General features: G+C 40.7%; 97 protein-coding genes, 2 pseudogenes and 1 riboswitch (2 of these 100 cut by a window edge). Of the genes and pseudogenes, 63 read left to right on the top strand and 36 right to left on the bottom strand.

The features are described 5' to 3' along the window. Positions 1–1,016, top strand: the 3' portion of a protein-coding gene (locus tag ACED29_RS02840) for a succinylglutamate desuccinylase/aspartoacylase family protein (RefSeq protein ID WP_371696986.1). Its footprint begins 103 nt before the window's first position; the window shows 1,016 of its 1,119 coding nt (coding positions 104–1,119); its start codon lies beyond the left edge, outside the window; the stop codon is at positions 1,014–1,016. Positions 1,017–1,112: 96 nt separating this feature from the next. On the opposite strand, the pseudogene ACED29_RS02845 reads toward ACED29_RS02840, so the two are convergent. From ACED29_RS02845 to ACED29_RS02890, 10 genes and pseudogenes are all read right to left on the bottom strand, one after another. Beyond that, positions 1,113–2,239: pseudogene (locus ACED29_RS02845) on the bottom strand (site-2 protease family protein). Positions 2,240–2,438: 199 nt separating this feature from the next. After that, complete coding sequence (locus tag ACED29_RS02850) at positions 2,439–2,813, bottom strand: DUF4144 domain-containing protein (RefSeq protein WP_371696987.1); 375 nt, start codon at positions 2,811–2,813, stop codon at positions 2,439–2,441. Between the two features lie 38 nt (positions 2,814–2,851). Beyond that, positions 2,852–4,519, bottom strand: a complete 1,668-nt coding sequence (locus tag ACED29_RS02855) for a DUF342 domain-containing protein (protein WP_182723388.1) — start codon at positions 4,517–4,519, stop codon at positions 2,852–2,854. Between the two features lie 194 nt (positions 4,520–4,713). Then, on the bottom strand, positions 4,714–5,751 hold the full coding sequence (locus ACED29_RS02860; protein ID WP_371696988.1) for a methyltransferase: 1,038 nt from the start codon (positions 5,749–5,751) through the stop codon (positions 4,714–4,716). Positions 5,752–5,869: 118 nt separating this feature from the next. Further along, complete coding sequence (locus ACED29_RS02865; RefSeq protein ID WP_371696989.1) at positions 5,870–7,222, bottom strand: alkaline phosphatase; 1,353 nt, start codon at positions 7,220–7,222, stop codon at positions 5,870–5,872. 8 nt (positions 7,223–7,230) lie between these two features. Next, complete coding sequence (gene gshB / locus ACED29_RS02870; RefSeq protein ID WP_124017316.1) at positions 7,231–8,184, bottom strand: glutathione synthase; 954 nt, start codon at positions 8,182–8,184, stop codon at positions 7,231–7,233. 39 nt (positions 8,185–8,223) lie between these two features. Further along, positions 8,224–8,964 (bottom strand): 16S rRNA (uracil(1498)-N(3))-methyltransferase, encoded by a 741-nt coding sequence (gene rsmE / locus ACED29_RS02875; RefSeq protein WP_182723391.1) that lies wholly within the window; start codon positions 8,962–8,964, stop codon positions 8,224–8,226. 48 nt (positions 8,965–9,012) lie between these two features. Continuing rightward, on the bottom strand, positions 9,013–9,777 hold the full coding sequence (locus ACED29_RS02880; RefSeq protein ID WP_371697036.1) for an endonuclease: 765 nt from the start codon (positions 9,775–9,777) through the stop codon (positions 9,013–9,015). Between the two features lie 74 nt (positions 9,778–9,851). Further along, the gene (locus ACED29_RS02885) at positions 9,852–10,460 is read right to left on the bottom strand and encodes a SprT family zinc-dependent metalloprotease (RefSeq protein WP_371696990.1); all 609 of its coding nucleotides are present in this window, start codon (positions 10,458–10,460) and stop codon (positions 9,852–9,854) included. Positions 10,461–10,542: 82 nt separating this feature from the next. Next, positions 10,543–11,727, bottom strand: coding sequence for a hypothetical protein (locus tag ACED29_RS02890; RefSeq protein ID WP_371696991.1), 1,185 nt, complete (start codon positions 11,725–11,727; stop codon positions 10,543–10,545). Between the two features lie 590 nt (positions 11,728–12,317). Here ACED29_RS02890 and ACED29_RS02895 point away from each other — a divergent pair. The 6 genes from ACED29_RS02895 to ACED29_RS02920 all read left to right on the top strand — a co-directional run bounded on the left by ACED29_RS02895 (position 12,318) and on the right by ACED29_RS02920 (position 18,499). Continuing rightward, the gene (locus ACED29_RS02895) at positions 12,318–13,634 is read left to right on the top strand and encodes a sigma-54 dependent transcriptional regulator (RefSeq protein WP_182698382.1); all 1,317 of its coding nucleotides are present in this window, start codon (positions 12,318–12,320) and stop codon (positions 13,632–13,634) included. A gap of 262 nt (positions 13,635–13,896) precedes the next feature. Next, positions 13,897–14,514, top strand: coding sequence for a hypothetical protein (locus ACED29_RS02900; protein ID WP_182698586.1), 618 nt, complete (start codon positions 13,897–13,899; stop codon positions 14,512–14,514). Positions 14,515–14,539: 25 nt separating this feature from the next. Continuing rightward, positions 14,540–15,652, top strand: coding sequence for a hypothetical protein (locus ACED29_RS02905; RefSeq protein WP_371696992.1), 1,113 nt, complete (start codon positions 14,540–14,542; stop codon positions 15,650–15,652). 54 nt (positions 15,653–15,706) lie between these two features. Next, positions 15,707–16,405, top strand: a complete 699-nt coding sequence (locus tag ACED29_RS02910; protein ID WP_371696993.1) for a C39 family peptidase — start codon at positions 15,707–15,709, stop codon at positions 16,403–16,405. A gap of 10 nt (positions 16,406–16,415) precedes the next feature. After that, entirely contained in the window at positions 16,416–17,129 is a 714-nt protein-coding gene (locus ACED29_RS02915; RefSeq protein WP_182698589.1) for a hypothetical protein, read from the top strand. A gap of 29 nt (positions 17,130–17,158) precedes the next feature. Continuing rightward, positions 17,159–18,499: a transporter gene (locus ACED29_RS02920; protein WP_371696994.1), complete on the top strand. Its 1,341-nt coding sequence runs from the start codon at positions 17,159–17,161 to the stop codon at positions 18,497–18,499. A gap of 167 nt (positions 18,500–18,666) precedes the next feature. On the opposite strand, the gene ACED29_RS02925 is transcribed toward ACED29_RS02920, so the two are convergent. Then, positions 18,667–19,578 (bottom strand): LysR family transcriptional regulator, encoded by a 912-nt coding sequence (locus ACED29_RS02925; protein ID WP_124017320.1) that lies wholly within the window; start codon positions 19,576–19,578, stop codon positions 18,667–18,669. Positions 19,579–19,707: 129 nt separating this feature from the next. Here ACED29_RS02925 and ACED29_RS02930 point away from each other — a divergent pair, with 129 nt between their 5' ends. The 3 genes from ACED29_RS02930 to fusA all read left to right on the top strand — a co-directional run bounded on the left by ACED29_RS02930 (position 19,708) and on the right by fusA (position 28,356). Further along, positions 19,708–24,261, top strand: a complete 4,554-nt coding sequence (locus tag ACED29_RS02930) for a biotin carboxylase N-terminal domain-containing protein (RefSeq protein WP_124017321.1) — start codon at positions 19,708–19,710, stop codon at positions 24,259–24,261. 157 nt (positions 24,262–24,418) lie between these two features. Continuing rightward, a complete protein-coding gene (locus ACED29_RS02935; RefSeq protein WP_371696995.1) occupies positions 24,419–25,870 on the top strand; it encodes a diguanylate cyclase domain-containing protein in 1,452 nt (483 codons plus the stop codon). A gap of 392 nt (positions 25,871–26,262) precedes the next feature. Then, complete coding sequence (fusA, locus tag ACED29_RS02940) at positions 26,263–28,356, top strand: elongation factor G (protein WP_124017323.1); 2,094 nt, start codon at positions 26,263–26,265, stop codon at positions 28,354–28,356. A gap of 105 nt (positions 28,357–28,461) precedes the next feature. On the opposite strand, the gene ACED29_RS02945 is transcribed toward fusA, so the two are convergent. Continuing rightward, on the bottom strand, positions 28,462–29,346 hold the full coding sequence (locus ACED29_RS02945; protein WP_124017324.1) for a LysR family transcriptional regulator: 885 nt from the start codon (positions 29,344–29,346) through the stop codon (positions 28,462–28,464). A gap of 94 nt (positions 29,347–29,440) precedes the next feature. On the opposite strand from ACED29_RS02945, the gene ACED29_RS02950 reads away from it, so the two are divergent. Continuing rightward, positions 29,441–29,596, top strand: coding sequence for a hypothetical protein (locus tag ACED29_RS02950; RefSeq protein ID WP_165870140.1), 156 nt, complete (start codon positions 29,441–29,443; stop codon positions 29,594–29,596). 200 nt (positions 29,597–29,796) lie between these two features. Here the strand turns inward: ACED29_RS02950 and ACED29_RS02955 are convergent, their stop codons facing one another. The 5 genes from ACED29_RS02955 to serA form a co-directional block, all read right to left on the bottom strand. Further along, positions 29,797–30,963, bottom strand: coding sequence for a lipocalin-like domain-containing protein (locus tag ACED29_RS02955; protein ID WP_371696996.1), 1,167 nt, complete (start codon positions 30,961–30,963; stop codon positions 29,797–29,799). Continuing rightward, the gene (locus ACED29_RS02960) at positions 30,960–33,539 is read right to left on the bottom strand and encodes an ABC transporter permease (RefSeq protein ID WP_371696997.1); all 2,580 of its coding nucleotides are present in this window, start codon (positions 33,537–33,539) and stop codon (positions 30,960–30,962) included. The genes ACED29_RS02955 and ACED29_RS02960 overlap by 4 nt, the downstream gene beginning before the upstream one ends. A gap of 3 nt (positions 33,540–33,542) precedes the next feature. Further along, complete coding sequence (locus ACED29_RS02965) at positions 33,543–34,247, bottom strand: ABC transporter ATP-binding protein (protein ID WP_273058336.1); 705 nt, start codon at positions 34,245–34,247, stop codon at positions 33,543–33,545. Between the two features lie 147 nt (positions 34,248–34,394). Further along, positions 34,395–35,357: a tRNA-modifying protein YgfZ gene (gene ygfZ / locus ACED29_RS02970; protein WP_371696998.1), complete on the bottom strand. Its 963-nt coding sequence runs from the start codon at positions 35,355–35,357 to the stop codon at positions 34,395–34,397. Between the two features lie 163 nt (positions 35,358–35,520). After that, the gene (gene serA, locus ACED29_RS02975) at positions 35,521–36,750 is read right to left on the bottom strand and encodes a phosphoglycerate dehydrogenase (protein ID WP_124017328.1); all 1,230 of its coding nucleotides are present in this window, start codon (positions 36,748–36,750) and stop codon (positions 35,521–35,523) included. A 180-nt stretch (positions 36,751–36,930) separates the two neighbouring features. On the opposite strand from serA, the gene ACED29_RS02980 reads away from it, so the two are divergent. The 5 genes from ACED29_RS02980 (at position 36,931) to ACED29_RS03000 (ending at position 39,711) form a co-directional block, all read left to right on the top strand. After that, entirely contained in the window at positions 36,931–37,551 is a 621-nt protein-coding gene (locus ACED29_RS02980) for a DUF2238 domain-containing protein (RefSeq protein WP_371697037.1), read from the top strand. Between the two features lie 79 nt (positions 37,552–37,630). Next, positions 37,631–37,774 (top strand): hypothetical protein, encoded by a 144-nt coding sequence (locus ACED29_RS02985; RefSeq protein ID WP_165870141.1) that lies wholly within the window; start codon positions 37,631–37,633, stop codon positions 37,772–37,774. 259 nt (positions 37,775–38,033) lie between these two features. Then, on the top strand, positions 38,034–38,702 hold the full coding sequence (locus tag ACED29_RS02990) for a response regulator transcription factor (protein WP_124017329.1): 669 nt from the start codon (positions 38,034–38,036) through the stop codon (positions 38,700–38,702). Positions 38,703–38,846: 144 nt separating this feature from the next. Further along, a complete protein-coding gene (locus tag ACED29_RS02995) occupies positions 38,847–39,299 on the top strand; it encodes a PaaI family thioesterase (RefSeq protein ID WP_371696999.1) in 453 nt (150 codons plus the stop codon). A 169-nt stretch (positions 39,300–39,468) separates the two neighbouring features. After that, entirely contained in the window at positions 39,469–39,711 is a 243-nt protein-coding gene (locus ACED29_RS03000; RefSeq protein ID WP_124017331.1) for a YgjV family protein, read from the top strand. A 195-nt stretch (positions 39,712–39,906) separates the two neighbouring features. Here ACED29_RS03000 and ACED29_RS03005 read toward each other — a convergent pair whose 3' ends face one another. After that, complete coding sequence (locus tag ACED29_RS03005; RefSeq protein WP_371697000.1) at positions 39,907–41,391, bottom strand: inorganic triphosphatase; 1,485 nt, start codon at positions 41,389–41,391, stop codon at positions 39,907–39,909. A gap of 236 nt (positions 41,392–41,627) precedes the next feature. On the opposite strand from ACED29_RS03005, the gene ACED29_RS03010 reads away from it, so the two are divergent. The 4 genes from ACED29_RS03010 (at position 41,628) to putA (ending at position 47,911) form a co-directional block, all read left to right on the top strand. After that, complete coding sequence (locus tag ACED29_RS03010) at positions 41,628–42,308, top strand: TIGR00153 family protein (RefSeq protein ID WP_124017333.1); 681 nt, start codon at positions 41,628–41,630, stop codon at positions 42,306–42,308. A gap of 25 nt (positions 42,309–42,333) precedes the next feature. After that, entirely contained in the window at positions 42,334–43,602 is a 1,269-nt protein-coding gene (locus tag ACED29_RS03015) for an inorganic phosphate transporter (RefSeq protein WP_124017334.1), read from the top strand. A 140-nt stretch (positions 43,603–43,742) separates the two neighbouring features. Then, complete coding sequence (locus ACED29_RS03020; protein WP_124017335.1) at positions 43,743–44,324, top strand: TIGR04211 family SH3 domain-containing protein; 582 nt, start codon at positions 43,743–43,745, stop codon at positions 44,322–44,324. 392 nt (positions 44,325–44,716) lie between these two features. Further along, complete coding sequence (gene putA, locus ACED29_RS03025) at positions 44,717–47,911, top strand: bifunctional proline dehydrogenase/L-glutamate gamma-semialdehyde dehydrogenase PutA (protein ID WP_182698598.1); 3,195 nt, start codon at positions 44,717–44,719, stop codon at positions 47,909–47,911. 91 nt (positions 47,912–48,002) lie between these two features. Here putA and ACED29_RS03030 read toward each other — a convergent pair whose 3' ends face one another. Beyond that, complete coding sequence (locus ACED29_RS03030) at positions 48,003–48,287, bottom strand: hypothetical protein (RefSeq protein ID WP_182723404.1); 285 nt, start codon at positions 48,285–48,287, stop codon at positions 48,003–48,005. A gap of 433 nt (positions 48,288–48,720) precedes the next feature. Between ACED29_RS03030 and ACED29_RS03035 the strand changes: the two genes are divergently transcribed. The 3 genes from ACED29_RS03035 (at position 48,721) to ACED29_RS03045 (ending at position 51,688) form a co-directional block, all read left to right on the top strand. Then, entirely contained in the window at positions 48,721–50,064 is a 1,344-nt protein-coding gene (locus ACED29_RS03035; RefSeq protein WP_182723405.1) for a Na+/H+ antiporter NhaC family protein, read from the top strand. A 184-nt stretch (positions 50,065–50,248) separates the two neighbouring features. Beyond that, positions 50,249–50,932, top strand: a complete 684-nt coding sequence (locus ACED29_RS03040) for a hypothetical protein (protein WP_182698601.1) — start codon at positions 50,249–50,251, stop codon at positions 50,930–50,932. A 48-nt stretch (positions 50,933–50,980) separates the two neighbouring features. Beyond that, a complete protein-coding gene (locus ACED29_RS03045; RefSeq protein WP_182698640.1) occupies positions 50,981–51,688 on the top strand; it encodes a 23S rRNA pseudouridine(2604) synthase RluF in 708 nt (235 codons plus the stop codon). Positions 51,689–51,707: 19 nt separating this feature from the next. On the opposite strand, the gene ACED29_RS03050 is transcribed toward ACED29_RS03045, so the two are convergent. Together ACED29_RS03050 and ACED29_RS03055 are read right to left on the bottom strand one after the other, a co-directional pair. Continuing rightward, positions 51,708–53,864 (bottom strand): S46 family peptidase, encoded by a 2,157-nt coding sequence (locus ACED29_RS03050; protein ID WP_371697001.1) that lies wholly within the window; start codon positions 53,862–53,864, stop codon positions 51,708–51,710. Positions 53,865–54,068: 204 nt separating this feature from the next. Then, positions 54,069–55,271 (bottom strand): aromatic amino acid transport family protein, encoded by a 1,203-nt coding sequence (locus ACED29_RS03055; RefSeq protein WP_182698603.1) that lies wholly within the window; start codon positions 55,269–55,271, stop codon positions 54,069–54,071. A gap of 236 nt (positions 55,272–55,507) precedes the next feature. After that, a riboswitch (yybP-ykoY riboswitch) is annotated at positions 55,508–55,617 on the top strand. A gap of 98 nt (positions 55,618–55,715) precedes the next feature. On the opposite strand from ACED29_RS03055, the gene ACED29_RS03060 reads away from it, so the two are divergent. The 3 genes from ACED29_RS03060 (at position 55,716) to ACED29_RS03070 (ending at position 58,362) form a co-directional block, all read left to right on the top strand. Continuing rightward, positions 55,716–56,270, top strand: coding sequence for a TMEM165/GDT1 family protein (locus ACED29_RS03060; RefSeq protein WP_124017342.1), 555 nt, complete (start codon positions 55,716–55,718; stop codon positions 56,268–56,270). Between the two features lie 11 nt (positions 56,271–56,281). Then, a complete protein-coding gene (gene mdtD / locus ACED29_RS03065) occupies positions 56,282–57,691 on the top strand; it encodes a multidrug transporter subunit MdtD (RefSeq protein WP_371697002.1) in 1,410 nt (469 codons plus the stop codon). 290 nt (positions 57,692–57,981) lie between these two features. Beyond that, the gene (locus ACED29_RS03070; RefSeq protein ID WP_124017344.1) at positions 57,982–58,362 is read left to right on the top strand and encodes an STAS/SEC14 domain-containing protein; all 381 of its coding nucleotides are present in this window, start codon (positions 57,982–57,984) and stop codon (positions 58,360–58,362) included. A gap of 131 nt (positions 58,363–58,493) precedes the next feature. Here ACED29_RS03070 and ACED29_RS03075 read toward each other — a convergent pair whose 3' ends face one another. After that, entirely contained in the window at positions 58,494–58,688 is a 195-nt protein-coding gene (locus ACED29_RS03075; RefSeq protein WP_124017345.1) for a cytoplasmic protein, read from the bottom strand. 164 nt (positions 58,689–58,852) lie between these two features. Between ACED29_RS03075 and ACED29_RS03080 the strand changes: the two genes are divergently transcribed. The 6 genes from ACED29_RS03080 to lysS all read left to right on the top strand — a co-directional run bounded on the left by ACED29_RS03080 (position 58,853) and on the right by lysS (position 66,754). Then, positions 58,853–59,344, top strand: a complete 492-nt coding sequence (locus ACED29_RS03080; RefSeq protein WP_371697003.1) for a MarR family winged helix-turn-helix transcriptional regulator — start codon at positions 58,853–58,855, stop codon at positions 59,342–59,344. Further along, positions 59,334–60,470: a 23S rRNA (uracil(747)-C(5))-methyltransferase RlmC gene (gene rlmC / locus ACED29_RS03085; RefSeq protein WP_124017347.1), complete on the top strand. Its 1,137-nt coding sequence runs from the start codon at positions 59,334–59,336 to the stop codon at positions 60,468–60,470. The genes ACED29_RS03080 and rlmC overlap by 11 nt, the downstream gene beginning before the upstream one ends. Positions 60,471–60,792: 322 nt before the next feature. Further along, positions 60,793–61,944, top strand: a complete 1,152-nt coding sequence (gene chrA / locus ACED29_RS03090) for a chromate efflux transporter (protein WP_182741941.1) — start codon at positions 60,793–60,795, stop codon at positions 61,942–61,944. 138 nt (positions 61,945–62,082) lie between these two features. Then, positions 62,083–63,747 (top strand): methyl-accepting chemotaxis protein, encoded by a 1,665-nt coding sequence (locus tag ACED29_RS03095; protein WP_124017349.1) that lies wholly within the window; start codon positions 62,083–62,085, stop codon positions 63,745–63,747. A gap of 351 nt (positions 63,748–64,098) precedes the next feature. Further along, a protein-coding gene (prfB, locus tag ACED29_RS03100) for a peptide chain release factor 2 (protein WP_371697004.1) occupies positions 64,099–65,197 on the top strand; the annotation gives its coding sequence in 2 pieces (ribosomal slippage) (positions 64,099–64,173 and positions 64,175–65,197; 1,098 coding nt in all). 54 nt (positions 65,198–65,251) lie between these two features. After that, positions 65,252–66,754, top strand: coding sequence for a lysine--tRNA ligase (lysS, locus tag ACED29_RS03105; RefSeq protein WP_124017351.1), 1,503 nt, complete (start codon positions 65,252–65,254; stop codon positions 66,752–66,754). 136 nt (positions 66,755–66,890) lie between these two features. Here lysS and ACED29_RS03110 read toward each other — a convergent pair whose 3' ends face one another. The 4 genes from ACED29_RS03110 to ACED29_RS03125 all read right to left on the bottom strand — a co-directional run bounded on the left by ACED29_RS03110 (position 66,891) and on the right by ACED29_RS03125 (position 70,523). Continuing rightward, positions 66,891–68,600 carry an FAD-dependent oxidoreductase gene (locus ACED29_RS03110; protein ID WP_371697005.1) on the bottom strand — a complete coding sequence of 570 codons (1,710 nt, stop codon included), beginning with the start codon at positions 68,598–68,600 and terminating at the stop codon, positions 66,891–66,893. Between the two features lie 45 nt (positions 68,601–68,645). After that, positions 68,646–69,086: a transcriptional repressor gene (locus ACED29_RS03115; RefSeq protein WP_124017353.1), complete on the bottom strand. Its 441-nt coding sequence runs from the start codon at positions 69,084–69,086 to the stop codon at positions 68,646–68,648. Positions 69,087–69,127: 41 nt separating this feature from the next. Further along, positions 69,128–69,412: a DUF134 domain-containing protein gene (locus tag ACED29_RS03120; RefSeq protein WP_371697006.1), complete on the bottom strand. Its 285-nt coding sequence runs from the start codon at positions 69,410–69,412 to the stop codon at positions 69,128–69,130. 205 nt (positions 69,413–69,617) lie between these two features. Then, on the bottom strand, positions 69,618–70,523 hold the full coding sequence (locus ACED29_RS03125) for a WD40 repeat domain-containing protein (protein WP_259395311.1): 906 nt from the start codon (positions 70,521–70,523) through the stop codon (positions 69,618–69,620). Positions 70,524–70,812: 289 nt separating this feature from the next. Between ACED29_RS03125 and pyrC the strand changes: the two genes are divergently transcribed. Further along, on the top strand, positions 70,813–71,850 hold the full coding sequence (gene pyrC, locus ACED29_RS03130) for a dihydroorotase (protein ID WP_182723414.1): 1,038 nt from the start codon (positions 70,813–70,815) through the stop codon (positions 71,848–71,850). A gap of 148 nt (positions 71,851–71,998) precedes the next feature. On the opposite strand, the gene ACED29_RS03135 is transcribed toward pyrC, so the two are convergent. Further along, on the bottom strand, positions 71,999–75,409 hold the full coding sequence (locus tag ACED29_RS03135) for a PAS domain S-box protein (RefSeq protein ID WP_371697007.1): 3,411 nt from the start codon (positions 75,407–75,409) through the stop codon (positions 71,999–72,001). Positions 75,410–75,652: 243 nt separating this feature from the next. Continuing rightward, positions 75,653–77,092 (bottom strand): OmpA family protein, encoded by a 1,440-nt coding sequence (locus ACED29_RS03140; protein WP_371697008.1) that lies wholly within the window; start codon positions 77,090–77,092, stop codon positions 75,653–75,655. Positions 77,093–77,576: 484 nt separating this feature from the next. Between ACED29_RS03140 and ACED29_RS03145 the strand changes: the two genes are divergently transcribed. The 19 genes and pseudogenes from ACED29_RS03145 to ACED29_RS03235 all read left to right on the top strand — a co-directional run bounded on the left by ACED29_RS03145 (position 77,577) and on the right by ACED29_RS03235 (position 92,433). Further along, entirely contained in the window at positions 77,577–77,819 is a 243-nt protein-coding gene (locus ACED29_RS03145) for a hypothetical protein (protein WP_371697009.1), read from the top strand. A gap of 85 nt (positions 77,820–77,904) precedes the next feature. Continuing rightward, entirely contained in the window at positions 77,905–78,567 is a 663-nt protein-coding gene (locus ACED29_RS03150) for a hypothetical protein (RefSeq protein WP_371697010.1), read from the top strand. Between the two features lie 227 nt (positions 78,568–78,794). Then, complete coding sequence (locus tag ACED29_RS03155; protein ID WP_371697011.1) at positions 78,795–79,697, top strand: hypothetical protein; 903 nt, start codon at positions 78,795–78,797, stop codon at positions 79,695–79,697. A gap of 155 nt (positions 79,698–79,852) precedes the next feature. Further along, on the top strand, positions 79,853–80,533 hold the full coding sequence (locus ACED29_RS03160) for a hypothetical protein (RefSeq protein ID WP_371697012.1): 681 nt from the start codon (positions 79,853–79,855) through the stop codon (positions 80,531–80,533). Positions 80,534–80,843: 310 nt separating this feature from the next. Next, positions 80,844–81,314 (top strand): hypothetical protein, encoded by a 471-nt coding sequence (locus ACED29_RS03165; protein WP_371697013.1) that lies wholly within the window; start codon positions 80,844–80,846, stop codon positions 81,312–81,314. Between the two features lie 733 nt (positions 81,315–82,047). After that, the gene (locus tag ACED29_RS03170) at positions 82,048–82,338 is read left to right on the top strand and encodes a hypothetical protein (protein WP_371697014.1); all 291 of its coding nucleotides are present in this window, start codon (positions 82,048–82,050) and stop codon (positions 82,336–82,338) included. 123 nt (positions 82,339–82,461) lie between these two features. Further along, a complete protein-coding gene (locus ACED29_RS03175; RefSeq protein WP_371697015.1) occupies positions 82,462–83,169 on the top strand; it encodes a hypothetical protein in 708 nt (235 codons plus the stop codon). Between the two features lie 118 nt (positions 83,170–83,287). After that, positions 83,288–83,451: pseudogene (locus ACED29_RS03180) on the top strand (transposase); the annotation flags it as partial. A 114-nt stretch (positions 83,452–83,565) separates the two neighbouring features. Then, positions 83,566–83,949, top strand: a complete 384-nt coding sequence (locus ACED29_RS03185; protein WP_371697016.1) for a hypothetical protein — start codon at positions 83,566–83,568, stop codon at positions 83,947–83,949. Between the two features lie 184 nt (positions 83,950–84,133). Next, on the top strand, positions 84,134–84,394 hold the full coding sequence (locus tag ACED29_RS03190) for a hypothetical protein (protein WP_371697017.1): 261 nt from the start codon (positions 84,134–84,136) through the stop codon (positions 84,392–84,394). Between the two features lie 62 nt (positions 84,395–84,456). After that, the gene (locus ACED29_RS03195) at positions 84,457–85,695 is read left to right on the top strand and encodes a hypothetical protein (protein WP_371697018.1); all 1,239 of its coding nucleotides are present in this window, start codon (positions 84,457–84,459) and stop codon (positions 85,693–85,695) included. Positions 85,696–85,748: 53 nt separating this feature from the next. Then, the gene (locus ACED29_RS03200; protein WP_371697019.1) at positions 85,749–86,174 is read left to right on the top strand and encodes a hypothetical protein; all 426 of its coding nucleotides are present in this window, start codon (positions 85,749–85,751) and stop codon (positions 86,172–86,174) included. Further along, positions 86,161–87,126 carry a hypothetical protein gene (locus tag ACED29_RS03205; RefSeq protein ID WP_371697020.1) on the top strand — a complete coding sequence of 322 codons (966 nt, stop codon included), beginning with the start codon at positions 86,161–86,163 and terminating at the stop codon, positions 87,124–87,126. The genes ACED29_RS03200 and ACED29_RS03205 overlap by 14 nt, the downstream gene beginning before the upstream one ends. Before the next feature lie 83 nt (positions 87,127–87,209). Continuing rightward, a complete protein-coding gene (locus ACED29_RS03210) occupies positions 87,210–88,523 on the top strand; it encodes a hypothetical protein (RefSeq protein ID WP_371697021.1) in 1,314 nt (437 codons plus the stop codon). 56 nt (positions 88,524–88,579) lie between these two features. Continuing rightward, entirely contained in the window at positions 88,580–89,365 is a 786-nt protein-coding gene (locus tag ACED29_RS03215; RefSeq protein WP_371697022.1) for a hypothetical protein, read from the top strand. A 58-nt stretch (positions 89,366–89,423) separates the two neighbouring features. Next, entirely contained in the window at positions 89,424–90,188 is a 765-nt protein-coding gene (locus ACED29_RS03220; RefSeq protein ID WP_371697023.1) for a hypothetical protein, read from the top strand. A gap of 1 nt (position 90,189) precedes the next feature. Continuing rightward, complete coding sequence (locus tag ACED29_RS03225) at positions 90,190–90,666, top strand: hypothetical protein (protein WP_371697024.1); 477 nt, start codon at positions 90,190–90,192, stop codon at positions 90,664–90,666. Between the two features lie 147 nt (positions 90,667–90,813). Beyond that, a complete protein-coding gene (locus ACED29_RS03230) occupies positions 90,814–91,803 on the top strand; it encodes a hypothetical protein (RefSeq protein WP_371697025.1) in 990 nt (329 codons plus the stop codon). A 24-nt stretch (positions 91,804–91,827) separates the two neighbouring features. Continuing rightward, the gene (locus ACED29_RS03235) at positions 91,828–92,433 is read left to right on the top strand and encodes a hypothetical protein (RefSeq protein WP_371697026.1); all 606 of its coding nucleotides are present in this window, start codon (positions 91,828–91,830) and stop codon (positions 92,431–92,433) included. 216 nt (positions 92,434–92,649) lie between these two features. Here ACED29_RS03235 and ACED29_RS03240 read toward each other — a convergent pair whose 3' ends face one another. From ACED29_RS03240 to ACED29_RS03250, 3 genes are all read right to left on the bottom strand, one after another. Next, entirely contained in the window at positions 92,650–93,282 is a 633-nt protein-coding gene (locus ACED29_RS03240; RefSeq protein ID WP_371697027.1) for a LuxR C-terminal-related transcriptional regulator, read from the bottom strand. A 357-nt stretch (positions 93,283–93,639) separates the two neighbouring features. Further along, positions 93,640–94,521, bottom strand: coding sequence for a 23S rRNA pseudouridine(2604) synthase RluF (gene rluF / locus ACED29_RS03245; protein ID WP_182755657.1), 882 nt, complete (start codon positions 94,519–94,521; stop codon positions 93,640–93,642). Between the two features lie 132 nt (positions 94,522–94,653). After that, the gene (locus ACED29_RS03250) at positions 94,654–95,502 is read right to left on the bottom strand and encodes a DUF72 domain-containing protein (protein WP_182698611.1); all 849 of its coding nucleotides are present in this window, start codon (positions 95,500–95,502) and stop codon (positions 94,654–94,656) included. Positions 95,503–95,769: 267 nt separating this feature from the next. Here ACED29_RS03250 and ACED29_RS03255 point away from each other — a divergent pair, with 267 nt between their 5' ends. Then, on the top strand, positions 95,770–98,817 hold the full coding sequence (locus ACED29_RS03255; RefSeq protein ID WP_371697028.1) for a transglycosylase domain-containing protein: 3,048 nt from the start codon (positions 95,770–95,772) through the stop codon (positions 98,815–98,817). 80 nt (positions 98,818–98,897) lie between these two features. Here the strand turns inward: ACED29_RS03255 and ACED29_RS03260 are convergent, their stop codons facing one another. Next, entirely contained in the window at positions 98,898–99,338 is a 441-nt protein-coding gene (locus ACED29_RS03260; protein WP_124017362.1) for a DUF3429 domain-containing protein, read from the bottom strand. 312 nt (positions 99,339–99,650) lie between these two features. On the opposite strand from ACED29_RS03260, the gene ACED29_RS03265 reads away from it, so the two are divergent. The 6 genes from ACED29_RS03265 to ACED29_RS03290 all read left to right on the top strand — a co-directional run bounded on the left by ACED29_RS03265 (position 99,651) and on the right by ACED29_RS03290 (position 107,962). After that, entirely contained in the window at positions 99,651–100,136 is a 486-nt protein-coding gene (locus ACED29_RS03265) for a GNAT family N-acetyltransferase (RefSeq protein ID WP_182723418.1), read from the top strand. Between the two features lie 461 nt (positions 100,137–100,597). Then, entirely contained in the window at positions 100,598–101,854 is a 1,257-nt protein-coding gene (locus ACED29_RS03270; protein ID WP_371697029.1) for a DEAD/DEAH box helicase, read from the top strand. Between the two features lie 227 nt (positions 101,855–102,081). Continuing rightward, the gene (locus ACED29_RS03275) at positions 102,082–104,151 is read left to right on the top strand and encodes a PhoX family phosphatase (RefSeq protein ID WP_371697030.1); all 2,070 of its coding nucleotides are present in this window, start codon (positions 102,082–102,084) and stop codon (positions 104,149–104,151) included. 186 nt (positions 104,152–104,337) lie between these two features. Continuing rightward, positions 104,338–104,724 carry a VOC family protein gene (locus ACED29_RS03280; protein ID WP_124017366.1) on the top strand — a complete coding sequence of 129 codons (387 nt, stop codon included), beginning with the start codon at positions 104,338–104,340 and terminating at the stop codon, positions 104,722–104,724. Between the two features lie 212 nt (positions 104,725–104,936). Next, the gene (locus tag ACED29_RS03285) at positions 104,937–107,267 is read left to right on the top strand and encodes a TonB-dependent receptor (RefSeq protein ID WP_371697038.1); all 2,331 of its coding nucleotides are present in this window, start codon (positions 104,937–104,939) and stop codon (positions 107,265–107,267) included. A gap of 14 nt (positions 107,268–107,281) precedes the next feature. Continuing rightward, entirely contained in the window at positions 107,282–107,962 is a 681-nt protein-coding gene (locus ACED29_RS03290; protein ID WP_124017368.1) for a Fe2+-dependent dioxygenase, read from the top strand. 252 nt (positions 107,963–108,214) lie between these two features. Here the strand turns inward: ACED29_RS03290 and nrfD are convergent, their stop codons facing one another. The 4 genes from nrfD to ACED29_RS03310 form a co-directional block, all read right to left on the bottom strand. After that, positions 108,215–109,156: an NrfD/PsrC family molybdoenzyme membrane anchor subunit gene (nrfD, locus tag ACED29_RS03295; RefSeq protein WP_182698616.1), complete on the bottom strand. Its 942-nt coding sequence runs from the start codon at positions 109,154–109,156 to the stop codon at positions 108,215–108,217. After that, a complete protein-coding gene (locus ACED29_RS03300) occupies positions 109,153–109,839 on the bottom strand; it encodes a 4Fe-4S dicluster domain-containing protein (protein ID WP_371697031.1) in 687 nt (228 codons plus the stop codon). Before ACED29_RS03300 ends, nrfD begins: the two co-directional genes overlap by 4 nt. Positions 109,840–109,841: 2 nt before the next feature. Next, positions 109,842–110,306 (bottom strand): cytochrome c3 family protein, encoded by a 465-nt coding sequence (locus ACED29_RS03305; protein WP_371697032.1) that lies wholly within the window; start codon positions 110,304–110,306, stop codon positions 109,842–109,844. 75 nt (positions 110,307–110,381) lie between these two features. Next, entirely contained in the window at positions 110,382–110,846 is a 465-nt protein-coding gene (locus ACED29_RS03310) for a hypothetical protein (RefSeq protein WP_182698618.1), read from the bottom strand. Positions 110,847–111,335: 489 nt separating this feature from the next. On the opposite strand from ACED29_RS03310, the gene ACED29_RS03315 reads away from it, so the two are divergent. The 4 genes from ACED29_RS03315 to mpl all read left to right on the top strand — a co-directional run. Continuing rightward, a complete protein-coding gene (locus ACED29_RS03315) occupies positions 111,336–112,295 on the top strand; it encodes a LysR family transcriptional regulator (protein ID WP_124017373.1) in 960 nt (319 codons plus the stop codon). A gap of 1,062 nt (positions 112,296–113,357) precedes the next feature. Then, positions 113,358–114,197, top strand: a complete 840-nt coding sequence (locus ACED29_RS03320; protein ID WP_371697033.1) for an AzlC family ABC transporter permease — start codon at positions 113,358–113,360, stop codon at positions 114,195–114,197. Next, positions 114,194–114,496: an AzlD domain-containing protein gene (locus tag ACED29_RS03325; RefSeq protein ID WP_182755639.1), complete on the top strand. Its 303-nt coding sequence runs from the start codon at positions 114,194–114,196 to the stop codon at positions 114,494–114,496. The genes ACED29_RS03320 and ACED29_RS03325 overlap by 4 nt, the downstream gene beginning before the upstream one ends. A 97-nt stretch (positions 114,497–114,593) precedes the next feature. Then, positions 114,594–115,343, top strand: partial view of a UDP-N-acetylmuramate:L-alanyl-gamma-D-glutamyl-meso-diaminopimelate ligase gene (gene mpl, locus ACED29_RS03330; protein ID WP_182723425.1) — the 5' portion only. 690 nt of this gene lie beyond the right edge of the window; the window shows 750 of its 1,440 coding nt (coding positions 1–750); it begins with the start codon at positions 114,594–114,596; its stop codon lies off the right edge, out of view.

Consider the following 115,343-nt stretch of genomic DNA (forward strand, 5'->3'; position numbering starts at 1 on the left):
CTAGTGCCTATATTCAGGCCAATGTTCATGGCGCAGAAGTGCAGGGCAATGCAGTAATTTATCAACTGATGACCTTGTTGGAAGGTTATCAGGTGTTAGGTAATATTACCTTTGCGCCATTAGCTAATCCGCTAGGAATTAATCAGAAGAGTGGCGAGTTTACCTTAGGACGATTTGACCCTATTACAGGTGTTAATTGGAATCGAGAGTATGTTGATCACCAAGTGGATGTTCAAGCTTGGTATCGCGAACACCAACATTTAACCGATAACGCTTTGTTTCAGGCTTATCGCTCGATGTTAGTGGAAGCATGCCAAAAGCGCTTAGCGCAACCTTTTGGGATCTCAACAGGTCATCGTCTGGCGGTAAATTTACAGACCATGGCTCACCAAGCCGACATAGTGCTTGATTTACATACTGGCCCTAAGTCGTGTAAACATCTTTATTGTCCTGAGTATGATATCGATGCCGCGAGATATTTTTCAATACCCTATACCCTCGTTATCCCCAATAGTTTTGGTGGCGCGATGGATGAAGCAACATTTTGTCCATGGTGGCAATTAACTCAATATGCAGTGAGCCAGGGCCGAGATTTTTCGGTACCCGTGTCGGCATTTACCTTAGAGCTTGCCAGCCAAGAACGCATTGATCTTGATGACGCACTCGTGGATGCTAAAGGTATATTGGCTTATTTAAGCTATCGCGGGGTGATAGCTGAGAACGTTAGCCCAGCAAAAATGGCGCGATTTGCTTGTTATTTACGAGATTATAAAAAGTTTCATGCACCTAAAGCGGGCTTGATTGAATATTGTGCTGTAGTCGGTGAGCCATTAGCTGCAGGGCAGCCATTGGTCAACATTTTACGTATTGACCTTTATGGCACTGATCAGGCTTTTCAAGCGATTAGTTTGCCCATGGATTGCGTGCCGATTTTACATTTTGCCTCCGCCTCAGTTCATCAAGGTACTGAGTTGTATAAAGTCATGACCAAGGTATTTGCTTTACCCTCAGTATAATAAACAGAGAGATTCAAATAAAAACGCCTGCAATATGCAGGCGTTTTTATGTGGTCAGTCATCAGACTAGGTTTTATTGGCATTCAGGCAATAGGACTAACTACCCAGAATTTGCAATGGAATAGCTAACATTTCATCGCCAGAGCCTGCAAAGTACCAAATAATGCCCACTAAACCTGCCACTGTGAGCAAATACCATACAGTAGAGAAAATCTGTCCATAGCGATCTAAAGGTAATAAGTGGCTCTGATGTCGTCCGCGCCACTCAAAGATAATCTCGACACTGCCAATCAGCAATAAAAAACCGAGTAAAGCCAAGCCTAAGCTGTAGCTAATGAAGACGCCTATGGCCGCGCCTAAAATGCAGGCGATGAGGCCAATCAAGCTGTTCATCGAAAAGCTAATGCTTTTTAATATATGTCCGCCATCGAGAGGTAAAATAGGCAATAAGTTAAACAGGTTCAGCAGAGCATTAAATGCCGCTAATCCGGCAAAGAATACATTACCTGTTATCCAATAAAGTCCGACACAGATAATCGATAAAATCAGCCCAAAAGTGGGGCCCATTATTGAAATATACACGTCTTGCCAACGGGTGTTGATCCGCTCATCGCTCAAGGCTAAACCGCCAACAAAAGGGATTAAATAGATCCCTTTGGTTTTCATGCCGAAATGTTTCATCGCTCGAATATGACCATATTCATGAAACACTAAGCAACCGATAAGGGCTAAGGCAAATTGAAATGAAAATAGCCAAGAATAGGCGGCAACACTGGCTCCGGCAAAAGAACCTTAACTACCTTAGCGCTTTTTAGCAGTTTAAAACCTAGTGAGGCAAGGCCTACAACACTGATTTTTTGGTTTTTTACCACGGCAACTTCAGGTGTTTGACGCTCAATATCTTTAACTGTACGTTGTCCTTGAGTAATGGACTCATCATCAATTAACAAACAATAATCAAGTTGAAATGGTTGCCAGTTAACATCGATTTCTAATCGTACTGGGAGTGGCGTGACACTTAGATTCGCGCTTGTATTTTCGGTTTCAGTCGCGATAGATGTTTGCCTGGTCAGTTCAAATGAATGGATGTGAAAGGCTTGGTCGGCGGCACTGGCAGACTTTTGTGATACTAGCTGATTGTCCCAATAAAGTTGCTGCCAGCCCGCAATCGAGCCTTCTAGTCGCAAACGTTTACCTAGACATTCAATATTTAGTAATTCCATTAAGGATTCTCAGGGGTTAAGAGCTGTGAGCATAGAGGGCATTTTGCCAGAGCGATGGGTGTTGCTCAATGGGGGAGGCCATTATATTGGTTAATTTTAGTTTTGACTTATTTAACAAAGGCCATCAAGGATAAGTGTTTAACTTAACCATGATGGCGTCAATGAGTAGGCGGTAAAGGTCTTATTTAGGAGAGCGGGTTTAATAGAGCTGCTCTAACTCAGCTACAGTCGCGATACCTTGTTCAATGGTGGTAAAGATAATTTTTGAGCTGCAGCAATGGCCTTGAAATTGGCCATACTGACGAACAAGAGGCAATAGTTGTAATACACTCATATCATCACTGAGCTTGAGCAACGAAGGCAGCTCTGCCACGCTGCTATTCACTGATGCGAGCTGTTGCGATTGTGTTTGAATACCATAGACATGACCTACACTATCGATAAGTTTATCGTTAGCATCAAGAGTAAATTGATTTGCACAAATAAAGCTTAACCAATCTTGATGATTAACTAGGTACATTAACTCATCATCTTGATCAAACTTGAGTATTGCAGGCCAATGTACTTGTTGCATAGTGTATATTTCTACCTATATTTGCTGTGTTGAATTCGCTAGCGATTGCTGTAATCGAATGATATTTCTTGATTGACGTTTTTGGCAATGCACGGACCATGTTCACGTTGGGTGCGATTAAATGCATTGCCAATGTGGATTTCAACGTTGATGAATATGTGTTTTTCAGCTTGAATAACATAATTATTGTAATAGTTTTCAACTTCATTAAGGTGTTGTGTGTATTCAACTTCTTCTTTAATACGTTCTGCATCTATCTGGTTTTTTTGCTCGAGCATCATTTTAACTTGTTCAATCATGCCAGCATCACTTTGCCATTCCGCTTTAGGCGGTAGTTTACGCAATCTCGCCTCTAATTCTAAGCTCGCGACAACCATGCCTTTGATACTGTCATCTAATTCTTTAAGCTCTTGCTTTAACTCACCTTGATGCATAGCACAAAACAGTTCGGTTTTAGTACTGGCCGTAGCGCCAAATGCAATAGCCCTAATCCCTTTAGCTGCAGTGGCAATGCCGCCGACCAAGTCACCTCGTTTTCCTTGGGCATCGCTGACCGTTATAGTGTCACCAGATGTCGAATGACTGTGAAGCAACTGCTTAGTGACTAAAATATTACCCAGCGCTTCTAGTTGTGAATATTGTACAAATTGGGCACAAATTTGTCCGGTAGCTTTAATTTTAGTACTCAGTTCATGCTCTTTAATCAAGCGACCAATGACACCTTTACTGACAATCACATCGCCTTGAGCTTCAATAGTGGCAGACTCAACAAAGCCCATCACGGTGACATCACCACTGGCTTTAACTTCCATACCTTCGTGCACATCACCAGTAATTAATATACTGCCTTTAAAATTAACGTGGCCACAGCGAACATCAACATCTTTAATTTGCAGAATGTCGTCAACTTGCATGCCAGTACGGTTTTCCACTGGCTGACCAGGAACGGTGGCGATGAGTTGGTTGGGATCTTGAGGATGAAAGCTCGCGCCAGTGCCGGGCTCCATGGATTTATCTTTACCTGGAATTTGTTGCAGTACATCACCGTGGATATTAAACCCCGGAGTCCCTGTCGTTAATGGCGTTTTAATCATTAATACATCGTTGGGTTTGACGGTAATGAGTGAGCCTAAATCACGCATATCAACAGAGCCGTCTTCGCGTTCTTGTGGTTGCAATAGACGCTCGCGAGCTAAGGCAACTTTACGGGTTAATATTGCATCTTCGCCATTAACGGCTAACTTACCTGAGGCTATGATCCCCTCACAGGTTTCACCTGGGGGCAATATCGATAAACGCTGTATCAATGCCATAATCTTAGGTTTGCTGAGTCCCATTTTGATTTTTTGAGTTTTCAGGGTATTGAGTATGTCTGGTAGGGTGATATCTTTGCCGCCCCAAGCTGAAGTGATTTTCATGCTTGCTTGCATTTTATCGTCACTGACACTGATGCTCACAGAGCCATCTTTGCGCTCGGCAATCGTAAAAAAGAGTTCGTGTCCGCCAGGCGTTTGGCCACAAAGTGCATTGACTTCAGATACGGCTTTATTAATCGCGGGGATAATCGGAAATAACATCGTAAAATCAGCCTGTGTCAGCAAGGCATTAATATCATCCTCCGACACGGGGCCATGGGTATTGGGAATTATACGTAATTCCGCTTTGCTTTTATCTGCACTTAATGTGACGAGTGATGGCGTTAACATAACATCCTTTATTTTTATTTTTATATTCGGTCATTAGACGCCAGTACCATACCAACGAAACAAAGCCGAAAATGTGCGTTATTTTGCCTTTTCGTTAATTTAGCTGATATTTAGCTGTAATTCCAGCCGTAATGAGCTTTGCTGCCCATGAACTAAGCCAGTTGAGGTGAGATTTGGCGGGCTTTTAGGAGGGATTAACCTTGATGGGAATATAGCTTATATTTATTGTTTTCAGCTAACACTTCTACTTTGCCAAAATGAGTCGCAATAGTCTCTGAATAAGGTAAGTGGCGATTAGCGACAATTTGCCATATGCCTTTGCTGGTTAGTCGAGTTGCGCTTTGTTGGACAAATTGTGTGGCGATATCTGTAGTGTTAGTTAACCCATCATGAAACGGTGGGTTGGAGATAATACCGTCAAATTTACCGACAATTTGATTGAATCCGTCTGAAGGGTAAATTTTTGCGCGCATATTATTGGCTGCAAGGGTTAATTCGCATGAGAGTAGTGCCATCGCATTGATATCAATACATTCAATAGTTAGCGTCGGGTTAGCTTTGAGTAACGCCGCTGTAATGACCCCTGCACCACAACCAAAGTCGAGAACTCTGCCGTGTAAATTTTCTGGTAGATGCGACAGTAATAATTCAGTGCCCTGATCGAGACGTTTTTCGCTAAATACACCAACAAGATTACAAATTTGTAATTGCCCTTGCGGAGTCTCTAGTGAGTACTGGCTTATCCAATCACTAAGGGTTAATGCTGGCGCTGCTTGGGTTAAATAACTGACATACACTAGACAATGGCGGGCATTATCTTGTTTGATTGGTGGCGAGTAATAATCAGGTGTGAGTTTAGCAATCGACTTTATTCCCCCTTTATTTTCACCGACAATGATCAGCTGGCCATCAATAGATAAATGCTGCGCAGCTAGTTGCAGTAAATAGCCCATTAACGGTTTAGCTTTGGGAAAATAAATAATCACACTATCAAATTTTGAACTTGCGAGTGAATCAGGTAATTGGTGACCAAAATAGCACTGTAATTTGTCATTGGTACAAGAGGACAATATCAGGTGATGATTAAAATCCAACGCTAGGGCGGTAACATGATGAGCAAACTCAAGACATTGATGTGCAAAAGTATCTGCTTCATAATTAAGCACTAACACATTTTGCTTTTCAAAATAGTGGCTGTTTCTGATTAAGGCTTGAGAAGGATTTGTTAACACGTCAGTTGCTCATAATGCTAGTGATAAGGTAAACACGCTGATATTAACACAATCCCCGCTGATAAGGGCGGGGATTGTGTGGGTCATCGTCGTTCGGCATTGATTAAGGTATTTATCTCTATTGTGGTAATAGGCTAAACATTTTAGTCGCGATATCAATGTTGTCTTGATGGCCGCTAAACAACCTTGCGCCAGGGCCTGCAGCGAATACTTGAACATCCATAGCGGTATGTCCGCCAGTTGTCCAACCGGTATTAGACTGAATATCAATTAATTTACGCAGTGCGAGAGATAGTGGTTCGTTACCTTGCATGCGAGCTGCTTGTAATTGGCTGTATTGTGCGTCGCTTGGAGTAAAACCCAAAAGTGTTGCGGTTAAAGGCTGCCAGTTATCTTCGGCAATCGCGCGCGTAGCAATTGCATCTGGGCTGGCTTTAACCTTATGTAGCACCTGTGGATTCCACTCATATTTGTCATTTGCGCCAATAGATAACCCACCGGTATTATGATCGGCTGTTACCACCATAAGCGTGTTTTTACTTTGACGAACAAATTGTTCAACCACTTCAATTGCTGAAGCAAATTCATCCATTTCACCTATGGCCGTAGCAATATCGTTACTGTGGCCAGCCCAATCAATTAAGCTACCCTCTACTAATAACACAAACCCTTGGTTATTTTGTGACAGTAAATCTAGGGCTTTCTGGGTCATATGACTCAGGTTATGCGCTTGGTTATCGTTAATTACCCAAGGTAACTGGACATCAGCAAATAGCCCTAATACTTTTGGTTTAGTAACCGATTCAAGCTGGGCGAATTCAGTAATGTGTTGATAACCTTTAGCGCTAAACTGCTCAAGTAGTGTTGGGGTGAAATATTGCTGACCCCCACCAAGAATCACATCTGCATCTGAGCTTAAATAAGCCTCTGCAATATCAATATAATTTCGACGGCTTTCATTATGAGCCAGAAATGCCGCTGGTGTTGCATGGTTGACTTGCGAGGTGACAGCTACGCCAGTTGATAAACCTAATGTTTTGGCTTTTTCCATTAAGGTGGTCAGCGGACGTTTTTCGATATCAACGGCAATGGCTCCATTATAACTTTTAACCCCAGTTGATAACGCAGTTGCTGATGCTGCTGAATCGGTAACATAACCGCTTACAGAGGCTGGGTAGGTGCTTGCCATCCCCACAAGTAAACGATCAAAAACCGTTTGTTCAATCTCTTCGGTCTCAGGATTATCTTTGTAATAACGGTAGGCTGTGGTGTACGCCGGTCCCATACCATCGCCAATCATAATGATAATATTTTTCGGTCTTGATGGACCGACCGTTGGCACATTATTGCTTACGGCGCTGTCTACAGTAGGGGACACTATGACTTCATCAGCCATAGCTCCAGTTATAATCAAACTAGATACCAATATTAATCTGCTGACTATTTTTGTGTAGATAGATAAATAATGCATGAATAATCCTATTTCTGCTGGCTTATACGGGCTTCGATGGCATCCATGAGCATACCAGTAATGCTAACGTCAAATGCTGCTTCGATTTCTTTAATGCAGGTTGGGCTGGTCACATTGATTTCAGTTAATTTATCGCCGATGACGTCTAAGCCGACAAAAATAAGGCCACGTTTTTTCAATTCTGGACCGATTGCCCGAGCAATTTTCCAATCACTTTCAGATAATGGTTGAGCCACGCCACTGCCGCCAGCTGCTAGGTTGCCACGAGTTTCACCTTTCATCGGAATACGCGCTAGTGCATAAGGTACTGGTTCACCGTCAACCACTAAAATACGCTTATCGCCTTGAGTGATTTCTGGGATAAATGCCTGAGCCATTGCGTATTGTTGACCATAACTGGTTAAGGTTTCGATAATCACTCCCACGTTAGGATCATCTTTTTTCACACGGAAAATCGAGGTGCCACCCATGCCATCTAATGGTTTTAAAATGATGTCTTGTTTTAGCTGGTGGAAGGCTCGGATACGTTTAGCATCACGAGTCACAATAGTGTCTGGGGTAAACTCAGAAAACCATGCGGTAAACAATTTTTCATTGGCATCGCGTAAGCTTTGTGGTTTGTTAACGATTAACACGCCTTCTTCTTCTGCACGTTCAAGCATATAAGTGGCATAGATAAATTCAGTATCGAACGGTGGATCTTTACGCATTAAAATAACATCAAGTTCTGCTAGCGGAGTATCGACGGACTCGCCTAAGGTAAACCATTGACTAGCATCTTGCTTAACTGATAATTCACGCATGTTGGCCATGGCTTTGCCGTTGACCATAGCAAGATCATGCATTTCCATGTAGAACAGTTGGTAGCCTCTTGCTTGCGCTTCTAATAACATCGCGAAGCTCGAATCTTTTTTGATATTAATGTCGCTAATAGGGTCCATAACAATGCCGAGCTTAATCATGTGTGTATCCTTAATAATTTGCAGAGAGGTATCGGTATGTTAACCAATATCGCCAAATTTAACTTGTAATGCCGTAATGGCAGTCAATGATGCAGTTTCTGTACGCAGCACCCTAGGGCCTAATAAAATATCGGTAAAATGCTGGGTTTCTGTCATGGCAATTTCTTCGTCAGATAAACCGCCTTCTGGGCCAATGAGTAATCTTACTCTTTGATGTTGGCCGTCTAACTGTAAGCCATTAATGCCATGTGAAGCCCTTGGATGCAAATTCAGTTTTAATGCTTCAGTGGGTTCTGCACACCACTGTGCCAATGTCATTGCCGGGCGAACAATAGGTACGATACTGCGGCCAGATTGTTCACAAGCACTGACCACAATTTTTTGCCATTGCTGCAGTTTTTTCTCTAAACGCTCACCACTCAGTTTGACACCACAACGATCGGAAAATAACGGCGTAATAGTGGTTACTCCAAGCTCAACCGATTTTTGAACGGTAAATTCCATGCGGTCACCACGTGAAATCACCTGGCCTAAGTGCAAGTTTAATGGCGATTCACTGTGGTTTTTTTCACAACTCAATAGTGTGACAGTGATAGATTTCTTGCTGGTTTCAATAATCTCGGCTAAGTAATCATTACCGTCACCATTAAACAAACTGATGTGATCGCCCATTCCCATTCGCAATACTCGGCCGATATGAGCAACACCATCTTCATCTAATTGAAGCGTTTGCCCTTGCTGTAAATTGTCTTGGGGCTGAAAAATGCGTGGGACTCTCATCAGTGTTGACCTTATTTAATCAATTGTTCAAGGCAGCTTGATCGCCAATTATCGAACTAAGCCGTTATTTTGGCATTGTTTGAATACAAAATCATTATGATTACCTTGGTTAGCTGCGATTAAGCTGTCGCGTTGACATTCTGTGGTGCTAACCGGTTGCATTTTGTTCCATGCATTAAACAATTTCTGTTGGCTACTGCTGATTTGTAGACCATAGGTTTGTTGCATATAAAGGTAAGTTCGAGCGATCGGCCCTCTTGCACCTTTTGGTGGCTGCACTTTACGGCCTTTAAAGTCGACAATCATCTCGCATTGTCCGTACTGATCTGCTTTGCCGCCCCAATCACTAAATCTAAAGTTACTGCGGTCGCCATTGACCTCACCGACAGCAGGTACAAGGTTATGTAAATCGGCTTCCATTTTTTTAAATTGCGGGTTGTTTTTACCACAATTTTTGCGTCCGCCATCTTGCCAACATTGCAGTTGATGACCAAATTCCCAGGCGGGGACTACGTGTTCCCATTCGATACGGTTGGCTCTAATAATTTGTTTTCTAACCAGATAGCCACAGCTAGCATGCTCCGCTTGCCATAATTTACCTGCTATGGCGATATCACAGCCGCAATAGAAGGTGTTGAGTGGCAAGTGTTGCTGATAGATCTTTTTGGCAATGGCTTTGGCTTTACCGAAACTACTGGGGTGTTCTGCCGCAATAAGTGTTGATGAAAAAATGCCGCACAGTAGCGACACCCCAAATAACCAAGAATGAGTGGATGATAAGCGCAAAATAAACCCTAAAATTAACAAAAACATCATTACCGCGCAGGCTTAGCCTGTCATTTGGGCAGATGTTAAGCCATCGAATGCGATGACGCAATTGATAATATTTAAGGAGAAAAAGGGCTTAATGTTTGTTGGCAACGGCGACAGCGATATTGAGTTTGGCCGCGGACAATTCTGTTATGACGTCTTATGGTTAAGTGGATGCTGCCACAGGCGCAAAAATATTCGAACTGTTGGCCACTGACAGACTGAGTATTGAGTTGGTGAGTGGTCTTGGGGGCAACATTAAATGTTGTCAGCATAACGCTTTGCCATTCTTTACCATGAGGTTTTACTTTACCAAACAGATGAAAACACACTAAATGGCTAATTTCATGTGGCACAACTTCGTTAATAAAAATATCGGGGTTTTCTGCCAGTAACACCGGGTTAAAGCGTAATTTATTCGCTTGTAAATGCGCTGTGCCGGCGCTTTTTCCACGTAAGCTGAAATGCACACAAGGACGGGGGAATTGGCGTTTGAAATGCAACTCGGCTAACTGGTAATCGGCTTCGACTTTGGCCAAGATCTGCAGTTGTAAGGGGTTACTAACGCTCGTGTTTAGTGGTTGCTTGGTGCGAGGGCGCGCTGATAATGAAGATTCCTTGGTATGGATATCTTGCGTTAACGCTTGGTGCGCGCGTTGGCTGAAATTAAAAATACTTTTAAACATTTTGGGTTGCTTCACTTGCTTGAATGATTAACGAAAGATTCAGGCAAGTAAAGTATTGACCTGTTAATTTAGTGTATCGACATTATAGTGTGCTCGCTGCCGCAGCTATCATGGCACGTATTTGCTCAACAATGTCTGATTCTACTTGCGAGTCGTAACCTTTAATGCGTGGAGTATGAATGTGTCCTACCGGTAAATTCAAGTTAAATTGATCTCGAAGTAAAATACTGCGATAGGATATTTCGTTAGATAGATAGCCGCCACCAGAGCCTTCTACAGAAATTTCATTTTGTAATTCAGCCAGTGATGATGCTTTAAATTGGCCCCGAGATAAGCTGCTAACTTGATTGTTATCATTAACACTCCAGTGACCTTTTACCGCTGCCATCGCCTCTACAGGTAATGAGAATTGCACAAACTCAGGACCATTTAATATCCCATCGTTTGAAGTGCCACTGTTAAATAGCGGCGCTTTTGGATTGGTGCGACTTGCTCCAGTTAATACATTTAAATTATCTGGTGCCTCTGCACTGCGGTTACGTCCAGGAAAGCGTTCAATATCAAAATTATCACGACCCATGCTAATGGTAAATACCATGTCAACACTGTTCTCTCGATAAAACGGTGTCAGTAACGATTCGATAATACCATTATCAAAATCACTAAATCTCACTGGGATCATCACAGTTTCAATCTGTACTTTTTTTCCATTAACTTCAAAATGATAACCGTCGAGAGCTAAAGCTGCTAAACCTGACGGATTACTTTGGCCGATATCCTTATCAAGGAAAAAAGGATCAAAACCAGTGACCAAGATATTAATTTGGCTGTCGGAAGAAAATTCAATATCACTAAAGCCACGGGAGGACTTCTCCACCGCTTTGACTAAAATCTCGCGTTGCCAGTCGGCAAGATTAAATCCTGCTTTGTCTTGTTTTAAGACCTTACGCATGCTTAATCGACTCCAGTACAAGGAGCGATCATCACTGTGTCCAGACTGAACATCCCTCACAGCTTGTTGCCATAATCTATGTCCTTGATGGGCTGCCATTTCTGTCACCGCTAATTCATCGGTGGATTGAGCTAACTTGACCTCCAAGGTATCACTAATGGCTTGATAACGATTAACCACCTGAGGTAGGGTTTGTTCCGCCTTTAATACGCGAATTTCTTCAACATTTTTGGGGAGTTGTCCTGCGTTAACTGCAGCAGATAAGGTGACTAGTGCCAATGAACTTAACATTATACAAGCATTGTATTTAATCATGACGGTTCCTTTAGGACTCCTAGATATCTATCTTTAGGTTGCGTTTAACGACTTTACTGCCCGTGAGACGGACTAACGATTAGTCTAGGTTATATTTATAACACAGTTGTTTAGGTGGTTTAAGAGCACGGTTAACTCTTGTGCACGAGCAAGCTGTTTTTGAGCGCCGATTTATGTGGATATTTGGGGTAATAGTTAAATGTTGCATATATGTCAATTTAATTACTGCTTTTTGTATACTATTAACACTTCTGTACCATACTATGGTCATAAGAAAGATGTAGCTGAGATAACAGATACATTAAAGTTAGTCATCATTACGATCAATCTGGGGTGATTAGTCGATAAAAAGATGATTAAAACGTACAAAGTGTGGTTCTGAGTGGGTATCCATATTGAATCCAATAATGATACTGCTCATGATTAAGTACATTACTTAACTTATGTATTAAGTTACCGATGATATAAACGATTAACATGTCAGCAGGGTTTATATTCAAGTAATATTGTCTGGTTATATCTATAGATAAGATGCACGGGCTAGCCTTGTGTTAGCCCTTTTGTGATTTCTTTATCGAAAGGATATCAACATGAAAACGTTACTCATAGCAGGTTTTCAGTGTAAGGAGCTAAATGAAGTACTTTCTCGATTAGATTTTAAGCTGCATTACATTGATAAGTATGATCAAAATAATATACCTAATAATTGTGCCCTATGCTTAATCGATCTTCGAAAAGGAAATATTGAAAATGAAATCAGCCACTTAGTTAAAATTTTGGTCCCCAAGATCCATATTATTGTACTGATCAATAAATCACAACTCGAAATAAAAGATATTACTACCTTCATTGCGCAATATGCCTGGGATTTTTGCACGAGTCCAATCGATCCAGAAAGGTTAGAAAAGTGTCTAGGTCATGGCATCGGCTTGTCTAAATTAAAACAGCAGCATCATGCGCCAAAGCTTGAGCAAACTGGCAAAGAAACTGAGCCATCAGTGTACCAATCAGACGTCATGCAACAGTTATTTCGTCAAGTTGAGCGAGTTGCACCAACAGATATTCCAGTGCTTATTCGTGGTGAATCTGGCACAGGTAAAGAATTAGTCGCCACTAAGTTACATCAATTATCTTCCAGAAAAGATAGACCTCTTATTACCGTTAATTGTGGTGCTATGGCGGCAGGTTTAATTCAGTCAGACTTATTTGGTCATGAAAAAGGTGCTTTTACAGGAGCAACAAGTAACCGGAAAGGCAAAATTGCATTGGCTGATGGCGGTACATTATTATTAGATGAAATAGGTGATTTACCCGCGGAATTACAAGTCAATTTATTGCGTTTTTTACAAGAGGGTTTGTACGACTCTGTGGGTGGCGGTAAATCTCAATCGGCTGACGTGCGTATTTTAGCGGCAACTCATGTTGATTTAGAAAGTGCTATCGATAAAGGTCGTTTTAGGTTAGATCTCTATTATCGCTTGAATGGCATAACCATTAACACCCCAAGATTAGAAGAAAGGCGTGATGATATCATCGGTCTAGCTAATCGATTCATTCGAATGTATTCGAATGAATATGGACTGGTGGCTAAGCCATTATCGCAATCTGCATGCCATGCATTATTAAACTATTCATGGCCAGGCAATGTCCGAGAGTTAATTAATCGTGTTCGTCGTGCAGTGGTACTGTGCGACATGCCGCAGATCAGTGCACAAAACCTAGAGTTAGCTAATATTGACAAAAAGCGTCACATCGCGCTCTCGCTTAAAACCTTAAAAGACAATGCCGAAAAACAAGCCTTACAACAGGCCATTCTAATTGCTGATGGCCAAGTTGAGCTTGCAGCAAGTTATTTAGATATTTCAAGGGCAACCTTTTATAGACTCATGGACAAACATGATTTATAGCTGATTTAATTTGGTTTAATTTGGTTTAATTTGGTTTAATTTGGTTTAATTTAGCCATCCATATAGTTTGCTTATCGAGTCTTAACATTAAGATTAAGTCTAAAAATATAATTAATTCTTATATCAATAACCTAGCTATTTTCATTCTTAACTTTAAGAATATCTCTGCATTAAAAAAACACTATCTATTTGAAAATTATTAACTTTCAAATTTGGCATAAGGGTTGCTATATCCTTATATCAGGTATGGAAGGAACATCTTATGGATATCATTAGCAAATCACATTACGACATATTGCAATTGTCATTAATACGAGGAATACAGCTCAGTGTATTATTGCTGGTTGCCCCCTCTTACGCTGATGATTCCAGTGTTATTGGTTCGCATGTGATGCAAGGTGCTGGTCGAGCAAGTATCAATCAAGCGGCTGGCGATTTTAATATTCAGTCTAACAGTCATGCATTAGGCCAGCGTACATCGATCCAAACGATTAATTACAGTTTATTACCCCAACCAACATCATTATCAGAATCCAATAAACAACTTACTGCAAGAATAGACAGCCAAGCTTTCGCTCAGTTTCAAGGCTTAGCAAGTATTAATCAAGTCAGCGGTGAGCAAAACATACAAGCTAACATCGGCAGCATTGCCATCGATTCGAGCCTAGCAACCATAGTGGGTCAGGGATTGAATGATGAAGCGTTAACTCAAGTGACGAGCCAAATGGCACCGTCATCTTATCAATTATCATACTATCAAGCCGACATCGCGCCAGACAGTTTTTTGGATGCGCAGGGCGTGATGCAGGTAAATCAGATTTCTGGTGACAATAATGTTGCCATTAACCAGTTCTCGTTGCAGTTACCAAGCGGGAATTAATAATCATCGATCGGAGGAATGGAAGATGAAAAAACTCACTCTAGTGCTAAGTATTGCAGCAATAATGAGTAGTTCTGCATATGCAAATGGACCAGGAAATGGACCAGGAAATGGACCAGGAAATGGAAATGGAATGAATGATTCAGACAGTAGTGTTGAATTAACTAAAAAAGTAGATGTATCTAAAGACCTTGAATATAAAGGTAAAGTGGCCATTGAAGGCACTATAACTGCTAATGGATTAGGCATGGCTGTAGTTGAAAACGTGCAGGAAACTAGCGCGAATATGGTTGAAAATTACTATCACGATAATGACGCTAAGATATCCGGCAGTGCATTTGAAAATGCCAGCGGTAACATTGGTGTTAACCAAGCAACAGGTGATTTTAATGCTCAAAGTAATTCTGCTGCGTTAGCCTCTATTGATGCCGGTTTTGCTTTTGGTTCTGGTGATGCTGAAATCTTTAGTACTCAGGTGGGTGGCTTCAATGGTGTGTGGAATGAAGCATCAACTAACACATCAACCATTAATGGCGCGTCATTCATGAATGCCACGGGTAATATTGGTGTCAACGTTGCTGCTGGTAACAATAATATTCAGGCGAATAATATGGCCGCGTCTTCATACAATGGTCGTCTAGGTGAAGCAAGCGTGTCTAATGTGCAAAATACTGGACATAACGGCACGATGAATATTGGGGTTGTTCAGGATAACGTTGAATATGTTGATGTTAATCTAGCGTTAAACGCCAATGGCGGATATGAAGGTACATCAGCACTTAATGATGCTTACTATCCAGAAGTTATTCTTGAAGGTAATGGTTCTCACGATGTCCCACCTGGAACCGTTGTGGGACACATTGACTTTGATACTGAGAATCCAACTGGTGCCGAAGTGATGACCTTTGATGAAGAAGGTGATTTAGCGCTTAATGGTACTGTGAGTGGTCAATTACCTTTCTTCGTGCAAACTGTACTGCAGAAGTCTAATAACTCTTCATTATTAGCTGGAACAGCCTTCCAAAATGCCTCGGGTAATATTGGGGTTAACTTGGCAAGTGGCACAGGTAACTTACAGTCAAACAATTTAGCCTTGACCAGTATTACCGGAGCAGCAGAAATTATCTCTGGTGAATAAAACTAAATTGATCATTATGAATAAGGCAGGGGGGTAAGCCCCCTGATTCATCTTATGCGCAACATTAGCCAATTGATTATCTCTGTATTGATCATTTTCAGCTTTACTCACTACAATTATGCCGCCGAGATCCCATTAACGGGTGTTGTGCCTGGCATGGGAACTTATACAAAATCTATTCAGAGTATACGTGAGCGAAAATTTGAACATGTTATAGAGCAAAAAACCGACTTTTCGTGCGGTGCGGCTAGTTTAGCTAGTCTGTTGAAATATGCCTATGACCGTCAAGATATTAGTGAACAAAAAGTGTTGATTGGCATGTTAGAGCATGCTGATTTGACTCTGGTTCAAGAGCAAGGATTTTCACTGCTTAATATGAAACGGTATCTGCAATCTCAAGAATTAAGAGGGCGGGGATATAAAATCGGTGAAGCTGAAATATCCTTGCTCAAAATACCTGCCATTGTGTTACTCAATGATGGTGGTTATAGCCATTTTGTGGTGTTTCGTCGCCAGGATGGTGGAAGCGTCTATTTAGGCGATCCAGCATTAGGTAATCGGATTATGACAATGGCTGAGTTTACTCAAAAGTGGAATGGGGTTGTATTTGTGGTTATTGGGCAAGATTATCGACGCGATAATCCATTACTGCATCCAAGAGCAAAACTAACGTTTAAGACACTCGATCCGCTCTCACCTATGACGGATGCTGAGTTACTTGAATTTGGTTTTTCATATTCAGATATGCTTTAAGGAGGAAGATATGAAACTAAGCATGATGCTATTACTGGCTATCGCAGCACCTGTGATGGCCAGCTCGCCTTCATTGACGGTATTTCAGCACAGCCAAGTTCTGACAGACTTTGAATTGGAATCAATGAAAGGTAAATACACTAATAACGGACAGGATTATTACTTTGGCTTGCAGATGCAAACACAGTTTATTCAAGATAATGGCGTCCAACAGCAAGTGGGAATGCAAATTGAGTTTACTCAAGTCAACAATCAGCCTTCTGTTAATATTACTATCAGTGATCCTAATGCCATTAGTAGTAATAATGGGTTTCAGTTGGATGCTTTGGGGCAAACAGCAGGGTTACAACAACGAATTCAAATCGCTGGGAGTGAAAATTTAGCGATAAATGAATTGGATATGGCTCAGGGGCGATTAACACCGCTAGTGCAAGGAATTAATGTTACCGTCGGTACAACGCTTGTAAGCAACAATGGCAATACCACGTTTTCAGCTAATGGTAACACAGTTGGCTATCAGGTCGAACTGGCTTCGGGCAGAGCAAGTCAAGGAATTAGCTATCAAAATGGCAATGGACAGTTAGTTCAGAGCATTTTTATTGATGGGCTTAGTCATGGAGTAATAAACCAGTCTACACTAAGATATGAGGGTATGCCTGTTGGACCAATTGAGTCAAATATACTTGGTAGGCAAATCAGTGATTTAACCACACTAGGATTTTAATTCATTTTGTACAAGCCAAGGATGTATTTATGAATAATAAATGGACCTCAGCTGTTGCAGTGATACTGCCAGGAATATTGGCAGTACCTGCGTATTCTGCAGATACAGATCCTCAACCAGCCTTAGAACCAGCCTTAGAATCAACCTTATCTGAACAAGATATTGCAGTACTTAAACAAAAACTGATTCAGTTGAATCAACAAATTAAATTACAACAACAGACCATTAATCAGATGGCTCAACAGGTGCTCAAACAAGAGGCTTTAAATAGACAAGCCAGCAGGAAAGATGTTACCTCAACACAGCAACCAGTCTCTGCATCAACACCGTCATCTACACCACCATCAGTCGAGCGACAAAAAGCTCAATCAAGCCAGCAAGCTGCAATCGCCAGTGACGCTGCAGAGCGAAAAAAAGCGCCAGACAGAGCAAGAAGTACTGACGATGTATTGCAAGAAGCACATAATGTCTTTTCTCGGAAATTTACCGTAGAGCCTTCATTTACCTATAGTTACTACAGTCGAAAAGATCTTATTCTTAGAGGTTTTTTAGCCCTTGATGCTATTTTTTTGGGTAACTTAAACCTAGACCGTATTCGCACTAATACAACACGATTGGATCTCACCACTCGCTATACGCTAAATGACAACTGGCAATTCGAGCTCAGTTTGCCGTATCTGTATCGTTGGACTCAGTATGATTCGGTGGGTGAAGGTAACTCTAGTCAACGATATGAAACTGCCGACATTAGTGGTGGTCAAATTGGTGATGTCAGTGGCGCGGTTTATTACCGAATAAATGCAGAATCAGTTGATTGGCCTGACTGGGTGTGGAATGTCAGAGTCCGCGCGCCAACGGGAAAAGATCCTTTTGGGATCCCACTCGAAACATCTGATACCGGTAATTTGACGTATCCGACTGAAATGGCAACGGGCTCTGGTGTTTGGGGAGCATCTACAGGGTTTAGTTTAGCAAAAACCTTTGATCCAGCGATTGTATTTTTCAATTTAAATTACGGTGTTAGCTTTACAGAGGCGTTTGATGACCTATCAGGTTCGCCAGGATTAAGCCCTGGTGAAATTGATTTAGGTAATTATCTGGATTACAGCGTGGGATTAGCTTTTGCTGTTTCTGAACGCATGAGTTTGAGTATGAGCTTTAATCAGCGCTTCTACAGTAAAACAAAACAAAGACCAGAAGGTGGAGAATGGGAGAAAATACCTCGTACTGACACTAATACTGCAAGCTTGGGCATTGGGGCTACGTTAGCCTTATCACCTAATTTGTCGATGGTGACATCAATTGGTAGCGGATTAACAGAAGACTCACCAGACTATCAAATTAGTTTGCGATTCCCTTATCGATTTTAGTGTTAGTCACAAAATTTCGCATTATGCATCTCTAAAAACGAGATAACCTCAAACGGCTAGTTTAGGCCATTTGAGGTTATTTATTCAGTTAATCGCCCTGCTGTTGAGGCTAAATCATATCAATAATAATCAAGAGTTGCTGGCGACATGTTTTTAAATATATAACTTTAACTCATCATTGAATGTAATGATTCTTGGCTGGTATATCGTTTGGTGAAGAAGTCTAAAAAAGCACTAATGTTACTGGCTAGCTGACGGCGACTTGAATAGACCCCATAGACTTTAAAGGGTTCCATTGGCCATTCTTGTAAAATTGGCACTAAGCTTCCGGTTGCAAGCTCTTGTTTACAACTCGTGTTCGACAGCATAGCAATACCATAATCATCTAACGCTAAACGTTTTACCATGCTGGCGCTGTTCACTCGCACTTTACGTTTGAAGGTCGCCATTATCTTACGGCTGCCTTTTCCTAAAGCCCAAATGGGTGCCGACAAGGTGGTGCCGAGTAAAATACCATTGTGCTGAGTTAATTCTTGTGGCGTGGCAGGGCTACTAAATTTTTTAATGTAACCCGGACTTGCGACCAAAATAGGCTGGCGTTCAAATAATAACCTGGCCACAAGATCCGATGACTGCAGCGGCCCATATTTTATGGCGATATCGTAACCTTCACCGACTAGGCCAACATCGTTGTCGGTGAATTGAATATCCAGTTCTATATTAGGATAGAGTCGCATAAAACTTGAGCATAAATGACCAATGACATCTTGTGAAAATGACACCGGAATGGCGATGCGTAATGCGCCCGAAATATCATTATGGGTGTTTTCTATTGTTGCTTTAGCCGCTTCAATTTCATGACTAATAGAATCACAGTGCTGAAAAAATAATGCTCCAACTTGAGTCAGGCTTAAATTTCGGGTGTCTCGTTGCAGTAACCGCACTCCGAGTTGTTCTTCTAATTGCGCAACTTTACGACTAATGGTTGATTTAGGTTGTCCGATCTCTCGTGCTGCCTGAGAGAATCCTTTTGCTCTAACAACGGCTGCAAACAGCATCATACCGTTCAAATCGGGCATTCAAACCTCACTGTCTCATTTATGGAACAAAGCGTCCAAGCTAGTTTATATGGTAATTTACCCATTAACAAAGTTATATTTACAAGCTAAAAAAAATTTTCAGAGGCTATATAAGCAGAGGATCTAAGGATGACCAGCAAAAAGCAGCCCGCTAACAAGACTCAAGCACTATCGGCTGACCCACTTTTTTTACAAGCTGAACACTTGGCTAAAGACTTTTCATTATTTCCTGCTCATAACAAGCAGAGTTTATCTGAAGAAGTGAAAGGGCTATTAACAGAAGATGCGATTCAATCAAACTTGAAAAGTTTGGCATCTCTAGACGTTGACGGTTACGTCAATAAAGTTATCCAACCAACCTTGGATAAAACCCGCCCAGGTGCGAAGCGTATGATCGCTGACTTGAAAGGCAAGATTATTGCCGAAAGTCACATCGGACCGTTTTATCGTGCTGAAGTGGAACTTAACTTTGGCACCCGTACTCGCCGTATTGGTTTTATCGCGCAGGAACGAACTACCGCCAATGGCGCATGGATGCCAGAGCATCATCTTGCAGCCTGTAAAGCGATTCGCCATTTCGCTGAATTGTCTATGCCTATTGTATATCTTATTGATACTCCTGGTGCTGATGCTGGCGAAATTGCCAATAGTCAAAACCAAGCGCATACCATTTCTAAAGCGATTGCTGAAAGTGCCAATGTTGATGTGCCGACAGTCGGTATTGTGATTGGTGCAGGTTACTCAGGTGGTGCTATTCCATTAGCGGCAGCTAATATTTTATTGTCTGTACGAGACGGTATTTTTAACACTATCCAGCCACAAGGTTTGCAAAGCATTGCGCGTAAGTACAACTTGTCATGGCAGGAATGTGCTAAGTCTGTTGGCGTTTCTCCAGAAGAGTTATATACCGCAGGCTGTATTGACGGCATTATCGATTTCACTCCATCAGATAAAGATGAGCGTCAGCATAATTTCCGTCGTGCGATTATCAGTGCTATTGAAGCTGTTGAACGTGCAGCAATGAATTTTGTGCGTGAATCTACCGATTTAAAAGATCATTACGATCGTAGTTTGCAGCGTTTTTTAGCGCCGTCGGCTAATTTACTGACGCTTGAAAATAATACTCGCTTGTCTGTCGCCAATAACCCGACCATGTACCACAATATTTTTGGTAGTGCATATCGTTATTTACGTTATTTGACCTTGCGTAGCCGTATTCATTCAATCTCACAAGAGCAGTACGGTCGCTTATCAAAAGTGAGCGTGCCAGAAGGTGACTTGTTAGCGCGCATTAAGCAAGAGCAGGAACGCGTGTTCCAAGCGTGGTTAACCAACCCAGATAAGTTAGTTTATGATGAAGAACTGAATAAGCTTTGGGGTACCTTTAGCGCTAAACGTAAAGATATTTCTGCCGAGCGTAACGTCATTACTCGTTTTATTTTGGGTGAACCAAAAGAGAACTATAAAAAAGCGCGTAAAGCGTTGTTATTTAACATTGGTTGGTCGTTATACCATCGTTGGAAAAGTAATGCTGCTAACAACTTCAATGGCTTAATTAAACATTTAGAGTCATTGCCTAAGTCTACAACACAAGCGCCGTGGCCTGAGCTTAGCCAACTTACTGTGTTAGATATTGTGGTTAATGATGAATTACGTGCAGACTTTATTTGGCAGTGTCATAACGTGCTTATTTTTAATGCGTTATATGACAATGTTGTAGGTAGCTTGGCATCAATTTCGAAAGAAGCCATGATGTCAAAAAGCTTATCTCGCGAGTCGGTGGATAAGTTACTGCATAAATCTATTGATAACGCATTATCGACAAGTGACAAAGCTAACGACAAGAGTAAGTTCTATAAGTGGTTAAAATACTTCATGGATCAATCGAATCGTGCAGAATTGTTAACGCGTGTAGAGCAATGGAAGAGTGTCGGTTTCCCACAGTTAAACGATTCTTTATTTGTTATTTTGACGTACTTCTTCGAACGTTTATTGCCTGAATATTTCGACAGTGAAGACGATCATGACAAATATACCGGCACCATTAACCCTGTGCGTATTGGCCGTCGTAAGGATTTCTGGAACCGCTTAACCATGGGTTACCAAGACTTACTGATCCTAAAAGTGCTTCGTGAAGAGAAAAAACAAGGCAAGATGGCATGGGAAAATATCATCAAACAATTCTTTAATAAGTTTGATGAAATTGATGCCGACAAAATGTCAGCTAACATGCTTAACTTCCCAGGTTTCCGTTTATCGATTGAAGACGCTATTGATAAAAAGATCCGTCCTTGCGGTTTAATTACCGGTCTAGCTGATTTTAATAATAATGGCAGTAAGTTACGTGTTGGTGTTGCGGTTTCAAATACCGCATTCCAAGCCGGTGCATTTGATATGGCCAGTGCTGAAAAATTCAGTTCGCTACTCATCGAATGTGCTAAGCGCAAACTTCCGGTTATTTGTTTCATCAGTTCTGGTGGCATGCAAACCAAAGAAGGCGCGGCGGCATTGTTTTCAATGGCGGTTGTGAATGACCGTATTACACGCTTTATTCGTGATAACGAATTACCGGTATTAATGTTTGGTTTTGGTGATTGTACGGGTGGTGCTCAAGCCAGTTTCGTGACTCATCCGTTAGTACAGACTTACTATTTGTCTGGCACCAACATGCCGTTTGCTGGCCAAATGGTGGTACCTGCGTACTTACCATCAACAGCAACACTGTCTAACTATTTGTCTAAAGTGCCAGGTGCCATGACTGGGTTAGTTCATAATCCATTTAGTGACACCTTAGACACTCAGTTGTCGGGTATTGATCCACTGATGCCATTACCGACAATGAAGATCGAAGACGTGATCAGTAAAGCATTGTCGACGCTAGTGCCTGAAGTGATTGAGTTAGAGGACGTCATTGTCCAAAATGATCCTCGTGCACTGATGAAGCCTATTCATAAAGTGTTGGTACATGCTCGTGGTTGTACGGCTGTTAAATTGATCCGTAAAGCTCACGACAACAATATTAATGTGGTGTTGGTGGCTTCAGATCCTGACATGACATCTGTTCCAGCAGATATGCTGAAAGATACAGATAAGCTTGTATGTATTGGTGGTAATACTTCAGATGAAAGTTACCTTAATGCTTACTCAGTCTTGAAAGTCGCTGAATATGAAAATGTTGACGCGTTACATCCTGGTATCGGTTTCTTATCAGAAAGTCCGCAGTTTGCAGCATTGTGTGTTAACAATGGGGTTAACTTTGTTGGTCCTAGTGTGCATTCAATGACCACAATGGGTAACAAGTCTAATGCTATCCATACTTCTCAATCGCAAAATGTGCCAGTTGTGCCTGGTAGTCATGGTATTTTGACTAACGCAGAGCAAGCCGTAAACGTAGCATCTGAGATTGGTTATCCTGTGCTGCTAAAAGCGGTACAAGGTGGTGGTGGTAAAGGTATTCAGGTTGTGAAACGTCCTGAAGACATGATTGGTTTGTTCCAAAAAACCGCCACCGAAGCTGCTGCAGCATTTGGCAATGGTGATTTGTATTTAGAAAAATACGTTACCTCATTACGTCATATTGAAGTGCAGTTACTGCGTGACAAGTTTGGTAATACCAAAGTATTGGGTATTCGTGACTGTTCAGTACAGCGCAATAACCAAAAAGTAATCGAAGAATCAGGTTCAACTATGTTGCCTGAAGAGCTGAAGCAACGTGTGATGGAATATACACGTGCGTTAGGCGAAGTAACCGATTATATGGGTGCAGGGACTGTTGAGTTTATCTATAACCTAGATGCTAACGAAGTGTACTTCATGGAAATGAATACACGTTTGCAAGTTGAGCATCCGGTGACAGAAGCGACATCAGGTATCGATATTGTTAGCGCGCAGTTTGATATTGCTGCTGGCCGATCAATTGAGAAGCTTGAGCCTGTTGACCAAGGTTACGCCATGGAAGTGCGCGTAACGGCGGAAAAAGCAGCGCTTGATAGCCATGGTATTCTGCAGCTTATTCCCAATCCAGGTAAAATCACTGAATGTGTATTGCCTCAGCGTGATGATGTTGAAATTATTTCGATTGCCGCTGCTGGCAAAGAAGTATCGCCATACTATGATAGTTTGATCGCCCAGATCATTATACGTGGTACTGACCGTGCCGACGTTGTATCTAAAATGTATGCGTACCTCGATAGCGTAGTGATTAAAGGTATTGCGACTAACATTCCATTGTTAAAGCTTATCCTTAAAGATCCAACCTTCAACGAAGGGGTATATGACACTAACTACTTGCCACGTTTAATGGCTGAGTTAGATATACCTGCACTGATTGCAGAAATGGAAGCGGCAGCAGAAGCGATTGAGGTTGATACTGAATCATTACGTGTTGGTGAAAGTAACGAGCTGAAGGTTATGGCTCAGGGGGCTGGTATTTTCTATACCTCTCCAGCACCGGGTGAAGCTGACTTTGTAAAAGAAGGTGACATTGTTACAGTTGAACAAACATTGGCATTGATGGAAGCAATGAAGATGTTCTCGCAACTGACGTTAGCGGGCTTTAATCGTCAAACGGGTGTGTTATATCCTGAAGACCAACAGTATCGCATTGAACGTATTCTTAATAGCAATGGCCAGCAAGTTTCACAAGGCGACTTACTATTTGTGATATCACCAGTCGAAGCTTAATACCTATAATTGTTCAGTAAATGAAATACCCGCCATTTGGCGGGTATTTTTTTGTCATATTTGGGTATGTTGTCATACACTCAATAGCGTATACACTTCTTTTTCGACCATTTTCTTGAGTCATAATGGGTGGAGCATACTATTGAGAAGGTTGAGTTTGCCTGAAATATATAGCGTGTTATTGGTCATGCTGTTGATATTGATTAATCTGTTCAACACTAAGCATGCCAGCGCTTCTGTGCTCGAAGTGCAGCCTTTAATCGACTCACAAAGCCGTAATATCATCCGCTATTGTGTTGATCCCGATTGGTTACCTTACGAAGCTATCGTCGATGGTCGTCATACTGGTGTTTCCTCTGACTATTTAGCCTTATTGACAAAGTATACCGGTTTAACTTTTATGTTAGTCCCGACAACCTCTTGGAGGCAGAGTTTAGAATTACTCAAACAAGGTCGATGTGAGTTAACCCCTATTTTAAATCAAACGCCAAAGCGCGACCAATATCTCTACTTTAGTGAGGTCTTTTTTAAATCGCCAAATGTACTGGTGTCGTTGAAGTCGCAACCCTTTCTACAAGGTTTTGAAAATATCGGCGACCGCTTATTGGCCATCCCCAAAGATTATCGCTTAGTCGAGTACATCCAACAGTATTACCCCAATATCAATACTATATTGACTAATAGTGAGCGCCAAGGGTTGGAAAAAGTCGCGAATGGTGAGGCTGATGTATTTGTTGGATCAATGTTTTCTGTTAATGCATATATTCAACAACAGGGTTTAACCTCGCTTAAAATAGCGGGTTGGGGAGGGCCTGAAGATGAATTACGCATGGGGGTTATTCACGCAAAGCAAGATTTATTGCCACAGATTAATGCCGGATTGGCAAAAATCACCCAAGCCGATCATATTGCAATTTATAAGAAATGGCACAATATTACCGTGATCGAAGACATTGATTATAGCCTAGTGATCCCTGTGCTAACGGCATTAGGGACATTTATTTTATTTCTCCTGTACCGCACAATATCAATCGGTAAGTACAATGTTCATTTAGAGGCAAACAATAAACAGTTACAGCAATTACAATTACAACTTGAGCAAAAAAATAGTGACTTAGACTTTTTGGCTCAACACGATCCACTAACAAAATTGTATAATCGTCAATACTTCAACCAAACATTTCTCGATACTAGACAAGCTCCTACTGAGCAAAATCACCATAATAATATTGGCTTAATTATTATAGATATCGACTTTTTCAAAGCAATAAATGACAAACATGGACACGCTATTGGTGACAAAATACTGGTCCAAGTTGCCCAAGTACTGCAAACTTCAGTGAGAGAGCGTGATGTTGTCGCCAGATGGGGCGGTGAAGAGTTTGTCATCGTTTGCCAGCATGTGCAGTTGATCAATGCCCAAGAGCTATGCCAAAGAATTACCGATGAACTCACTCATTTTCATTTTTATAACGATATCAAAGTGACTTGCAGCTACGGGATTGCTCTGCTGGGTGAGGGTGAACCCATAGAAGCGTGCTTTGAACGTGCCGATGCTGCGTTATTCAAAGCTAAACAGTCAGGACGTAATCAATATTGTAGTGCGTAGATAAAAACCTCATCTTGATTGATGTTTACGCCTCTAACACAATTCATTATGTAGATTAATAAATGCTTGCTCGATATGGCACAATGTTCAATAGCGACATTATTGGGGGCTAAAAAGGCTAATTTACCCATTTAAGCTAAAATTTAACATTTTAAGGTGAAATAAGTCTAAAGACTAAAAAATAAACTATTATTTTTTAGTCTTTTGTTTTATATGGTATTAATGGCTTTTAATGCGGTTTTTTTTGCTAAAAGTAAATAAATATTGCAACAGCTATTTGCGCCCAGCAAGGTTCCAATTTACAATATGCGCCTTAATAACCTGATGTGCGGTGTGTCGGTTTTTTTTCGCATGCTCCGTCTACTTCTTAAACTAATCATTAAAGTTGAATCATGACCGAATTATCCAAATACAGAAACATTGGTATCTTCGCTCACGTTGACGCGGGTAAAACCACGACCACCGAGCGTATCCTTAAGCTAACCGGTAAGATCCACAAGATCGGTGAAGTACATGATGGTGAATCAACCACTGACTTCATGGAACAGGAAGCTGAGCGCGGTATTACCATTCAGTCAGCAGCAGTAAGCTGTTTCTGGAATGATCACCGTTTCAACGTTATTGATACTCCAGGCCACGTTGACTTCACTGTTGAAGTATATCGTTCGCTTAAAGTACTTGACGGCGGTATCGGTGTATTCTGTGGTTCAGGCGGTGTAGAGCCTCAGTCAGAAACAAACTGGCGTTATGCTAACGATTCTGAAGTTGCGCGTATCATCTTCGTAAACAAGTTAGACCGTATGGGTGCTGACTTCTTACGTGTTGTTAAGCAAACTAAAGACGTTTTAGCAGCTAACCCATTGGTAATGGTTTTACCAATTGGTATCGAAGACGAATTCTGTGGTGTTGTTGACCTACTAACTCGTAAAGCGCATATTTGGGATGATTCTGGTTTACCAGAAAACTTCGAAATTACTGATGTGCCAGCTGACATGGTTGACTTAGTTGAAGAATACCGTGAAATGCTAATCGAAACTGCTCTTGAGCAAGACGATGACCTACTAGAAGCTTATATGGAAGGTGTTCAACCATCTATAGAAGACGTTAAGCGTTGTATCCGTGCGGGTACTCGTACAATGGCTGTGTTCCCAACATATTGTGGTAGCGCATTCAAAAACAAAGGTATGCAGTTATTACTTGATGCCGTTGTTGATTTCTTACCAGATCCAGTTGAAGTTGATCCACAACCGCTAACTGACGAAGAAGGTAACGAAAATGGCGAATTCGCAATCGTTGATGTTGATGCTCCGTTTAAAGCATTAGCGTTCAAGATTATGGATGACCGTTTTGGTGCATTAACATTCGTACGTGTTTATTCTGGCCGTTTGAAAAAGGGTGACACCATCCTTAACTCATTCACTGGTAAATCTGAGCGTGTTGGCCGCATGGTTGAAATGTATGCTAACGAACGTATCGAAATTGAATCAGCCCAAGCGGGTGATATTATCGCTATCGTTGGTATGAAGAACGTGCAAACTGGTCACACTTTATGTGATCCTAAGCACCCTTGTACACTAGAAGCCATGGTATTCCCTGAGCCAGTTATCTCTATCTCTGTAACACCAAAAGATAAAGGCGGCAGCGAGAAAATGGGTATCGCTATCGGTAAAATGATTGCAGAAGATCCATCTTTCCGTGTAGAGACTGACATTGATTCTGGTGAAACCATCCTTAAAGGTATGGGTGAACTTCACTTAGACATTAAGGTTGATATTCTTAAGCGTACTTACGGCGTTGACCTAATTGTAGGCGAGCCTCAAGTTGCTTACCGTGAAACTATCACTAAAGAAATCGAAGATAGCTACACGCACAAGAAACAGTCTGGTGGTTCTGGTCAGTTTGGTAAAATTGATTACACTATTCGCCCTGGCGAGCAAAACACTGGTTTCACTTTCACTTCTAAAGTGGTTGGTGGTAACGTACCTAAAGAATTCTGGCCTGCTGTTGAGAAAGGTTTCAAGAGCATGATGAACACAGGTACTATCGCAGGTTTCCCTGTGTTAGACGTTGAACTTGTGCTTCAAGACGGTGCTTTCCACGCAGTTGACTCGTCAGCTATCGCGTTCGAAATCGCTGCTAAAGGCGCATTCCGTCAATCTATGCCTAAAGCCGGTGCACAACTTCTTGAGCCTATCATGAACGTTGACGTATTCAGCCCAGATGACAACGTTGGTGACGTAATTGGTGACCTTAACCGTCGTCGCGGTATGATCAAAGATCAAAACGCTGGTGTTACAGGTGTTCGTATTAAAGCTGAAGTACCGTTATCAGAAATGTTCGGTTACATCGGTTCACTACGTACAATGACTTCAGGCCGTGGTCAATTCTCTATGGAATTTGCTCATTACAGCCCATGTCCAAACAGTGTTTCTGAGAAAGTTGTTGCTCAAGTTAAAGAGCGTAAGGCTGCTGAAGCTAAGAAGTAATTCTAGTTTCGATTTGCCCATAAAAACCGTTGCCTAGGCAGCGGTTTTTTTATGCTTGTTTTATGCTGTTAACAGCATATAAAAACCCTGACAGCATTTACCACATTATTGATGGCCATCTCTACTGAGGGTTAAGAGTGCTTGAGCCGGCGGAGTTAATGGCAGGTTCTCTCGCCATATCAATGCTAAATCCCAGGTCATGGCAGGTTGCATTGGTTTAAATATCAGTTTGCTACTGGTTAGCCGTTGGCAAATGGGTTCGGGTAAAATTGCGACGCCCAAGTTAGCTTCAACCATTGCCGCTAAAAAATCCCACTGACCCGTTCTAAAAGCAATATTAAGTTGTACACCAACTTTACGGCTTAAACGATTAATTAACTTGGCTAATGAAAAATCTTCGTTGTAAAGAATGAAGGGGTAAGATTCAAAGTCTTGCCAGCGTATTTCCGCTTTGCTAGCCAGAGGGTGCCCTTCTGGTAAGCAGGCAAGTAAAGGGTATTTAGTTAGCGCTTGGTTCGCTAACTCTATCTTATGCGTTGTAGGCAGCGCCGTGAAGGCAATATCTAGACTGTTGTTCAGCAGTGCTTGCTCACAACCAAATCCGCCATACTCGTTCATTTGTAATTCGATTCCGGGGTATTTTTGTCGATACTCGGTCAACAAAGGCGTGATTAAACTGCTCATCATCGGGCAGACTCCAAGTCGTAATCGTCCAGACTTTAAGCCGCTAAGGTTGCTAATACCTTCTTGAAGTCGATGCCAGTGACCTAAAATCTCCCGCGCACTTTGTTCAAACAATTGTCCTGCTTGGGTTAATTCTACTGTTTGATTATTTCTTATAAGCAACTGCTCACCAATATTTTCCTCTAAACGTTGAATGGTTTTGGTCAGTGTCGGTTGGGTCATAAAGCACTTTTGTGCCGCACGGGTAAAGTTTTCGGTTTCAACTATGGTGAGAAAAATCTGTAAGCTCTTGATTGGGATGTTCATGCTTAAATGGAATCCACTTCATGGTAATTATTCATTTTACCTATGAACCTTAAAGGATTACTTTGAACTCCTTAGCAAAAACGGAGGAATAACAATGAAATCTACTTCAAGTTTATGGGTTAGCGCATTATGGCAAGCAGCGATGCCAGTAGAGCATGATGAGATTGAATCATCGAAGACATCAAAAGCAACAGCCGTAAACAACGAGCAAGTTGTTCAGCAAAGATCTCAACCAATAATCCCAGCTTAAGCTGGGTTTATTTTTTAATCAGGCCTTAGAGTATTACTCTATCAGATGTGAATATTACTGTTTTAACTAGCTCTATATTGTTAGTCAATATTGTCAGTTACGGTTTTATGACCCATGCAGCTAATCAAATAGGAAGATAACTGATACACAACTTATGCAGATAATAGTGACATTATTTTTTGCTATAAATGCTCACAGTATTAGCGATAGCCGGTCAACTCCATATAGCCTTTACCCTTGTGACTACCGCTAACGGTGATGGGGCCTTCCCAATATGAGGTTGATACCAGCATGTCACTGTTAGGATTTAATGCGTCAGTGGTGACATCAATACCCTCACTGTCAATCCGAAGATGCCAAGCAATAGGGTGTTTGCCTAATGCAGTTTGTTGCCACTGCGTTGGCTCCATTGAGATGTCACCGGGATTATCTTGGCTGTTGATATTACGCCCACTGCCATCGGCAAACATTCTTCTGCCACTGTAGAAGTGATCCGTATCATCTTGCCCGCGAAGCCTAAACATCATTAGCGTTGAGTCATCATCTAAACGCAGTGAAAACCAGTCCCAACCTTGCTGAGCCTTAGTTAGAAATTGCGAACTCCACTCTCGATCAAACCAGGCTTTACCAGTTACTTGCTCAGTCACTCCATGGCGGGTTATCTCTCCAGTGACGTCAATAAAAGGCTGACTATAGTAGTAAGATGCCACACTTTTATCGGCGCTTTTACTGCTATAACCTTGCTCACCTTGTAATTGCAGCGGTTGTTGACTACTGAGTTGTAATTGATACTTAAATTGCTCACCTGCGACGGTTAATGTAGCTGGCAATAGTTGTTCTGATTGACTTAACCATTGCCAGTTTTGCAAATGAACCTCAAATGGTTGTGGCTCCACACCTGCAAGTTGAGGATGGCCGCGAGACCATTTTTCGGCGATTAAGTGTTCACTTTTGGTGGTCACTGCGGCATGGGCCATGTAAAGCTGATTAGTGATCCAGTCATTTTCTTTAAGTGTAATCGTACTTGTCTGTGGTCTCAGGCCGATGCGAAATTGAGTCCACTGTACGCCAATGTCTTCACCGGTTGTAGTGGTGAGGTTAGCGGTTAAATACCACCACTCAATTTTAAAGTCATTGTGAGCTAAATGGTCTTGTGGAAATTGTAATACTTTACCTTTAACAACGTCGCTATACCCTTCAGCAGATGTTGATGACATGCTGCTAATGGTTGACTCTTTTACTGCGGTGTCTTGTGCTGGTGAACAAGCCGTTAACGCTAGGCCGATTACAAAAAACGTTAATATAGCCATACTGTGTGGCATTTTAAAGGCTGCTTTGGGCACTATAGTTGATATGAAAGAGATCATAATGCTTCCTGTTGTAGGCTCGATATGAGTGGTCTTCGAGTCTGCCAATACAAGGGTAAACATACGGCGAATAAACAACTCACTATCGCAATGACCACCACTTGAAAATAAGCCGCCCAATCCCATACCATAGCAATACTCCAGCCAAATGCTTGCAAGGTCACCTTGTGAATTAACAAATAACCCAGTAATGCGCCAGTGGGTAATGCAACCAAGCAGGTCAATAGCACAATGAATAACATTTGCACTAATACCATTATACGTAATTGATTGCGGCTAACACCTAGGGCATACAAGCGTGCTAAGGGGGCTTGCCTTGCTTGTGTTAGCATCATGCAGGCACTGAATAAGCCGATAGCCGCCACCAGTAAGGTCAAACTATTCAGTACCACAGTAATAGAGAATGTTTTATTGAATATGGTAATTGCTTCGGTTTTTATCCGCTGCTGGCTGTACATATAAGCGGAAGACAGATTGATTTTCTGGCTAATGCTATCTTGTAGTGGAGTAATATCGCCTTGGTACGATACTGCTAGGCTAATCGGTTTAGCTGGTAATTGAGATTGTTGCCATAAAGACTGGGTAATAATCGCTTCGCCTTGAGGATTACCATAATCGTAATAAATTCCACCAACGGTTAATGTGTGCTGATTAAGTTGTGATAACTGAATTTTATCGCCGATATCGAGTTGATATTTTATCGATAAGGGTTCACTGATCATCACATAATGGCCTTTGGTGAACTCAGGCCAAAAGTCATCCGCAGTGATTTTAAACACGGTTGTTTCTGTCAACGACAGATGATCGCGACTGACTAGATCGATAGGCACTTGTGTTTGTGGTGTTTCAATCCGATTAAGATTGCTATCGATAGTCCATTGATCATAAATGGCTTCAACTTTGGGATCGTTATTTAATAATAAGATTAAAGCATCTATCTGATTTGGGTTTGGTCTTATGTATAAGTCGGCATGTAAGCGGGCATCGAGCCATTTTTTTAGGGTGATTTCAAAGCTACCGACTAAAGTGTTCATGGCAATGTTGGCGCATAGTGCTAACAACATAGCCATCATGGCCAAGGCAAGCGGGGCAATTATCTCTTTGGTTTCTGCAATCACATATTGCCAAAGTCCTTTAGGCATAAATGGGCTGAGTAAGTTAACCGCCCAATGCAGGCATTGTGGTAATAGCAATGGAATAGCTACTGAGATAATACCCAATAATACCAAGCTATGGCGATACTGCTCGGTAAAGGCAAATCCGACAGTACAAATGAGTAACAGCAACACTGCGATGACAAATTGGCGCCAATGAATAATATTGAATTGTTGGTTTTGTGGCTGTTTTTGGGCCCCTTGGGCTAGTGGTGTTTTGATAAGGCTAATTAGCATTGGGATACAGGCTGCAAATGCCGCTGACAAGGTTAGTATCAATGCTTGTACAAACCATTGCCATTGCCAAATTCCGGGTAATAACTTTGCGCCATAAAGCTGTTCAAGCGTTATCGCAACCATAGGTTGCAACCACTGCGACAACTGTAAGCCACCAATAAAGCCTAATATACAGCCGACAAACACTAAACATATTATTTCAAGGCTTAAGGCAAACATCACAGTACGCCTATCTATACCTTGCTGCATGATTTGCACCAGCAGTTTTTGACGCTTCATTAAACTGTAGCGCACGCCGTTGTAAGCAATAAATAATCCGACCACAAATGCTAGCATGCTCATGGCATCAAGATTAAGGTGAAAACTCGCCGTGAGGGCGGTAAGCGATTCACCTTCACTGGTTCGAGTGGTGAAATTTAGCTTACTGGTGTCAATACCTGCTTGAGTTAGGGTGTCGGTTAACCGAGCAATGAGTTGCTCATCTGACTCAGGCGCTGTTGCATTAGGATCTGCTGGCTTTGAGTCAAATACCGCAATATAACTGAGCTTTCCTTGCATATTCAGTAACGGTTGGGCTAAAGATATATCGGCAAGAATAGCGGTTCCAAGTCCCCAGTTATCATCAATGGCGATGATCTCAACAGGGACCTTATTCAGTACTAAGCGGTCAGTTTTGCGGCTGAGATTGTCAAGGCGATCACGCTGGCTTAGCGACATTAATACCTTGGCTTGGCCGCTGAGCAATTCGGCAAGGGGAATATTGGTTGACGTTATCGCGGCAGAGGAGTGAGAGTCTGTATTTTGCTGTTTGCGGCTGCTGATTGCCGCAATAATATCGCTACTGTTGACGCGCCAAAGCCGGCCTTGTTCATCTGTTGCTATACCTTCAATACTCGCGATGGTGTTGAATCCGCTATTAGCCAATGCAAAGTATACCGACTCATCAATGCTGCTTTCTGTGCGGTGGCTAATGGATAAGCGTGCTTGTTGGCTGAGTAGCTCGGAGACATTGCCGTAGCTTTGTTTAGCGTTTTCATTGGTGGCATAAACCCCAATAAGCAAAGTCACTGCCAGCATAATGCCCAGTAAAATGGCACTTGCTTGCAGTGGCGCATGACGATAATGACTAACAAATAAGCGCAAACATAATCTTAAGCGACTAATTGATGAGGAGTCGGTCATCATTGTCTATCCCTGCAGCTTTTTATTTGTAGGGTTAACTACTATTTGCTGATTTTCAACGTGCCAACGGTGTTGCATAAACGCTGCACACTCCTCGCTGTGGGTAACCATCAAAATGCAGCAGTTTGCTTGTTGAGCTAATTCAGTGAGTAGTTGCATTACCTGCATTCCAGCGTGTTGATCGAGGTTACCTGTCGGCTCATCAGCTAAAATCAATTGTGGTTTGTGAGCTAATGCTCTCGCAATGGCGACCCGTTGTTGTTGCCCACCAGAGAGATTTTCAATATTACGCTCCAGTAATGGGGTTAAGCCGAGTTGATGGCATAACTCATCACACCAAGGGCTCCAAGTTAATTGGTTGAGCGCCAGTGAGAATTGAATATTGTCACGGACATTTAATGGTGTCAGTAAGTTAAAATGCTGAAATATCACTCCAAGCGATCGACGTCGATACTGGCTCCATTGCTTATCTTGCCATTGTGTTACTGAGTGCATGTTATCGCCTTGACGAATTAACATGTCGCCATTGTCGATAGTTTCAAAGCCACCAATGATATTCAGTAAAGTGCTTTTGCCGCTACCACTAGGGCCTGTTAGTGCAATTGTTTGACCTTGTTGCAGTGTCAGGCTCACTTGCTGCAATACGGGATGAAATGACTCGCCATCGCGAAACCCTTTACTAATATTTTCTAAGGTAACGATGCTTGTCATAATTGCTCCATAACGAATTAGCTTTGATAAACGTAATGCATTGACTGTGTCATATGATGACCAATATACGCGATAAAATCTGTTTATGTCTAAACATAAAAAAAGCGAGCCAATGGCTCGCTTAGTGACAATAAAACATTGAATTAGTTAAGCATCGACTAATGAATATGGTAATTCAATAATGGATAACTGTGAGCTTTCATCGTTAGCAATACGCAGTTGAGCATTGTTTTCAGTATCATTGGGCAGTACAGCCGTCAGAAGTACTTTGTCGCCATATTGGACACATTCAATGATATTGCCTCCCCGGCGAAAACCGTCTTCAAGGGCGATTTCTAATTGGGTGTCAGTAGTGATGTTTAGGCTACTGGTGCCAGATAGAATATACAACGCACGCTTATTACCACCACGGTATTTCATTCTGGCAATGGTTTCTTGGCCCATGTAACAGCCTTTGGTAAAGCTGATGCCATTGATGGCTTGTAGATTACACATTTGCGCTACGTACTGGCCTGAGTGGGCGGCATCTATGTTGGGGTAACCAGCTTTTATCTCTAACGCTTGCCATGCAGTGGCATCAAATAATGTTTGGCCTGATTGGCTAATGATAGCCTCTGCGGTAGCGCGTTTTACAATGGCAATAAAACGTTCGCCATCACGAATGATCGCCCCTTGGTCGACGAGATTAAGCGCTTGCGACGCCTCACCAAAATATTGCGTAACAAAGGCTTGTGCTTCTGCGCCAGCAATACCGATTATGTGGTAATCATCGCTCACATTAGCCAACTCAGCTTTACTGAATACCGCGTATTTTTGTAAGTGGGGTAAATCTAACAATAGTGCGCTTTTTGGCAGCAACATAAACAAGCTGTCGGCTATTGCAAACGTACGAAAGCTAGCAAGCATTTTGCCTTTAGGGTCACAATGTGCGCCCCATTTCCATTCATTTTCACCTAGTGAAGTGATGTCAGTGGTGACTTGGCCGTGAATGAAGCTGCGCCCTTGCTCGCCGGTGATTTCGATTAATCCCATATGAGTCAAACTTGATAGCATTAATGCAGGAGAAGTGGCGATGAAATCCCAATCGGGTTGATTTACTGAAATGGTCATAACTATCCCTAAGCTGAGAATAAGACGGTATGGTTGGAGTGTAACGGAATAATACAATGCTCAACAGGGGGCAAGGTTTTAAAAACCAATAAAAAAGCTACCTTGTTACCAAGATAGCTTTCTAGAAGCTCATTAATCTAAGCTAATCGCTTTCTAAGTAAGCTTAAAACAATACTCGAGCACGAATAGTGCCTTCAATTGATTTTAGTTCTACTAATGCTTCTTCAGCTTGATCTGAATCGACTTCCATTACCACATAGCCGATTTCAGCAGTGGTTTGTAAGTACTGTGCGGCAATGTTAATGCCTTTTTCAGAAAAGGCTTGGTTGATTTTGATCAACACGCCAGGACGATTTTGGTGAATGTGCAATAAGCGTGAAGTACCGCTATGCTGTGCCAAAGATACTTCAGGGAAATTAACTGCAGATAACGTCGAACCGTTATCTGAGTATTTCACTAACTTACCAGCCACTTCAATACCAATATTCTCTTGTGCTTCAGCGGTACTGCCGCCAATGTGTGGTGTCAGTAATACATTGTCTAAACCACGTAACGGTGACACAAACTCATCATCATTTGATTTTGGCTCTACCGGGAACACGTCAATTGCTGCACCTGCAATCTGCTCCGATTTTAGCGCTTGGGCTAAATCGTCAATATCAACCACGGTACCGCGTGAGGCGTTAATAAAGAAACTGCCTTGACGCATTTGGGCAAATTCAGCCTTAGCGAACATGTCTTTGGTTTGCGGCGTTTCAGGTACATGCAGGCTGACAACATCAGCTTGGGCCAATAACTGTTCCATAGAGTGAACTTGTGAGGCATTACCCAGTGGTAATTTGTCTTCAATATCAAAGAAAATTACTCTCATGCCAAGGGTTTCAGCCAAAATACCTAGCTGAGTACCAATATGACCGTAACCAATCACACCTAAGGTTTTGCCACGGACTTCAACACTACCATTAGCACTCTTTAACCAACCGCCACGATGCGACATAGCATTGCGCTGTGGAATGCCGCGCATGAGCATGATGATTTCGCCAATGACCAGTTCTGCAACACTACGAGTGTTAGAGAATGGGGCGTTGAATACCGGGATACCCAATTTTTCGGCGGCGGCTAAATCGACTTGATTGGTGCCAATACAAAAACAGCCAATCGCAACCAGCTTTTCTGCATGGTGCAATACTTCAGCGGTAAGCTGAGTGCGGGAACGTAATCCAACAAAGTGAGCATCTTTGATCGATTCAAGTAAAGCCTCTTCGCCGAGCGACGCTTTATGGTATTCAATGTTGGAATAACCTGCTCGTTCTAGAACATCAACCGCAGTTTGGTGGACGCCTTCCAACAGCAGGATTTTGATCTTATCCTTGTCAAGCGAGTGTTTCGCCATGATATGGGTACCCTCTTATCATTAAATGATGCTTATGCTAATGAATTAGCCAATAGTTATGCTATAAATGCGGACTTCCGACGCAATGCCAAAGTAGCACTTTTTTTAAGGCTTGTGGAGGGCTAGATGGCTGAAGTAATATCTTTAATTGAGAACAATATCGCAGATGAGGAATTGAGGATGCAAAAACGCGTGATTTGGATGGCAATCTACCTATTGGTATTGTTTTGGTCTGTCAGTAATCCCAAGGATATGTTCACTTGGTGGCTAGAGGCTATCCCCGCATTAATTGCCTTACCTATTTTATTTTTTAGTCGTAAGAGCTTTCCGCTGACCACGTTAGCTTATGCCCTTATTTTAGTGCATTGCTGTGTATTATTTGTGGGTGCGCGTTATACCTATGCCGAAGTGCCATTATTTGACTGGTTAGCCCAAGTTATGGGTAGCGAACGCAATAACTACGATAAAGTTGGCCATTTTGCCCAAGGTTTTATCCCTGTGATATTGGCGCGAGAAATATTTATCCGCAAGCAGGTCATGCAAATAGGCGCATGGTGCCAGTTTTTGGCCGTTTGTTTTGTATTGGCTTTTTCGGCATTTTACGAGCTAATCGAGTGGTGGGTCGCCGCAGCTTCAGGTGAAAATGCTGAAGCCTTTTTAGGTACTCAAGGGTATGTCTGGGATACCCAATCAGATATGTTCTTAGCCTTAATTGGTGGTATTTGTGGTGTCTTACTGCTTTCACCGCTTCATAATAAACAAATAGCCGTCAAAATGGCCCTTAATAATAAGTCGATATAAGTGAGTTAGCTGATTTAGGTACCTAAGTGCAGTGATTGCAATAAGTCGATTAGTTCGCTGTGCTTAGGGGTAATTCCAGATGTTAAGCCAATATAACGTATCTGCTTATCCGGGTTACATCAGTGTTCAAAGCGATACAACATCAGGCAAATTAATTATTCATACCTTAGACTTACGCCATGGCCATAAATACGAGAAAATACTGACAATCCTTGCCATATAACAGGTCTTTGATGAGAGTAATCTTTGATTAACAATAAGCGGTTAACCGTGATTGGTGCAGTGTTAAGTGAGCAGCTTTGCACATTAAATTCAATAAATAGTCACTTATAACAATGCGCTAATAGAGTGAAATAAAAGTAAACAATAGGCTTTGCCTAGTACTTAAGGCTAGTAAACCAGCTTCATTTACGTATAGTATATAATCTCAGGATGTGCTCAAGGTATGTTGAGCAATAACATACTTTTCAGGGAGAAGAGTGATGAGTTCAAATATCGATGAATTGGTGTTTTTACACCAAATCGCAGCACCTTGCCATTTAGCTATTTTGGCTGAGTCTATCGGGTTGAAAACTCGAATAGTCAAACATGCCGCTGAGCTTGAGTTAGAAAAAAAATCCAATAAATTTTATCTTGTTTCACAAAAAGGTGCCGCATTAGACAGCAAAGGTATTCCTTTGTTGGTGTCGCGTTTAGTGGAGCATGTCCCTGTTGCATTATATCAAGTTGAACGTGGCTCGCTCGATCAAGAAGCGGCATTACTCCTCGGCGTTCGTGGTTTATTGTACAGTGACCAGCGCATGGATTTAATGCTGACGGGGTTACGTAAAATGGTGGCAGATGAATTATGGTATGACCGGCCATTGATCAGTAAAATCTTTAGACGTTTAGTTCAGAAACTTGATACCAGTGCTGAAATCCCTTCCGATACCGTTGCCATTCTACAAAGATTAACCAATCGAGAAAGAACCATTATTCAGCTTGTTTCCAGTGGTGCTCGCAATAAAGAAATCGCCCAGCGTTTGTGTATTAGTGAACATACCGTTAAAGCACATATTTCGTCTATTTTCCGTAAAACAGAATCTCGCAACCGAGTTGAATTGTTACGTTGGGCACAGACCTATCAAAGTCATAGTGAATTAGTCAGCTAATATGCTGATGGATTCATAGAGTGATTAAAATAGGAGCTTAGGCTCCTATTTTATCGGTCAGGTTTATCGATAGTGTTATCTTTTAAAAGCTTACGCTAATAAGTACACTGGGTTTTCTGATAACAATAATAATGGATGTTAACAATGAGTATTTGGTTTAAGGCTGTTACTTTAGAAGATTGTGCTCGTTTAGATGCTGGGATGCATGAAAAGGGCACCTTAATGCAAACATTAGGCATTAAAATTACTGAGATTGGCGATGATTACATGGTTGCGACTATGCCCGCTAATCCAGCAGTGCATAATCCATTAGGCATTGTTCATGGTGGCGCGAATGTAGCGTTAGCAGAAACGGTTGCCAGCTATGCAGCTAATTTTGTGGTCGACTTTACCCGTTACTATTGTGTTGGCCAAGAAATTAACGCTAATCATTTAAAAGCATCACGCAATGGTGAGTTAACCGCAACAACAAAACCAATACACATAGGCAAGCGCAGTTCTGTATGGGAAATATTGATCCACAATAGCGCGGGTCAACTGTGCTGTATTTCAAGAATGACAGCTGCTGTGGTCGAGCGACAGGCTATAATAGGTTAAAGATGATTATTTGATTAGCCTTGATGATCCCGAGTTGCGCTGATGAGATATTGAGTTAAATATTAAGCTATCCCGAATAATTCACTGCGCTAAAATCGGACCTATTTTGTTGCTTAAGCGTGTTAGTGGTCATATGAGGATATGCAGAATATTACCATAAGGAAAATCCATGGACAGTATCAATATCTGGGAATGGGTCGGTTACTTAGCCTCGGTTGTTGTGGCGATTTCGCTGATGATGGCCAACATTAAAAAACTTCGCTGGTGGAACTTGATTGGTGCTGGTCTATTTGTGGCTTATGGTTTAGCGATAGACGCAATTCCAGTGGCGTTAGTGAACTTTTTTATTGTACTCATTGATGCATATTATTTGCTTAAGTTATACCGCGAGCCGACACCTCCGGCTGAATAGTTAACCTCATTTAGTTAACCTCATTTAGTTAATTTCATGGGGGTCATTAATCTGTTTACTACTAAAGCCAAAATGAATATTTTGGCTTTTTTGTTGAATGGGTTCTGACTTGAATTTTGGCTTATTTCATTAATCATCAATCATCAATAATGCTTAATCGATGATTGATGTTAGCCGTTGTTATAAGGTTTTAGCTTACCAGTAGATAGGTACTTTTAAGGCGCTTTTACGTGACTGCTCCATTGCAAACAATAAACTGGTTTCTTTATTGTCTAGCCAGGTGTCAATACCAAGTTGATGCAGCTCACTAAGCAGCCTTAATATTTTGTATGCAGACAGAGTACTAATTCCTAATGCTAAGTCTTGCCAAGGCAAGCGAAATGCTTCGCGTTTTTTCGCTGGGTATATTTCGCCATAAGCAAATCCCACTAAGATGCTTTCATCAAGAGCATCTGCCACATCTTGATAGTCTTCGCTACTCATTGCTGATGTTATAGGCATTAATTTGCCAATACGTTTCCATGAGGCTTGCTGCAATTTGTTGGCAAATAGGTCTAATTCTGGCTCTTGACTGAATTGATGTTGACCATTTTCAGTGGTTAATAACAAATCGACTAGCGCTAATTGTAATTGGCCATACTCGGCGTGTTGCCATATCGAGGCTAGCTGGGTTGAAATTGACATTGCGTTAATATGGTTTTCGAGTTGCTGGCAAACAACAGCTTTATTGCTGATATTGGCAAGCATATTGGCATCATCTTGCAGCAATAAACAACAGCTTTGCAATGGACCCACAAATTCTAGCGCACGTTCAAGGTGATCAAATAATGGACTAATGTGCTGATCCAGTAATCCAAATTGATTTAAGGTGAGTCTGAGTAAGCGCACGCAGCGGCGTAATTCCCCCCACAATACTGACTGTCGCTCCACATCATTAGTGACAGTTACTAATATATTTTCAATAAGTTGCCAGCGCTCTAGGGCTGTTTCTAATATAGCGCTTAAGGCTTGGGGGACATTATTGTTTTTTGGCAAACAGACGTGATCAATCGATTCGATTGAGAAAGGTTTTGACTTACCCGCGAGTTGATAGCCACGCTGAGCTTTACTGGCCTTGCCAAGACGAAAGGGAACTGACTTAGCCACTTCACGTGCCAATTGGATTAAGGCTGAAGTATCACCAGCAAGTAATTCGAATTCGAGTTCGCAAATGGGGTCAATTTTATGTTGCGCAATAATCTCACCCACATCTAAAGCAACTTCAATCAAACTGTCATTGAGATAGATATGCCAAGTTTGGCGTTCAAAATTAGTTTCAAAAATGCATTTTAGTGATCTTGATACACTGTCGAGATCATTTCCTACTGGCCATATTTCTGTTGGAAAAAGTGACAGAACCGGCACTTTTTGATTTATGCTGACATTATATTCAGGACGAGAATGGATCCCTCCTACCACTCTGCCTGCTGTTTTTATAGTCTGTTCGAGTTGGTTGTCAAACCCTCTTACTCGTAAGCCCATATCCCAACGACGCAGTTGTAAATCGTCGGTATCAAAATATCCGTTGGTGAGTTTCTTCTGCCCTTGTGGGGTTGAATTTGGATATTCATTCAATATTTTTTTCAAAAAATCATGGTGTTGTGATTGAATGAATAGTTTTAACTCTATTTCTGCGTCCATTGACTTTATATTTGCCTTGTCATTAAATATTCACTAATGCGTCATGTTATCTTCATAATGTCACATTGCTGTAATAAAAATCTCTTAGGATAGCGTTGCTCGCATCATATATACTAAGCAACGATAACAGAGAAACTGTTGTACGAAATTAAAAAACACAGTTTCATTATGTGGACGCTTGGGTTAACATGCGCCCGCTTTTTCCAAACTGGAATTTATTAAATAGGTAAACGGCAATGCCAGTAAACTCTATTTTAGGTGTGTTTGCAAAATCACCTCTTAAGCCTTTAGAACAGCATATCGACAAAGTACATGAGTGTGCATCACTTCTTGTTCCTTTCTTTGACGCAACCAACTCAGGTGACTGGGATGAAGCGGTAAAGATACGCAAACAAATTAGTTTGTTGGAAAAAGATGCTGACTCACTTAAACGTGAAATTCGCCTAACACTTCCTGGTGGATTGTTCATGCCTGTTGAGCGTACCGACTTGCTTGAGTTATTAACTCAACAGGACAAAATCGCTAACAAAGCAAAAGATATCTCTGGCCGTATTATCGGTCGTGAATTAGTCCTTCCTCAGCCAATGCAAGCTGCCTTTGGCGCTTATCTAAAGCGTTGTTTAGATGCAGTATCGCTTGCAAAACGTGCTATTAACGAGCTCGATGACTTACTCGAAACCGGTTTCCGTGGTCGTGAAGTTGAGTTAGTTGCCAAAATGATTAATGAATTAGATCTTATCGAAGAAGATTCAGATGATTTACAAATTCAAGTGCGTCGTCAGTTATATGCATTAGAATCTGAATTGAATCCTATCGATGTGATGTTCATGTATAAAATTATCGAATGGGTAGGAGGTTTAGCAGATATTGCTGAGCGTGTCGGTTCCCGCCTAGAGCTAATGCTAGCTCGTAACTAATCACAAAGGTTATCAAGGAAACAACATGGTTGATGTATTAGTCACCAACGGCCCTATGCTCATTATGATAGCGGCGGCATTTGGATTTTTGATGGCATGGGGTATTGGTGCAAACGACGTAGCCAATGCAATGGGAACCTCTGTAGGTTCTAATGCCATTACTATTAAACAAGCGATCATTATTGCAATGATCTTTGAGTTCGCCGGTGCTTTTTTAGCCGGTGGTGAAGTCACGAGTACAATTCGAAAAGGTATTATCGACGCAAGTTATTTTACTGATGTTCCTGAATTATTAGTATACGGCATGATTGCCTCATTACTTGCTGCGGGTATTTGGTTAGTCGTAGCGTCAGCGTTAGGCTGGCCTGTTTCTACAACTCACTCAATTATTGGTGCTATTGTCGGTTTCGCCGCGGTAGGCGTCAGTGCTGATGCTGTTGAATGGGGTAAAGTTGTCGGTATCGTTGGCTCTTGGGTTGTGACTCCGGCCATTTCGGGTTTTATTGCTTTTATTATTTTCCAAAGTGTACAAAAGCTGATTTTTAACACCGATGATCCGTTAGCGAGTGCTAAGCGTTATGTACCTTTCTACATGGCCCTTGCAGGTTTTGTGATGTCACTTGTGACTATCACTAAAGGCTTGTCGCATGTAGGGATAAACTTTTCAACAATTGAAGCGTATGTGCTAGCAACAGCTGTTGCAGCATTAGTGGGTTTTCTAGGTAAAATAGCGATTAGTCGTTTAAAAATGAGCGACAAAGCTGACCTAAAAACCCAGTATGGTAATGTTGAAAAAGTGTTCGCTATTTTAATGGTAGTGACTGCATGTTGTATGGCATTTGCTCATGGTTCTAACGATGTTGCCAATGCGATTGGTCCTTTAGCTGCGGTTGTTTCTGTGGTTGAAAGTGGCGGTGTTATTGGTGCTAAAGCCGTTCTAGCATGGTGGATTTTACCACTGGGTGCTGTTGGTATTGTTATGGGCTTGGCGATTTTTGGTCAACGTGTGATGCAAACCATAGGTAAAAATATTACTCATTTAACTCCAAGTCGTGGTTTTGCTGCTGAATTAGCGGCAGCATCGACGGTTGTGATTGCTTCTGGTACTGGCTTACCTATTTCAACAACGCAAACTTTAGTGGGTGCCGTGTTGGGTGTGGGTATGGCTCGTGGTATCGCAGCAATCAATATTGGTGTGGTGCGTAACATCGTGGTGTCTTGGGTTATTACCCTGCCAGCAGGTGCAGCACTGTCTATTGTGTTCTTCTTTATTATTAAAAATATCTTTAGTTAATATAACGAAGACGCCATGCAGTATTAGCAAAAATGTGAATGCTGAATGTATTTAAGAAGGAAGTCGTATGACTTCCTTCTTGCATTCAGAGCATTTAATAAATAGCATGACGATAAGTTTTCTGAGTTTGGATAAATACCGTGTTAAGAGTACTTTCAATTCTTATATTTTTACTGGCGCCAAATGGCGTATTTGCAGCCCAAGGGCCAACGCGCTTCATTTCTGATGATGTGTTTACCTATATCCACGGTGGACCGGGTACTGAGTTTCGTATTATCGGCAGTGTTGAAGCGGGTCAACCTATTACTTTATTAGGTGATACCCAAGGTGACTTCACTCAAATTATCGACCATAAAGGTCGTGAAGGTTGGGTATTAACCAGTTTAGTAACCGATCAGCCTAGTTTTCGTGAACGTTTTCCAGAGATGGAAGCGCAACTAAAACAAGCTAGTGAGCAATTAAATAATATTACGCAAAATACTGAAAGTACCGAAGAGTATTTAACGCTGGCGAACGCAAAGGTGACTGAGTTAAGTGCTGAGTTAGCCAAAGCGATTGAAGAGCGGGATGTCGCTAAGTCAGAAGTAAAGCAAGTAGCTGATAATCAACGTTACTACATGTGGCAACAAGGTGGATTAATAGCAGGTATCGGGGCTTTAATCGGTATTGTATTGGTATATTTGCCTCGTCCGCAGCGCCGTCAAAAAAGTCGCTGGATGTAATGTCTCCAATAATCATCAGATTGTCATGGATAAGATGACAACACTTGTGTGATAAATTTGATTGCTAAAAAAGGCCAACGATTCAAACGTTGGCCTTTTTTTATGGTGTTTTTTGTCGATAAAATTTATTCATATTTAGTTAGGTTTATTTTTATTTAATGATTGTTTAACAACTGCTTAGTTAGTTTTTGTTGTTTCTATAACACATTTTTTTCATTCATTTCAGTGAACATAATCAAACAATCATTAGCAAGTATTTAACTAGAGTGTCCAAGTTCACATTTTGAATGTATAATCGCCGAAAATTAGATCGTACATTGTATACAAAATAAATAATTCGTGAATACAGTGTCCATTCAATAACGATAATAACCATCCTTAACCTGACCTAGATGGAAGCGAATACTATGTTCAAAGCGAGTGAAGTACTGGGCGGTTGCTATGACAATGCCACTCTTGAGGAACTGTTTACTGCAGTGACCAACAACTATATTGTCGATGAAGAGCAATACCTGTCTGAATTAATTAAGCTTGTGCCTTCGTCTGAACAAGATATTGAACAAGTCACACGCCGTGCCCATGAACTCGTCAGTAAAGTTCGTCAGTTTGAGAAGAAAGGCCTTATGGTTGGTATTGATGCATTTTTGCAGCAATACAGCTTAGAAACGAAAGAAGGCATTATCTTAATGTGCTTGGCAGAAGCCTTGCTGCGTATTCCTGATGCAGAAACTGCTGATGCGCTTATTCAAGACAAGTTATCTGGTGCCAAGTGGGATGAACATCTTAATCGAAGTGATTCGTTATTGGTTAACGCTTCAACATGGGGCTTAATGTTAACCGGTAAACTGGTTAAGTTAGATCGCAATACTGATGGTTCGCCAAGTCACATACTCAAACGTCTCGTTAATCGTGTTGGTGAGCCAATGATCCGTCAAGCTATGCTAGCGGCGATGAAGATCATGGGTAAGCAGTTTGTGTTAGGGCGCGATGTTAAAGAAGCCCTTAAAAACAGCGAAGCTAAACGTAAGTTAGGTTATACCCACAGTTATGACATGCTTGGTGAAGCTGCGTTAACGGCCACTGATGCGCTCAAGTACTTTATGGATTATAGCAACGCTATTGATGATTTAGGTGCACAGCAATATGACGTTGGCAACGCTCCAAGACCGACAATTTCTATTAAATTGTCAGCATTGCATCCCCGTTATGAAGTCGCTAATGAAGACCGCGTATTAACAGAACTATACGACTCGGTAGTTAAATTAATTGTCCAAGCCCGCGCCTTGAATATCGGTATTTCTATTGATGCAGAAGAAGTTGACCGCCTTGAGCTGTCGTTAAAGTTGTTTAAGCAACTTTATCAGTCAGAAGCTGCCAAAGGTTGGGGGTTACTGGGCATTGTGGTTCAAGCGTATTCTAAGCGTTGTTTACCTGTGTTGTGTTGGTTAACACGTCTTGCTAAAGATCAAGGTGATGAAATTCCACTTCGCTTGGTTAAAGGTGCTTACTGGGACAGCGAGCTTAAATGGGCCCAACAAGCTGGCGAAGCGGGTTACCCACTGTACACCCGTAAAGCGGGCACTGATGTGTCTTATTTAGCCTGTGCACGCTATTTATTGTCTGATGCCACTCGCGGTGCTATTTATCCACAATTTGCCACCCATAATGCGCAAACCGTCGCTAGCATTGATGCTATGGCGGGTGATCGCTTATACGAATTTCAACGTTTACACGGTATGGGCCAAGAGCTATACGACACTATGTTAGCTGAAAGCGGTGCTAAGGCTGTGCGTATTTATGCCCCCATTGGCGCTCATAAAGATTTACTGCCGTATTTAGTCCGTCGCTTACTGGAAAATGGTGCCAATACCTCATTTGTGCATAAGCTTGTTGACCCTAATACGCCAATTGAGAGTTTAGTGGTTCATCCACTGGTGACATTATTGGGCTACAAGAGCTTAGCGAATCGTAAAATTGTTCAACCAGCTGATATTTTTGGTGCAGAACGTAAAAACTCTAAAGGATTAAACATGAATATTATTTCTGAGTCAGAGCCATTTTTTGCTGCACTAGATACATTTAGCGATACCCAGTGGACCGCAGGCCCGCTGGTCAATGGCAAAACCTTAACCGGCGAAGTGCAAACTGTGGTCAGCCCATACGACACCTCATTAACGGTAGGTACTGTTGCTTTTGCTGATGCTAATGCCATTGAACAAGCCATTGCGAGTGCAGATGCTGCTTTTGGTGGTTGGGCTCGTACTGCGGTTGAAACGCGTGCCAATGCACTGCAAAAGTTGGCCGATTTACTCGAAGAAAATCGCGAAGAACTGATTGTGTTATGTACTCGTGAAGCGGGTAAGAGTATTCAAGACGGTATTGATGAAGTTCGCGAAGCCGTCGATTTTTGTCGTTACTACGCCGTTCAAGCTAAGAAAATGATGGCCCAGCCAGAATTGCTTCCAGGCCCAACAGGTGAGTTAAACGAACTGTTTTTACAAGGTCGCGGGATTTTTGTGTGTATCAGCCCGTGGAACTTCCCACTCGCTATTTTCTTAGGCCAAGTCTCTGCAGCCCTTGCTGCAGGTAACACAGTTATTGCCAAGCCTGCAGAGCAAACCTGTTTAATCGGTTATCGCGCTGTGCAACTGGCACATCAAGCCGGTATTCCTACCGATGTGTTGCAATTCCTTCCAGGAACTGGCGCTGTGGTTGGTTCTGCAATCACTGCTGATGAACGTATTGGCGGTGTGTGTTTTACCGGTTCCACTGGCACGGCTAAATTGATTAACCGTACCTTGGCTAATCGCGATGGTGCAATTATTCCATTGATCGCTGAAACTGGCGGTCAAAATGCCATGGTAGTTGATTCAACCTCACAACCAGAGCAAGTGGTAAATGATGTTGTATCGTCATCATTTACCAGTGCAGGTCAGCGTTGTTCGGCATTACGAGTATTGTTTTTGCAAGAAGATATTGCCGATCGCGTCATTGAAGTGATGAAAGGTGCGATGGAGCAATTAGTCATTGGCAACCCAAGTTCTGTGAAAACAGACGTAGGCCCAGTGATTGACGCAACTGCCAAAGCTAACTTGGATGCTCATATTGATCATATTAGCCAAGTAGGTAAGTTGATAAATAAACTTGAGTTACCTGCTGGTACTGAAAAGGGCCATTTTGTTGCGCCGACAGCGGTTGAAATCAATTCGATAAAAATGCTTGAAAAAGAGCATTTTGGACCGATTTTGCATGTTATCCGTTATAAAGCGGCTGATTTAGGCAAAGTGATTGATGAAATTAATAGTACCGGATTTGGCTTAACCTTGGGGATCCATAGCCGTAACGAAGGCCATGCGTTAAACCTTGCTGATAAAGTCAATGTGGGTAATGTGTATATTAACCGCAACCAAATTGGCGCCGTTGTTGGTGTGCAGCCATTTGGTGGTCAAGGATTATCGGGTACAGGCCCTAAAGCTGGTGGTCCACATTACTTAACCCGTTTTGTAACTGAAAAAACTCGTACCAATAACATTACCGCAATTGGCGGCAATGCGACGTTATTATCATTAGGTGATACAGACGAATAACGGAGTGAGTTACTCAAGTTGACTAAGCCCACTTCTCGTGGGCTTTTTGTTATTATGCCGCCTCGGGTTTTGTTAACTTGTTTGCGGTTATTTACTCTTGGATTGGAATATTATTGCGTTTTAAACCACGACTGACATTGCTACACAATTTGCCAAAGCGACTGATATCACCAAATGAAGGCGTTATGCCTTGGTTAATCGCTGATTCCCAGTAGGTGAGTTCCGCATCAACAAGCTCCAATAGTTTTTTTGGGCAACCAACGCAGGTATTGGCTGGACCACAGCGAAAGATATCAGCTGAATCTAATGGAAAAGTCTGTTTTACTTGGGCAATGAGTTGCTTCATCGCGCTGATCCTATCGGGTTTGTGCTGCATATTTCACCTATGATGATGAAGTCGCGGCTGTTATCGCTAGCCGGTAACTTGATGATTTACAGTCATGGAATAGGTCAATTAATCGTTCAGTGAGAACTTTCACAATAACAAATCAGCCAAAGGGCAATATTAACGTAAATCAATTTTTTGCTGTAAAAATAGCGATTAATCGATAAATTGATTATGTTTATGTAAAATATTTGTAGCATTTTTTGAGGTTTAGAATAAAAAACGCTCCGGAAGCAAAGAAGTCTAGACGTCTAGATTGACAGTGGTGAAGAGTTCTCTTATTCTTGGCACAACTTGTTATGATGCGACTGCAATATTTAGCAGCATTCACTGTGTTGTTAAATAATCACCGATGACCGAGATTGAGTCGTACTCGCTTTTCTCATCCGACAATCCCAATTCGTTAAGATAAAGAGAGATCACTTTGACTAAAGCTACTTCATCAGCCACCACGGAGCCAAATAGCCCCGCATCGTTTGTGGCATTATTACCATTATTTTTGTTTTTAGGATTATTCATTGGCGCTGGCTTATATTTTCAAAGTCAGGGTATTGATTATGCGTTCTACCAATTACCCAGTGTGATTGCTATTTTACCTGCCATTGTATTGGCAATATTGTTATCAAAACAGCGCATCAATAATGCGATAGAAACCTTTATTGAAGGGATTGGCCACAGCAATATTATTGCTATGTGTTTAATTTATTTATTAGCGGGGGCTTTTGCTGCAGTGGCTAAAGCCACTGGCGGTGTTGATGCTACTGTTGCACTTGGCTTATCGTTTATTCCATCTAATCTATTGCTACCGGGCTTTTTCGTTATTGCCGCTTTTATTGCAACCTCGATGGGCACATCGATGGGCACGATTGCTGCGGTTGCTCCTGTGGCATTAGGCGTGGCTGATCAAGCGCAAATTGATTATGCCTTAATGGCGGGGGCAGTCATGTCGGGCGCATTATTTGGTGACAATTTATCGATTATTTCTGATACCACGATTGCGGCAACGCGTACTCAAGGTTGCGAAATGAAAGACAAGTTCCGTGAGAATTTAGTGTTTTCGATCCCAGCGTCGATCCTCACCTTGATTGCTTTTTCGTTTGTTGGTCAGGGCCAAGCAGATATTGCAGCTCAGGACATCGAAATCTTAAAAGTATTACCGTATTTAACCATTCTGGTGTTGGCTGTGGCCGGGTTAAACGTATTTGTCGTCTTGTCCCTCGGAATAGTATTAGCCGGCGTGACAGGCGTGCTGAGCTCTGATTATAGTGTTATCCAATTTGGTAATGATATTTACACTGGCTTTACTAATATGCAGGAAATTTTTATTCTGTCGATGCTAGTGGGTGGCTTAGCGGCATTAATGCAGCAACAAGGTGGATTAATCTTTGTCAGTAACCAAATTGAAGCCTTAATCCGTCGTTTTTCTAAAGCTAATGGTGAAGCATCAAGCCGAGCGGCAGAGCTAGGAATGGCCGCTATTGTTGCCGCGACGAACACTTGCGTGGCTAACAATACCGTGTCGATTGTGGTAACGGGTGATATTGCTAAAGAGCTTGCTGAAAAACATGGCGTTTCGCCAAAACGCGCGGCGAGTATTTTAGATATTTTTGCTTGTATCATTCAGGGATTAATCCCCCATGGTGCCCAAGCATTATTAATTGCCTCGGTGTTTACCATTAGTCCATTAGTGGCAGTATCTAATGCTTGGTACTGTATGATTTTGGCCGTTATTGCTGTGATTATCGTGATTTTTCGTAAACGAGTCTAATCGGCTATACGCTCAATAATCCACTGGTTTCATTGGCTCAAGCAAGTAAACGTCAGCTATGGAGTCGACAATGCCCAATCTTAAACGATTGGGCATTGTTTTATGGGGCTATTGATTATCGGCTTTTACTTTTGTACTTTACGCGTTAATATCCCGCACCCATTTTTTGTATAAGTATCGAACAGTGACAAGTAGAGTCCGTAATTATGATTTACATCTAGTGATTGTATTTATGTCATTGGCGGCGGCAGTTATCGGCTCTTTTGGTGTCGCAAGTGCGCTCATTGCTAAAGTGGACAGTATCAGCGTAGAGATGTTAATGATCCGCCCTGACGCCCTTGGAAACTATATGAATTCATCGTTTGCAGTGGTGTTTAATTTATCACTGCTAGCCAGTGGTTCATGTTTCTTACTGGCGATGGTCGCTGTGTTTAATATTTTCCCTGATTTAATCAGCCGTTATATCGCTGTTCTTGGTGGTGTGGTGGGGATCAGTATTGTATTAATGGGTGTATTTCCGATTAACTTTTTAGAGTTACATCGCAAGGTGTCGACGCTTTATTTACTCAGCTCTCTGGTATTGCACAGTATTTGCTTAGTGGATTATTTCAAACCAGGCAGCACGATGACCAAACGAATGCTTACCTTGAGCATTATTTCCTTATGTAGTGGCTTTGTATTGCTTATGCTGCTTGATTGGAGTCAGCTTGATTTTAGCGAGTGTTCAGCCGATTTTCCTCAATATTGTGTGGTGTCCTTATCCATGTGGTCATTAACCCAGGCAAATATTTTATGGTGTGTTTGCTTAGGATTAAGCTTGCTAAAAACCATTAGAACGCAACAAAATAACCTGTATAAATTAATCTAATCCCGTTTGTTACTGGGTATTATTACTTGAGCATCGTTTATGACATCAATGCGACTAAGCCACTATTTAGCTGTGTGTGGTGTGGCTTCAAGACGCCAAGCCGCACGACTGATTGACAGTGGCCGAGTGAGCGTTAATCATCAATTAGCCCAGCATAGCGATCGAGTCAAACTGTCTGAAGCGGTAACGGTTTTGGTTGATGGTCAACCGATTTTGCCGGTGCAACCCAAACAGTATTTTATCTATCATAAACCTGTTGGGATTGATTGCCGCTTATTAGCCGATGATCCCCATAGCTTACTGCATGTGTTGCCCGAATCGCCAAGGTTATATCCCGCAGGGCGTTTGGATAAAGATTCTCGCGGATTATTATTACTCACCAATGATGGTCAATTAACTCAAGCATTAATGCATCCTGATTTTTATCATCCGAAGACCTATGTTGTTCAAGTGAATAAACCTATTAAGCCAGAATTTTTACTGATGATGGCTCAAGGTGTGCAATATGGCGATGTGCACACACGACCTTGTGATATTAGAGCATTGAGCCCTGCGGCGGATGAAGACAGATTTAACATAGTCTTAACCCAAGGGTTAAATCGACAAATACGCCGTATGTGTCAGGCACTAGGCTATAAGGTAGTAGATTTAATTCGCACCCAGTTACTGGATGTGTGTCTTGATGATCTAGCAGAAAAAACAATGCGGCCATTAACGGCCGCAGAGTTATTGAGTCTTCAACGCTCAGTAAACTGAGCATAGGGTTAAATGGTCATTATTTAACAATGTCCATTTCAGCTAATAAGTTGTCAGCATTATCTAAATACTGCATGACCCAAAGCATATAACGACTATCTACTTGGATTGAACGGTTGGTTTGTGGATCATATCCCCAGTCACCAATGATGCTCTCGTACACGCCGTCAAACAGTAAACCGACCAATTCGGCGCGGCCATTTAAGGTCGGAGAACCTGAATTACCGCCAGTAGTGTCTAAGGTTGACAAGAAATTAACCGGCACAGAGTCAATCGCTTTAACATAATAGTCGCCGTATTGTTTTTGCTTAATTAGCTCAAGCTCTTTAGCTGGCGCATCAAATGGATCTATACCCGTGTCTTTAGCCAAAATACCTTCTAAACGCGTAAACGGCACCGCAACTAATCCATCCTGTGGCGAGTAACCTTTCACATTGCCGACAGTCACACGTAGACTTGAGTTCGCATCAGCATACACAGGTTTACCTTGCTCGCGGTTATAGGCAATTATCGCATCCATATACTGTGGACGCACTTTCATTAATTGACCTTCTAACTGCTTTTGCTGTTTTTCTCGCGCCATATCGGCGTCAAAGGTTTGTACCGCATACTGAATGAATGGGTCATTTGAGGCGGTAAAGTCTGCAACCGATTTATTCATCCATGCTAAGCGAGTCGCTTTGTCATTTAGCTTGGTATTGGCGTACATATTGTCGAGTGTTGTGGCCAATGCTTTAGCGTCAAACTTATCGCTAATACCAAAGGCTTTGTCTAACGATGCTAAACGTTGTTTTGCAGGTAATGCCGCATAGCGGGTAAGTAAGTCTGCGAGAAGTGCTTTATCTACACTGGCTGCATAACGGCGATCAATTCGCTCCATGCTTGAGGTAAAGTTAGTCATATCGCGGTCTTGGTAACCTGGTTCACGTTCCATATCCGCTAAGGTTTTTTCATGGGCTAAGCGATATAAATTACGGGCAGTGGTCACCATAGTGGTGTAACCAATATAGCCTAGCAACATATCTCGCTGCTGATCTTGTTGGCTCTTAGCGACCAGTTTTTCCAAGCTTGATAAGGTTTTGCCATATTGTTGCTGGCGTTTTTTGTCTTGGTTAATCCAGTTAGCTAAATCAGTTTCAACTTTTACGCGCTCAGCAAGCATGGATGATTTACCATAAAACTCAATCATAGAGGTAAAGTTTTTAGCATAATTGGCTAAGCCAGCAATTAAGCTTTCGTATTTAATTCGCTCATCGCTGCCCTCTGCTGCAGTCTGTTTGATGATATCAATCATGCTTTCTTGCAGCTCTTTACCTTGCGGATAAGCCCAGCCAAATTGATTTTTAACTTCATCTGCAGTGCGATATCGATTTGTACGGCCAGGGTAGCCCGCAACCATGACGAAATCGCCATCACTAACGCCTTTAGCTGATACTTTTAAAAAGCTTTTTGGCTCATAGGGAACGTTATCTTTACTGAAATCAGCAGGCTTACCATCTTTTGATACGTAAGCACGATAAAACGAAAAGTCACCGGTATGACGTGGCCACATCCAGTTATCGATATCGCCACCGTATTTACCCACGCTCGCGGCTGGGTTGTAGGCTAAACGCACATCGCGTATTTCTAACTGTTTAACCAAATAATATTCTAGGCCACCATGGAAACTATAAACTTGGCAACGGTAACCATCTTCTTTTTCACATTCAGCAACTAAGGTTTTTTCTTGTAGCTCAATACCTTTATAAAAGTCATTGCCTACTTTATCCATTTGGCCAGCGGTAATTTTATCGGTTACCTTAGTTACGGCTTCGGTAACGAAAATACGAGACCCCGGTGTTGCAGGTAATTCTTCGGCATAGGTTTTTGCTAAGAAGCCATCTTTAAGCAAGTTTTTTTCAGGGGTTGAATTGTACTGAATTGCGCCATAAGCACAGTGGTGGTTGGTTACCACTAAGCCCTTAGGCGATACAAATGAAGCGGTGCAACCACCAAGGCTGATCACGGCATTCATTGGAAACTCAGTCAATTTAGAAATTGAATCAGCGCTGATCTCTAAGCCTTTTGCTTTAAGCTCATCAGCCATTGCGGGAAGTTGATGTGGCTGCCACATCCCTTCATCTGCCGACGCGCCAAAGCTGGCTGCAATAGCGACAGTTAATAACCATTTTTTCATTATATAATTCCGTTTAGGGTTTAGCGTGCGATGAATATTATTGCTGTTGTCTCTAATTTTTTGCTTAATTCTTGTTTCATCATGGCTAATGTTGGTAGTCCATAAAACAAAAAAGTCAGGCTAAGCCTGACTTTAACAAATGTTTAACCATCTTAAAAGCGTTTGAAAAACTCGCTTACAAATCCGGTTAATCAGTTAGTTCATTTAGGTTAATGCCACTATTAACTGAGCAATAACAATTAATATACCGAGTAAACCTGCGACAACAAGCCCTAAAGTACCACCAGATACTTGATAACCGCCCAATTGCTGTGAGCGTTGTTTTAATGCCATTGCAATGGGCAAGAAGATGATCATCACTACCAATGGGATAGCAGCAAAACCAAGGACTTTAAAAAAGCCGTCGGGGTAATAAAGCGCGCACAATAGAGGTGGTATAAAGGTCATTAACCAGGTTTTTGCACGTCCAGCAGCATCGTCGTTGGCTCGCGTGAGCTCGGCTATGTAATCGAACAAGCTCATGGTGACACCTAGAAATGAAGTAATTAATGCGAGGTTAGCAAATAAATCAATAGCTTGGCTGATAATTTGTGATTGGGCTAAGCTTTGTAAGGCGGTAACAAGTTTAGGTAATGAACCTCCAAAGCTATGTACTGTTTCACCACCTAAAGAGCCTAAGGTCACTAATAACCATAGAATGTAACAAATCAGCGGAATGGTTGAGCCAATTAAGAGCACTTTTCTAAGAGAAACGGCATTACCTTCTAAGTAGCGCACAATGGTAGCAATACACACATGGAAACCAAATGAGGTGAACACCACAGGAATAGCCGCTAACCATAATTGCTGCAGCGCAGTGCCTGAAGCGACTTCGGTTGAATAATTGTTTAATGCACTGATTAGGTTAACGTCGGGTAATAGAAATGCCACCACAATGACCAGTAACACCACCATAGAAGTAAACAAAATACGTGATACTTTATCAATCCATTTTACGCCAATGGCAATTAATCCGCCAAAAATAACCGTAAACAGTATGACTGCCACTTGGTTGCTCATGTTTATGCCAATGGGCTGTAAACGGGTTTCTAATAGCGACGACCCTCCCATCAAATACACCATAGTCAGAGCGAACAATAAGCTGAGAAAAGAACCTCCTTGGATTAGCTGGCCGACTTTACCCAGGGTTTTACCGGTAATGGCATGAACATTATCGCCGATACCAGAGTGAAGATTAATTTCTAGCATCAATAATGAGGTATAAGCGGATAGGCCCCAAATGACCACGAGTAAAATTAATGCTGGGATTATGCCTAAGGCCGCTGTTGCTAATGGCAGCGCAAGCATGCCACCCCCAATTGCAGTCCCTGCTACAATCGAAATAGAGCCTAAAGTTTTAAAATTCACCGAAAACGTCCTGTCTAATTATTATTTTATTTGTGTCGGACATTAGCAGAAGGGTGACAGAGCAGGCAAGGATCTTTGATGGTTATAGGCTAACAGCTGCGTTTATAAACAATTACTCAACATTTAGCTAAACGGTTTTACACTATGATTTTGCAATAGTGTATCATTACGTCAGTACTGCGTTAAGCTCTTTACTGTATCAATGCGTTGATTAAATCTAATCATAAGCTATAATGCCCATCGTTTTAGGGGAGTAGCTAACCTAAGCATATCGACACGATATGATTAGGAGTAAGTGTCAACATACTTGGCCTCATGCCATGGTACTTACGGCAAAATTATTGATGTTAATGATTTCGCCATGCAAGACCTAAGCACTGTCACTGCATCAAGGGGTATGCGGCGGTCTGTGCTTAGTCGTCATTTACCCCTAGGATTATCACATTGGAAGCTTTATTTGCCTCAACCTTTACTGTTGCTATTGCTGAAATCGGCGACAAAACTCAATTATTGGCTTTACTACTCGCTGTCAGATTCAGCAATAAAACGGCTATCATACTAGGCATTTTACTTGCCACGTTATTAAACCATTTTCTTGCTGCATGGATTGGTCAATGGGCCATTGCTTGGATTGATCCTCAATGGGCCACCTATTTGGTAGCCGGTTCATTTTTTGCCATTGCTTTATGGGTGCTCATACCCGATAAAATGGATGACGATGATAACCGTTTTTATAAATTAGGTGCTTTTACTGCGACGTTTATTTTGTTTTTTATCGCCGAAATTGGTGATAAAACACAAATTGCTACTGTTGTCTTAGCGGCAAAATATCAATCATTAACCTGGGTTGTTATCGGCACCACATTGGGTATGCTCATTGCTAATGTCCCTGTGGTATTGGCAGGTCATTTTAGTGCGAACAAACTACCAATGAAGCTTATTCATCGCGGTTGTGCCGTGCTATTTGCACTGCTTGGTGTCGCGACACTCATGTGGTAAGTGGAGGTTCAATGCCCGATAGCCGACTGCTTGATGCACAAACTGCTCGAGGATTACCTTGGGTGGTTGCCATTGCTTTTTTTATGCAGTCGCTTGACGGGACAATCCTCAATACCGCTTTACCCGCAATGGCCAATGACTTAAACGAAGATCCGCTGCGCATGCAAGGCGTCATTATCGCTTACATGCTCACGGTTGCTCTGTTGATCCCAGCTTCCGGTTGGATTGCAGATCGCTTTGGTACTAAAAAAATCTTCTTTGGTGCCATCCTATTGTTTAGTTTTGGTTCATTGCTTTGTGCATTGTCGCATTCGTTGGACATGTTAATTGGCGCCAGAGTCATTCAGGGCTTGGGTGGTGCGTTAATGCTGCCCGTTGGTCGGCTAGTAGTGCTGAGGGCGTACCCGCGTTCTGAGTTAGTGCGGATCATGGGCTTTATCACCATCCCCGGTTTACTCGGTCCTTTAATTGGTCCAGTGATGGGCGGTTGGATGGTGCAATATCTCACTTGGCATTGGATCTTTTTGATTAACTTACCTGTCGGCATTGTGGGGTGTTATGCGGTTTGGAGGTTTATTCCTGACCTTCGTGGTAAGGAAAGGTCGCGTTTCGATACCCTGGGCTTTTTGTTGTTTGGTGCGGCGATGTTGTTGATTACCGTTGCTATGGAAGGATTAGGTGAACTGCATCTGCCACACTTGCGAGTGATGTTGCTGTTGTTTGGTGGTATGGCATGCTTAATTGCCTATTGGCTTCGAGCTGGGCGAATTGATCAGCCACTGTTTTCACCATTATTGTTCCAAACCAGAACATTTGCTATCGGTCTGTTTGGTAATCTGTTTGCTCGTTTGGGCAGTGGTGCATTGCCTTTTTTGGTGCCATTGTTGCTGCAAGTCGCTTTGGGTTATTCACCATCTCAGGCGGGAATGAGTATGCTGCCATTGGCTGCTGCGGCGATAATGGCCAAATCGGTGGCTCGTCCCATTATTGAACGTTTAGGTTATCGATTTGTATTAACCGCTAATACACTGGCTCTGGGATTGATGCTGGCTAGCATAGGCTTAGTTAACGAGCACACCCCTTATTGGTTGTTACTGGGCATGTTGGCCTTCATGGGCGCGATTAACTCATTGCAGTTTACCGCAATGAATGCCGTGACTTTAATCGATCTTGATGATGCTAGTGCCAGTAGCGGTAACAGCCTATTGTCGGTAGTCGGGCAATTATCATTAAGTTTGGGAGTTGCCTGTGCTGGTGCTTTACTCGGTGGTTTTAGTGCCAATATTGGTAGCGATAACGCCGCGACAGTACTCGGGGCGTTCCAGCTCACTTTTGTGACAGTCGGGGTGATGACTATGTTAGCCGCCGTGATTTTTTCGCAGTTATCTAAAGACGATGGCCGTTTGATAAGCGATTCATAATGGTACATCATCTTGCCATTTTCTGATAAAAGTCTTTATTTTCAATCTATTGTTGTTTAATTAAATCGTCCTGTGATTCGCATTGAATTTGTTATTTATAACGTGGTTTTGTCACCCAAATCATGCTCTATACATGATGCTTTTTGACATTAATTACCATCACTCTGTTTGTTTTTTGTGCAGCCCTGCACATACTTAATTTTATAATTGCTTAAAATGTAAGCATGCATAAGCGTTGTTGATAGGCGTGTGCAGTTAAATGTGTAATCGCATGTTAAAGGAGCCACGATATGGATATGAAGAAACATGGTTTATCAATAGGCATAAACCGAATTGAAAATGTGTTTTTTGTGACATTAAAAGCAACGGGCACACTAACCCACGAAGACTATCTCGTCATTACCCCTATGTTAGAAGGGGCTTTAAGCCAAGTTAATCAACCTAAAGTGAGTTTATTTCTCGACGCCACTGAGCTTGAGGGCTGGGATTTACGCGCTGCTTGGGATGATTTATCACTGGGATTAAAGCACAAATCTGAGTTTGAAAGAGTGGCTATTTGGGGCAATAAAAATTGGCAAGAATGGGCGGCCAAAATCGGTAGTTGGTTTATCGCGGGCGAAATTAAATATTTCGAAGATGAAGATGACGCATTGAAATGGCTACGTTACTAAATTCGCATAGCAAATATAAGCCAATCTTTAGTCGCGACTATTGATTGGCTTCTTGTGCAGTGTGTCGTTCGTAAAAAAGCCCTAGGAATATAAAAAATATTCACTAGGGTTTTTAGGACGCTACAAATAAATTATGCAGTTGTATTAATATTATGGCCACTGTTGCCTACGGGTTGCGGCGCTGGTGCTAGTGCAGCTTCGATGAGTTGCAATGCCATTTGCCCTTCAGCTTTTTGCTGATCTTTAGCCATAACGGCAACTTTCAAGCTGTTGCCTGAATCAATCGTTGTAGGCATTGAAGAAGGTGAGTTAATGCTAAGTGACATGATTAACCTTAATATAAAAAACCAATGGTATAAGTATAACGGCCGAAAACCCAAAGACTTGATTATTTTTTATCAAAAATAACGCGAGATGCCTTTTTTGATTATAGGTTGTGCACAACCAATGTTATGATTAACCCATATTAGTGGTTAGTGGAGTTTGACCTATGTCTAGTAAAGTGCTTAATGAATCTCAATTACCTTCAGTGCAAAACCCGCTAGCACTTGAAAACCAAGTGTGTTTTTCGTTGTATAGTGCGACTAATGCAATGATCCGCGCCTATCGGCCATTGTTAGATGAGTTATCACTAACTTATCCGCAATATTTAGTGATGATGGTGTTGTGGAAAGAGCCAGGAATTAGTGTCAAAACCTTAGGTGAAAAATTACACCTTGATTCTGGAACCTTAACGCCCTTGTTAAAACGCCTAGAAAGCAAAGGTATAGTGAGCCGTGGTCGCAGTGAATTAGATGAACGTGTGCGTGTTCTACATGTTACTGAGCAAGGCCAACAATTATATCAACAAGCCTTGAGTATTCCTGAGCAAATGCGCTGTAAAGTGGGTGGCACTATTGAGGACTTACAGCAACTCAAACAACTGTGTGATCACGCTTTTATGATGTTAAATTCTGGAGAGGCAAACAGCTGTGAAATGTGACTATTTTGAGCGTGGCGATTGTTTGTCATGCCGCAATATTCAACTGCCAATGGTTGAGCAAGTAAATGTAAAACAGCAAAAATTAACGGATTTGTTTCGTGACATGTCGGTTAAACAATGGTTTTCACCGATATTAAGTGCAGAATCTGGCTTTCGTAATAAAGCCAAAATGGTGGTATTAGGTGCCGCTCATGAGCCTATTTTAGGATTGGTTAATCCACAAGGGGAGCCGATCAGCTTATGTGATTGTTCGTTATACCCTAAAGATATGCAATTGTTATTACACCGTTTAGAGCGATTTGTGCAGCAAGCGGGTGTGCCTCCTTATCGAGTCGATAAGGCCAAAGGTGAGCTCAAATTTATTTTGCTGACTCGTAGTCAAAGTAGTGGCCAGTTTATGCTGCGTTTTGTTTTGCGTAGCGATAACGCGATCGCGCGAATTGAACGAGAATTACCGCAGTTACTGCAAGAATTTCCTCAAATTACCTTAGTGTCGGCTAATATTCAGCCGATTCATATGGCTATTTTAGAAGGTGAAAGAGAAATCTTTTTAACCGAAACTACGCGCTTAGAAGAACAACTGAATCATGTGCCGTTATTTATTCGGCCAAAAAGCTTTTTTCAAACAAATCCTGACGTTGCGGCGCAGTTGTATCAGATTGCAAGGGAGTGGGTTACTGAGTTTACACCTAACTATATTTGGGACTTATTCTGTGGTGTCGGCGGTTTTGGGTTGCATTGTGCTGATCATCAAATTCGCTTAACGGGTATAGAGATTGAATCAGAAGCAATAGAATGTGCCATCTTGTCAGCCAGCAAACTTGGGCTGACACAAGTGGATTTTAGTGCTCTTGATTCAACCCATTTTGCACAAGGGCAATCAGCTGAAGTCAAACCCGATCTTATTATTGTTAACCCACCGCGGCGAGGATTAGGTAAAACCTTATGCGATTCATTGAGCGAGTTTGCGCCCAAAGCCATTGTGTATTCTAGCTGTAATCCACACACCTTAATGACAGATTTAGCCTGTATTACGGGTTATGAAATTACCAAAGTACAAATGTTTGATATGTTTCCTCATACGGATCATTTTGAGGTATTGGTTATGTTAGAGCTGCTGCAATAGGCCGAGTTAATCTCAACGTTGAGTTGATATAAAGCATGTAAGCCACGCTCAGAATATTTGAGGCATTTCATCGCAAGCTGGTGGTTTTTATTGCTGACAAGTTGAGGTAATACGATTTAGCCGAATAATGGATTATTTGATAAATGTTTATTTTCTCCAACTAAGCTTTGTGGCACTACACGATGACTCTACCTAACGAGGAAATATAAGTTGCTGATAAATATTAGTATTATGTATGGTGATGGGGGCATTTTTTTATTGTCATAAAAATGCCATCTCATTGTCATAGCATTGTTAATCACTATAAAAAGGTATTCGGACAATGTGGCAAATATTTACTCGCTTTTTAGCATTAGGTCTAATCAGTTTTGGCGGCCCTGCAGCGCATATAGGCTACTTCAGAAAAGTCTTTGTTGACGATCAGCAATGGTTAGACAGTAAACAGTACTCAAGCTTTGTTGCCCTAAGTCAGTTTATGCCGGGGCCAGGTTCCAGTCAGGTTGGTTTTGCAATTGGTTATCATCGTGGTGGTCTATTAGGTGGTCTTGCTGCCTTTTTAGGTTTTACCTTACCGTCTTTTTTATTGATGTTTTTATTTGCCGTTACCAGTGCACAATGGCTCGAGTTGACTGCTGTTGCGGGTGCCATCCATGGTTTAAAACTACTCGCTGTCGTGGTTGTTGCTGAAGCAACTTTGTCAATGTTCACCCAATTCTGTCAACGAAAAACCGCTAAAATACTTATGGCAGCAACAGCTGTTGCCATCATTTTAATGCCGTCATTATTAATGCAAATTGGGGTGTTAATTGTGGCAGCGATTGTTGGAGTCATGTTGATGACTCGAGGCGACAGTATTACGCCAGACAACCCTCCGATAGAGCTTAATTATGTTTGGTTAGGGCTATTTATTACAGTAATAGTGGCATCTTTATATTTTATTAATCAACCAGATAGCCTAGGACAAATTTTTGCACAATTCTTCCAAGTTGGAAGTTTAGTCTTTGGTGGCGGACATGTGGTTTTACCCTTACTTGAAACCAGTGTTGGCGAATACATTACTGCCGATCGTTTTCTTAGCGGTTATGCGCTTGCACAAGCCATCCCTGGGCCCATGTTTACTCTGGCTACTTTTTTAGGCGCTGATTTATGGTTAGAGTCACCTATTTTAGGGGCGATAGTTGCCACTCTGGCAATTTTTCTTCCTGGATTTTTACTGATGCTGGTGGGGTTAAAAAGCTGGCATAGCATTAGCCAACGTCCTGCAATTGCGGGTGCGTTAGCAGGTGTCAATGCTGCCGTTGTGGGATTATTGCTGGCAGCACTTTATCAGCCAGTATTCACAAGTGCGGTCATCATGCCGCAGGACATGGCATTAGTGATTATTGGTTTTAGTGTATTAAAAGTCTTTAAGCCAAGCCTTGTATGGTTAGTCATAGGATTTGCAGCAATGGGTAGTGGGTTGTCTATGTTGTAAAACGGTTATTATATTGTACGTTTTGCGATAGGCCGCACTTTATTGGGTAGTCATAGTTTGTTAATGTAACCATTTATAATAAATAGACTATTATATTTGTAGACTATTATCTTAAAAGACCTTCAAAAGGCTACCACTATGCTGAGATCTTCATTACGCAATAAACTATTGGGGTTATCGTTAATTCCGCTAACGTTGATCCTCACAGTATTACTGAGCATTTTTTACGTTAACGAAGGTGCATCGCTGAAAAGAGATATTGATAATTTTCGCAGTGAATTAATTTCAGAACGCAAAAATCAACTTAAAGAATCCGTTCAGATTGCCCAGGGAGTCGTTGAATATGAACTCTCTTTGGGTGATAAAGGTAATGTTAATGCGGCATTACGAGACTTACGTTTTGGCACAGCAGGGTATTTTTTTATCTATGATGATGCGGGGATGAATATTTTTCATCCGACTATGCCTGAACTTGAAGGCCAAAACAAAATTGACATGGCCGATCCCAATGGCACTAAAATTATTGTTGGGCTATTAGATGCCGCTAAATCCGGGAGCGGTAATTTTTCTTATTATTACAAAAAGCCTGGTAGAGAACAGTTAGTTGAAAAACTCGGTTTCGCGGTAATGGTCCCCAATACCCATTGGATGTTAGGCTCTGGCGCTTACATTGATGATATTGAAGAGTCTATTGCGGCTTATGAAACCTATAAAACTGAAGAGATGAATCAAAAAGCATTCTTATTTTTATTAATTGCTTTGGGTTTAACAGGGATAACTGCTTTTGCTGTAGTCATTATGGCCCATAGAATGGTGGTGCCTATCCAAAATATGGCTAGCTCATTAAATGATATCGCCAAAGGTGAGGGTGACTTAACTAAACGTCTTGAGATAACAAGCATTGATGAGATCGGCCAGTTAGGCAGTGCTTTTAACCTGTTCATTGACAAGTTACAGAATATTATTGGTGATGTAGCGGGGGCGACTGATAGGGTTAAACATGCAGCGCAAAGCATTAGTGGTCAAACAGTGTCAATGACTGAGCAGCTTTATAATCATAACAATGAAATTGATCAGGTTGTGACCGCGATTACTGAAATGTCTGCGACCGCTCATGATGTGGCTCATAATACTAATATGGTCGCTGAAGCAACACATGCGGCTTCTGATAACGTCGGAAAAGCGCAAGACTGTGTCGATACATCATTAACTGAAGTGTCTAATTTGATGACCCAAATTGACAATGCCGCCGCCAATGTGAAGTCATTAAGTGAGCAGTCGAAAAAGATTAACTCAGTGCTGAGCGTGATCGGTGGAATTGCAGAGCAAACCAATTTACTGGCACTTAATGCGGCCATTGAAGCTGCCCGAGCTGGCGAGCAAGGTCGAGGCTTTGCTGTGGTTGCTGATGAAGTCAGAAATTTAGCCAGTCGCACTCAAACCAGTACCGTCGAAATTAATGAAATGCTGTCTGAACTGCATAAGTTAGTCACCAAAGCGGTACAAGCCATGGAACAGAGCCAAGCCAGTTGTTTAAGTTCAGTTGAGTCTTCTAGGGCCATTTCTGAAAGTTTAGGCGCTGTTACCTCATCAGTGACCAGCATTAATGACATGAGTACTCAAATAGCTACAGCAGCTACCGAACAAAGCTCAGTAACCGAAGAAATTAATCGTAATATTAATTCAGTGCAAGAGATTGTGAATACGCTATTAGCGGCCAGTCAAGATGCTTCTGATATGAGCAAAACGGTGGCCAATGAAGGCTCGACGCTTTCTAAGTTAGTCGGTCAATTTAAAATATAATAGTGACTGTTATTGGGTTGGAAAATGAACCTTAAGGGTTCATTTTTTTTCGTCATAATCTGAAGTGTTTTTTCACTATTATGGGTATTTTTTGGCATTATCAGTCAGCCATTCCTAGGCTTAATTCTTAACCGAATCCTTATTCAATCTTTTGTACAAGCTGTTATGCAACAATATGGCGTACATTTAGTCGTTACACTCACGGTTATGGTTTTTCTGATATTGATTCAGTGAAATATATTCGTCATTTGTTTATTAATAATCATCCTTCCGGTCTAGGTTTAGCGCCTATCATGAGGTAAAATGCGCCGTTGCACCTTTTGTTAACTGCTAAATTTAAGTTGAATATTCATGTCTGAAGTTAATCCGGTAAAATTCAAAATTAAAGAGCTCGCTGAACGTACTGAGCTACTTCGGGGGTATCTTTGACTACGCTGCCAAAAGTGAGCGCTTAGAAGAAGTCAGTCGCGAGCTAGAAAGCCCAGAAGTGTGGAATGAGCCTGAACGTGCGCAAGCATTAGGTAAAGAGCGCGCTGCGTTGGTTGTCGTGGTCAAAACCATTGATGATATGGACTCAGGTCTTGAAGATATCGAAGGGTTACTTGAACTTGCCATTGAAGAAGATGACGAAGAAACCTTTAACGATGCTGCTGCAGAACTTGAGGTGTTAGACACTCGTCTAGCCGATCTCGAATTTCGCCGCATGTTTTCTGGTAAGAGTGATGCGTCAAACTGTTACTTGGATATTCAATCTGGTTCGGGCGGCACTGAAGCCCAAGACTGGGCCAACATGGTGCTGCGCATGTACTTACGCTGGGGCGATGCACATGGTTTTAGCCCCGAGTTAATGGAAGTCACCGACGGTGATGTAGCCGGTATTAAAGGTGCTACGATTAAGTTCACTGGTGAGTATGCTTTTGGATGGATGCGAACTGAAACGGGTGTCCACCGTTTAGTGCGTAAATCACCTTTTGATTCATCTGGCAAACGCCATACTTCTTTTTGCTCTGTTTTCGTTTATCCAGAAATTGATGATGATATTGAGATCGATATTAATCCATCCGATTTACGTATCGACACTTATCGTGCATCAGGCGCGGGTGGTCAACACGTCAATAAAACAGATTCTGCGATACGTATTACGCATTTGCCAACCAACACTGTGGTGCAATGTCAAAACGATCGCTCGCAACATAAAAACCGCGATTCTGCCTTTAAACAGTTAAAGGCGAAGTTGTATGAGTTAGAAATGCATAAACAAAATGCCGATAAGCAAGCTGCTGAAGATGCAAAATCAGATATCGGTTGGGGCAGTCAAATTCGTTCGTATGTATTAGACGACGCCCGCATTAAAGATTTACGTACAGGGATTGAGAACCGCAACACTCAATCAGTGCTGGATGGTGATTTAGATAAGTTTATTGAAGCCAGCCTAAAATCAGGACTTTAATTAAATTAACTTTTTCCGCCATGTAAGTGTGGCGAGTAAACGCGAGAATATAACATGACTGAACACGTACAAGATGAAAACAAACTGATTGCTGAACGTCGCGCTAAATTAGAGCACATCCGCACCAGTTGTCCTGCTAATGCGCATCCAAATACATGGCAACGTAGCCATAAAGCGGCTGAGTTACAGGCGCAATATGGTGAGCAGACCAAAGAAGCGTTAGAAGAACTCGCTTTTCAAACCAGCATTGCAGGCCGTGTTATGGCTAAGCGTGGTCCATTTTTAGTGATTCAAGATGTGTCTGGTCGTATTCAAGCTTATGCTGGTAAGCCAGTCCAAGGCGATTTAAAAGAGCGTTATCAAGGTTTAGACATCGGTGACATTGTTGGTGTTAAAGGTCAGCTGCATTTATCTGGCAAGGGCGACTTGTACGTTAATATGGAAGAGTATCAATTACTGACCAAAGCATTGCGTCCGTTACCTGAGAAATTCCACGGTTTAACCGACCAAGAAACTCGCTATCGCCAGCGCTATGTTGACTTAATCGTTAACGAAGACTCGCGCAACGCGTTCATTATGCGCTCTAAAGTGGTTTCTGCCATTCGTAACTTCATGATCAAAAAAGAGTTCATGGAAGTTGAAACCCCAATGATGCACGTTATTCCTGGTGGTGCTTCTGCACGTCCATTTGTGACTCATCACAATGCATTAGACATGGCCATGTACTTACGTATTGCGCCAGAGCTATATCTTAAGCGTTTAGTGGTCGGTGGTTTTGAGCGCGTATTCGAAATTAACCGTAACTTCCGTAACGAAGGTTTGTCACCACGTCATAACCCAGAATTCACTATGATGGAATTCTATATGGCGTATGCTGATTACAAAGACTTAATGGACTTAACTGAAGAAATGCTCAGTTCAATCGCCATTGAGTTAACGGGTAGTGCGCAAATGCCATACGGCGAGCACACAGTAGATTTTGGTGGCCCCTATGCACGTTTAAGCATGTTAGAAGCTATTCAAAAGTACAACCCTGACAATGCGACTATTCAAGCGATGACTTACGAGCAAGTGAAAGACGTAGAGTTTATGCGCGACTTAGCATCGAGCCTAGGCATCAAGCTAGAGAAATTCTGGACCTGTGGTCAGTTATTAGAAGAGATTTTCGGTGAAACCGCTGAAACTAAGCTGATGCAACCAACGTTCATTACTGGTTACCCTGCGGATATTTCGCCTTTAGCACGCCGTAATGATAACAATGACTTCATCACCGACCGTTTTGAATTTTTCATTGGTGGCCGCGAAGTGGCAAACGGCTTTAGCGAGCTGAACGATGCTGAAGATCAAGACAACCGCTTTAAAGCGCAAGTTGATGCTAAAGATGCAGGCGATGACGAAGCTATGTTCTATGACGCTGACTACATCACCGCACTTGAGCACGGTTTACCGCCAACAGCGGGTCAAGGTATTGGTATCGATCGTTTAGTGATGCTATTCACTAACACTCATACTATCCGCGACGTGATTTTATTCCCAGCGATGCGCCCACAAGCGTAATTGTACTTGTCGGCTAGCCGTCGAGTTAGTCGCCTAACAATAAAAAAGTAAAAACCAGCCAATAGGCTGGTTTTTGTTTTATCACTTACAGAATAAGCACACTAGCTGAGGTATTTATTTAAGCGTTTTATATGGACTAAAAATGCGCATTAACCATTTGGTAGGTCTTATAGCCGCCGCTGAGATTGCGTACTTTAAAACCATGCTGGACTAGCATGCAATAGGCAACGTGCCCGCGTAAACCGACTTGGCAGAACACCAGTAATTCTTTGTCTTTTGGGAGCTCATTGAGTCGATCTCGAAGTTCTGGTAGCGGAATATTAATCGCCCCCTCAATTGCACCCACCGCAGTTAATTCACCAGGATTTCGCACATCGACAATCATTTGTGTTGCAGTCAAGTGATGTAGATCTTGAACATGACAAACAGCTTCATCACCCAATAGTACATTGGCAGCGACCATGCCTGCTTGGTTAACCACATCTCGTGCAGAACCAAAAGGAGGCGCGTAAGTCAGTTCAAGGTCGGCTAAATCATACACTGTCATGCCCGCACGTTGTGCCACGGCCAATACGTCTATACGCTTATCTACGCCATCAATTCCCGCGGCCTGAGCGCCTAAAATACGGCCAGAATCAGGACAAAATAATAATTTTAAGGTAATAGGATGCGCCCCAGGATAATAACTGGCATGACTGGCAGTGTGCACATAGATTTTTTCATAAGGAATAGCTTGCTTGAGTAAACTTTTTTCATTTAATCCAGTAGAGGATATGGCCATATCAAAAAGCTTACAGATAGCTGTGCCTTGAGTCGCACGATATACTTTCTTCCCCCCGAGCATGTTATCTGCGGCTAATCTGCCTTGGCGGTTTGCTGGCCCTGCAAGTGGGATAAGTGTCGGCTTACCAGTCACAAAATCAGCTGTTTCGATAGCATCACCAACAGCATAAATATCAGCATCAGAGGTTTGCATCCCAGCATCAACCGCAATACCACCCAGCGGCCCCAATACTAAACCGCACTCAGAGGCCAAGCGAGTTTCTGGTTTTACACCAATGGCGAGAATGACTAAATCTGTTGCTAAGCTATTGTTATCTGTTAAGTCTAATGTCAAATGGTAATGGGGAGAGAGAGGCTTATCGTAGTCATCAGTATTATCGGCTTCAGAGAGTTTTATAGGGCAATCATTGACAGCGGCCAAGCCTGTTTTTAAGCGTAAATCAACCCCGTTATCAACAAGCTTTTGGTGCAGCATATTGGCCATTTCAATATCTACTGGCCCCATTACCTGGTCAGCAAGTTCGAGCAAGCTCACTTCTAATCCGAGATGGCGTAACGCTTCTACCATTTCTAAACCAATAAAACCTCCTCCCACCACAGTTGCGTGTTTAGGTTTATGCAGTAAAAGGGTAGACAACACTTTATCCATATCAGAAATATTACGTAGGCTATGAACAAAATGATGATTAATGCCACTGATTGGAGGCTTAATGGGGGATGCACCTGGACTGAGTAATAGTTTATCGTAAGACTCTAGATATGTTTCATTAGTAATAAGGTTACGTACGTTAAGTTGCTTTGCTTGTCTGTCGATAGCAATTACTTCGTTAAATACACGCACATCAATATTGAAACGTGACTTGAAGCTTTCTGGTGTTTGCAGTAATAGTGAGTCGCGCGATTCGATTTCGCCGCTTATATGGTATGGCAAACCGCAGTTGGCAAATGAAACAAACTCGCCACGCTCTAGCATGATGATTTCAGCCGTTTCAGATACCCGTCTTGCTCTTGCTGCTGCAGATGCACCACCGGCAACACCACCAATAATGACTATTTTAGTCATAGCTGTCTCCAAGAAAAAATTGATTAATAATGAAGTGACTATTTATTAGGTTTTCTGTTTATCTGATTTTTTGTCAAGTGCATGTTGGCAATTAAAGCAATAACCATACATATTGAGGCTATGGTGATGAATACTCATACCGTGATGCTCTGCCGCTAACCCTAAGCGCAGCTCAATCAAGGGATCGATAAAATCAATTAACTTACCGCAAGTTAAGCAAAGTAAATGATCATGGCGGGGCTTATTATTGAGTTCATAAACGGCACTTTCAGATTCAAATAGTCGTCTAACAACGAGGCCAGCCCGCTCAAAATGGGTCATAATTCGATATACAGAATTAAGGCCAATTGCTTCTCCCCGAGCATTTAACCCCTGATAGATATTTTCTACTGTGAAATGCTGCTCATCGACTTGAGTTAAAAACTCAAGTAACTTACATCTTTGTGTGGTTATTTTGAGGCCAGAGTCTTTTAATACTGCTTGCATTAGACTTACCTAAACACGCCAATGCGTGTTACCAGTGTTTACTATTTAGTTGATATATTTGTCATCAACGCTTTGCCATAAATAAGGCTATCAACCACTTTATATCGAGCTCCTTTCACTAAGTTAGCCAAGGTTTGGCGGGATATTCCCATCGACTTAGCGGCTTCTTGCTGCTGCATTCCTAGCAAGTCAACTAAGCGCAAAGCTTCAATTTCATCTTCTGCAAGTGGAACCTGCTCTAATTGCACCATAGGAATACCATTAGGCTTAAAGCAAATATTGGCTAATTGACCACATATGGTTCGGGGGATTTTGGGTCTTACCATTTAGCACCTCATTTATAGCATATGCTATATATACTGAGTTTAGTTTGTACATGCAAGATTATTGTTTATGTCGATTTAATATATAAACAGATCTTTGAACTCACCAGCAAAATTTAATTTTCTACGAGGTTTATTGCATCATAGTGCTAGCCAAAACAACCACAATATTGCTACTTATCATTGATAATTCCATGTCAATACTCACTCATAAACTCCAGGTTTCAAGCGCGCCGTCTGAGCTTAGGGTTAATAATTTTCCATTGGTTTGTAGCACCATTGAAAATACGGTTGTACCAGCGTTATAAGCGGTAATGTCCCAATGAGAAAGTTCTTTTCCTGAGTCAGCATCCCAATAGATAACACTTTGTTTTGAGGTTGCGGTAATTAGGTTTTTACCATGGTTAATGAATAACGCCTGTCGAAAATAGCGGTAACGTTCAAGGTAATCAAGTTGGCTAATGGGTTGCGTGGTTTGAGTATCGATAATGACATTATTGTCGAGGGCATCGGCAATGAACAAGCGTCGATTGGCTTCATCAAAACTCACGCTAGTGATCTGCTGCGGACGAGAAAAGCTGCTTATTAATTCACCGCTATACGTGGCCCAAATGTGTGCATCGCCATCAATCCCAGTCGATAGGACTTGTTGTTCAAAATTGGATAGCTCAACATGATTAACGGCAGCGCTATGTTGTTTAAATAATGACATTGTCATACTGCTCCTTTGGATCACAGTAATTGAGCCATCATTCATCCCCACCAAAATAGTACTGCCTGTTTGGCTCAGAGCAAGGCTCGAAATACTGGCATCAGGATTGAAACCCTGAGCGAACCAACGTATGTCTAACTTTCCTGTGTTAAGGTTAAAGATAGATATTTGGTGTTTACTGGCCGTCGCAAGGTAATGTTTATTCGCTGACAACGCCACGAGGTAATTGGTTTCATCAAAGTCATCGTCAGACCATTGCTGCAATAATTTGCCAGTCGCAACTTGCCATATCGATAATGTACGGCTTCTGCTTAATGTCACCGCTATGCTGGCATCGCTTGATAGTACGCCATCAATGAGCGTCTCATTAACCAGCCGCTGCAGATGATCAGGCGTTTTCATTACCACCATTTTGTCGCAGCCAGAAATCGCTATTATCGCCATGATACTGGCGATAATAAGGCATGTATTAAGCAGGAATTTTGATCCGATATTAGTTAACAATGTCATCTCTTTATAAAAAACGTCCTTTTAACATAATAGCATAGCGACATATTCCTAGATCTATTCGTCAACATAGGCTGATTTTTTGATATAGAAAAGTCTGCGTTCAAATTATGCATCTATTAAGAAAATCCGAATTCAGGCACAATAACAGCTAACAATATGTTATTTAAGCCAAGGAACCCACATGACGCACATTACCTTAACCGCTCCCGATGATTGGCATCTTCATTTTCGAGATGGGGACATGTTAGGTGAGACGGTTCCGGCTACAGCTAGATTATTTAAACGCGCCATTGTGATGCCGAATTTAGTTCCACCAGTGACGACAGCTGCTATGGCTATGGCTTATAAGGAGCGTATCTTAGCCGCTCGTCCAAGTGGAAGTGACTTTAAGCCATTAATGACGCTATTTTTAACCAATAATACCAGCGCTCAAGACATTATTGATGCGAAAGCGGCAGGTGTTGTAGCTTGCAAATTATACCCTGCTGGGGCGACAACCAACTCCGATGCCGCAGTTAAAGCATTAGATGAGTTATTCCCAATATTTGAGGTGATGGCGCAGCAAGGTATGTTATTACTGGTGCATGGCGAAGTGACCGAATCGCATATTGATATTTTTGATCGTGAAAAGTTATTTATCGATCGCTACTTATCGCGTATTGTCGAAGCTATTCCTAGCCTTAAAGTCGTGTTTGAGCATATCACCACAAAAGAGGCGGCTGAATTTGTTGCCGATGCTTCTGCTAATGTTGCCGCAACCATTACACCACAGCATTTATTGTTAAACCGTAACGATATGTTAGTAGGTGGTATTCGTCCGCATAACTTTTGCTTACCCGTATTAAAGCGCAACATTCACCAGCATGCATTGCAAGCTGCAGTGGCGACTGGTTCAAGTAAATTCTTTTTAGGTACCGATTCAGCGCCACATGAAAAACACCGCAAAGAGTCAGCTTGTGGCTGCGCAGGCTGTTACAGTGCCTGGAGTGCGTTAGAGCTATATGCACAAGTATTTGATAACTTAGGTGTCTTAGATAAGCTCGAAGGTTTTGCCAGCTTACATGGCGCAGACTTTTATGGTCTGCCACGTAATACAGGTACCGTAACGTTAGTCAAACAAGAATGGACAGTACCAGAAGAGATTATTTTACCTAACGGTAGCCCTATCGTGCCATTTTTTGCTGGCCAAACGGTCAATTGGAAAGTGAAAACCGCTTAATTTAATCACCAAGCTAGCCAGATAATTAACGCAGCATGCTGTTTATTATCGTGAGTAATTAAGTGGAAATAGCTTAATTGTCGAATCGAATTATTAATGCCTGTCAGCGAGCTGACAGGCATTTTTGATTTTCGCATGATTAAACATGTTATTTATCAGCTGATTTTACCTGTATTTGTAGCAGTTCCTCAAATTCAGCTCTAGGTAATGGCTTACTGAATAAGTAGCCCTGACCATAATCACATTTTAATGAACGTAGCAGATGATACTGTTCTTCAGTTTCTATACCTTCAGCAACAACCTTTAAGTTAAGTCCATGTCCCATGGCGATCGCTGCCCCGACAAGTTCCAGATCGCCAGGATCAACGGTAATATCATTAATAAAGCTTTTATCTACTTTTAAGGTGTCAAACGGATAACTACGCAGATAACTGAGTGACGAATATCCAGTACCAAAATCATCCATCGAGATGCTGACACCAATATCATTTATGCTGGTTAAGTTACTATTGATAATCGGGTCACCATTAAGTAATACTCCTTCGGTGATTTCAAGTTCTACAGAACTGACGTGGATCTGGTGTTTCTCAAGCTGCATTTTAAGCATATCAATAAAGGTATTTTCCCTAAATTGCTTAGGGGAAACATTGATAGCAATTTTAAATTGAGACTGAAACTGTTGCTGCCATTTTTTCGTGGCATTAAATGCAATATCAATAACATATTGACCGATAGGGATGATTAGTCCGGTTTGTTCCGCAATAGGAATGAATTCATCTGGTGTTACTTGGCCGAGTAATGCATTTTTCCAGCGTAAAAGCGCCTCAGCACCAATAATTTTACGACTTTTTATTTCTACAAGTGGCTGAAAGTAAACCTCGAATTCTCTTCGTTTCAAAGCATTACGTAATTGCTCTTCAACTCTTAGACGTCGATTTATATCCTGGTCCATTTGGTGGGTATAGAAATTATAGGTATTTCTACCGCGGTCCTTTGAATAATACATGGCAGAATCGGCCTGTCTAAGTAGCTCTTTAGGGTCTTCGCTGTTATGCGGATAAAGAGCTATACCAATACTGACCGTAGACACTAACTCACGATTGTTGAGCACAAAAGGTTGGTAAAATCGTTTGAGCATTTTAGTGGCAATAACTTCAACTTCAGCGGGCGAGTTAATATTGCCCAATATAATGATAAATTCATCGCCGCCTAACCTACCTACGAGATCATTATTTGATATCGTGTTTTTTAATCGAGCAGCGGCTTGGACTAATAGTTCATCACCAATAGAGTGGCCCAAGGAATCATTCACTTTTTTAAAATCGTCTAAATCTAAAAATAATACCGCGACATTATTTTGGCTTCGAAACGCATCTTTGAGCATTTGCGATAATCTCTCGAGTGAGAGTAGTCTGTTGGGCAAGCCTGTTAAGCTATCGTAGTGAGCCTGTTGAATTATTCGCTCTTCTTGCAGCTTATATTGAGTCACATCCTGTTTTAGAGCTAAATAATGTTTAGCGACGCCAACGTTATCAAAAATAGGTGCGATATGTGCGTGTTCCCAAAAAATATCGCCATTTTTCTTTTTATTTTGTAGTTCACCTTGCCACGCATCCCCTCTAGAAATGGTATCCCATAATTCCTTATAAAGTGACTTAGGGGTTAATCCTGACTTCAATATACTGGCATCCTGACCAATAACGTCACTGGCGCTATAGCCTGAAATCCTTTCAAATGCACTATTAACATATTCAATTTTGCTGTCGATATTAGTTAATATCATTGATATGGGGCTTTGTTCTATTGCTTGTGACAAAGTGAGAGCTTGTTCTTCTGCCTTTTTTTGAGCGCTTAAATCGATATCGATGCAGTACATTTCTGCTTCGTTGTCGGCATTGTTCATTAATGCATGAGATGAATAAACGGCAACATTGCTGCCATCAGCATGCCTTAGAAGTAACTCTTCCGCTGGGATCGGGATACCATCATTTATCCACGCATTAACATTATTTATCACATGCTCCCGATATGGCAGAGGAATAATGAGATCTTCTAGTTTTTTACCCATGGCCTGTTCTTTGGTATAGCCATACAGTTTTTCACTGGCATGATTCCAAAAAATGACCGAGCGATCTTTATCATAACCTTGGACGGATATTGCGGGGATTTTTTCAAAAATTTGTCTGAATTTAGATTCACTGCGTAGTAGCTTTTGTTCGGCATTAATGCGTTCTGAAATGTCTCTAACAAAACAGAAAAACATTCCTTCATCACTATCCCAAAAGCTAATATTCACCTCAACATGAAATAAATGGCCTTGTTTATGTCGATGAAGTGAAGTGAAGTGTAAACGTTTTTTTCGCTTAGCTCTGTCGATATTTTCATCAGAAAATTGATGCTGGTTACTGGTTTCAATTTGGTTAATGGGCATGTTTATTAGCTCTTTCATGCTGTAACCGGTCATATTTACAAAGCTTTGATTTGCTTCAATGATATTGCCTTCAAGTGAGGTGATTAAAAAGCCATCTTGGGCAGTACTAATAATGTTGCGATAAGTTGTTTCACTGCGACGTAATTGTTTTTCAATATGTTTTCGATAGGCGAGATCTCGTCCAACACCAACAATGCCGTTAATGTGTCCTAATGAGTCTGTAAAAGGTGTTTTCTGGGTGCTAAATATATGTGCAATACCATCAGATGTTGTAATCCATTCTTCATTTCTCCATGGTTGTTTTTTCTGTAAAACAAAACGGTCTGCTTCGATAAACCTATTTGTTTGTTGCTCATCAAAGAGGTCACTATCTTTATGATATTTAATTTGTTCCGGTTTGAGTTTTAATAGTTCAGCGAATGCTTTATTACAGCCTAAATAGATCCCATCGATCGATTTATAGAAAATAATATCGGGAATGCCATCAATGATACTTTGTAATAGGTTTTTTTCGGTTTCAAGAAGGGATTTATTATGCTGCAGTTCTTGTGCTAGTTGCTGTCTTTGCTGATGCTGTTTTAACAGTAATCCCAATAGCATGGAGCCACAGGTATACACTGTCAGTATGGTAGGGCTGATAGTGAGGATGATGTCGTATTTATCTGCAACAGGTATTAATAATACATTGAGTAACGCGGTTAATTCTACTACCAGGCTCATTAGTAGTAAGTTTTTCCAGTTTATCTGCTTGTTTGATGATTGAATCCAGTATCGCCAACCTAAGCCAATGGCAGAACTGATGAAAATAATTAATGTACCAGCAAATACCCCCGCACCACCTTGATAAATACGAAACCATGCAGCGAGTAGAGAGCCAATCAATGTCGGAATAAAACCAAAAAACAGACCACTTAAACTCAATAAAATCCAGCGAGCATCAAAAAAAATTCCTTGACGAAATTCCCAAGGATTGATCATTAAACACACCGAAATCATGCCGATAAAAATGCCACTTAAGACATCTTTATATTTTGGGGAAACGATGTTTTGTAGCGTAATTGCATCATAAATAACCACAAGAGCCAGTAATAACACGGCGTTGCTCATCAAACTGAAAAAACTATCCATTGCTTCTCCGCACAAAATCGCATTGCCTTGTTTTACTTTAGTCCAAATCTACCAATAAAAAAAATATCTACTTCATATGATTATCTTGTCCTAACGTGCGTCTGCACCGTATCAATATGCTGAGTAATAATGTCTATAAATGTATTTGTATCAATGGATGAAAAATGCAAAGAGCAAAAAGGTAGCCAAGGCTACCTTTTGGGGGAACTTACAATTGTTTATTATGTAAGGTTTATATGTCGGTTATTTATTGTCAGAGCGTATCACTAACTCAACGCGGCGATTTTGCTTTTGGCCATTTTCATCAAGGTTATTTGCTATAGGTGAGTACTCACCCACTCCTTTAGCTTCAACTTGTTGTGCAGAAATAGAGAACTGTTTGATCAACCGGGATTTAATCGCCGTCGCACGTTTTTCTGACAAGGTTTGGTTATAAGCTTGCGAGCCTTGATCGTCTGAATGTCCTACCACATAAAACAGTTGTTTAGGGTGTGTTTGTAGGTATTGAGCGACCACTTCTACAATCGGATAAGCTTCTGGTAATAGTTCATCACTATCATATTTAAACAACAAACCGTCTAGCGCCACATGGCCTGTTTTGGCTATTTCATCGGTTAAACCCTGCAAATCAATACCTACACGATTATTGTTTAATGTAGTTTCTTCAATGATCCTGATTTCTGCTGACAATTGGCCAGGAAAACCAATGACGTAAACCATAGCGTACACATTACCTTCAGCTCTATCTAACTTGTATAGTCGATAAAATTGGTTTTCGTCAAAGCCAATCGTTGCAAGTAATGCGATCTTTCTTTCTAATTTTGAATCATCACCGCAAGAGTTTCCTAAGCAGGCATAAACCTCTGTAAAACCAAGTTTAGTTAACGCATGTTGATAATTTGTGTCAATTTCAAATTCTGAGTAAGTACGTGGTAATATGTAAGCAATATCAGTAATTTTTCCTTCCAGTTCCATGGTTTTATAGTTATCACCCACAAGCACTGAGGCTTGGTTAAAACCATGTGTAATATATTTTTGTATAAAAGCACCTGGAATTCGGCTTAGCATTGGGTGATCAGCCGAGTTTTTAGTATCTTTTTGGCTGTTATCCTTAACGGTTATTTCACTCACCTCTTGTGATAAATAGTTTTGGTCAGTGGTAACTAAATCTAACGGCTCTTCTATTACTTCGATAATATCGATCTCTACGCTGGTGGCGCGCTGCCAACCCGCCGCATATATGGACACATATACTTGTTTTTTAGGAAGGGTGATATAGGCAGTAATTAACGAGGGTGAACTTTTTGAAATTGTATATAGCGGTTTTATAAATTTGGCTAATTTCTCCTCACTACCACAACTTTCTTGCTCGCATTCAAAGAGGATATTGGTATTTAATGCCTTGAGCTGGTTTTTATAGTTATTGATTAAATGGGCAGGTGTATAAGACGGCGGCAATTCATAGTTAGTTCTAATCAGTTTACCTTTCACTTCTTTGGAAAGAATTTTATTGTCTTCAATTGACGTTATCAATTGTACTGGTGTGAAATGCCGAAGTTCATTCTTTACTTCTTTTACGTCTTTAGGCTCAGAAAACAATTCTTGTGTTGTCGCCGAGTAGGCATTCATCGCTGGCATAGTCGTCATGATGACGGCAAATGATATAAGCACGGGTTTTAACATATCAACTCCCTGTTGAAATAAAGTATCCAATAATATTAAGAAAGAACCTTAAACCTGCCCATAAGATATTCAAACATCATCAGGGTGTAAATGAATTGCGATTAGAATTACAGATTGATTATTGCTTTTGATGTTTGCTTTTATGTCAAACATTCAAAAGGATGTTTTTTTTGGTTAATAATCAAGCTTCATTGTTTTTAGGTGACAGTGGACAATAAATTGTGAATGATAAGGAGAATGTTAATAATGATTGAGAAGTCATTATCAGGTTAATTTACAAGGAAGTGACTATGTACAAATTATTTTTTATAGTGGTATGTTTATTACTCAATAGCAGCGTTGCAGAGGCTAAGTTTGATGAAGATTTACAAAAAGGTGCGTTAACATTGTCAACTACAAGCTAGCAGGGGATGTAGACTCGTTATTACAATATGGTTACCCTAAAACCAGTAGTAATCCTAAATTTGTTGATTTTTATAAAAAAATGCAAGTAAAAGATGCTAGAAGGGTTGCTGAAAAAGGGGCTGTTGATAGTGTGACTGTAGTCGACACTAACGAGCTACCTAATCCAGCAAGCGATAGTAAGCATGCCGGATTTAATATTGTTGAGCAACGCTCAATTCTAACTCATGTCAAGTTTTCTAAAGAGGATCGACCTGTAAGCTATGAATGTGAATTTGGTCGTGAAAAAGAGTCAAATGAGTGGTTTATTTTAAATGCGATTTAGACTTTAGATGATAAAAACAAACTAAAACGACTAACATTTATTAGTCGTTTTTATATTTTTAAATACAAAACTACAGTGATTTTTTATGCCTTGGTTAGCAAAGAAGCTCCGCCAATTTAACAACACTTCCTCTTTATCAGACAAATTGGCACAACAGCATAAGGTCTTTGTAACATCAAATAGAATTGTGTGGCCCTTATCTAACTACACTTGGGCGCTATTTGTGATTTGCTTAGTTGGTATCCCATTGGGGTTATTTGCATTGGATTATTATCAATATGTGTTGGAGGCGACGTTTACTGCATTAGCCATCATTCTCGTTAGCCATTTTATGCTTCATTTTATTCTTTATTTTAAGAAAGGTTTGAAAGCAACCTTAACAAAAGAAGCCATTGAATTACCGACAGCATTAATGGGGCTGCATTCGACGGGATATGTTCCATTTAGTCGGGTTGAAGAAATTCGTATTCAACGTTTTTATCATATTTACCGCTATGTTAAACCCGGTGCTATTTTTAACACGGCGGCTAAAGGCGAGATATACACCCATGCATGTTTAATGTTAAACAATGGCGAAGTTGTCAATTTATCTCGGGTAAACGTAATAGCATTACCTGAGCTTATCGAATACATACAGCAGCGTTATTCTCCAAAAATCAGTTATCGTTATCCAATACCTCTGACATTTTTAGGTGGGATGTTTCTGTTATATATCGTATTGCTTACCTCACAGATTATGATGACTTAAGTGTTTGACTGGGCAAAACCTCTGCTTAGTATTTTTACGCCAGAACCGCTCGTTTGTAATGCACTGTAGTCAACGGTAGTAAATCGCGGGGGAGAGTTATTTAACTCAGGTTTGGTAAGGTGAACTGTGCGGATGCAAGCACCTTTTAGATTGTTATTAACGTAAAGATGAGCTTGGAATAACATCAGTAAAAATTGAAAAAATGGATTTATATAGGGATATAGGCAATGGAACATAATGTACTTTGGTTAGCGATGTTGTTAGCTGCAAACTTAGTCATGAGTGGTTGTAATAGTGATTTAGCCGAAGGCGTGCTGCAACCGACAATTTCTGTGACTGTAGCAGATCCTATCGTGGCAGTTATTTCACCGAATCAAGTGGCTACTTCAGGTCTTGTCGAGTTTGTTGGTACCTGGGAAAACAAGGATGAAGATGGCGATGGCGTGCTCGATGAGCAAGATGACTATCCGTTTGATGCGAGTAAGAGTAAATATCCACTATTCATCGAACAGGAACCGAACGATTACCCTGGCATCGCCACGCGGATAGAAATTGATGTAGGGGTTAGAGTTCAAGGTGTCATAAGCTCTGAATTGGACAAAGGTGATCTGTTTAAGTTTGTAACAACTGAGCTTAAACAATACACAGCGGTTTTCAAAACGTCATCAGCGAGATTTAAACCACAAGTGTATCTTTCAAATAAAGATGGCCTTGTTATGAATGACATCTTTTTGTATCAATATGCAAACCCTAATATCTACGTGGTGAACTTTACAATATATGATCCGGGTACATATCAACTGAGTCTGATTGATGAAAATTTTGCAGGGGGGCCAGACCTCTCTTACGAAATTGTATTTTTTAATGACACTGACGTTGATTCATTCGATGACATGAAAGAGCGTGCATTAGGTTCTGATTTACTTGAAAATGATATGGATCAAGACAAGATACTTGATGGTTTAGAGTTTATTTTTGGTATGCTAAATTCAACGATCGATCCAGATGATGATAATCAACCCAATTGGCTTGATTCCGACTCTGACGGCGACAGCATTTCAGATTTGATTGAAGGCAGTGGCGATACTAATCAAAATGGGAAGGTTGATTTTTTAGATCATCAACGTTGATATTGATGGTCTGTTAATCAGCCTATTTAATCAACCCTCGCGTTTATATAATCGTTTCAGCCCGACACCGGTCTTTTACATTTTTTAGAAAGATATGCTTAATTATCTGGTTATTAATGTTTTTCGGTTTTTTAGTGTGATAAAGAGAAGGGTATATGGCCAAAAAAATAGCGTTAGATGATAAATCTTGGTTTTATAACCTGCACATTAAAGGGATGCGTGACTTTAATGCACAGAGTGATGTGAGTTTATATGTCGCTAATATAGTTTACCCTCTGTCTTTAGGTGTTTCGCTGTTATTGTTTATTTTCATGGTCGGTTTGTCTGTGCTACCTCTTAACTTCCCTGATACTGAGCTTGCTCGTGCATTAGTATTAATCAACATTGGATTATTACCTGTCTACTTAATAGGGCGTTATTGGCTGGTTAGGCGACGTTACGGTATTAGCGGGACATTACGTTGCTATGTTAGTCAGCAACGTCTAGCCATTCCTGCAAATACGATCATTGATAAACCGGTTGGGTTGTTGGAGTTGCAGCGCGACAACATTGAGCGCATCAGAGTAAGATATAAATCTCAAATGCATCGTTTACATGTGCGCAATCATATTATCGCGTGTGATATTGAGCTAAAGAGCGGCGAAATCATTACTCTTAATGCTATGTACTTCCCGCTTAAGCACATTGTTTACATGTTGTGTTTTTTCGACTACCCAATGACAACGCAGCACGGCAATTGGTCATGGACTTTTTTGCCTAATATTATAGCCATAACATTTCCTCTTTTAGCTAATATTACTGTTACAGGTATGTTGTTTAAACACTACTTTTTATAGTTTAAATCAATTAATCGAAATCAAATTAACATGGCTACCCTTCGCAGTTGGATACCAAATTTAAAAATTAATTAACCATTTTAAAGGATGTATTTGGGATTTTTTATAGTTACAAAGGGCTATCGTAATTCAGGTGGAAAGGCAGTAAGTTATTTCATTATAAAAATGGGTGGCCTCGTAGTTCTTTGTAGTTCTTTAAAGAAGGTAGTTTAAGTAAATACAATGCTTAGTCACTAATTAAGAATAAACAGTACCACATTATAGTGCGGGTCCAGCTGCACTGATTTTTTATTTAAATGAAGAGATTTTTATGTCAAGCAAGCAACTTTCGAAACTAAAATTCACTTTCGTGATAGCCTCGCTATTGTGTTGTGCTCAAAGTCTCGCCACAGAAAAAGAACAAATGCCGTGGGACTTTGACAGTAATATTTATAGGGAGCAACTAAGTGAAAGTATACAAAGTGGTATCAGCAATCAAGACCTGCTAAACAAAGATAAGCAGTGGGATGAGTGTTCGACGATGGCGACTTCGACTGACCGAATGGCTCTAGGAGTGCAATCTAACAAAGAAGATCATGATTTTGCGCGTGAGATAATCCTTGATCTTTATCCCGTGGATAATGATAGTTTTCGTGATGTGATTAATCAGAAAATAATGGGGCTGGCCTTTGAAATGGCTGATTTAGCTGACGGTGATAAAACCAGTGACGAGTCACCTGTAACCCAAGCCGCTTGGGATTGGTGTATTGCCCAAGACCCTCAAGATTTTGCTGATTTATAAAATAATAGCATTTCTACCCATCTTTTTAATTTAATAAATTTCATAAAATGGGTGGCATCTTTATCTATCGATAAAAATACTGAGGTATGGTTTAATTCTGCAACAGGACAAGAGAAGGCTGTTATTACAAAGAACCAATAGTTCCAGAAAATGCAAAAAATGGTAGTGTCACAGTTAAAAAAATACAGAATTTAAAATTACCCCTTTTACGCTTCTTGAAAATAGGGTCGATAGTAGATTTGGAGATAATGGCAATAATGCAGATGATAAATTTGCTCTTTGGATAAACAACAAGCAAATAGGTTTGATGTCTAGTGGGCGAGAGTTGTCAATATCAGTGAACAATTACAACCTGGTAGTTATACTGTGGAGCTAAAGGGTATTGAAGCTCCTGATGATATTGGAACCTATTATATTTGTTTTTCTGATAATGTAGCTATAAACAGTGGTAGTAATGCACTTTCAGGCCGGGATTTAGTTCGAAATGCCACAAATTATTTAAAATTACTGTTGCTAAAAAGGTTAATGCAAGTATCTCAAATTTTGCTTATATTAACAATTCAACTAATAAAGTAAATATTTTACAAAATGGTTAATTTTATTAGGATTTTATTTTTATCGTTATTGTTTATTGTATGGAATCCTACTTCAGCAAGTGAGATTGAAGACGATCCCTTAGCAAAACGTTGTTTAGCTTTATTTGAGATATATAAAAAATGATTTAAGTTCCTTTTTGAATGAATTTCCTAGTCAAATTGTAACTATTATAGGCGAAGATACACTCAAGAAACAACTTAATAAAAAACATAGTAAATTCGAAGAAGACTACAATAGTTCACCTAAAGAAATATTAATAACGGGTATTGAAAATATACAGTCGCACCCAAAAGCCGTCGAAAGGATAGGTGTTGAAGAGTCGAAAGAAGTTAGCATATACATTGAAGGTGTAAATATTCGTAGAGTAGATGGATGCAAGTTCGATCGCATCAAAACTAAGTGGTATTTTAGTGATACTCCTCTTTAGGTTTAATGATGAATTAAAGTGAGCTTTCTGTTTAGAAAGCTCACTTTTTTACGCTAGAATGAATAAAAGTTAACGCGGCTAGTCAAAAAGTTCGGCTCGAAATTAAGATAGGGAAATGTGATTTTGAACGATTTATATTATTTACTCACAGATAAACGTTGGTTTGTTGGTTATATTAGAAAGAAATATAATGGTATTAGTAAAAGTAAAATTGTGCAATTACCAATAACGTGGGGGCTAAAGCGGTTACCATTAAAAGATGAGGTTAGATTAGCTACGCTGCTATTGATATTATTATTTATCTCTTTCACTATGCTAGTGCCCACTAATGGTGCTTTGGTGGACAATTTTCCACGTTTTTTTAAAATGAATCGTGAGCCATTTTACAGCCTAAGTGTACCTTTAGTGACATTGTTCTGTCTCGGAATATATTATAAATTAAGAGTTAAATTTTCACTCAAAAACAACGGTGTTAGGTCATCAGAACGTCTTCGTAATAGTCATATAGGGATATCTGTTGACCAGTTAGTATTACCGCCATTTATTCGTCAATATAGTGTTCAAAAAACATTGGGGCATAAACCGCCATTTTTAAATCCAATTACATTATCTAGTAGTCAAATAAGCCAAATAGACGTTAAATGGTATCAATATTACTCATCGAGAAATGACTACTCATTTCGACAGAATCAGATCGACTCTATTGAAATTAAGTTAACCGATGGCCAAGTTTACATCCTTAATAGCTGGGTTTTCCCATATTCAAGTTTGCTTTACTTATTTATTAAGTTTAATTATCCGGTAAACCTAGACGATATCGGTACTAGATAAAATTAACATAGTCATTCATCTTGACAACTATGTTAATTAACATGGCTACCCAGGATTGTTGGCTAAATATCGAACAACAAGCTACGCTTTAATTACCCTTTCAAAATGGTAGTTGAAGATGGCCAGACCAAGACAAACAATTATTAGTTTAGATGACACACCTTACCCTTGTATATAGAAAGTTGCCACTGCTGTTCACGTGTGGTACGTAAGGCTTTTCTGTGTGCTATCGATAATTCAACAGGTGAGAATTTTGAGCATCGGCGTGGATGGGTTGATTCTAATAACATGGCCACGCACGATTATTGTTGGTTGATATCAATCAGCTAGTATTGTCTTGATTTTGGCCTATAAGCTGATTATCAAACTTAAAAACTGATTTTACTGTTTAAAAGGATGTATTTTGGGGTTTTTATAGTAATAAAAGGCTATCGTAATTCAAGTGAAAAGGCAGTAAGTTATTTCATTATAAATATGGGTGGCATTATTGTCGTTGATGAATCAACAGCAGGTCAAACTAAACGTACCAAGAAATTAACTTTACCACAAGGAGAGGTTGACTTCGAACTTGTAGGTATTACAGTTCCCGACTCTCGGGCGACATATTATGTTTGTTTTTCAAATAATGTAGATGTGGTTAGTGGTATTACATCTGCTAAAGTAGATTTCGAACCTGGAAGCCAGTTTTTTACTAAACTTAGATTAAATGTTAAGCCAGAGTCAGCTTCTAATCCGGTGAATTGTAGGTACTTCGATCCAACAACCAGCCAAGCAATTTAATGTGGGAAGAGTAATCATGAATATTGTAGTTAAGTCGCTAATATTGGCTTTGCTCGTTAGCTTGTCATATGAATCGTATGCAGATGATAGTAATTATAATTTTATTGCGAACAGTAATACCGATAATATTTTTCTTGATAAATGTAAGATTTACAGGGAAATACTAAAAACCAACGATATTGAGTTGTTCAAAACTTTTATCGACCCGTCATTGCATGAGCACCCTCGTTTAGCTAAAGGTTTCTCTACTTATGTAAAGAACTATGAGCGAGAAGTCGGTGAAGAGGCTTATACATTGGAAAGCATTGTCATAGTGAACTTAGAAGACCAAAACTTTGCTGGTGTCGATTACATATATTCATTTAATAATGGCAAAGGCCATGGTAACTCAGGTTGTACATTTACCCGTTTAGAAGGTAATCATTGGAAACTACGTCCTCGTTAATATTAAGTATATTAATAAGATCTGCAGCAAAATGAAAAAGTGTAAGTCGATTAAGGAATAGGATGTTTAACAAGTTAACAGGGACGTTATTGAATACCGCATCATCATTTTCAATTGTGTCAGCCGTTGAAAAAATAAAGTGGATTTTTATATGCTTTAATCTGGTTTATGTGGTGTTGGCGGTAAGTGTCTTTTCTTTTTCGGTTGAAACTATCGGGCGTTTAATGCTCAGTATATTGTTGATGTTGATAGCGTTTAGTTATCAATGTCGATGGTGTTTTGATGTCTCACGCAAGGTGTTAACACGGTTCCATGGTTTCAAGTTAGGGGGGAAATCCATTTATTCCCTTCAACAACAAGATGTTGATTACTCGATAATAAAAAATATTGAGTTAAAAGAAGTACATAATACTTATAAAGTGATTTTGCATGTTAAAGAGAGTCAACAAGCTCAATTTCCTGAACCGATATCGATATCCTTAAAAGTGAAGCAATATAAGTTGGCCGCATTGGTGCAACAATGTCGAAAAGAGTTAATGTCGCAGGGGATTAATGTTGTCGGTCAATTTGATAGCGTTAGCCGTAAAGATTGGCCTGCCTTTAGTTCAGTACCGCTTGACCAAGATACTGTAAAAGCCTTTATTGGGATTAAGCTATTTAACGACCCGATAAAATTACAATTCCCCGTCACACTGTTTATGCTGCCTTTACCTCGGCAATACTTTCATCAAGTCTGGGCTTCAAGTTATATCAGTTTTATGGCTGCTCTGTTTATCCTTTATTCTAGCCAAAATATCGCAGCGGCCATCGTGGTTGCATTATTTGGTGTAGCGGTGTCTGCTGTAAGGCGAAAGCTTATCTGCGATAAATATTATACACAGGGGATATCGACTCCTAATGAGATTGTTATCAGCGAAAATTCACTTGTTATTCCAAGAGTATATTTTGAGGACAAGCAAGTTAGGCGGATAGAAAAGTCTGCGATTAAATCAATCAATATTGAGTGGAATTGGTATAAAGCTGGCGATGGTGACAGTACCCGGAGGCAATACCGACGACCTTTTGTCTTTAGGGTAAACATTGATGTGAGTAAAGGTGAAAGCATTACGTTAGCAGGGCAAACGTTTGATAGTAATAAATTTGTTATTGCACTGTGCCAACTCGGCTATAGTGCAACGTTGACGCAAATTCCGAAAATAGCTGCTGTATGGCGATTTTACATACTCATACCAATAGCTGTCGCGCTACTAGGCATGACAGGCTTTGGCTTGTACTCACTGTATATTCGTTATTTGGTTTAAGAATATAAGTAATATCTGCAAATTATTTATTTAACACATTAAAAGGACTTTATATGAAGAAAAGCATACTGGTTGTACTGTTATTGATAGCTAACGGAGTATCAGCAGCCCCTGCACCAACAGATAGCAATCAAGACAATGAATTGCAAATACGAACTCTAATTCAAAATTTATATACCGATGGGAAAAATCCAAACACATCTGCTGAAACATATTTATATAAATATTTCTCACCCATTGATTTAAAAAAATTACACGTTGTTTCTGGTCCAGATGGCGAACAAAAAGCATGGACTAAAATGGTTCAAGCATTTGACGTAAGCGAACAACGTTATCAGCAATATCTGGACATGCTGTTAACCGCTGAAAAAGCACCCATTACTTTTTATCAAGATGGCGCTAGAGCAACAATCGAAATAGAAGTACCAAGACAACCAAAATTCATAAAATATCAAGGGAAATGGTATGCATCAATGTAAGTTTAAAACTCAATATAGTGTGTTAAAAAATGTAGTTGCCATCAGTCTATCTATATTTCTCAGTGTTAATGCGTACGCTAGTGATTGCCAAAGAAGTGTTAAATATTACTCTAGCCAGCAGCATGATAAATTTTTAGTCGATGTATTAATTGAGTTACCAAAAGGCTTTGATAATACAGGTATGATAGAAATTAGTGGTTTTCAATGTATGTCCGAAGTAAATGAAGGACAAGCATTTAAGATGACTATGCATAAATCAGCTTCGTTACCGCAATTTGATATTATTTATACCGATCCTGATGGATTAAGGTTTAACAATATTTTGCAGGCGACAGTATTCCCCTGGAGCAAATCAGTAAAAATTGATATGCAATCGACTGTACTAAGTGATCTATTAAAAAATATTCCTAACTATCGTTTTTTAGATGATAAAGACAAGTCACAGTTAATCGTAATGGCGAACAATTCAATTTATTTAAAAAAATGGGCCGCACTTAGAAGTGAGAGAATTGTAAGTCAGCCGCTTGTATACAGCTACCCATTACCTAAAAATGAAGAAGATTTGCTGCAGCTTGCTATAGATGAATTTAATAAAAATTATAGTCGCATGCAGCAAAATCAAATTGATGCCGTGGTTAGGCAACCAGATGAGGTTTTATTGTCGCTATTTACCTTGTTAAAGTCAGATAAAGTCGATAACGACTCTTTATCTACATATTTATTTAATGAGCAAGTAAGGCGAGATGTGTTTGTTAAAGACTTGCTACGAAGTACCGTTAACGAAATCAAACAAGTTGAGTTGATTCAGAGTAAACCTCTTGATCGTTTGGCATATGTCAATGTTATTTACAATACAACATCGGATGCTAGATTTTATGAGCAGAAATTCTTATTGAAACGCTTGCAATCTGAGTGGCTACTGTCTGCTGCTTATAATCGAAAAGTTAATTAGTAAAGTAAAGGACCGAGGCATCATTAACGTTGTCAGAACATGACAGAGTTAATCTTAAATTCATAACTTAAGGATGAGATCAAATGAAAGTAATAGGATTACTAGTATTGCTCGGGTTAAGCCCTATGGCTGCGTTTGCAAGTTGTAATATTGATTTTGAAGTACAAGGTGAATTGGACCCCACATTACAGTATCAATTGACTTATTATAATACTCTGCACTCACGTAAAACGATGGATTTAAACAATCTTACCGCGTTTACAAAAAACAATATTGAATTGCCTGGCTGTCCTCAAAAGCATAAAGCCGATATGACTATGACTTATACCAAAGATGGCACCAGTTATATTGTTTTTGAAAGTCATCTGTTTCCTAATCAATCCAGTATTTATTTTAGTCACAGCAATACATTAGCGTTTAGAAGTTGTGCTGGCTGCGACTTGCAGCAATACACCTATGTCGCGAAAGAAATTCAACAGCAAGGTATGGATAAGGAGTTGAACACCTTGGTTGTGCAGCAGGCTGACTATCTTGATTATCTTCGCTATGCCGATGTTAGGGCTGTTTTTGGTGAAAGATCAAAGGCGATTGTTAAGGCTGCTATTGAGGCGGGATATATCACTCCACCCAATATTGGTGCTATTAATGAAAAGCCACCTCATACCCGTGATGTGCTTGATCAATGGCTAGCAATATTGGCACCGCAAAAAGCGTTTAAAGGCATTTTAGGGGCAAAAACCCGTCAGCAGGACGCTTTTGCTGACTACGAGGCAATGACAAGTAAAATTTCACTGACTAACCCAACGTTTTTCGATCAACTGACAAATCTCACCAAAGGGTTCAAGGATAAAATGATATTTACAGGGGAAGTACAGTCATTAATCGCCCCGTTTTTGTCGACCACTGATGCTGATATAAAAAAACTCATAAACATGATTAATGAGTCATTAAGCCAAGCATTATCGTTACCTGAGCAGGTAAACAGCGTAGTGATATCAAAAGGCGATATTAACAACCCTAAGCCCGACGATTCCGCTAGGTTGATCGCAAATTGGTTTAGGTTGTTGCACACCATTGAGTCTGGCACACCTGAGCAATTAGCCATGTTTTCAGCTCAGTTTAGAGCCGGTGTGATGACAGATATTTTGAATCGTGATGACTCAAAGCAAAAAATACTTTCAGCAGCGATAAAAAAGTACAGTAAAGCAATACGTTATTCACCGCCAAAAAGTAGCGACAAAGATGTAGCCGCTTACAATATGCTATTAGATGAATTTAAAGGGAAAGTTGAAGGTAACGGAAAACGCTTAATGTTAAAAGACGCTGACAGTGGTCAACAACTGGAGTGGGTTTACGAAAATAACAGTTGGAAACTGGATACTGTTTTAATTAAATAACAATATGTTGCCGTAAACGAAAGCAAAATAAATGGACTTATAAGGCAATCGATTCAATGAAGAATAATGCAATTTGGTTAGCGATGTTGTTAACGGCTACTTTAGGCGTTACAGGTTGTAATGAGCCGGTAAAACAAGACAACAATGGCAAGCTGATTTCCGCCGCGCCTATGCCAAATGAATATGCCGACTTTCTCATCAAGTGGAGAAATAAAGATGAAGATGGAGATGGCATTCTTGATGAGTTAGATGATTATCCTCTAGATGCATCTCAATCCAGTTTTGAGCTAATCCGCGAACAAGAACCCAATGATAATCCCTCAATAGCAACTCATGTCAATCGTTATCCTCCATTTAAAATGTCAGGCGCAATATCTGTTAAGTCAGATAATGGTGATTTGTTTTCCTTTAATGCACATAAAGATGAATTTTATACCCTAGTGCTTCACTACAATGATGACTCTGGCTTTAAACCCAATATCTATTTTTCAGGCGAAGATGGTATGGCATTGAATTTTGGTGAGATACCAATAAATAACGCATTGAAAATTATTGCAATTAACGTTGGAATCTTAAAAGACGGAAAGTATCACATCGGTGTTAATGACATTGATTTTGATGGCAAAGAGAGTTTTACCTACAATGCCACAATCTTTATTGATAGAGATGGAGATGCGCTCAGTGATGATCTGGAATCTGCAATGGGTATCAATGACTTAACCCACGATACTGATAAAGATAATATTTGGGATACGCAAGAGTATTACCTTGGTTATTTCGACTCATTTAATTTTGATCAAGATGATGATGGTTTACCCGATTGGTTAGATAAAGATAAATAAAATCAATTAGCTGTTCTATTTATAAAATAATATTTCGTATCGTTGTTAAGGATAACAAATGCAGTATTCGCAATTACCTAAACAGTATAAATTTATCAATCCGGTAGGGTTGCCAGAGCAATTACGCATTGCCACTAAAAGGCATTATTTTTGTAAGGCGTTTTGTTTTCTCGGGCTAATACCTCTGTGTGCATCAGTGCTGATGACTTTAACACTTGATGGGAACCAGCAACTTTTTTATCAAGCTGTGGTGGCATTATTATTACCGACGCTAATATTGTTAGGTTTGTGCCAACATTACCTCGTATTTGACTGCGCAACTCATCAACGTTTTGTGCAATTACAATTGTTAGGTTATTGCTTTAAAAAAAATAACTGTGAGTCACTGCAGTCAACTGAATTAATCTTGCTACATAATGTTAATGACAGAAGCCAATACTGCATGAGACTAAACGGTACCAGCTATATGATTGGTACTCTTCAAGAAACATCTGAGCTTGTGTTATTTATTTCACAAAATTTTAATATTAAAGCAAAAGAACAAGTTACTGACTTTCCTAACATCCATACTTTAGATACTCATGCCCTAGCCGCATCATTGGCAGAGTCGGGTTCTCAAAGTATTTCTACCATTGATATACCTGACTCCAATTCTTTGCATGAACATAAAGCTGGAGCTCATTCTAAGCAGAAAGATACCCTTAACTCTTCGTCAATTTTTATCCAACCACTTTGGCAAGTTCGTATTGGATTAAGGCTGTTATACCCATTACCTTTTATATTGTTATTTTGCTTTTCCATGAAATACATCGGAGGCTTATAGCATGTTTTTTAAACCACTATCGCCAACAAAGGCCGTTATGGCCAAGACTCGTTTACGCCTTGTCGCTCGAGTGTTTTTTAGCTGTGTGTTTGCTTGTATGCTTTTAATTGTGATGATGGGGATTGCGCAACACACATATGATGAGGTGTTCATGTATTCAACTCTTGCGTTACTCTGGTGGCATTTCACATTTGCAAAGCGACAAGTCACATTTGATCTTCAAAGCCAGCAAATCACCACCAAAATCAGCTCCCTCTATTTATTAACTCAACAGGTTATTCCCATCAGGAATATTGCAGCACTGCAATTACGCCGCAGGGCAAGTAGTAATGGCGTTCGTGCTTACGAGTTATTAATGGTAATACACACCCAAACTGAACCGTTAAAATTTGAATATGGGGGATTATATCAAATGCAATCGCTTGGTAAGCAAATAGCAGATTTCTGCAACATACCTTTTATCAATCAGATAGATTAACAATACAAATGAGTTCAAATCGCTAATCGACTCATTTTGTTGATAAGCTAGAACAAGCACATAATGGACATAGTGACCTAGGCTAGTTGTATCAATTAAACTACGTCACTTTGCTTTTTTAATGCCTAAAAAATATTAAAGGGATTTATGAGTTATAAAATTATTAAGCAGACGGATGAGCGTATTGTGCTGCAAGATACTGGTGGCATTATCGACTTTGTTTTTGGTATTGGTATGGCCGTCATGGGGGCTGGTGTCATCTATTTAGGTTGGTTTGGCTACCAAGATACGGGTGAGATATTCATGCCACTCATTATAGCCCTCGTCGGCAGTTGTTTTTTCTTCCCCGTATTTAAAGTTAACCGATTAGTTATTGATGCTGTAAATAAAGAAGTCATTAAAACCAAGTCCTGGTTTGGTATTACCACCAATAAAGAAATAGTCACGAATAGCGGTTTATCTTTACTAGAAATGTCTGGTTTCATTACCGGTGAATTTAACGCTTTTTTTGATCGTCAAGAAATAGTTAGGCATCATTACGCTCTTAAGTTTTATAGCTTCCCTGAATGGCATATTACTATCAGAAATGTTTCAACCATGATCAATATTGTGATGTTTTTTGAAAAACACTTTGATACCGATTTGGCATTAGTTATTCAGCATAAAAGACATAAATTTAGTACCAAAGGATTATTAAAAGACCATAAGCCGACTGCACTTCCAACAGATGGTTTAGTACGCGAATCTGGCTTTCAGCAACTGACTGTTGGCGGCATGCCTTTTACATCATTAAGATTTTGGCTGTTTGCGATGAGTACTATAGGGATATCATTTTTTATGTCGATATTTATATTATTCTTTTCTGAATCCGTTTTTACGCCTTATGTATCCTTGCCTGTTCAATATGCTTTATCAGCGTTACTCATTGGTTTTTTTTCTTGGGTATTTTTTTACCGCGCAGCGGGGACAAAACTCAGAATTTATAATGATACTTTGATTGTTAAACATGGTGTGTTTAACGAAAAAACCTATAAACGTTCAGATATCATTGGCGTAGTAAACATTACCAGAAATACGTATTTAGTGACTCGATTAGGTGCCGAATGGTTAGCTTTTAGATTACCAACTGAGCATTAAAACTCAACTAACAGGATGTTATCGATGAATATGATGAAAAAAGCCAGCTTACTGGTGGCTATTACTACTGCCATTACCACAATGAGTTTTGCTGCATTGGCTAGTAACCAAGCTGCTATTGATGCATTTGAAGCTAAAACGAAGCCCATAGCACAAGATGCAAAAGTGCTATCCGATAAGCAGCTAGTCTTGATGCAAGAGTTTAATCAGCTTATGGATTCTGGCAATGCGTCAGCTGTATTCCAAAGTGGCAAGGTGCAAGAATTACAAGCACTCGGTGAGCAGACGTTGGTGCAAGCTAGGTTGTTTGTCAAAGAGTATCAGCAGTTTTTATCGCAATTACCTGAAACATCTACCTGTTATACACCAGAAAACGTCACAGAATATAATAGCCTCATTGATGAGCTCTCTGCTAATAACCAGTCGTTATCTGAATTGAGCGCGACAGTATCACCCGGCGATGATGCAGGTGCCACCATGGCATTATTAAATGTACAAATGCATGCTGGGCGGGTTAGCTCTTTTGTACAAATGTTCCAGCTGGTGAAGATGTGTTACATAACCGAAGCTATGGGTTACACCAAGCAAGATGTTGATCGTATGCAAGCGGAAGAAGATGACGAGCAGTAAAGCTGAGAGTGTAGATCTATTGTCTAATGTTTGTATGTGGATTCTTTTGCGTTTGATCACTTATCGATTTTATCATTATTGCTGTTAGTAGCATTAAAGATAAACAAGGTAATATGATTAAGCGAGATAGAGTCGCGGCTAAATAGATAATCCCCATAAGCGGAACCTATGGGGGGTCATACAATAAGGCTGATATTATTGAGTATTTATAAAAAGCTAACCGGCAGCGAAGGCAAATAATTGGCCGCGGTTTTTAATCTTGGTTTTTTTATAAATATTTTGGACATGCATTTTGACTGTGTTAACCGAAATGTTGAGCTCTTTGGCCATTTCTTCGTTGGTTAATCCATGCAGTATGAGTGACAAGACTTGTTGTTCTTTTTTGGTGGTGACCGCAAGTATTTTGGCGCGATTACCTGATGATGGAATACGCTTTCTTTGCAAGATATATTTGGATACCGCTTTGGGATGGAAGCTGATTTCTCCATCTTGTACTTTTTTGATACTTTGTATTTGGTGGGCGATATCGTCATCGACACTGATTGCACCATGAAATCCTGATGAAATAAGAATGACTTCTAATTCCACATTTAATGCAGGACAAAATGCGATATGCAAATCATTTTTAAATAATTCGACGCATAAATAGCCAATATCTTGTAATGGATTTTCAAGATAATGAACCATAATATTGGTGTCATTTTCCAGACTAGACGCGTTGGATAATTCTGATAAAGCATCACTAGCACTAGTCGGAATTAAGTTAAATTGGATCAGATTCGCAAGGTGCTGAAATTGCCCATGAAGAAGGACAGGGAAATCTACAATTAGAAGGTTATTGTTGAACATGTCACATTCCTTGTTTAAAAACACAGCGTCCTGTTGCTGTCATCTATCAGTCTTTATCGTAATAAAGCGGGTAAAATTCTAGCATATCTAACATAAATAAAAAAACCATTCTGTATTAATTTTGATCAACATTATGCATATCAAATGTTTATCTCTATAAATACATAATCAAACACTAAGTGCTTATATTAATTGTTTTTTATATGAAACTGGCTTTTTTTAAATTTGGTACAATCTCAATTCTACAGCATTACAACCTCTTTGAATACTGTAAAATGATTAATTTACAGACTGAAGATATCTTAAGTGATACGTCATTTATGCTGTAGTAAATGTGAGTGTTGCATGCCCTTGAGTTTAGCGTTTCGGTTTTCTTGAGTGGCTAACTTTACCTTTGTTTGCTGTCGGCTTTTTAGGCTTAGCTCCTCTATTTTGCATAAAATGCTCAGGGCCTTCAATTTTATCTCGTAAGCTTTGGGCGGGCTTTTTCTTGGCTTTTTTTGGGGCGTTTTTGACCTCTGACGAGGAATGTTCAATTAATTTCATTAAGGTACTGAGTTCTTGCTCATCTAAATCGCGCCATTCTCCCACTGGCAACCCTTTAAGCGACACGTTCATAATCGATTGACGTTCAAGTTTAGTGACTTCAAAGTTGAAGTGTTCACACATCCTGCGGATCTGACGATTAAGGCCTTGGACTAATATAATTTTAAATACAAATGTTGAAACTTGTTCAACTTTGCACTTTTTAGTGATGACCCCTAGCATGGGCACACCCGCTCGCATTCCTTGTAAAAAGGCTTCTGTGATAGGTTTATTAACGGTGACCACATATTCTTTGTCGTGATTATTACCGGCTCGGAGGATTTTATTGACTAAATCACCATTGCTGGTAAGAAAAATTAATCCTTGCGAATCTTTGTCTAAACGACCAATTGGAAATACACGTTCGCTGTGGTTAACAAAATCGACAATGTTATCACGCTCGGAGTTTTCTGTAGTGCTCACAATACCCACAGGTTTGTTGAGTGCAATAAACACTAAATCTGCTTCATCTCGAGGGGCGATATCATGGCCATTCACTTTTACTTTATCGCCGAATTCGACACCGTCACCAATTTTGGCACGCTTACCATTGATAAATACATTACCTTGTTCAATATAGCGGTCTGCTTCACGGCGTGAGCAAATACCACTCTCACTAATGTACTTATTTAGACGGGTTGCAGATTCACTCATAGTGGTTCCTTTAACAATATAAACGGGCGGTATGGCTAAGCTAGATCGGCGCAAATAATATCATAAAATACAGTATTCTGTTCACCGCTATTTGTGCCTTAGTATGCTGTTGGTGTTGGATAAAAGTGAATGTTACAAATCAAAGCCCATTTGCGTTGTGCTGTGCTGATGCTGCGGTAATAAATTGATATCTGGCAGCGGCGATGCACTGTGTGTTAGTTGCTGTTGGAGTAAGCGGTATAAATCTACCGCAAGTTGCGGTGCAGCATGATTATCTGGAGTGTGGACAAATAAATAAGGCTGCTTACCTTGAGCTATCCAAAGTGGTAACTGTTTAAGCCAGTTTTGGAAAAAATGTACGTTGGCTTCATCTTGTGGATGACCAATAAAGCGCACCACTGGATTGTTGGCGGTAGCAATAGCGTGTACAGGTACTCGGGGCTTTTTTTTATGGGCATCAATGACGGCAGGTGTAGTTGGTGCGGCGGCAAAAACCGGCCGAGTGTCCATAATAATTCGATTACAATGATGGGTGATAAGCAAACGGTTTAATGCTTGTTCTGCTTCTCCTTTAGCAAAAAAAGCACTGTTACGCACTTCTACGCCATAAGTTAACCCTTGAGGAACTTGAGTTAAAAATTGTGCTAATTGCGGTAACGATTGCGGCCCAAAGCTGGCGGGAAGTTGGATTTTCCATATCCCAGTGCGAGTAATCAGAGGTTCCATGACGTTGAAAAAATGTTTCAAGGCAGGACCTGTATGTTGTAGCTGTAATTCGTGCGTAATCTGCTTGGGCAGTTTAAAGGTAAAACTAAAATTGTCATGGGTTGCTGCGTACCAATTTTGCACGTTTTGTAACGATGGTATGGCATAAAAAGTGGTGTTGCCTTCGACACTATTAAATATTTCTGCATAGCGTGCTAGCCGGTGAGCTTGGCTATTACCGTAGATAGTTTGTTGCCACTGATTTTGTGACCACATGGCCAAACCTAGTCGCAATGGTGGATAGTGTGTGTGCGATATGTTGTTATCCAAAACAATCCTTAGACTTGATAAATGCTTCTTGTGCCAAAACAGCGATATTGTGGTAATAAACGTTTAAAAAACAATATTTAGTTATTTTGTCTATATCTAATGGCTTTACCCATCTGATAAAATTAACACAATATACATCCGCGATGTGTTTAACATATCAACGACAAATAAAATGGTGCGTTATTGTGATCTTATGCGTTAGATGGAGAGTTCGTGTCTAGTCCAAATACAGACAGTCAGTTTGACAATTATCGGCCTAAAACGTCTCCCGCCAAACCGCTACCGGTTCGTCGCAGTAAAGCGGGTTGGCTGTTGATAGTGTTATTATTAGCAACCGCTTATCTGGTCGAGTTTGAGGTAAGAACATCGTATTATCAATCTTATTTTTTGCACCAATATGCCAGTAAGTTAACCTACAAAACCCGAGATTATCGCAGTGATGCGGTCATCTATCCGCAATATGGTCCGTTTGATGAGCGCCATGGTTACAGTCAATTACCGAAGAAAATTGCTCGATTAATTGAGCGCAATTACCAAATTACTCAGCAAGTCGCGTTTTCGCCGATGTTGATGGATTATACCCAAAAAGGTTTTTTCCCGCCGTATCATGAAAAAGCCCAATCAGGGTTAAGTATAAAAGATTGTCGTGACATGACGGTATTCGACTTCTTGTACCCTAAACGTGTTTATCGAGATCAAGATAAAATTCCAGATCAAGTGGTTAACACTCTGTTGTTTATTGAAAATCGAGAAATGTTAAGCCCTGAAGCTAACTATAATCCTGTCGTTGATTGGCCTCGATTTGTGTTGGCTGCAGCAAGCCAGGTTGCGGATATTTTTGGTGCTGATATGTCTAAAGCTGGTGGTAGTACCTTAGCCACCCAAATTGAAAAATTTAGGCATTCAAATCATGGCTTAACCTTAAGTATTAAAGACAAATTATTGCAAATTGGTTCGGCCATTGTACGAGTTTATCAGCAAGGCGAGAGCACCGTTGGCGCTCGACATCGCATAGTACAAGATTATCTCAACACAGTACCATTATCATCGGCTCCCGGTTTTGGTGAAGTCCATGGTATTGGGGATGGTTTATGGGCTTGGTTTAAAACTGATTTTAATCAAGCCAACCAATTACTATTGAGTCGTCATACACCGCAAAATGGTGCTCAGCGTGGCGAGGTGTTTCGTCAAATCGTGGCACTGATGATCGCCCAACGTCGACCGTCATATTACTTACGCCAAGGTCATGATGATTTAGAGTCGCTTGTAGACAGTTATTTGCGTTTATTGGGTGGCGATGGCTTGATTGAAACGCAATTGATGGTGTCTGCTCTTGAGCAAAAACTAACATTTAATAATAGTAAGTTGGCAGTCACTAACTTGCCTAGCAATAAAGGGGTTAATGCAGTAAGAATCCGCACCGCGGGCATGCTCGACTTAAGTCTGTTTGATCTTGATCGCTACGACTTATCGATTAAGAGTACATTTCATGGCGACTTACAGCAGCAAGTTAGTGATTACTTACGCAGCTTAGCTTTTGAGCCAAATGCACAGCGCATAGGATTATTGGGAGAACGTTTACTGTCGGTACCGCAGTTAGACAAAGTGCTCTACAGTTTTACTTTATATGAAAGCACCGATAGTGCTAATCGCGTCCGCATTCAAACCGACAGCATTGATCAGCCGTTTGATATTAATGAGGGCAGTAAATTAGAGTTAGGTTCGACTGCGAAACTGCGAGTACTAGCAACATATTTAGATATTATTGCAGAGTTACAACAGCGATTTTCAGCCATGACAGTGGTTGATTTACGCCAAGTGGATGTGGAGCGCAAAGACAAAATTACCCGTTGGGTGGTCGATTATTTAATTACCACCCGTGACCGTAATTTAACCCGAATGTTAGATGCCGCTCTTCAGCGCGAATATTCGGCCTCACCAGAAGAACGATTCTTCACTGGTGGCGGTTTGCATGTGTTTAACAATTTTAATAAGAAAGAAGACAGCCGCGTACCAACCTTATATCAAGCGTTACAAGAGTCGATAAACTTACCCTTTGTGCGCTTAATGCAAGATATTGTTAATTACAGCAGTAGTTATAACAGTGAAGGCAGTGTGTCACAGTTACTGCGTAATGATAAAGATCCTCGTCGAGAAGAATACCTCAAAGCATTTGCTAAACGGGAAGGCAGTTCGTTTGTAAAACGTTTTTATCGTAAGTATCGTCACTTAACGCCAGAACAGCGTCTTGATATGTTTTTTGATGGTATTCAGCAACAGGAACAAAAGCTAACTGCTGTTTATCGTTATTTAAAACCCTATGACGGGGTCCGTGAGTTAACAGCCTTTTTAACTGAACGTTTACCGAGCCAAAAATTTACCGATAAACAAATTAATCTGTTATACAGCAAGTACGGCGAAGAAAAGTTTAATCTGGCTGATCAAGGTTATATTGCTCGGGTTCATCCATTGGAGCTGTGGGTGTTACGTTATTTAAATGACTACCCACAAACCGAATTGACCCAAGTATTAGATGACGCGCAGCCACAATTACAAGAAGTGTATCGTTGGTTGTTTAGAACTCGTCATCAAAATGCACGTGATGTTCGAATTCAAGTGATGCTAGAAGTCGAAGCATTTTTAAGTATTCATCAGCGCTGGGTGAGAATGGGTTATCCATTTGATTATATGGTGCCATCATTAGGCTCGGCTTTAGGGAGTTCCGGTGATAGGCCTGCAGCCTTGGCGGAGCTAATGGGTATTATTCAAAATGATGGCTATCGTTATCCCACTGTGAGAATTGACCAATTACAGTTTGCAGAAAATACGCCCTATGAAGTGACATTGGCTAATAACAAGCAAACAGTATCCAGAGTGATGCATCAAGAAGTCGCTCGGGCCCTTAAACGGGCGTTGGCTAATGTGGTTGAAAATGGAACTGCCAGAAGGCTTAAAGGTAGCCTGCTTGATAGCAACGGCCAACCTGTGGTTATGGGCGGTAAAACCGGGACAGGTGATAACCGTATTGCGACTGAAATTCGTAATGGTCGTAAAGTGTCTTCAACGGCAATAAACCGTACTGCGACATTTGTGTTTTATTTGGGCGATCATCATTTCGGAACTCTAACAGCGTTTGTGCCAGGAGAGAAAGCCGACGATTTCAGCTTTACTTCCGCACTGCCATTACAAGTGCTTAAAGGTATGATGCCTATTTTAGCGCCAATGATAAATCAAACTGAGCAGTGTCAAACTGGCTTATAGTGGGTTTATTAGGTGTCTTTGAGTCAGCTAGAAAAAAGCTCATGCGACTAAGCATGAGCTTTTTAATTAATTCAATGGCATTAAACACTAAAGAGGCTCAGCATCACCACAATATGACATACTACCGCGACACTGGTTAATATTGTGCGTAATGTGATATAGCTGGTGGTGGTTGATAATTGTTTAGCTTTAAATTCAACATAGAGTAAGTACAGATAACCACTAACGAGCAGAATAAGTGCGGACAATACAAAGGGGGTTAATAGTGCAATCCAGCATCCAAGAGCGATTATGTTACTAATAATCAGTAATTTGGCTATATTGTCATCTAAGGTTAATATGACTGCCTTGCCCCAAAGTGTACCGGCAACAAAGCTTAAAATTACAGCACTATAGCTAACAAACCCTAACATAGTCATTTCGGGTGCTAATAGGCTATGATTGAATGCCAATACACTGAGAATAATAAAAGGTAATAGGCCTGCAAAGCCTAACCATTGCCATGTTTTAATGCTGTTCATCCTGTGTTCCTTAAATGCATGTTGATACGACAACTCATCGTCATAGTGCGTCGATGAATAAACATAACCTCAGCGCTGGATAATAAACGGTTATCAAATTACCCTTTGAGCCACTATCTACCCTGTATCGACTTATAATAGGCAAGTTATTGATGTGTCAATATGCCTTGTTAGTGCAATACGCGGCCAGTTTGTTATTACAAACTTGAAATAAAACGTTTTTTAACGATTTATCCCATCTCTTATTCAGAGTTGAGGTTATCTATAATATAAATGATCTTGGTGACACAACATAGAAAAGGCGAACCCGAAATGAATATTTCTCTTCATCCCATTACTGAAGCAGATTTAGATATATTGTTTGAATTTGAGAACGACCCTATTGCGAATAAAATGGCTGATTTTCCAGCGCGTAAACGCAAGGCTTTTAATGCACATTGGCAGCAAAAAATATTGGCCAATGAGAAAGCCACAGCCCAAGGTATTTGGCTAGATGATGTGCTAGTGGGTAATGTTCTATCATGGATTAATACCGACCCGGCAGCAAAATCTGATCCTCAAATGCGTTTAGTTGGCTATTGGATTGGCCGTGAATATTGGGGCCAAGGTATTGCTACCAAAGCGTTAGAAATGTTTTTAAAGCAATTTATATCGACCCCTGTATTTGCTTACATCGATAAGCAAAACCAAGCGTCACTAGCACTAGCGTATTCAAATGGATTTTTCGACGTCACCGCCCAATATCCCAAGCTAATTAGCAAAGATAATTTACGTTTATTTAGGCGTGGTAATGTTTAATATGCTAGCAGTTTAATGCTTACCACCTGATCCACCGCTTCAACTGCCACTTATTAGCGTGCTTTTTGGCAGTATTTTCAGCCTGAGATGTTTTAGTCTCTGTTGCATCAGTGTCATTGATTTTAGATGCTACATTGTTAACCAGTTCAGTTTGCTTGGCAGGCTTGAAAATACCGCTCATTAGCAAGAAGTTCACCGTTTCGCGAGCTCATGGCAACATTTAGTGAAAACATCGTTGTAATGAATAAAGCTGCTGATTATTTTAATGTCTTCAGCTGTATATGTCAGATTCATTTCACTCAGTATTTTCTGTCACAATAGGTTCATTGTACTGAAGATGTGTTCAGCATCGTATCAAACGGCTAGTTTCATTAACCACAATCCATATAATCAAAACATAGAGCCTTTGTTTTCACCAGAATGAGCGTGATAAACTGCGCATCCACCTGTTTGGAGTTTTTATGTCTTTTGCAGATTTGTCGCTACATCCCATCTTGATCGATCGTTTAGTTGAACTTAATTATCAGCAGCCTACACCGATCCAGTTACGTGCTATTCCGATTATTTTAAGCGGTAAAGATGTGATGGCGGGGGCACAAACTGGCACGGGAAAAACGGCCGCTTTTGCTTTGCCTTTACTGCACCACATTTTAAGTAAGCGCACAGTACCAACAACACCAGAAGCCCCCAATACCAAGGCCGTCATTAGCTGTTTAGTGTTAGTACCAACGCGTGAACTGGCCCAACAGGTTCAGTCGAGTATCGAGCAATATGCTAAAGGCAGTGATATTGGCTGTGTGATGGTTTATGGCGGGGTGAGTATTGGTGCGCAAATACAACAGTTAGCCGCAGGTACTGATATTTTAGTGGCAACACCAGGGCGTTTATTGGACTTATTACGTAAGCGCGCATTGTCGTTGTCGCAGTTAACTCATTTAGTATTTGATGAAGCTGATCGCATGTTGGACATGGGTTTTAAAGATGAAATAGTCGAAGTACTTAAGCGTTTACCAAGTGCCCGGCAAACTCTGTTGTTTTCAGCCACGTTAGATGACCGTATGCTCAGTTTTAGTCGCCGTTTATTACGATCGCCACAAGTGATTGAAGTGGCCCAACGCAATGTTACAGCCAGCAGTATTGTTGAGCGGGTATTTAATGTTGATGCCAAACGAAAGTGCGCCATCTTGTGTCATTTAATTGCCCAAGAAGGTTGGCAACAAAGCTTAATATTTTGTCGCACCAAACAAGGCGCCGACGCACTGGTAAAGCAAATGAAACAAGCGGGAGTTGCAGCAGAAGCATTTCACGCAGACTTATCACAAGCGGTGCGCGAGCAAGTATTGGCCGCCTTTAAAGCCGGCGATGTCACCGCATTAGTTGCCACTGATGTTGCGGCCAGAGGACTCGATATTAACGAATTAAATTATGTAGTTAATATGGAATTGCCGTTTCAAGTTGAAGATTATGTCCACCGTATCGGCCGAACAGGCAGGGCCGGTAAGCCAGGGCAAGCCATTACTTTACTCAGTGTTGATGACGAGCCGTTATTGATCAAACTTGAAGTTTTTTTAGATCGACGTTTACCACAACAATGGTTGGCTGGATTTGAGCCTGATCTTGATGTGATTGCTCCGCTAACCCGTAAAACCACTAAGTCTTCATTAAAACAACAAGCGCGTAAAAAGGCGTTGGCAGCATCTCACGGTAAAAAGCGTTAAAAATCTATTATATTCGCTGAATCGTGATGTGTTATTTACCCGCCTATTTAATATTGAAATGAGTATCTGAATATCATCACATTTAGCGGTGTGGTGATTGTCTTTTTATTGCCACATTTTTGTCATCCAGTTTGTACCTTGTTGTCACATTAGACGCTTATCTTAACTGACAAATAATTATACCTACATTTAATCAGTTATTTTCAGAGCATATCTAAGGACTATTTATGAGCAAGGCGACATTTGATCCAACTCGTTTTAACAACAGCAAAAATACACCTTTCAATGAAGTGATGGAAAATCATTTATCGCGTCGTAATTTTGTTAAGCGTGGTTTAGGCCTTAGTGCGATGACTGCGTTTGGTGGGTTCGGGTTAAGTGCTTGTGGTTCTGATAATAATTCTGCAGCAGAAACGCCAACAACGCCTACCGCACCAGTTACGCCAACTCCACCGCTTAAAAGCTCAGCAGTATTAGGTTTTGAGTCTATTGCGGGTTCTAAAACTGATGCAGTAGCAATTCCTGCAGGGTATTCAGCTTATGTATTAGCACCTTGGGGAACGCCGTTAAATACCAAAGCCGCAGCCTGGAAAGCCGATGGCAGTAATACCGCGGTAGATCAAGAAAACTCAGTCGGGATGCACCATGATGGCATGCATTTCTTTCCGCTTAACGATGCCGCAGATGATGGTTTATTGTGTATCAACCACGAATACATAGATGAAGATGCTCTGCATCCAAATGGTCCGACGTATAGCACTGATGGCAAACGCACAGTAATTGATGAAATACGTAAAGAAATCAATGCTCATGGTGTTTCTGTTGTACGAATTAAATTAGTTAGCGGTATTTGGCAAGTGGTTGAAAATGACCGCCACAACCGCCGTTTTACTGCAGCAACGGTGATGGATATAGCAGGGCCATTAGCATACAGCTCATACCTTGAAACCCGCTATTCACCAGATGGTAGCCAAACGCGCGGTACGTTAAATAACTGTGGTAATGGTTATACGCCTTGGGGAACTTACTTAACGTGTGAAGAAAACTGGCCTGGTTATTTTGTTAATAACGGCACCTTAACGGAAGATCAAACCCGCATTGGTATTTCAACATCTGATACTCGTTATGGTTGGACCCATTTAGCTGGTGATGACGAGGAACGTTTAGATGAATTTTCTCGTTTTGATATAACGCCAACAGGTTCAAGTGCCTCAAACGATTATCGTAACGAAGCCAATGGTTATGGTTATATTGTTGAAATTGATCCATACAATCCCAATTCTCGTGCGATTAAGCGCACTGCATTAGGTCGCTTCCGCCATGAAGGTTGTGTGTTTGGTAAGCTTGAAGAAGGCAAACCAATCTCATTTTATTCAGGCCACGATTCACGTTTTGAATATTTGTATAAGTTTGTTTCTGATGCTCCATGGGATCCTGCAGATGCAAATAGCACTAATCGCCTAACTGTAGGCGACAAATACATGAATGCTGGGACTTTATATGCAGCTAAGTTCAGTGAAGATGGCATCGGTGAATGGTTACCATTGACATTAGATGGCATGACGACTGACGGCAAAACTCTTGCAGACAGCTTTGATTCACTCGAAGCCATTATCATCAATACAGCTGGCGCAGCAGACTTAGTGGGCGCAACACCAATGGATCGTCCAGAGTGGACAACCGTAGATCCATTTACTGGTACTGTATATTTAACCTTAACGAACAACAGTAAACGTACCGACAGCACCAACCCTGCTAACCCACGATTAAATAACAACTTTGGTCATATTATCCGTTGGGATGATGGTGAGACTGCAACAGAGTTTACTTGGGATATCTTTGTGTTTGGTTCACCAGCTGATGGTGATGCCGAGACCAACTTATCTGGCTTAACTGATTTAAACCAGTTTGCTAGCCCAGATGGTTTATCGTTCGACCAGCGCGGTATTTTGTGGGTACAAACTGATAATGGAGCCTCGGAAGTCACCGAAGAAACCAACGATCAAATGTTGGCAATTGTGCCATCAAGCATGCTTGATGCCGATGGTAAACAACAAGTGTTGACCGCAGACAACCAAACTCAGCTTAAGCGTTTCTTTGTTGGCCCTAATGGCTGTGAGGTTACTGGTTTTGCGATTACGCCAGATTATAAAACGGTATTTGCTAATATTCAGCATCCTGGCAACTGGCCATATTCAGACAAAGCTGACGAGATAACACCTGCAGGGATTACAGTACGTCCACGTGCGGCAACCGTGATGATCCGTAAAAACGATGGTGGTGAAGTGGGTATCTAGTCTGAGTGATTATCGTTAAAGATAATCGATTAGATTTAGACTGATTTCTGACGACTTTTCAAGTAGATAAAAATCCTGATAGACTTATGCTATCAGGATTTTTTTTACCTTTATACTATCGATAATTCATTTTATTAAGTGTTTAGTTTAAAAGGTTTTTTAAAGAATAGGTTTATAAGGGCAACCATGCTAAATGGAATTCATCACGTCGCGATTATTTGTGCCGATTACCCACGCTCAAAAGCGTTTTACAGCCAAATATTAGGCTTAAAAGTTATTGCGGAACATTATCGCCAAGCACGTGATTCTTACAAACTCGATTTAAGCTTGCCCGATGGCAGTCAAATTGAGTTGTTTTCATTTAATGGCGCACCGCCAAGACCCAGTTATCCAGAGGCTCAAGGTTTGCGCCATTTAGCGTTCAAAGTTGATGACATCGATGTTGTAGTTACTCATTTGCAGCAGAATAATATTTCAGTTGAGCCTGTACGTATTGACGAATATACCGGCAAACAATATACCTTTTTTAGCGATCCAGATGGACTTCCGTTAGAGCTTTATCAAGTCAGTTAACTTATTTCGACCAGACCGCTCTTTCTGAGCGGTATTCAAACGGTTACTAATAACGCCTACCTGTGTGTTTATTTCTATATTTTGTTAATTAAATTGCACTCCGCACGAATCTTTACATAAATGATAATGATTTGTATTTGCGATCTTTGTTTCATTTATGTAAAGTGCAGCACATAAATGAAATTTAGTTAATGCTTATTAATAACAGGATGATGTTAAACATGAAGTCTAATAATTACAGTAAGTTATCATTAGGTGCTCAAGCGGTAGCTGCAGCATTAGTATTCAGTAGCCCAGCGCTATACGCTGCAGATACTAAAAATGAAACTTGCGATAAGGATATATTGGCGAAATGTAAACCAGCGCAAACGGACGAATCTATAGAGCGAATTCGTGTTCATGGCGTGCAAAACTCGGTTTACATGTTTAATAACTCTGCCGATAAACGTCGGATGGCTGCACTTGTCGATACGCCGCAAGTGATTACCGTGTTAACTCAAGATCAAATTCAAGAGTCAGGTAATACTGATTTAAAAGACATTTTGTCAGCCCAAGCCGGTGTGACCTTAGGTACTGGTGAAAACGGTAATGCGTTCGGTGATCGCTATATTATTCGTGGCCACGAAGCTCGTAGTGACGTGTTTGTTGATGGACTACGCGATCCTGGCATGACCACTCGTGAAAGTTTTGCTACCGAGCGTGTTGAAATAACCAAAGGTCCTAGTTCAACATTTGCTGGCCGTGGTTCATCAGGCGGTGCCATTAACAGTGTGACTAAAAAAGCTTCGGTAGCTTACGATTTTGGCCGCGTCGATCTTGGTGTTGGCACTGACGATCATACTCGTTTAACGGTTGACTATAACTTACCGATATCAGAAAAAGTGGCTGTGCGTCTTAACGGATTAACGGCTGAAGAAGACAAGCCCGGTCGCGAAGGTATTACGAGTGAACGTCAAGGTGTGCAGTTATCAGGTGTGTACGAAGCCACCGATGCATTGTCATTTACTGCCGACGGTTACTACCTAGACGCGAAAGATGTACCAGATTTAGGCAGTTATTTTGATCGTGAAACCCGTGAACCGATTAAAGATATTCCTGTGTACGCTCAAGATGGTGACTTTTTAAATTCAAAAGTATCCACGTTCACCTTACGTACCGAATATGAGTTAAATGACAGCATTACTTTGTACAATGCTACACGTGTTGGTCATACCGAAAACGGCTACATTACAACAGGTATGGGCGGCTCGACGCGTGCAGCTACCGATCCAACAGCACCTGGTGCTAGCACTCTAACGTTGAGTACTCATCAAGGTAATCAAGATGTTGATTATGTCAGTACTCAGTTCAATCTATTTTGGAATACCCAGGCACTTGGTTTTAATCACAAGTTAGTATTTGGCCTTGAATATACAGATGAAAATGTCGACAACGGCGTATATAGCATCACCAACAACAATCAGGGTAATTGTTTAACCAATGGTCGCGGTGGCGTATCAGAGTCATATTGTATTATTGATGGTAACGGAAATGCTGTCGATAATATTGGCCAATTAATGAATCGCAGCTATGTTGATGGTGGCTCAGATGCTGTATACGACATCGAAACCGTATCGGCATACGTAATGGATACGGTCGAATTAACCGATCAGCTAGCCTTGTTCTTTGGTTTAAGACAAGACAGCTTTGATTACAGTAACGACACAACGGGTCGTGGTGGAGAAGTGGATTATGCCTATTCCGATACCATGTACAACGGTAATATTGGCTTAGTTTATGACTTATCTGATGATGCTAATATTTACGCTAATTACAGTACTGCTACTAACATCAATGGCGGGGAGTCTGACTTAGGGGCTAACTGTGGTTATGGTGGTATTTGTGGTACGCCAGATCAGGCAACTGAAGCTGACGCTGAATTGGTTGAAAACTTGGAGCTTGGTACCAAGTGGATGTTGTTTGACGACAAAATGATGTTTTCGGCATCGATTTTCCAAATCACTAAAAGTGATGTAATGGAAAGTGTTGGCGACAGCTACTCAACTTTGGGGACACTTAATACCGGTAAAAACCGCGTTAAAGGTATCGAGTTTGGTATGGTCGGCAATATTACTGACAAACTCAGCATACAATTCTCGGCAGCTAAAATGGATTCAGAAATTTTAGAGTCTTACAATCCAGCTAACATTGGTTTAGTACTGAGTAACTTTGCAGACGAAAGCGCTTATTTACAGCTACGTTATGAGCTAACAGAGTCATTCGTATTTGGTGGTAGTTACACTTATCAAAGTGAAATGTATGGTGGACAACCAGACACTGCAGCAGGATATGATAGCGACAATAGCCGTTACAGCATTGTGGTACCTAACTATCAGGTAGTTGATTTATTTGCCAGTTACAATGCCTCCGAGGATTTAACCTTCCGTATAAACGTGGGCAACATACTCAATGAAGAATACTGGACTGCAGCTTATCGTTCTGGCTCATTTATGTACTTAGGTGATGCCCGTAATGCTAAATTATCGATGACATATGAGTTTTAATTAAAGGTGTTTGCATGATTGTTATTGAACAAATTCTCTCGAAACAGGACGTCAGCGCTTATCGTCTGCAACTGGCTGAATGTCCGTGGGGCGACGGTCGTAAAACCGCAATGGGGATGGCGGCGTCGGTTAAAAATAATAATCAAGCAGATGCACAACACGCTAATGTGCGCCAACTCGCTAATCAGCTACTGGCGCGTATTGGCGAAACGCCTAAAATTGTATCGGCGGCGTTACCGCACAAGATATTTCCGCCGTGCTTTAATCGTTATAGCGAAACCGAAGAGTATGGCTATCATGTTGATGCAGCCATTATGCGTATCCCTAATACCGCAGAAGTCATCCGCAGTGATGTATCAATGACGGTATTTTTGAGTGAACCCGAAGAGTATGACGGTGGTGAGTTAGTTATTGCCACCGAATTTGGCCAGCAACACATTAAATTACCGGCAGGATACGCTGTAGTATACCCGTCGAGTAGTTTGCATAAAGTGACTGCGGTAACTCGAGGGCAGCGGATTGCAGCTATTACATGGATGCAAAGTATGGTTGCCGATGTGACTTTACGTCAAACCTTGTATCAGCTCGATCAAAGCATTCAAAATTTGATTAAAGCTGAACATACCGATCGTGCTGAATTAGATAACTTGCATAATGTGTATCATAATTTAATTAGACAATTTACTCAGCTGTAATTGAAAATACTCATATCGAATCTAAGGGGTAGGGAGTATTGCGAAGCTTAAATGACTGAGCTTATATGACTGAGTTTGAACGACTCTGTTTTAATCACTCTGTTCTAATGATTGCTGATGTTCACTTGGTCGAAAATAGTTAGGCGGTAATGGCAAGTGATGAAATAGGTGTAACGCTAAGCGAGTTAGTCTCTGTTAGTTATACGGTGACAGTACGGTTGCTAATGCGTGCTATCACCGTTAAAAGTGCGACTAGTTTACTACCATTTGACCAGTGTAAAGGATGAAGTTACGCAACAATATAACCCCCAATAAACTTAAGCATGCCGTTCCGGCAACATAGGCAAACTTGCGTTTTGAAGTGGCAGTCATAAATAAGTTCATCGCTAATGGGGCCGATAATCCTAATCCCATAATCCCAAACCAAAATATAAAGCCCCAAAAACCTACTCCGACAGCATTGAATGCCGCCACCTTGCTTTGGCCACCACTGAAGACTAAACCCAGGAAGAAGGTGAACATAAGTAGTATCTCGCCTAAAATCAGTGGGATCTCTATTTTATGAATGAAACGAACTTCTGCACCATTGGGATTGCCTTTGAGTAACACACCACCTAATAACGTTGCCGCAGCACCTGAAGATAAGCCTGAAACCAAAAACAGCAAAGGTAACACGCCAGTATTCCACATCGGGAAGTGAGGTTGAGCGGATAATAAAAAGCCGGTATAGGCACCTAACGATACACAGAAGATAACCAGTAAGCCGGTTATACCTGCTTCATAATGCGCGATAATGCGTGTTAGCTTACAAACAATCGGAAAACGTTGTTCACAAAAATCATCAATGATTTTTCTGAATGTAATTACAATCCAGGCATACATAAATACTTGATAAAGCATTAATATAAGCACACCCATCGACATTACCGATGTAGGGTTGTAAAACACTAGGATCTTCCAAAAGTCCAAAGGTTTGGTTAAATCTAATACCAACACCCCCAAGCCTGCTACCACGGAAATTGCCGCAATAATACACGCAGCGATAATAAATCCAGACTGATGTGCTTTATCTTTTAGGCAAAAATGTTTCAATAAAACAGAGAAGAACATGGCGCCTGCGGATACCCCCGCTAAAAAGAGGTATATTGCAATGGGCCAGTGCCAAACCAAGGTATCAAAATGAAAAGCACTCATAATATAATCTCCCCTAGTTTCGCTTTAATTCGAAATATTTTAGGCCGGGTACCTAAACGTTGCTTAAAGCGCTCAGTCGGATTAGCCTTCAATAGTGCAACCAGTTCGGACTCGGGATCTTTAAGATTGCCAAACACTAATGCTTTTGTCGGACATATTTCTACACAGGCAGGTTGTTTACCCTGTTTGAGATTCGTTTCGCGGCAAAAATCACATTTGTCAGCAGCTTTAGTCACAGGATTAATAAAGCGTACTTCATAAGGGCAGGCTGCAATACAGTATTGGCAACCGACACATTTATCTGCATTGACTGCAACAATACCGGTTTCTTTATTAATAAAGGCGGCACCGGTGGGACAAACAGAAATGCAGGGTGCCTCTTCGCAATGCTCGCAAGAATGCCGAGAGAAATGATAAAATTGATTAGGGTATTCTCCAAATGGTCCAGTTCTTTCAATGCTTAGTCGTGTAACGCCTTCGGGGACATGATTCACTTCTCGACATGCTTCAACACAGGCATTACAGCCAATGCATTTGGTTTCATCATGTAACAAAGCGTACTTTATGTTGTTTATATCGGCTTCCATTTCTGCATTGGCATTTTTGCCACTGAGTGGATATACCGACACGCCTGCAACCAATGCACAGGTGCTTTTAAGAAAATGCCTTCTTGAGTTTTCCATGATTACTTACCTCGCACCGAGTGACAGTTTTGGCATTTATTGCTGCGCTCTGAGGCACTTAACCCCAACATCGGATCTAATTTAGGGTGCAATTGATGACAAGATGTACAGCTGGTTTTTTGCGCATGTACGTTATGTGTCCATTCTGCGTCAGCTAACTTTGTTGGCGTATGACATTTAAGGCATACAGCATTTTTAGCCGTAACAGGGATGTCATTGTCCGAAGAAAACACCATCAAATCATTAGGCTTTCTAGGATGATTGCCTTTTTCACCATGGCAAGAGCTACAACTCATGTTTAATGAGTCATGGCTATGATATCCCTGCATTGCTCCATTTCGTTTATGGCATTTCATGCATGAATCATTGTTAATTTTGCCAGTAAGTTCATCGCTGAGAGCGCCTTGGCTAAGAAACAGTGATAGCAATCCTATGCCGAGTGGCAATAGCCATTTATTCACGGACATAATGAATCCTCGCGATCAGAATTTAAAAAGATAAAATATCGAGTGAAAACAGCTTGTCGTCACCCGATAAGGTCTTCATACAGGTAGGGATAGTTTTAACATTTGCATGTCACAAGGTTTGCCTCGAGCCATTTCAACTAATTTAATGTTGAATTTTTCGAACAAACTTTTTGAGTTAGCATCATCTTGATTACTAAAATCAGAGATAACTAACTTCACTTCTGACGAATCATGGTCAATGACGACATAATCGAGTCGTGTATGATTTTCGGCAGCAGTTTGTGAATCCATTTCAAACACGGTATCGATTGGAACGTTACAACAAACGTCATATTTTTCGCCAATCATGGTTTTTAGTGATTTTAAAAAGTCAAAACTTTGAGTATCAAAAAGCATTTTTTTAAATTTTACTGTGTGGTCCTCTGTATTAGTTTTGAAGAACTTTATACAAGTCATAATGAAAACAACTAATATAAATGGAACAACGATAAATAAAACTGAGTATATAAATACATAACTTAAAAAGACTGAAGTGAACATACCAACCTCCAAACACTTATTGTTTTATTAACTGTACGTCGTCGACGTACGATTAATACTATCCTTGTATTTTCATTTTTAATTGATCGTAATCAATTAAATGAGGTGATTATTATTTATTTGATTGTAGTTATGATTTGGATCTTATTGTTATTTTTAGCATGTTAAATTAAGAGAAATATTTATTTAAATATATTAATATTTAAGTTTACAATAGAGTTTTTTAAAATGCTGAATTGAATATTGCAGAAGTTGAAATGCTCATTTTGACATTTTTCTTTATAATTTTTGTGCAGGCTTAATCGTCACCTCGGTAGTAATCATACTTAAGCTATTTCCTCTTTAAAGTGTTTTTGTAAAATGAGTTGTTTTTGATAACTGATTTTTATGATCTGGATTAAGTAATCATCAAATACTTAAAATAAAGTTATGAAATATTATATAAATCGATAATATGATATGTTAAATACCTCTAAGGGAGTATCTGTGATGAAGAAGATTGACTTAGATAAATTAGACTTATTAACACTTTCTATATTAGTAAGTTTGTACGAAAACAAATCGGCTACTCATGTGTCTAGAATACTGGATGTACCAGCATCAAAGATTAGTCGTTGTTTACATTCAGCAAGATTGCTATTCGGTGATGAGCTTTTTATTAGACGTAAATATGGATTGGTACCGAACGATTATGCAGGGAGGATCTACCCTATTGCAAAAGAAATTGTGGACTGTGCTAAAAATTTCAATCGGCTGAATAGTACCTCATTGCCACATAGTCGACATTTTGAATTAGTGATGCCAGGAATGATTGCTCATGCTTACCCACGTGCATTAATGAATTCAATTAAAGAGCATCATAAAGATATTCATATCAATGTGAACAATTGGGATAAACATGCTCTAGAAAGCGTTTCTAACGACCCTAATAGTATTGTCTTGTGTGGCTGTAAAAGCCCTGAGGAAATTCATTGCTTTGATCAAAAGTTACACGTTGAAGTGCTTGCCGAAATGGGGTCACAGTACTTGTTAAGTTGTAAAAATCATCGCATTTTAAAGCAAGAAATCACTTTAGAAAGTATTGCCGAGTATCCATACATCAATACGCTTATGGGAGCCCAAGCGCCAATAATCAATCCGTTTCAAGAGTATTGTCAACTCAACAATCTACCTCTTGAAACTGAAATGACTATTACAAATGTATCTTCTTTATTTGATTACCTTTCTGATTGTAAGTCGTTGGCATTAACACCTTACAAGGCCGTTTACGACATGGTAGATGAGGAGTCAGGTTTACATGCTTGTCAGATATCTGAATACGAAGTGAATCGTCTTTTTAACGTTGTAGAACCATTAAAGTTAGTATTGGTGACGCATCCCAATGCAGATAATGAAGATGCTACTTGGTTAAAACAGCAGATACGCGAGTTAACCAGTGAGCTTGTTTAACAATAAAGTCTATACAGATGTTGTTTTAGCTATATGAGCATTATAAATATATGTTTTGATATGAACTTGGGTGTTGCATCTAGACCTTAGTATGAGTTTTCTTGATAGTTTTACTTCTTAATGCTTATTGAGTAAAAATTGGCTTTGGTGTAGGCGGTTATTGGTGTTTTTTAATAAATGATATTTTCAATCACATTGTTCACGATAGCCTAGGTTGCTTTGTTAGTTATTTAATCCAACATGTGTTTTTCACTTTTCGATTTATATACTCGAATTTAATACGTATCGGAATTACATTTAATGTAATTCCTTTTTGTGTATATTTTTTACTTGTTTAAAATTCGTTCATGCGAGACTTTTAGTTAATTGCATAAATGTATAATTTGGCGTTTGTTTTTTCTCGATACTAAATTTGAATATAAAATATATGTTTTTTTGCAACTTAGAAGTGCAAAACGTTTTTGGGTAATATCGTCGCGACTAATACTATTTGATAAATGTAAATGATGAATATAAAAATCTACATACTATATTTAATGTCTTTTATAGTAAAAAATATGAGGTGAGTCATTTTATCATAAACGTTACTTAAGGCTGAGCTAATGTAGTGGTGTGATAATTACCGCTTAAAAACAGGTTAAATCAGTATTAAAGCATCAATTACTTGCCACCAATCTTGGAAATTTGTTAGCAATCTTCTTTTGTCGTCATTTGTTTTTATAAGTAATTGATTTTAATTTAAATATTGGTTTTTTATTGCTTGGTTGTGGTTAAGCTTGTGGTTGCACATGAGTGCCTGCGTTAGTGAGTTGGGTATTGCTGCATTTAGCATTTAACACCTATGCTACATACTATGTTTTGAACCAGTGAATAACGCTCATACTTGTATATTTCATCGAGCGATTAATCACAGCTAAAAACGTTATAGATCAACTGATACCCTGGTAAGATTCATGATCATATTTCAAGGGCTTTACTAACTTATTCACGTTAAGCTAATCTTCTTGTTTCCTATCAAGCTGTATTTGAGGGAATAACAATATCAGTCAATAAGGATATAACGTGGACACCCTTGAGTTAACTTCTGTTACCCCCACCAAAACTAAATCGTTTTTAGCTGGTGCGCTTGCCGTTATGCCGCTGACGATTGCGGTGATCCCTTGGGGGATACTTGCCGGATCGTTTGCACTGGAAGTGGGCCTAACGCCAGTTGAAAGCCAAGCGATGTCGGCAATTATCTTTGCGGGTAGTGCCCAGTTGGTTGCACTCGGTATGATAAAAGCCGGTATTGGTATTAGCAGTATCTTGATCACCACCTTACTGATCACCTCTCGACATTTGCTGTATGCCATGGCGATGCGCACTCATATAAGCCCTTTACCCCTTAAATGGCGTTTAGGCTTAGGTTTTTTACTCACAGATGAACTGTTTGCTATCGCCAATCAAGCTCATAAAGGCGACTCGCCAGCGCAACATCAGTTTGATCGCTGGTATGCTTTGGGCGGCGGCTTAACCTTTTATCTTGGTTGGAATATTGCTACTTTGCTTGGCATTGTCGCAGGGCAGTCTATCGACAACTTAGGCGAACTCGGACTCGACTTTGCCATCGCTGCCACCTTTATCGCCATCGTAGTCCCCACAGTAAAAAAGCCATCAATATTAGTGTGTGTCCTGGTGTCGCTTACCTTAGCTGTCGTGTGCGCAGTATTTGCGATTCAAGCCGGGCTATTAATTGCGGCAATATCGGGCATGGCAGCAGGCATGACTTACGCCAAATTGACTAACGAAGACGCTGTGGTTTCAGCTAGAGTTAATTCGAGTAACATTGATTCTGCTATCGCTAATTCGAATACCGCTGAATCTACTTCTTCAGTGACCGCAAATAAGGATCACAAGCTATGATCTGGCTGATTATTTTCTCCATGGCGGCGGTGGTGTTTATCAGTCGACACTTGTTGTTAGAACCTAAATTGCCTATTCGCTTAAGTAAAAATACCTTAACGTTTTTAAGCTATTCAGCCCCAGCGGTATTAACCGCTATCTTAGCGCCAATTGTGTTTGTGCCCGAAGGCCAACTTGCTATTAGTGTATATAACCCCTATTTAACTTGTGCTCTGGTGGCCACAGTGCTGGCTTACGTTACCCGCAACACCTTACTCACAACCGTACTCAGTATGGGACTGTTTTTTATTTTGTATTAGCAACTGGCCCTAGATTAATTTCAATCATTGTTAACTGACATTCTGTTGCGCAATAGATTAGAATAACCGCCATATTACGGACCAATTAGAGTTGAATATGCACGTACACATATTAGGTATTTGTGGCACCTTTATGGGCGGTTTAGCCCTACTAGCCCGCGCAATGGGCCACAAAGTAACCGGCAGTGATGCTAACGTTTACCCGCCGATGAGCACCCAGCTTGAGCAACAAGGTATTGAGCTAATCCAAGGTTTTGATCCCATTCAATTAGGCAAAGAAGGCGATAATCAACCAGATTTAGTGGTTATTGGTAATGCCATGAGTCGCGGTAATCCATGTGTAGAAGCGGTATTAAACCGTGGTATTAAATACACTTCTGGGCCGCAGTTTTTGTCTGAACATATTTTGCAAGACCGTTGGGTGTTGGCGGTAGCGGGTACTCACGGCAAAACCTCTACCTCCAGCATGCTCGCGTGGGTTTTAGAATACTGCGGCTACGAGCCGGGATTTTTAATTGGTGGCGTGCCGCAAAACTTTGGCGTGTCAGCCCGTTTAGGTAACTCAGTGTTTTTTGTGGTTGAAGCCGACGAATACGACAGTGCCTTTTTTGATAAACGCTCTAAGTTTGTGCATTACCATCCACGCACGTTAGTGATCAATAATCTTGAATTTGATCATGCCGATATTTTTGCCGATCTCGCAGCCATTCAACGTCAATTTAATCATGTTATCCGCACTGTGCCGGGCGAAGGTAAGGTTATTTGGCCTAGCGATGTTGAAGCTGTGCAGCAAGTGATTGATATGGGCTGTTGGAGCGAACAAGAAATTTATTCTAAATCGCCAACC

The organism is Shewanella sp. 5S214 (assembly GCF_041439795.1).
In the GTDB taxonomy this organism is placed as follows: domain Bacteria; phylum Pseudomonadota; class Gammaproteobacteria; order Enterobacterales; family Shewanellaceae; genus Shewanella; species Shewanella vesiculosa.

Coding starts and splice junctions, on each gene's coding strand:
- ACED29_RS02850 (WP_371696987.1), bottom strand. CDS start 2,813: ATGCAACAAGTACATTGGCCTGCAATACTCAAGTTTGATCAAGATGAT.
- ACED29_RS02855 (WP_182723388.1), bottom strand. CDS start 4,519: ATGTTAACGCCATCACTCGTCACATTAAGTGCAGATAAAAGCAAAGCG.
- ACED29_RS02865 (WP_371696989.1), bottom strand. CDS start 7,222: ATGCATTATTTATCTATCTACACAAAAATAGTCAGCAGATTAATATTG.
- gshB (WP_124017316.1), bottom strand. CDS start 8,184: ATGATTAAGCTCGGCATTGTTATGGACCCTATTAGCGACATTAATATC.
- rsmE (WP_182723391.1), bottom strand. CDS start 8,964: ATGAGAGTCCCACGCATTTTTCAGCCCCAAGACAATTTACAGCAAGGG.
- ACED29_RS02880 (WP_371697036.1), bottom strand. CDS start 9,777: ATGTTTTTGTTAATTTTAGGGTTTATTTTGCGCTTATCATCCACTCAT.
- ACED29_RS02885 (WP_371696990.1), bottom strand. CDS start 10,460: ATGTTTAAAAGTATTTTTAATTTCAGCCAACGCGCGCACCAAGCGTTA.
- ACED29_RS02890 (WP_371696991.1), bottom strand. CDS start 11,727: ATGATTAAATACAATGCTTGTATAATGTTAAGTTCATTGGCACTAGTC.
- ACED29_RS02895 (WP_182698382.1), top strand. CDS start 12,318: ATGAAAACGTTACTCATAGCAGGTTTTCAGTGTAAGGAGCTAAATGAA.
- ACED29_RS02900 (WP_182698586.1), top strand. CDS start 13,897: ATGGATATCATTAGCAAATCACATTACGACATATTGCAATTGTCATTA.
- ACED29_RS02905 (WP_371696992.1), top strand. CDS start 14,540: ATGAAAAAACTCACTCTAGTGCTAAGTATTGCAGCAATAATGAGTAGT.
- ACED29_RS02910 (WP_371696993.1), top strand. CDS start 15,707: ATGCGCAACATTAGCCAATTGATTATCTCTGTATTGATCATTTTCAGC.
- ACED29_RS02915 (WP_182698589.1), top strand. CDS start 16,416: ATGAAACTAAGCATGATGCTATTACTGGCTATCGCAGCACCTGTGATG.
- ACED29_RS02920 (WP_371696994.1), top strand. CDS start 17,159: ATGAATAATAAATGGACCTCAGCTGTTGCAGTGATACTGCCAGGAATA.
- ACED29_RS02925 (WP_124017320.1), bottom strand. CDS start 19,578: ATGCCCGATTTGAACGGTATGATGCTGTTTGCAGCCGTTGTTAGAGCA.
- ACED29_RS02930 (WP_124017321.1), top strand. CDS start 19,708: ATGACCAGCAAAAAGCAGCCCGCTAACAAGACTCAAGCACTATCGGCT.
- fusA (WP_124017323.1), top strand. CDS start 26,263: ATGACCGAATTATCCAAATACAGAAACATTGGTATCTTCGCTCACGTT.
- ACED29_RS02945 (WP_124017324.1), bottom strand. CDS start 29,346: ATGAACATCCCAATCAAGAGCTTACAGATTTTTCTCACCATAGTTGAA.
- ACED29_RS02950 (WP_165870140.1), top strand. CDS start 29,441: ATGAAATCTACTTCAAGTTTATGGGTTAGCGCATTATGGCAAGCAGCG.
- ACED29_RS02955 (WP_371696996.1), bottom strand. CDS start 30,963: ATGATCTCTTTCATATCAACTATAGTGCCCAAAGCAGCCTTTAAAATG.
- ACED29_RS02960 (WP_371696997.1), bottom strand. CDS start 33,539: ATGATGACCGACTCCTCATCAATTAGTCGCTTAAGATTATGTTTGCGC.
- ACED29_RS02965 (WP_273058336.1), bottom strand. CDS start 34,247: ATGACAAGCATCGTTACCTTAGAAAATATTAGTAAAGGGTTTCGCGAT.
- ygfZ (WP_371696998.1), bottom strand. CDS start 35,357: ATGACCATTTCAGTAAATCAACCCGATTGGGATTTCATCGCCACTTCT.
- serA (WP_124017328.1), bottom strand. CDS start 36,750: ATGGCGAAACACTCGCTTGACAAGGATAAGATCAAAATCCTGCTGTTG.
- ACED29_RS02980 (WP_371697037.1), top strand. CDS start 36,931: ATGCAAAAACGCGTGATTTGGATGGCAATCTACCTATTGGTATTGTTT.
- ACED29_RS02985 (WP_165870141.1), top strand. CDS start 37,631: ATGTTAAGCCAATATAACGTATCTGCTTATCCGGGTTACATCAGTGTT.
- ACED29_RS02990 (WP_124017329.1), top strand. CDS start 38,034: ATGAGTTCAAATATCGATGAATTGGTGTTTTTACACCAAATCGCAGCA.
- ACED29_RS02995 (WP_371696999.1), top strand. CDS start 38,847: ATGAGTATTTGGTTTAAGGCTGTTACTTTAGAAGATTGTGCTCGTTTA.
- ACED29_RS03000 (WP_124017331.1), top strand. CDS start 39,469: ATGGACAGTATCAATATCTGGGAATGGGTCGGTTACTTAGCCTCGGTT.
- ACED29_RS03005 (WP_371697000.1), bottom strand. CDS start 41,391: ATGGACGCAGAAATAGAGTTAAAACTATTCATTCAATCACAACACCAT.
- ACED29_RS03010 (WP_124017333.1), top strand. CDS start 41,628: ATGCCAGTAAACTCTATTTTAGGTGTGTTTGCAAAATCACCTCTTAAG.
- ACED29_RS03015 (WP_124017334.1), top strand. CDS start 42,334: ATGGTTGATGTATTAGTCACCAACGGCCCTATGCTCATTATGATAGCG.
- putA (WP_182698598.1), top strand. CDS start 44,717: ATGGAAGCGAATACTATGTTCAAAGCGAGTGAAGTACTGGGCGGTTGC.
- ACED29_RS03030 (WP_182723404.1), bottom strand. CDS start 48,287: ATGCAGCACAAACCCGATAGGATCAGCGCGATGAAGCAACTCATTGCC.
- ACED29_RS03045 (WP_182698640.1), top strand. CDS start 50,981: ATGCGACTAAGCCACTATTTAGCTGTGTGTGGTGTGGCTTCAAGACGC.
- ACED29_RS03050 (WP_371697001.1), bottom strand. CDS start 53,864: ATGAAAAAATGGTTATTAACTGTCGCTATTGCAGCCAGCTTTGGCGCG.
- mdtD (WP_371697002.1), top strand. CDS start 56,282: ATGCCCGATAGCCGACTGCTTGATGCACAAACTGCTCGAGGATTACCT.
- ACED29_RS03070 (WP_124017344.1), top strand. CDS start 57,982: ATGGATATGAAGAAACATGGTTTATCAATAGGCATAAACCGAATTGAA.
- ACED29_RS03075 (WP_124017345.1), bottom strand. CDS start 58,688: ATGTCACTTAGCATTAACTCACCTTCTTCAATGCCTACAACGATTGAT.
- ACED29_RS03080 (WP_371697003.1), top strand. CDS start 58,853: ATGTCTAGTAAAGTGCTTAATGAATCTCAATTACCTTCAGTGCAAAAC.
- chrA (WP_182741941.1), top strand. CDS start 60,793: ATGTGGCAAATATTTACTCGCTTTTTAGCATTAGGTCTAATCAGTTTT.
- ACED29_RS03095 (WP_124017349.1), top strand. CDS start 62,083: ATGCTGAGATCTTCATTACGCAATAAACTATTGGGGTTATCGTTAATT.
- lysS (WP_124017351.1), top strand. CDS start 65,252: ATGACTGAACACGTACAAGATGAAAACAAACTGATTGCTGAACGTCGC.
- ACED29_RS03110 (WP_371697005.1), bottom strand. CDS start 68,600: ATGACTAAAATAGTCATTATTGGTGGTGTTGCCGGTGGTGCATCTGCA.
- ACED29_RS03115 (WP_124017353.1), bottom strand. CDS start 69,086: ATGCAAGCAGTATTAAAAGACTCTGGCCTCAAAATAACCACACAAAGA.
- ACED29_RS03120 (WP_371697006.1), bottom strand. CDS start 69,412: ATGGTAAGACCCAAAATCCCCCGAACCATATGTGGTCAATTAGCCAAT.
- ACED29_RS03125 (WP_259395311.1), bottom strand. CDS start 70,523: ATGAAAACGCCTGATCATCTGCAGCGGCTGGTTAATGAGACGCTCATT.
- pyrC (WP_182723414.1), top strand. CDS start 70,813: ATGACGCACATTACCTTAACCGCTCCCGATGATTGGCATCTTCATTTT.
- ACED29_RS03135 (WP_371697007.1), bottom strand. CDS start 75,409: ATGGATAGTTTTTTCAGTTTGATGAGCAACGCCGTGTTATTACTGGCT.
- ACED29_RS03140 (WP_371697008.1), bottom strand. CDS start 77,092: ATGTTAAAACCCGTGCTTATATCATTTGCCGTCATCATGACGACTATG.
- ACED29_RS03145 (WP_371697009.1), top strand. CDS start 77,577: ATGCAAGTAAAAGATGCTAGAAGGGTTGCTGAAAAAGGGGCTGTTGAT.
- ACED29_RS03150 (WP_371697010.1), top strand. CDS start 77,905: ATGCCTTGGTTAGCAAAGAAGCTCCGCCAATTTAACAACACTTCCTCT.
- ACED29_RS03155 (WP_371697011.1), top strand. CDS start 78,795: ATGGAACATAATGTACTTTGGTTAGCGATGTTGTTAGCTGCAAACTTA.
- ACED29_RS03160 (WP_371697012.1), top strand. CDS start 79,853: ATGGCCAAAAAAATAGCGTTAGATGATAAATCTTGGTTTTATAACCTG.
- ACED29_RS03165 (WP_371697013.1), top strand. CDS start 80,844: ATGTCAAGCAAGCAACTTTCGAAACTAAAATTCACTTTCGTGATAGCC.
- ACED29_RS03185 (WP_371697016.1), top strand. CDS start 83,566: ATGTATTTTGGGGTTTTTATAGTAATAAAAGGCTATCGTAATTCAAGT.
- ACED29_RS03195 (WP_371697018.1), top strand. CDS start 84,457: ATGTTTAACAAGTTAACAGGGACGTTATTGAATACCGCATCATCATTT.
- ACED29_RS03200 (WP_371697019.1), top strand. CDS start 85,749: ATGAAGAAAAGCATACTGGTTGTACTGTTATTGATAGCTAACGGAGTA.
- ACED29_RS03205 (WP_371697020.1), top strand. CDS start 86,161: ATGCATCAATGTAAGTTTAAAACTCAATATAGTGTGTTAAAAAATGTA.
- ACED29_RS03210 (WP_371697021.1), top strand. CDS start 87,210: ATGAAAGTAATAGGATTACTAGTATTGCTCGGGTTAAGCCCTATGGCT.
- ACED29_RS03215 (WP_371697022.1), top strand. CDS start 88,580: ATGAAGAATAATGCAATTTGGTTAGCGATGTTGTTAACGGCTACTTTA.
- ACED29_RS03220 (WP_371697023.1), top strand. CDS start 89,424: ATGCAGTATTCGCAATTACCTAAACAGTATAAATTTATCAATCCGGTA.
- ACED29_RS03225 (WP_371697024.1), top strand. CDS start 90,190: ATGTTTTTTAAACCACTATCGCCAACAAAGGCCGTTATGGCCAAGACT.
- ACED29_RS03230 (WP_371697025.1), top strand. CDS start 90,814: ATGAGTTATAAAATTATTAAGCAGACGGATGAGCGTATTGTGCTGCAA.
- ACED29_RS03235 (WP_371697026.1), top strand. CDS start 91,828: ATGAATATGATGAAAAAAGCCAGCTTACTGGTGGCTATTACTACTGCC.
- ACED29_RS03240 (WP_371697027.1), bottom strand. CDS start 93,282: ATGTTCAACAATAACCTTCTAATTGTAGATTTCCCTGTCCTTCTTCAT.
- rluF (WP_182755657.1), bottom strand. CDS start 94,521: ATGAGTGAATCTGCAACCCGTCTAAATAAGTACATTAGTGAGAGTGGT.
- ACED29_RS03250 (WP_182698611.1), bottom strand. CDS start 95,502: ATGTGGTCACAAAATCAGTGGCAACAAACTATCTACGGTAATAGCCAA.
- ACED29_RS03260 (WP_124017362.1), bottom strand. CDS start 99,338: ATGAACAGCATTAAAACATGGCAATGGTTAGGCTTTGCAGGCCTATTA.
- ACED29_RS03265 (WP_182723418.1), top strand. CDS start 99,651: ATGAATATTTCTCTTCATCCCATTACTGAAGCAGATTTAGATATATTG.
- ACED29_RS03270 (WP_371697029.1), top strand. CDS start 100,598: ATGTCTTTTGCAGATTTGTCGCTACATCCCATCTTGATCGATCGTTTA.
- ACED29_RS03275 (WP_371697030.1), top strand. CDS start 102,082: ATGAGCAAGGCGACATTTGATCCAACTCGTTTTAACAACAGCAAAAAT.
- ACED29_RS03280 (WP_124017366.1), top strand. CDS start 104,338: ATGCTAAATGGAATTCATCACGTCGCGATTATTTGTGCCGATTACCCA.
- ACED29_RS03285 (WP_371697038.1), top strand. CDS start 104,937: ATGTTAAACATGAAGTCTAATAATTACAGTAAGTTATCATTAGGTGCT.
- ACED29_RS03290 (WP_124017368.1), top strand. CDS start 107,282: ATGATTGTTATTGAACAAATTCTCTCGAAACAGGACGTCAGCGCTTAT.
- nrfD (WP_182698616.1), bottom strand. CDS start 109,156: ATGAGTGCTTTTCATTTTGATACCTTGGTTTGGCACTGGCCCATTGCA.
- ACED29_RS03300 (WP_371697031.1), bottom strand. CDS start 109,839: ATGGAAAACTCAAGAAGGCATTTTCTTAAAAGCACCTGTGCATTGGTT.
- ACED29_RS03305 (WP_371697032.1), bottom strand. CDS start 110,306: ATGTCCGTGAATAAATGGCTATTGCCACTCGGCATAGGATTGCTATCA.
- ACED29_RS03310 (WP_182698618.1), bottom strand. CDS start 110,846: ATGTTCACTTCAGTCTTTTTAAGTTATGTATTTATATACTCAGTTTTA.
- ACED29_RS03315 (WP_124017373.1), top strand. CDS start 111,336: ATGAAGAAGATTGACTTAGATAAATTAGACTTATTAACACTTTCTATA.
- ACED29_RS03325 (WP_182755639.1), top strand. CDS start 114,194: ATGATCTGGCTGATTATTTTCTCCATGGCGGCGGTGGTGTTTATCAGT.